Below are 112,689 nucleotides of genomic sequence, written 5' to 3'. Positions count from 1 at the left end.
CCTTGATGTCACAAGGTTTCCCACCATTGACCCGACGATGAATCGGATGCTAGACAGCACTCAGCGATATGCGCAATGGGCGTTGCAGATGATGCAACAAGGAATTTGAGGAGATCCCCATGGCCGCCGATCCCCGGTCCGACAGCGCCGTCGGACAGCTCGCCGACGAACGGGTGGACCACCGCTTCAAGGCCCTCCCCCCGGACGCGGAGGGACTCACGGTCGGCGCCCTGGCGGCCCAGCGCCGCAACCTCTTCACCGGCGGCTTCACCACCCCGGTCCTGGCCCTCTCCGCCGAGTCGGTCGAGCACAACCTCGCGCTCATGGAGGACTGGTCCGCCCGGCACGGCCTCGCCTTCGCGCCGCACGGCAAGACCTCGATGTCCCCCCAGCTCTTCGCCCGCCAGCTGGCGCACGGCGCCTGGGGCATCACGGCGGCCGTACCGCACCAGGCCCGCGTCTACCGCGCCTTCGGCATCCAGCGGATCTTCCTCGCCAACGAGCTGGTCGACGCCGCCGCGCTGCGCTGGCTGGCCGGCGAGCTCGACGCCGACCCGGACTTCCGCTTCATCTGCTACGTCGACTCGCTCCGCGGCATCGAGCTGATGGACGCCGCGCTGCGCGAGGCCGGCGCCTCCCGCCCGGTCGACGTCGTCATCGAGCTGGGCGCCGGTGACGCCGCCCGTACCGGCGTACGGGACGAGGCCACCTGCCTGGACCTGGCCAACGCCATCGCCGCCGCGGACACCCTCCGCCTGGTCGGCATCGCCGGGTACGAGGGCGAGGTGCCGGACGCGGACGCCGAGCGGGTGGCCGCCTGGCTGCGCCGCCTCGTGGCGCTCGTCGTCGACCTCGACAAGTCGGGCCGCTTCGCCGACCTGGACGAGATCGTGCTGAGCGCGGGCGGCAGCGCCTGGTTCGACACGGTCGCCGAGGTCTTCGCCGAGGTGCCCGAGCTGTCCCGGCCGGTGCTGAAGCTGCTGCGCTCCGGCGCGTACGTCTCGCACGACGACGGCCACTACCGCCACCTCACCCCCTTCAACCGGCACCCCGACGAGGGCGCCCTGCAGCCCGCCTTCCGGCTGTGGGCGCAGGTCGTCTCGCGCCCCAACGGCGAGCAGGCGTTCGCCAACGCGGGCAAGCGGGACGCGGCGTACGACCTGGACCTGCCCGAGGCGCAGGTGGTGCGGTCCGGCCGGGACGGCTCCGTGCGGCCCGCCACGGGCGTCGCCGTGACCGGCCTCTCCGACCAGCACGCCTGGCTCCGCACCGAGCCCGGCACCGAGCTGGAGGTCGGCGACTGGGTCGGGATGGGCCTGTCCCACCCGTGCACGTCCTTTGACAAGTGGCAGCTCATCCCCCTGGTCGAGGCCGACGGCACGGTCTCGGAGTTCGTCCGCACGTTCTTCTGATCCCCCTCCAGCCCGTCCGGCGCTCGAGGACGACGCGGCCGCAGACCGCGTCCCCCGCACCGGCCTGAGGAAAGGCAACACCTCATGGACACCGTTCTGCGCGACGTACGCGTCATCGACGGTTCCGGCGGCCCCTCGTACCGCGCAGACGTGGCCCTGGCCGAGGGCCGGATCGCCGCGATCCACCGCGAGCCGGACGGCGGCGACCGCCCGTCGGCCCGCCGCACCGTCGACGCGACCGGCCTGGCGCTGGCCCCCGGTTTCATCGACATGCACGCCCACAGCGACCTCGCCCTGCTGCGTGACCCGGCCCACGAGGCGAAAGCCGCACAAGGCGTCACCCTGGAGGTCATCGGCCAGGACGGCCTGTCGTACGCACCCGTCGACGACCGGACCCTCGCCGAGGTCCGCGCCCAGATCGCGGGGTGGAACGGCGACGGAGCGGACATCGACTTCAGCTGGCGCTCGGTCGGCGAGTACCTGGACCGGCTGGACCACGGGTTCGACGGCCAGGGCATAGCGGTCAACGCCGCGTACCTGATCCCGCAGGGCACGGTCCGGATGCTGGCGCTGGGCTGGGACGACAGGGCCGCCACCGACGCCGAGCTGGCCCACATGAAGCAGCTGGTGGCCGAGGGTCTGGAGCAGGGCGCCGTGGGCCTGTCCTCCGGCCTCACCTACACCCCGGGCATGTACGCCTCGGACGCCGAGCTGACCGAGCTGTGCCGGGTGGTGGCCCGCTACGAGGGTTACTACTGCCCGCACCACCGCTCGTACGGCGCGGGCGCGCTCCAGGCGTACGAGGAGATGGTCGGTCTCACGCGGGAGGCGGGCTGTGCGCTGCACCTCGCGCACGCCACCATGAACTTCGGCGTGAACAAGGGCCGGGCGCCCGAGCTGCTGACGCTGCTGGACAAGGCCCTGGACTCCGGCGCGGACATCAGCCTCGACACCTACCCCTACACCCCCGGCTGCACGACGCTGGTCGCGATGCTGCCGAGCTGGGCGAGCGAGGGCGGGCCCGAGGCCATCCTGGCCCGGCTGCACGACGACGCCGAGGCGGCCCGCATCCGGCACGTGATGGAGGTCGAGGGCGCGGACGGCTGCCACGGCGTCCCGATGGAGTGGGACACGATCGAGATCTCCGGCGTCTCGAACCCCGCGCTCACGGAGTACGTCGGGAAGACGGTGGCCGCGAGCGCGGCCGAGCGCGGCGAGGAGCCGTGGGTCACGGCCCGCCGGCTGCTCGTCGAGGACCGGCTCGGCTCGACGATCCTGCAGCACGTCGGGCACGAGGAGAACGTCCGGCAGATCATGCGGCACCGCGTGCACACGGGCGGCAGCGACGGCATCCTCCAGGGCGCCAAGCCGCACCCGCGGGCGTACGGGACGTTCCCCCAGTACCTCGGCCGGTACGTCCGTGAGCTGGGCATCCTCTCGCTGGAGGAGTGCGTCGCGCACCTCACGGGGCGCGCCGCGGCCCGGCTGCGGCTGCCGGACCGCGGGCTCGTCCGCGCGGGCTACCGCGCGGACCTGGTGCTGTTCGACCCGGAGACGGTGGCCGCCGGGTCGACCTTCGAGGAGCCGCGCACGCTCCCGGCCGGCATCCCGCACGTACTGATCGACGGCCGCTTCGTGATCGAGGACGGCACGCGTACGGACGTCCTCGCGGGCCGGTCGGTACGGCGGACACCCGGCGCCCGCGGCTGAGTCGAAGCTCACACCGCGTCCGGGCGTAGGGCCGGTCGACCTGCGGATTCCGTTGTCCGGCTTCGATGGCGAAGCGCGCGAAGGTGACCACTTGCGAAAAATCGGCCGCGTGTCGCCCGGGGCTTGGAATGTGCAGCGAGGGGCGCGGAACGCCACCCGGCGTCCGCGCCCGTACCGCCGTGCGCGTGGCACATAACACCGGGCGGCCCTCGTAGGACGCCCGTAAGGTGGCGGACATGCAGGTGATCCAGTCAACCAAGCTCGCCAATGTCTGCTACGAGATCCGTGGCCCGGTTCTTGAGGAGGCGATGCGGCTGGAGGCGGCAGGTCATCGCATCCTCAAGCTCAACACCGGCAACCCCGCCGCGTTCGGCTTCGAGTGCCCGCCGGAGATCCTGGAGGACATCCTCCGCACCGTCGGTACGTCGCACGGCTACGGCGACGCCAAGGGTCTGCTGTCCGCGCGGCGCGCGGTGATGCAGCACTACCAGACGCGCGGCATCGAGCTCTCGGTCGACGACATCTACCTCGGCAACGGCGTCTCGGAGCTCATCCAGATGTCGATGCAGGCACTGCTGGACGACGGCGACGAGGTGCTGGTGCCGGCCCCGGACTATCCGCTGTGGACGGCGTCGGTGTCGCTGTCGGGCGGTACGGCCGTGCACTACCGCTGCGACGAGCAGGCGGACTGGATGCCGGACCTGGCCGACATCGAGCGGAAGGTCACCGACCGCACCAAGGCCATCGTCGTCATCAACCCGAACAACCCCACGGGCGCGGTGTACGACGACGAGCTGCTGCGCGGCATCGCGGAGATCGCCCGCCGGCACAATCTGATCGTCTGCGCCGACGAGATCTACGACAAGATCCTCTACGACGGTGTGACCCACACGCCGTTCGCGGCCCTCGCCCCCGACCTGCTGACGCTGACCTTCAACGGCATGTCCAAGGCGTACCGGGTGGCGGGCTACCGCAGCGGCTGGCTCGCGGTCTGCGGCCCGAAGGCGCACGCCTCCTCGTACATCGAGGGGCTGACGATCCTGGCGAACATGCGGCTGTGCGCCAACATGCCGGCCCAGCACGCGGTGGCCACGGCCCTCGGCGGCCGGCAGTCGATCAACGACCTGGTGCTGCCGGGCGGCCGGCTGCTGGAGCAGCGGGACGCCGCGTTCGACCTGCTCTCGCAGATCCCGGGCGTCAGCTGCGTGAAGCCCAAGGGTGCGCTGTACGCGTTCCCGCGGCTGGACCCGAAGGTCTACAAGATCAAGGACGACCGGCAGATGGTGCTCGACCTGTTGCGCGCCGAGAAGATCATGATCGTGCACGGTACGGGCTTCAACTGGCCGGAGCCGGACCACTTCCGCCTGGTCACGCTGCCGAACAAGGACGATCTGACGGACGCGGTGACCCGCATCGGCACCTTCCTGGACGGCTACGGACAGTACTGAGCGCACCCTTCGGCTGTACGTGGGACAACTTTAGACTCCGTCTAATGTAGGATGGTCTCCTGACGTTGCCAGGAGGCCATTCCATGTACGAGCCGATCCGCACCAAGTCGGTCCACTCCATGGCCGAGCAGGATTTCCCGCACCGCTCCCGCGCGGAGGAACTGGACATCCGGCTCGCCGGGCATCTGACCGCTCTGCTGACCACCCTCGACGAACTCCGCGCGCTGACGCCGGACCGCACGCTCGACGACGCGGCCGACCGGCTCGCCGAGCAGGTCGCCCGGCTGCGCGGCGGTGACCACCCGCTGCGTGCCCAGCCGTCCGGCGGCGACCCGGAGCGGGTGCCCTCGCTGCACCGGCGCGCCCACACGCTCGCCGGGAACGCCCTGGTCGTGGCCAACTCCCGGTCCGACAAGGCGGCCGCCGCACTCGCCGCCGAGCTGCTGCGGCTGCACGACGACGCGGGGAAGCTGGCCACGGCCTGACCCCCGCCCCGTACCTCCGGGGGCGGCCGTGGTGCTCATCCCGTCCGTTCCCGGAGTTCCACCCCGAAAGGGCCCGTCACCGGTCGGTGACGGGCCCTTTCGTGACGTCAGCCGTGACGGCTAGCCGAGACGCCGCACCAGCGCGCGGTACTCGTCCCACATCTCCTTCGGCGTGTGGTCACCGAAGGTGTTGAGGTGCTCGGGGACCAGCGAGGCCTCGTCGCGCCAGACGTCCTTGTCGACGCTGAGCAGGAAGTCCAGGTCCGCGTCCGGCAGGTCCAGCCCGTCGGTGTCCAGGGACTCCTTGGTCGGCAGGATGCCGATGGGGGTCTCGACGCCCTCGGCCTTGCCCTCCAGGCGCTCCACGATCCACTTCAGGACGCGGCCGTTCTCGCCGAAGCCGGGCCAGACGAACTTGCCCTCGTCGTTCTTGCGGAACCAGTTGACGTAGTAGATCTTGGGCAGCTTGGCCGGGTCGGCGGTCTTGCCGATCTTGACCCAGTGGCCCATGTAGTCACCCATGTTGTAGCCGCAGAACGGCAGCATGGCGAACGGGTCGCGGCGCAGCTCGCCGACCTTGCCCTCGGCCGCGGCGGTCTTCTCGGAGGCGACGTTGGCACCGAGGAAGACGCCGTGCTGCCAGTCGAAGGACTCGGTGACCAGCGGGACGGCACTGGCGCGACGGCCGCCGAAGAGGATCGCCGAGATCGGCACGCCCTTGGGGTCCTCCCACTCGGGCGCGATGATCGGGCACTGGCCCGCCGGGGTGGTGAAGCGGGCGTTGGGGTGGGCCGCCGGGGTCCCGGACTCCGGGGTCCAGTCGTTGCCCTTCCAGTCGGTGAGGTGGGCGGGGATCTCCTCCGTCATGCCCTCCCACCACACGTCGCCGTCGTCGGTGAGCGCGACGTTGGTGAAGACGGAGTTGCCCCACAGGGTCTTCATGGCGTTGGCGTTGGTGTGCTCGCCGGTGCCGGGCGCGACGCCGAAGAAGCCGGCCTCGGGGTTGATCGCGTACAGCCGGCCGTCCTCGCCGAAGCGCATCCACGCGATGTCGTCGCCGATGGTCTCGACCGTCCAGCCGGAGATCGTGGGCTCCAGCATCGCGAGGTTGGTCTTGCCACAGGCCGACGGGAACGCGGCCGCGACGTACTTCGCCTCACCCTGCGGCGGGGTGAGCTTGAGGATCAGCATGTGCTCGGCCAGCCAGCCCTCGTCGCGCGCCATGACGGAGGCGATGCGCAGCGCGTAGCACTTCTTGCCGAGCAGGGCGTTGCCGCCGTAGCCGGAGCCGAAGGACCAGATCTCGCGGTCCTCGGGGAAGTGCGAGATGTACTTGGTGGAGTTGCAGGGCCAGGGCACGTCCTGCTCGCCCTCGGCCAGCGGGGCGCCCAGGGTGTGCACGGCCTTGACGAAGAACCCGTCGGAGCCCAGCTCGTCCAGGACCGGCTGGCCCATCCGGGTCATGGTGCGCATCGAGACGGCGACGTACGCCGAGTCGGTGATCTCCACGCCCAGCGCGGAGAGCGGCGAGCCCAGCGGACCCATGCAGAAGGGGACGACGTACATCGTCCGGCCGCGCATGGCGCCCCGGAAGATGCCCTCCTCACCGGTGAAGACCTCGCGCATCTTCGCGGGGTCCTGCCAGTGGTTGGTCGGGCCGGCGTCCTCCTCCTTCTCGGAACAGATGAAGGTGCGGTCCTCCACACGGGCGACGTCCCTCGGGTCGGACGCCGCGTAGTAGGAGTTGGGCCGCTTGATCGGGTCGAGCTTCTTGAACGTTCCCTTGGCGACCAGTTCCTCGCACAGGCGCTCGTACTCCGCCTCCGAGCCGTCGCACCAGACGATGCGGTCCGGCTGGGTGATCGACGCGATCTCATCGACCCAGGCGATGAGCTCCTGGTGATTGGTCGGGTTTTTGTGGGAGGGAGCCGCGTTGTCGCGCGCCACGATCGCTCCTAGATGAGGGGTTTATGCGAACATCAGCACAATGTCCGCTTATGTAGATGTTGGCCCCTTGGGGGCTGCGACCCGGACGCTTCGTGACCGCTCATCCGGTGCCGACCGCACTCATATGATCATCCGTCCCCGGCCGGATTCTGTCCAGAGGGCCCCCTGGTGACCGTCACCACTCACGGACTGATCCGTAACTTACGGTGGCGTATATAGGCTGGCGGCCATGTCTTCCGCGCCCGAAGCCACCGCCGGCCACACGACCGAAAGCACAGCTCAGGCCGTGACCTCCGCGGTCTCCGCGCTCGCCGCCCCGTTCAAGCCCAAGCTGCGGGGATGGCTGCACGCCGGAATGTTCCCGGCCGTGCTCTTCTCGGGGGTCATACTCACCGCGCTCGCCGACAGCACCCGCGGGCGGGTGGCGTGCGGCGTCTACACGCTCAGCGCCTGCCTGCTCTTCGGCGTCAGCGCCCTCTACCACCGCGGCAACTGGGGGCCGCGGGTCACCGGCATCCTGCGCCGGCTGGACCACGCCAACATCTTCCTGATCATCGCGGGGACCTACACCCCGCTGACCATCCTGCTGCTCCCCGAAGGCCGCCGGGACCTGCTGCTGTGGGGCATCTGGGCGGCCGCCGCCCTGGGCATCGCCTTCCGCGTCTTCTGGGTCGGCGCGCCCCGCTGGCTCTACACGCCGTGCTACATCGCGATGGGCTGGGCGGCGGTCTTCTTCCTCCCGGACTTCCTGCAGAAGGGCGGCATCGCCGTCCTCGTGCTCGTCATCGTCGGCGGACTGCTCTACAGCGCGGGCGGCGTGATCTACGGGATCAAGCGCCCGAACCCGTCACCTCGGTGGTTCGGCTTCCATGAGGTCTTCCACTCCTTCACCCTGGCGGCGTTCGTCGTGCACTACGTGGGCATCTCGCTGGTGGCCTACTCGCACGCCTGACACCGGCCCCGGAGCGCCCCCGGCGCTCTCCGCGACCCTGCCCCACCGTGGCCGCGGCCTCGACGCCGCGGCCACTTGCCATGTCAGGGCCGCCACCCCGGCCAGTACCAGCGCGGTGACCACCGCGGCACCGCCCAGCAGGAAGCCGCCCACACACACCACGGCGGCCGCAACGACCGCTGTGTGCATAGCGGTACGCATCCGCAAAACCCCCTCCAGTTCTCACTGAATGTGACTGTGCGCGCTTAGAGCGTTACACATCCCACTGACAACGGGGAGACCGCGAACGCCGACCGGGTGACGGCGAACCGACCGGCGGCGGGCCCGGCGCGTTCCCGCCGGGGCGCGAGGCCCCGCACCGTACAGCGGTACGGCGGCGGGTCCGCTCCTCCGGTCACCGCTCCTTCAGGCGCTCCGCCAGCTCGCCCGGGTCGGTGGTCGGCCGCTCGCAGGTGAAGTCGCGGCACACGTAGGCGGCGGGCCGGCCGGCCACCAGCGGCCGGTCCTTCAGGAGCGGCACCTCCTCGCTCCCCGGGTCGCCGACCGCGACCACCGTGCCGGGCGCCGTGGTCAGCAGCGCGGTGCGGTGCAGCTCGCGGGTGGCCTCGTCGTCGTACGAGCCGATCACCGCGACCTCGCGCGGGCCGTCCAGCAGCGCCTCGGCGACCGCGAGCCCCCAGCCGATGAAGCGCGGCGCGCGGCCGCTGAGCGCCTTGACGATGCCGAGCGCCGCCTCGGCGGCCTCCCGGTGCGGTGTGCTGCCCGTGAGCGCCGCGTAGGAGAGCAGCGCACCGGCCGCCGCGGTCCAGCCCGAGGGCGTCGCGTTGTCGGTCGGGTCCTGGGGGCGGCGGATCAGCGCCTCGGCGTCGTCGGCCGTGTCGTACAGCGAGCCGTCCGGGCCCCGGAAACGGATCAGCACGGTGTCCAGGAGGAGGCCGGCGAAGTCCGCCCACACGCCCTCGCCGGTGACCTGGGCCAGCGCGAGGAACCCCTCGGAGACGTCGGCGTAGTCCTCCAGCACTCCGGAGTTGGCGCCGGGAACGCCGTCGCGCGAGGTGCGGTGCAGCCGCGCCTGGCCGTCCATGTGGACGCGGACGAGCAGGTCGGCGGCGTCGGTCGCGGCCTGGACGAGGTCGGGGCGGTCGAAGTACGCGCCGGTCTCCGCGAGCGCGGCGATGGCCAGGCCGTTCCAGGCGGCCACGACCTTGTCGTCCCGGCCGGGGCGGGGCCGCTCCTCGCGTGCGGCGAGCAGCCGTTCCTTGATGGCGGCGATCCGCCCGGCGTCCTGCAGCCCCTCGGTGTCGGGCAGCTGGAGCACCGAGGCGCCCTCCTCGAAGGTGCCCTCCTCGGTGACCCCGAAGTAGTCGGCGGCCACCTGGGCGTCCTGCTCCCCCAGCACCTCGGCCAGCTGCTCCGGGGTCCACACGTAGTACGCCCCCTCCACGTGCCGTCCCGTGCCGTCGTCGCTGTCGGCGTCCAGCGCCGAGGCGAACCCGAGCTGGTCGGTGCGGAGTTCGCGGACCATGAAGTCGGCGGTCTCCAGGGCGATGCGGCGGGCGAGTCCGGAGCCCGTGGCCCGCCAGAGGTGGGCGTAGGCCCGGCACAGCAGCGCGTTGTCGTAGAGCATCTTCTCGAAGTGCGGCACGACCCATTCCGCGTCCACGGAATAGCGCGCGAAACCGCCGCCGAGCTGGTCGTAGATGCCGCCGCGCGCCATCGCCTCGCAGCTGGCCCTGACCATGTCGAGCGCGCCTTCGGAACCCGTCCTGGCGTGGTGCCGCAGCAGGAATTCCAGCACCATCGACGGCGGGAACTTCGGCGCGCCGCCGAACCCGCCGCGGGTCGCGTCGAATTCCCGGGTCAGCTGCATGAGGGCGGCCATCAGGTCCTCCCGCCCGGGCGGCTGGACCCCGGCGGCGGCCAGCGAACGGTCCGCGAGGTCGCGCACGATCTTTCCCGCGACCTCGCCGACCTCGTCCCTGCGGTCCGCCCAGGCGGCCTTCACACCCTCCAGGACCTGGGAGAACGAGGGCATGCCGTGGCGCGGCTCGGGCGGGAAGTAGGTACCGAAGTAGAACGGCTCGGCGTCCGGCGTGAGGAAGACCGTCATCGGCCAGCCCCCGTGACCGGTCGCCGCCTGCACGGCCTCCATGTAGACGGCGTCGACGTCCGGACGTTCCTCCCGGTCCACCTTCACCGACACGAAGTTGTCGTTCAGCAGCGCCGCCGTGGCCTCGTCCTCGAACGATTCGTGTGCCATGACGTGACACCAGTGGCAGCTGCTGTACCCGACGCTGAGCAGCACCGGGACGCCGCGCCGCCGCGCCTCCTCGAACGCCTCGGCGGACCACGGCCACCAGTCGACCGGGTTCTCGGCGTGCTGGAGCAGATACGGGGAAGTCTCATGAGCCAGGCGGTTCGGCATGGGGCCATCCTCTCTCACGGGCGCGCCCGGGACGTGCGAGGCGGATCCGCCGGGGCCCGCAATGCCCGGCACGGCGGATCGGCCATGGTCCGTGTGTCACGTCCCGGCGGAGTTATCCACAGGGCTGCCGGATTCGCCGCCGAGGCGGAAGACTGGGTGTACAAAGCGATCATCGCTGGAGGGGGATGCGGATGACGGGCTCACCGGGCGTCCTGCGGGACGCTCATCGCGCGGACGCGGACGCGCTGATGGCGCGCGCGGTCGAGGAGGAGGTGCGCCGCTCGGGCGGGCGCGTCGACGCGGGCGTGCTGCTCGCCAGGGCGCGCGCTGCACTGGACCGGCTGGCGGCCGGCGCGGCGGAGGAGTACGCCGCGTACGTGGGTGCGCTGGACGAGGCGGCCGCGGCGCGCCGCCCGCTGACCGAGCGGCTGACCCGCAAGGAGACGGGCACCCCCGCGGTGGTCACGCTGGTCGCCGCGGCCACCGCCGTCGCCGCCGACCTGGCGTACGGCACGGGACCCGGCCCGGCGCTGGGCACCGGGGCCGCGGTCGCCGTCGCGGGCGCCGCGGCGACGGTCCTGAAGCTCACCGCGGGACACTGGCCCGCCGCGCACCGCCAGGCGGGGATGCGCGGCCAGCCGGGCGGCCCCGAGCAGCTGCGGCTGCAGTGGCTCACGGCCCTGGAGGTGCGCGGCATCCGTCCCTTCCTGGACCAGCAGCGGGTGCTGACGGCGGCGAACCGCAGCGGCGCGTCCGGCGCCGGCCAGGGCTCCGGCACCACCGGGCGCGGGCCCCAGCTGCGCGGCGGGGACCGCAGTGCGGCGGCCCGCCGCCGGTCGGTGCTGGCCGAGTCCTTCCAGCAGCTCCCCGACCCGGGCGGCCCGTTCGCCGGGCGGCGGGCCCAGCTGACGCAGATCACCCAGTGGGTGCACGCCGCCCGGGCCAGTACGGAGACCAGGCCGACGGTGGTGGTGCTGCACGGCGAGCCCGGCTCGGGGCGTACGGCGCTCGCGGTGCGGGCCGCGCGGCAGCTGCGCGACCAGTTCCGCGGCGCGTGCGTGGTGGACCTGCGCGGCGAGACCCCGGGCGAGGCCCCGCTGCCCACCCGGGACGCGCTGCTGCACCTGCTGAACCGCCTCGGGGCGCCGCGCGAGCAGCTGCTGTTCCGCGAGCGGCCCTCGCCGGAGCAGCACGTGAAGCGGCTGACGGAGCTGTACCACCAGCATCTGACCAACCTCCCGGTGGTGGTCCTGCTGGACGACGCCACCGACCCGGAGCAGGTCCGCACCCTGGTGCCGGACCGTTCGGAGTCCCTGGTGCTGGTCACGGCGCGGGAGCCGATGGAGCTGCCGGACGGGCTGTCGGCGTGGGTGCACCAGCTGCCGGTGGGCCCGCTGGACACCGCGGGCGCCGAGGAGCTGCTGCGCGCCGCCGGCAGCGCGGCGGAGGGTGCGGCCGGGCCGTACGACCCGGAGGCCCTGGGCCGGATCGGTGAGCTGTGCGCGGGACTGCCGCTGCCGCTGCGGGTGGCGGGCTCCTCGCTGGGCCCGCGCGACCCCGCCACGCTGGCGGCCGACCTGGCGGCCTACGGCCCGGTGACCGCCGTGGAGCGGGCCCTGTGGCTGCGGTACACGGACCAGCCGGACGCCGAGCGGCGGCTGCTGCGCCGGCTGGCGCTGGTCGGGCGGGCCAGCCTCGGCACGGCTGCCGCGGCGGCGCTGCTGGGCGTCGAGGAGGAGGAAGCGGAGCGGCGGCTGGGCAGGCTCGTCGCGGCCGGGTTGGTCGAGCACGTCCGCGGCAGCCGGTACCGCCTGCACTCCCAGGTGCACCACTTTGCGCATGCGAGGCTGCTGGACGAGGAGGACCCGGCGGAGCGGGCCACCGCCCAGGAGCGGCTGCTGCGGAGCTACGCCGAGCTCGCGGACTCCGTCATCCGGCTGGTGGACGGGAACACCTCCACCCGCGCCGACCGCTTCGGCTCGCACGGCTTCACCTCGCTCGACGCGGCGCTGCAGTGGCTGGACGACGAGACCAGCTTCATCACGGCGGCGCTGCGCCACGCCGACCAGGACGTGGACCAGGCCACCCTCTCCCACCTCCTCGGCGCGCTCGCCGACTACTGCCTGCTCCGCGGCGACCTGTACCGCCTGGGCGAGCTGAACGAGCTGACGAAGGACGCCGACAAGGGCCTGCTGGCCCGCTCGGTCCAGTGGCGTACCGGCGTCGCGGCCCGCCAGCTCGGCGAGCTGGACAAGGCCCGTACGACCCTGTCCTCGGTGGTCGACCTGTACTTCGAGGCGCAGCATCCGGCAGGCGCGGCCCGCGCCCTGCGTGACCTGGGCATCACCCTCCACCAGCAGGGCAATCCGACGGAGGCCGCGGCGAAGCTGCGGGAGGCCCTGGAGATGCAGGGCGGGGACGCCATGCGCGGTGACCGCGCATGGACGCTGCACGCACTGGCGGCGGTGGAGCGGGACCGCGCGCGGCTGGCCGAGGCGTTCGCGCTGCTCGACGAGGCGCTGGAGCTGCACCGCGAGAGCGAGAGCGTGCACGGCCAGGCGTGGGCGCACTTCCAGCTGGGGCAGGCCTGTCTGCGCCACGGTGACGTGCCGCGCGCGGAGCGCGAGCTCCAGGAGGCGATGGAGCTGTACGGCCGCACGCACGACGAGCGCGGCGAGGCCTGGGCGATGACCCAGCTGGCCAGGGCCCGGCTGGTGGACGGCGACCCGGCCGCCGCGGTGGACCAGCTGAACCAGGCCCTGCCGCTGCACCGCCGGCACGAGGACGCCCGCGGCGAGGCCTGGACGCTGTACTACCTCGGCCAGGCGCGGGAGGAGGACGGCGACAAGGACGCGGGCGTGCGCCACCTGGACCGGGCACGCACGATGTTCAGCCGGATGCAGGACGCGTACGGCCTGGCGTGCGCGCGGCACCACTCCGGGCGGATCACCCGCGATCTGCGGGCCGCGCAGACCGGCTCGCTGCGCAACAGCGGCTTCGCGCGCCAGCTGCTGCAGGACGCCCGCCGGGACTTCCAGCGGATCGGGGTGCCGCACAGCGAGGCGTGGTCCTGCCTGGAGCTGGTGGTCATCGACGCGGGGAACGGCAAGACCGGGCAGGCCCTGGAGCTGGCCGACGAGGCGGCGGAGATCTTCGCGGGCTACGGCGACCGGCGCGGCGAGGACTGGGCCCGCTTCCTGCGCTGCACGCTGCTGCCGCTGGCCTCGCCGGGCGGTTCGGAGGTCGGCACGGCCGTCGCCCAGGAGGAGCTGGCCGAGCTGCGGCGCTCCCCGCACCCGCTCCGCGACCCCAAGCTGGAGGACTGCGCCGAGGCGTACGCCGTGCTGCTGGACCGGGGCGTCGAGCTGGAGGCCGGCTGGCAGGCCTGGCGCCTGGGCATGGTCCCCACCCGCCACGCCCGCGAGATCATGGGCGTCTCCCTGGAACGGGTCGGGTAGACCGCCCCGGGCCGAAGGGCGCGCCGCCCTGAGGAGCGCGCCCTCCGGCCCGGAACCCGTCGGCAGAGACACCCCGCTCCGGAGTCCGACGGCAGAGACACCCCGCTCCGGAACCCGTCGGCAGAGACACCCCGGTCCGGAACCCGTCGACAGAGGCGCGCCGCTCCGGAACCCGTCGACAGAGACACCCCGGTCCGGAACCCGTCGACAGAGACACCCCGCTCCGGAGTCCGACGGCAGAGGCGCGCCGCTCCGGAGCCCGTCGGCAGAGGCGCGCCGGTCCCGCCGAGCGGGCAGGCCGATGCCGCCGCGGGCGCTCGCCCGCGGCGGTTCCGCGCCTCCGGCCCGGGAGCCGGGTCAGGGCTCCGGCGGCCGGGTCAGGTCGTCTTCGGAGCGCCCTTGGCCGGAGCGCCCTTGGCCGGAGCGCCCTTGGCCGGGGCGGCCGGAGCGCTCCTGTCCGACGCCGCCGGGCCGTCGCCCTTGGCGGCCTCGCCCGGCTTCTCCTCGAAGTCGACCTTCCGCATGTGCTTGTTCATCGACTTCATCAGCAGCCAGACGGCGCCGCCGATGACCGCGAAGACGATGAAGCCGAGGACTCCGGGGGTCACCTTGTTCTCGTCCAGGTCCTTCGCGAGGGGGACGAGATGAGTCATGGCGAGGGTGCTGGTCGCGCTCATCATGAGGTCAATTGTTGCGGATGCCCGCGAAGAGGTCGTCCTCGGGGAGGGAGGTGTCCACCAGAGACTTGGCGAGCTCGTACTCCTCGGTGGGCCAGACCTCCTTCTGGATCTCCATCGGCACGCGGAACCACCCGCCGTCGGGGTCGATCTGCGTGGCGTGCGCGATCAGCGCCTTGTCCCGGATCTCGAAGAAGTCCGCGCAGGGGACGTAGGTGGTCAGCGTGCGCTCGGCGCGCTCGAACGACTTCCAGCGCTCCAGCCACTCGCCGTACGGCGACTCCATGCCGCGCTCCAGCAGCGCCTCGTGGAGCGCGACCGTGCGCGGCCGGTTGAAGCCCTGGTTGTAGTAGAGCTTCAGCGGCTGGTAAGGCTCGCCCGCGTCCGGGTACTTCGAGGCGTCGCCCGCCGCGTCGAAGGCCACCATCGTGATCTTGTGGGTCATGATGTGGTCGGGGTGCGGGTAGCCGCCGTTCTCGTCGTACGTCGTGATGACCTGCGGCTTGAACGAGCGGATCAGCTTCACCAGCGGCTCGGCCGCCGCCTCCACGTCCTGGAGCGCGAAGCACCCCTCGGGCAGTGCGGGCAGCGGGTCGCCCTCGGGCAGCCCGGAGTCCACGAAGCCCAGCCACTCCTGCTTCACGCCCAGGATCTCCCGGGCCTCGTCCATCTCCTTCTTGCGCACCTCGTGGATGTGCGCCTCGATGTACGGGTCGCCCTGGAGCTTGGGATTGAGGATGTCGCCGCGCTCTCCCCCGGTGCAGGTGGCGACCAGCACGTCCACCCCCTCGGACACGTACTTGGCCATGGTGGCCGCGCCCTTGCTCGACTCGTCGTCGGGGTGGGCGTGCACCGCCATCATTCGCAGCTGCTCAGTCAAGACTCGATCCTCAGTCAAGGGTCATGGGACGCCGTTGAACGACGCCTTCTATAGTGACCGAAGCGAGGGGGCGAATATTTCCAGGTTCCCCTTACCAGGAGGAAGATCATGGCCGCGGTGCGCGACGGACTGCCCGACGGACGGTACGGCCGTACCGCCGACGAGCGGGCCGACCGCAAGCTCAAGGTCATCGGCGCGGTGCTCGGCGCCGCACTGATCGGCGTGATCGCCTGGTTCGGCATCTCCTACATCACCGGGCAGGACCTCAGCGGCCGCCTGGTCTCGTACAAGGTCGTCTCCGACTCGGCGGTGCAGGCGCATCTGGAGGTCGTCAAGGACACCGACGCGAAGGGCGTGTGCACGCTCCGCTCGCAGTCCGCCGACGGCGCCGAGGTCGGCCGCAAGGACGTCCCGGTCGAGCAGGCGAAGGGCCAGGTCGACACGGTGGTCACGATCCGGACGACGGCCCGGGCGACCAACGCCGAACTGGTCGGATGTACGGCCTCGGGCGCCCAGGGCCAGGACTGAGGCCAGGTGCGATGCCGGGGCTGACCGCCGGCGGCCGGCGCCGCACGGAAACTCCCTAGCAGTTCGCGCCCCCTTCGTGCATGATCGTTTCCGCGTGTCGGGCGACCACGCCCGAAAGAAGGCTGACCAGCGGTGACGCGTTTTTTGCGGTTTACCGCTCCCCCTTTTGTGCCGGAATTGTTAGGCTCGTGGTTTCGCCCACCCGAGAAGGCGCAAGCCTTCCTGCGTAGGGCGTTTGATTTATCCCCAGTACCGACGAGGAGCACCTGTGACCCAGACCAGCGACAACGTCACCTGGCTGACCCAGGAGGCGTACGACCAGCTCAAGGCCGAGCTGGAGTACCTGTCTGGTCCTGCCCGCGACGAGATCACCGAAAAGATCGCGGCGGCCCGCGAGGAAGGTGACCTGAAGGAGAACGCGGGATACCACGCGGCCAAGGAGGAGCAGGGCAAGCAGGAGCTCCGCGTACGCCAGCTCAAGCAGCTGCTGGAGACCGCGAAGGTCGGCGAGGCTCCCGCCGCCACCGGCGTCGTGGCCCCGGGGATGGTCGTCACCATCGCGTTCGACGGAGACCCGGACGACACGCTGGAGTTCCTGCTGGCCTCGCGGGAGTACGCGAGCTCGGACATCGAGACCTACTCCCCGCAGTCGCCGCTGGGCACCGGGGTCAACGGCAAGAAGATCGGCGAGACCGCGGAGTACGAGCTGCCCAACGGCAAGAAGGCGGCCGTCAAGATCCTGGAGGCCAAGCCCTACTCGGGCTGAGCCCCGCGGATCCCGGCCGCGTCCGCGACGCGCGGCGGCCGCACCGCACCACCGAGGGCCCGGGTCGGCGGACCCGGGCCCTCGACGTGTCCGCACGCGGCCCGCGCCGCGCGGCTCACGCCGTCGCCGACCGGTACTTCCGTACCGACAGGGTGCGGAAGACCGCGATGATCAGGACCGACCAGGCCACCGAGGCCAGGACCGGGTGCTGCATGGGCCAGGCGTCCGGTACCGGATAGCCGGGCGGCAGATTGCCGAAGAGGTCGCGCGCCGCCTGCACCGTGGCGCTGAAGGGGTTCCACTCGGCGATGTGCCGCAGGAACGCCGGCATGGAGTCCGACGGCACGAACGCGTTGGAGATGAAGGTCAGCGGGAAGAGCCAGATCAGGCCGCCGGAGGTGGCCGCCTCCGGGGTCCGTACGGACAGCCCGATCAGCGCGCCGATCCACGAGAAGGCGTAGCCGAGCAGGAGCAACAGGCCGAATCCGGCCAGGACCTTGCCGAGGTTCCCGTGCGTGCGCCAGCCGATGATCAGCGCGACGGCCGCGAGCACGACGAGGGTGAGGGCCGTCTGCACGAGGTCGGCGAGGGTCCGCCCGGTGAGGACCGCGCCGCGGGCCATCGGCAGCGACCGGAAGCGGTCGATGAGGCCCTTGTGCATGTCGTCCGCGATGCCGGCACCCGCGCCCGCCGTGGCGAAGGTGACGGTCTGCGCGAAGATGCCCGCCATCAGGAACTCGCGGTACCGCGCGGGGTCGATCGGTCCCTGCCCGCCCGGCAGCTGGATCGCGCCGCCGAAGACGTAGCTGAACAGCACCACGAACATGATCGGCTGCACCAGGCCGAAGACGACCATCTCGGGGATGCGCGCCATCCTGATCAGGTTGCGCTCGGCGACCACCAGCGAGTCCCGTACGGACCGGCCGATGCCGCCGTGCGGCCGCGGGGGCCGGGGCCGCCGCTCCGCTCCCGTCACCGTGCTCACTTCGCCGCCTCCCGCGCCGCCCGCCGGTCTCTGCCCCTGCCCTCGCCTCTGCTCCTGCGCCGGCCCCTGCCGCGGCCGGCGGCTGCCGCCGCGCCGGAGCCGTCGTCCGCCGGGCCGTCGCCGTCCTCCTCGTCCTCCGCGGGGGTCTCGGCCGCATGGCCGGTCAGCGAGATGAAGACGTCGTCCAAGGTCGGGCGGCGCAGCCCGACGTCGTCGATCTCGACGCCCCGGAGGTCCAGTTCCCGGATGACCTCCGCGAGGAGCCTGGCGCCGCCGGTGACCGGCACGGTGATCTTGCGGGTGTGCCGCTCCACCTTGGCCGCGCCCGTGCCGAAGCCGCGCAGTACCTCCTCCGCCGTGCCCAGTCGGCCGGGCGTGTGCACGACGACCTCGACGCGTTCGCCGCCGGTCTGCGCCTTGAGCTGGTCGGAGGTGCCGCGCGCGATGACCCGGCCGTGGTCGACCACGCAGATGTCGTGCGCGAGGTGGTCGGCCTCCTCCAGGTACTGCGTGGTGAGCAGCAGCGTCGTGCCGCCCGCGACCAGCTCCTGGATCACGTCCCACAGCTCCTGGCGGTTGCGCGGGTCCAGGCCTGTGGTCGGCTCGTCCATGAACATCACGGGCGGGCTGACGACCAGCGCGGCGGCCAGGTCGAGGCGGCGCCGCATGCCGCCGGAGTAGGTCTTCGCCGGCCGGTCGCCCGCGTCGGCGAGGTGGAAGCGGTCCAGCAGTTCGCCGGCCCGCGCCTTCGCCGCCTTCGCGCTCATCTGGTACAGCCGGCCGACCATGGTGAGGTTCTCCCGGCCGGTCAGGTACTCGTCGACGGCGGCGAACTGGCCGGACAGGCCGATCGCGCGCCGCACGTCGTCGGGGCGCTCCAGTACGTCGATCCCGGCCACCTCCGCCCTGCCGCGGTCGGGCCGCAGCAGGGTCGTCAGGACCCGCACCGTGGTGGTCTTCCCGGCACCGTTCGGACCGAGCAGACCGAGGACGGTCCCTTCGGGGACGTCGATGTCGACACCGTCCAGAGCCCTCACGTCGCCGAAGGTCTTCACGAGGCCCTCGGCGTAAATAGCGCCTGGCATCCAGGCCCTCCCAGGGTTTGGGGGTTTCGAGAAAAATATTACGTTTGCCGGATTTCACCCGCTCGGCGGGCGACCGGCGGCACGGAACGCCACGATTGCGCCGACATCACGATTGCGCCACAGGAACAGCCCCCTCCGGAGGCTCTTCCGAGAACGCCGACGGCCGGTGCCCCGGGCACCGGCCGTCGGATCCTCCGCTGTCTCCGGGCAATCGTGCCCGGCACGGTTCAGCGGGCGGTCAGGGGATCACCGTGTAGCCCGCCTCGCGGAGCGCCGTGCCGACCTCCGTGCAGTGCTCGGGTCCCTGGGTCTCCAGGTGCAGTTCGACCTCGGCCTCGGTGATGCCGAGCCGCGGATCGGTCCGTACGTGCTGGACGTCGAGCACGTTCGCGTCCATCCCGGACAGCACACCCAGCAGCGTCGCCAGCGCGCCCGGCCGGTCCGTCAGGCGCAGCCGCAGCGAGAGGTAGCGGCCGCCGGCCGCCATGCCGTGGCGCAGGATGCGCTGCATGAGGAGCGGGTCGACGTTGCCGCCGGAGAGCACCGCGACCACCGGGCCCTGGAAGGCCCCCGGCTCGGACAGCAGCGCAGCGACCGGGCTGGCCCCGGCCGGCTCGACGACCATCTTGGCCCGCTCCAGGCAGAGCAGCAGCGCACTGGAGAGCGCGTCCTCGGAGACCGTGCGGACCTCGTCGACCAGTTCGCCGATGATGCCGAACGGTACGTCGCCCGGCCGTCCGACCTTGATGCCGTCGGCCATCGTCGCCGGGGACTCGATCGCGACGGGCCGTCCGGCGGCCAGCGAGGGCGGGTATGCGGCGGCGCCGGCCGCCTGCACCCCGACTATCCGTACGTCGGGCCGGACGGCCTTGACGGCCACCGCGATGCCCGCGGCGAGCCCGCCGCCGCCGATGCCGACCACGATCGTGCGGACCTCGGGGCACTGCTCCAGGATCTCCAGGCCGACCGTGCCCTGTCCCGCGATGATGTCGCGGTGGTCGAAGGGGTGGATGAAGACCGCGCCCGTCTCCTGTGCGTACTGCTGCGCCGCGGCCAGCGTCTCGTCGACGACCTGGCCGTGCAGCCGCACCTCGGCTCCGTAGTCGCGGGTCGCGGCGACCTTGGGCAGCGGGGCCCCTTCGGGCATGAAGACGGTCGAGTGGACGCCGAGCAGGGAGGCGGCCAGCGCCACGCCCTGCGCGTGGTTCCCCGCGCTCGCCGCGACCACTCCGGAGGAACGTTCCTCCTGCGACAGCCCGGCGATCCTGACGTACGCACCGCGGATCTTGAACGAGCCGGTGCGCTGGAGATTCTCGCACTTGAAGTGGACCGGCGAGCCCACCAGCCCGGACAGGAAGCGGCTGCCCTCCAGCACCGTGGACCGGCTCACCCCGGACAGCAGCTTCTGCGCACCGTGGATGTCGTCAAGCGTGACGGCGGGAAGCACCCCTGGTGCCTCCGCGGTTCCCGGGGCGGGGGCGGCCGTCGCGGGACCGGCGGTCCCGGGAGCGGCGGAAGCGGGCGTCTGCGGCGTGTGATCGGCCATGGCGCCAGTCTTACAGCTCGCGCCGCGGCGGGCGCCCGCGGCCGGGAGACCCGGCCCGTACCCGTACATCTTTGGTCGCCGCCGGTACGGTCCTCCCGCGGGCCGCGTACTCTGTCCCCCAATCCGTACGCACCCCCATGAAGCGAGCATCCGGCCATGCCCACCTCTTCGGACATGACGACCCACACCGATCCCGCTCTTCTTGACGCGCTGCAACATCAAGTCGCCGTCTTCGCCCGCCGCGCCGAACAGAGCCGGCTCGGCGGTGTCGGGCAGGCACGCAACTCCATGGACCGCGCCGCCTACCTGCTGCTCAACCGGCTCGACCAGGAGGGCGCGATGGGCGTCAAGGCCCTGGCCGCCGGCATGGGCATCGACTCCTCGACGGTCACCCGCCAGGTCGCGCCGCTGGTCGACGCAGGGCTGGTCACCCGCGCCTCGCACCCCGAGGACGGGCGCGCGGTCGTCCTGCAGCTCTCCGAGCGCGGCCGGGCCCGCCTGGAGGAGGTGCGCGCCTCGCGCCGCGAGCTGATGGCGCTGGTCACGGAGGAGTGGAGCGAGGAGGAGCGCAACGCCTTCACCACGCTCCTGACGCGCTTCAATGCCTCGCTCTCGACGGTGACGGCATCACTGTCCCCCGGGGCGCCGGCTTCCTGAGCCGCACCCGGGCGCCGCCTCGCCGGACGCGCCACCTGCCGCACGGCTCTTGACCCCCGTGCCCGTACTGCCGTGCCATGGAGCCATGACCGGGCCGCCGGGCCCGCGAGGGCCTGCCCCGTGAGCCAGGCCCCTACCGGGAGGCACTGTGCGAGAGCGGCGGGCTGCTCAGGAGCGCCGCCGCGCCCAGGACTTCGAGGCCTTCGTGGCGGGCGCGGCGGGCCGGCTGCTGCACACGGCCACGCTGCTGACGGGGGAACCGTCCGGCGCGGCACCGGTCGCCGAGGAACTGCTGACGACCGCGCTGTCCCGTACGTACGCGTACTGGGACCGGCTGCGCGGGGAGGACCCCTACGACCGCACCCGCCAGGAGCTGGCCGCGCACTTCGCCCGTACGGCGTGGCGCCACCGGCGGCCCCGCGGCGGCCTGCTGGACCGGCTCGCGCCGCAGGAACGGCTGATTCTCGTCCTGCGGCTGTACGAGGGCGTGGCCGAGGAGCAGACCGCGGCCCTCCTGGGACTGCCCGCCGAGCGCGTGCACGCCCTGTGCCTGCGGGCCGTCGCCGAGATGCGCAGCACCCGGCGCGGCGCCGCGCCCCCGTCCGCCTCGGGTGCCGGGGCGGTGGCACCGTGAGTCCGCCCGACCGCAAGGAGGCGGAGGTGCGGCGGATGCTCGACGGACCGCACTCCCCGGTCCCGCCCGATCTCGCGCTGCGCGCCGCCGTACGCGGGCGCCGGCTGCTGCTGCGGCGCCGACGGCTGGGCCGGACCGGCTGGCTGCTGCTGTTCCTGGCGGCCGTGGCGTTCACGGTCTGGGCGGTCACCCAGCAGCCGTGGGTGCCGCCGCCGTCGCGGACGACGCCGCCGCTGGAAGGGTGGTGACGCCGGAAGGGCGGTGACGCCGGAAGGGTGGTGACGCCGGAAGGGCGGTGACGCCGGAAGGGCGGTGGAACGCACCTCCGGACGGCGCACCCTCCGGACGGCGCACCGGCCCGGATGCGATGGGCTTCCGGGCCGGTACGTGCGGGGCGGGTCAGCCCAGCGCCTGCGTCAGGTCCGCGAGCAGGTCGTCGACGGACTCGATGCCGACCGAGAGGCGGACCAGGTCGGCCGGTACCTCCAGCGCGGAGCCGGCGGCCGAGGCGTGCGTCATCCGGCCCGGGTGCTCGATCAGCGACTCCACGCCGCCCAGCGACTCGCCCAGGGTGAACAGCCGCGCCCGGTCGCAGACGTCGACCGCGGCCTGCTCCCCGCCCGCGACCTGGAAGGACACCATGCCGCCGAAGGCCTTCATCTGCTTGGCGGCGGTCTCGTGCCCCGGGTGCTCGGGCAGCCCCGGGTAGTAGACCTTGGTCACCTTCGGGTGCGAGGCGAGCAGTTCGGCGACGCGCGTGGCGTTCTCGCTGTGCCGGTCCATCCGTACGGCGAGCGTCTTGATGCCGCGCATCACCAGCCAGGCGTCGAAGGGCCCGGCGATCGCGCCCATGGCGTTCTGGTGGAAGGCCAGCTCCTCGCCGAGCGCGTCGTCGTTGACGACCAGCGCGCCGCCCACCACGTCGGAGTGACCGCCCATGTACTTGGTGGTGGAGTACACGACGACATCGGCGCCGAGCGCGAGCGGCTGCTGGAGGTAAGGGCTGGCAAAGGTGTTGTCGACGACGAGCTTCGCGCCCGCGGTCCGCGCGACGTCGGCGAGGGCCGCGATGTCGGTGATGCCGAGCAGCGGGTTGCTGGGCGTCTCGACCCAGATGGCCTTCGTACGCGGCCGGACCGCCTCCCGTACGGCCCGCGGGTCGGAGGAGGAGGCGACGGACCACTCCACGCCCCAGCGCTCGGCGACCTTGGCGAAGAGGCGGAACGTGCCGCCGTACGCGTCGTCGGGGATGACGACGTGGTCACCGGGGACGAGCAGGGTGCGCAGCAGGCAGTCCTCGGCGGCCAGGCCGGAGGCGAAGGCGAGGCCGCGGCGGCCGCCGTCCAGGGCCGCGAGGTTCTCCTCCAGGGCCGTACGCGTCGGATTGGCGCTGCGGCTGTACTCGTAACCGCCGCGCAGGCCGCCGACCCCGTCCTGCTTGTACGTCGAGACCTGGTAGATGGGCACCGATACCGCACCCGTCGCCCGGTCGGCTTCCTGCCCCGCGTGGATGGCGAGGGTTTCGAAGTGCTGGTGGCGCTGTCCGCGCTGATCACTCATGCCTGCCGAGGGTAGTCGTCCCGGCGCCGGCGCACCCCCAGGAACTTTCTGCTTCGCTGGAGAGTGGATACAAGTGGACACACACGTGCCACCGACGGACACCGCACAGCAACCGAAGAGCCCGGAAAGCCACCGCACCGCCCGCGCCGCCCCGGCGCCGCGCGCCTGACGACCCGACCTGGAAACGACTCCTCATGGACGTACTGCTCCTTCTCCTCGCCCTCCTCGTCCTCGTGGGCGTCATCGGCTACCCCCTGGCACGGCGCCGGCGCGCGCTCCAGCAGGCCGGCCGGGGCATGGCGGCGGCCGCCGACCCGATGGCGGACTACGGCTTCGTCCCCGCCGAGCAGCTGGACGTACGGCTGCCGGGGCCCGACCCGGAGCTGGCGGAGACGCTGGCCGAGATCGCCCGTACCCAGGACTGGCGGCCGGCGTCCCGGCTGCTGGCGGACACCCCCGAGGGCGACGAGCGCCGGTGGCAGCGCGTACAGACGCTGGCGGGCGCGGCGGCGTTCGCGACGGCGCCCGGACAGGGCGGCGCTCCGGGCCCGCACTCCGAGGCACCGGGCGGCTCCATGGGCGGCATCTGGCTGCGCACGTGGCGCTCCGAGAAGCCGAAGGACTCCGGCGGCGCCCAGACGCACGCGCAGTTCCTCGTGGTCCAGGCGCTGCGCGACCCCGGCTCCCAGGACTTCCGCATGATCCTGGAGGAGGCCCGTACGGTCTGCCAGGAGGCGCGGCTGCTGGCCCCCGGCAGCCCGGTGCCGTACATCATCGAGCTGGCCGTGGCCCGCGGCCTGGGCGACCGCCGCCCCGACTACGAGGAGCTGTGGTCCAAGGTCGTCCAGCGCGCCCCGCACCACATGGGCGCGCACCTCGCGGCACTCCCGTACTGGTCGGAGAAGTGGCACGGCTCCAAGGAGGACGCCGACGCCTTCACCGAGCGCGCCGCGGCGGGCGCCCCCGCGAAGTCGCTCCTCCCCGCCCTGCCCCTCTTCTCCGTCTTCGACCACCTCCCCGAGGCCAACATGGTCCGCAGCCTCTTCCAGAGCGCGGTGGTCGAGCGCGCCATCGAGGGCGCGCACTACGCGCTGCGCCAGGCCCCCGCCGACCACCCGGTCGCGCCGCACGTCCGCCACCTCCTCGTCTGGTTCCTCGTCCAGGCGGAGCGGTACGCCGAGGCGATGGAGCAGCTGCGGCACGTCGACGGCCACGTCGGCGCCGTGCCCTGGTCCTACGACCCGCACCCGGCCGCCGTCTACGCCACCTACCGCGCCCTCGCGGTCGCCGGCTGGGAGTCCCAGGGCGGCACCCCGGCCACCCTCCCGCCGTCCTGACCGCTCCGGTCCGTCCTCGGCCCGTCCCGCCCCCGGAATTCCCGCCCCGCGCGGAGCGTTCTCAGGATCACGACCGACCCCGACCCGTCCCTCCCCTCCCCGGAGCCTGATCCCGATGCTGTTCTCCCGCTTCAAGAACCACCTCCCCTCCGCCGAGGAGGCGCTGAAGGGCCGCCCCGAGCCGGAGTTCACGGTCCCCGACCGCCACACCGTCCTCGGCAACGCGCTGCTCGGCCCGTACCCGGAAGGGTTCGAGGTGGCCGACTTCGGCCTGGGCTGCTTCTGGGGCGCCGAGCGCAAGTTCTGGCAGACCGAAGGCGTCTGGACCACCCTCGTCGGCTACCAGGGCGGCCACACCCCGAACCCCACGTACGAAGAGGTCTGCAGCGGCCACACCGGCCACACCGAGGCGGTCCGCGTCGTCTTCGACCCCTCGAAGGTCTCCTACGCCGCCCTGCTCAAGATCTTCTGGGAGTCCCACGACCCCACCCAGGGCTTCCGCCAGGGCAACGACGTCGGCACCCAGTACCGCTCGGCGGTCTACACCCACTCCGCGGAGCAGGCCACGGCGGCCGAGGCCTCCCGCGACGCCTACCAGAAGGTCCTGTCGGCCGCCGGCCACGGCACCATCACCACCGAGATCCTCCCCGCCGCCACCCGCCCCTTCTACCCGGCCGAGGCCTACCACCAGCAGTACCTCGACAAGAACCCCGCAGGCTACTGCGGCATCGGCGGCACGGGCGTGAGCTGCCCGGTGGGAGTGGCCCCGGCCGACGGCTGACCCCTGAGCACCACTGTCAGTGCCGGGTATCACAATCCCCCGCATGGACGTCAGATCTGACTTATCGCTCCAGCTGCAGCTGGAACACGTCTTGGACCGCGCCGAGAGTGAGGTCGTCAGGAAAGCGCTCGAAGCCGTCTTCCAGCACATGCACGGCGGTAAGAGCCGTCACCGCAGGGGCGGCCGAGCGCTCGTGACCTTACTGGAACGCGCACGTTCGGTGGCAGCGGCCACGGAGGAGTGGCAGGCCGTACGCCTGTTACAGGACTCGCTGGACTACGCGGAAGGCCGCATTTTCCAGCCGGACTTCGAAGAGCGGTACGAGCGTTTCCGGCGGTCGACGGAGCCGGTGAGCCATGCACAGGACTACTTGGCACGGACGCTCTCTGCCAGCCTGGAGTTCTTCACACAGCTCGGAGAGAAACACTTCGAGGACAACCCCGGCGCAACGGTGGGCGAGGTACTGGCCCATGTTCGGGCCGTCGGCCAGGACGCGCGCTTCATGCAACCGTCCGGGGAACGTCCGAGCCGGTACCGGATCCTTCGCGGCATGGCCGAGGTCGCCGCATGGTTGGAACAGGTCTTCCGGGAGCGGATCGACGTGGAGGTCCCCGAGGAGACCGCCCGCCGCATCGTTCTGAATCCCGACGCGCTCGCGGTCCTGGCCGCGGACAAGGAGGGGCAGCTGCTCCTCCGCGCCGCGGAGATCCAGCGCCGCCGACGGGACCTGAAAGCTCTCCGCAAAGCGGCAGAGGACCCCGCAGCGAGCGAACACGACCTGCAACACGCCTTGGCAGGGCAGCATTGGATTTTCGGGGGCCAGTTCGTGGGCCAAGCGGTGCAGCGCAGACTGGTACCGGGTGACGAGGTCGACATCCCCCTCATACGAGGCGACGGGGCCCTTCACGTCGTCGAGTTGAAGCGTGCCATGGGCCTCCGTGGCTCCCTCGTCAAGAGGCATCGCGGGTGTTGGGTCCCTACGGCTGAGGTGCACGATGCCGTGAGCCAAGCGGTGAACTATCTGGTCGGCCTGGACGAACACAGACTCCGCATTCGCGACGAACTGGGCATCGAAACTCGCCGGGCAAGCGCTCTCGTCCTGATCGGCCATCCGGCCCTGCAACCCGAAGCGGCCGAAGAAGAGATCAACGAAGCTCTGCGCACGCTCAACACCCACCTGAACCGCGTCGAGGTCGTCACCTACAAGGAGTTGGTCGACAACGCGGAACGGGCGCTGGAGGTGGAGACAGGCACTGAGCCGGCTCAGGCCGGCGGCCGGGTGGTGGTGGCGCCCGTGGGGCCGATCACTGCCTCGGCGGGGGTGCCGTGTGCGTACAGGGAGTAGTAGCTGTCGCCGAGTGCGTCGGCCGCTGCTGGAGTGGGCGGCGGGGACGTCATGGTGACCGCGCCCACGTGGATGCCGTGCGGGGTCAGTTCGGTGTGGAGTGAGCGGGCGTAGTGGTGGAGGGCGGCCATGGCCAGGGCCTCGTTGGCGTGGGTCGGGGTGGGGGTGTGTGCCGCGGGGCCCGTGGTGAGCAGGAGGGTGCCGGAGGCGCGGGCGAGCATGTCGGGGAGTACCTGGCCGACGGCGGTGATCGCGCCCAGGACGTAGAGGTCGAACTGGGCGGCCGCCGCGGCGGCGGTGGTCTGCGCGGCGTGGGTGACCGGGCCGGAGGGGCCCGGGCCGTAGTCCAGTACGTCGGGCGGGCCGAGCGTCTCGGTCGCCTGGGCGAGGGCCGCGGCCAGCGCGTCCCGGTCCCGGATGTCGGCGGGGAACGCGGCCGCCGCGATGTCCAGCCCGGCCAGCTCGGCGACCTGGGTGTCGAGCCGGTCTTTCGTACGGGCGATGAGTCCGACCCGGAAGCCATGGCGGCCGAACGCGCGGGCCACCCCCATTCCCCGCCCCGGCCCGGCACCGACCACCACGAGCGTCCTGGCCACCGCTGCTCCTCTCCGCGCCGGCGGGACCCGGAACTGCCACGGCCGCGCCGGCTGATCACTTGTCGGGTGCGCCCCCTTTGTGTGCCCAGGCGAGTGCGTCCGTACGCGTCCTCATGGATGCCTCATCGATGCCTCATGGATGAGGGAGCTCCGCGGGCGGTGGGGTGGGCGGTCGTGGCGTAGGCGGAGTGGACGCGTGCGGGGACGGGGCGTAGTCCGGCGGCGAGGAGGAGTCGGGGATGGGGCGGACGCCCGTGCCGTCGTCCCGGCAGGCGGTCAGGGACACCGCCGCCGCGGCCAGCACCGAGGCCAGGACGGCGCGACGGGGAACAGCGGCGCGTGCGGTGATCGGCATACCGGCACCCTGCCCGTGGGCGCTGGTGATCCGCTAACGCCTCGCTAACGCGTACGAATACCGTGCACACGTCACGGCTTGCGGGCCACCAGGGCGTACTGGGCGACCTCCGGGGGCTCGGCCGGGCCGCCGGCGGAGGCCGGGTCCGGCCGCCAGCGGGTGCAGGAGACCAGGCCGGGCGGGAGCAGTTCCAGGCCCTCGGCGAAACGGGCGATGCGCTCGCCGGTGCGGGCGGTGATCGGCGGGGTGGCGTGCTCGTTCCAGAAGCGCATGGCCTCGGCGTTGCCCTCGCCGCCCAGTTCGAGGGTGGGGTGGGTGAGGACGAGGTGGCTGCCGGACGGTACGGCGGCGAGCAGCCGGTCCACGGTGTGCTGCGCCCGCTCGGTGTCGACGACGAAGTTGAGGATGCCGAGGAACATGACCGCGACGGGCCGGCTGAAGTCCAGGGTGCGGGCGGCCGCGTGGAGGATCGAGTCCGGGTCCTGCGCGTCCGCGTCGACGTAGTCGGTGGCGCCGCCGGGCGCGCTGGTGAGCAGCGCGCGGGCGTGCGCGAGGACGATGGGGTCGTTGTCGACGTAGACCACGCGGGAGTCGGGCGCGACGCGCTGGGCGACCTCGTGGGTGTTGTCCGCGGTGGGCAGGCCGGTCCCGATGTCGAGGAACTGGCGGATGCCGGCCTCGCCGGCGAGGTGGCGCACGGCCCGGCCGAGGAAGGCACGGTCGGCGCGGGCCACGTCGCCGATGCTCGGGTACAGGCCGGTGACATGGTCGCCGACCTGGCGGTCGACGGCGTAGTTGTCCTTGCCGCCGAGCCAGTGGTTCCAGACCCGTGCGTTGTGCGCGACCCCGGTGTTGATCCGGGACGCCGTCTCCACGTGTCCGTCGCCGTCCGCCATGTCCGCTCCCCTCGCGGCCGGTGCCGGTACGTACACGCGTACCGGGCCATCGGTAAGTGACGTTACCAGTGAGGCAGTTGGGACGATCGGGGTGCCAGCCGTACGGCTACGGCGCTACCGGCCGCCGGAGTCCAGCCGGGCGCGGTCCGCGGCTGCCATGCCCTGGTGGAGGCCTTCCGCGTCCCGTACGCCCCGCATCCGTACGGCCGTGGTCTCGGGGAAGAGCGCGCCGGTGCGTTCCTGGACCGCGAGGTCCCGGGCGGCCAGCACCGGCAGCAGGTCCGGCGTCTCCTCGGCGGCCTCGGCGGTGGCGTGCCCGGCCGCGTCGGTGAGACGGTCGCGGATGCGCGCCGCGTACCCGGCGAGGAAGGACTGGCGGAAGTCCTTGGTGCGGCGGGACCTGCCACGGGTGTGCCGCGCGTCGGCGGCCCGGTTCATGGCCGTGGTGGCCTGCACCAGGAGGGAGGTGTAGAGCAGTTCGGCGGCGTCCAGGTCGGGCGGGAAGCCGACGAGGGTGGTGAAGGCGGCCTCCGGGGACCAGACGGCCTGGCAGCGGTTGGCGACGGCCACCGCGTCCAGCAGCAGCGCCTTGGTGCTCTCGTACGGGCCCTCCATGCCGATGCGCAGGGTGCCGGGGCCGCCGGCGGGCGAGGCGCCCGCGAGCAGCGCTTCGGAGACGCTGTGCCGGGCCATCAGTTCCTGGGCCTTCGCGGAGAGCGCCTCGGCCTCCTCGGGGAAGGCGGTGGACTCGGCCTTGGCGAGCAGGCCGCGGATGCGGCCGAGGACGCGCGGCTCCGCGGCGGGCGCGCCCGTACCGGCGCCTCCGCCCGTACCTGTGCCTGCAGGCGTACCGGCCGCCCGGGCGCCCGGTTCCCCGGGGAGCGGGCCGGTCGGCGTGATCCGGGGCAGCCGGCCGAGGAAGCGCAGCACTTCGAGGACGTCGCAGAGCGTCTCGAAGCGGGTGGTGCGGCGGCGCCGGGCGAGCGCGTCCAGGTAGCCGCCGTCGTCCGGCCACCAGGCCTCGGCGCCCGCCTCGCGCAGCTGGCCGGCCCAGCGGGGCGGGAGGCCGTCGGCGGGGTAGCGGCGGAGCTCGGCGGCGATCAGGTCGGCGGCCGGCTCGGCGGGGACGCCCGCGCGCCGTGCGAGGCGTACCAGGTCGGCGGGGTGCCAGCCGCCCTCCCAGCAGGCGCGCACGGCCGCCGCGGCGGCGGCCAGCAGCGCCCGGCTCACGGCCTCGGGGCCCGCCGGGTCCGCGCTCAGCGCCGAGGCGCCGGTCTCGACGGCGTCCTCGGCGGGCCGTCCGTCGGCGGCGTACCGGACCGTGCCCAGTACGCGTGCCACGGTCTCCGCGGTCCCGTCCGCCGGCCCGTTCTCCCGGCGCCCGCCGCGCCCCTTGCCCTTGTCAGCCACCGGGTCACTGTACGTACGCGTACGGCGCGGCCCGAAACGACGGCGGGCGGCACTCCGGACCGGGGTCCGGGGTGCCGCCCGCGTGCGGCCGGGGAAGCCGTCAGGTCATCAGCTGCCGGAGCCCGTGCGGACACACGGGCCCGGACTCAGGGTTCTCGGGCCGTGCGCGTCACTGGAGGGCGCTGCCGGCCTGCCACTGGGTCCAGTCCATGTTCCAGCCGTTCAGGCCGTTGTCGGGCTGGATGGTCTTGTCCGGGGAGTTCTTCATGACGACCACGTCACCGAGGAGGGAGTGGTCGTAGAACCAGGCTCCGTCGGTCTTGTCGTTCTTGGCGCCCTTGGCGTCCTCCAGGCCGATGCAGCCGTGGCTGGTGTTGGCCTTGCCGAAGATGCCCTTGCCCCAGTAGTTGCCGTGGATGAACGTGCCGGAGTCCGACAGCCGCATGGCGTGCGGGACGTCGGGGATGTCGTACTCGCCCTTGCCGTCCTTCTTCTTGAAGCCGACCGTCGAGCCGTCCATGCGGGTCTGCTCGAACTTCTCGGAGATCACCAGCTGACCGTTGTAGGTCGGGTTCTCCTTGCCGCCCGCCGAGATCGGGATCTGCTTCACGGTCCTGCCGTCGCGCACCACGGTCATCTGGTGGGTCTTGGCGTCGACCGTACTGACCTGGGAGCGGCCCACGTCGAAGCTGACGGTCTTGTCCTGGATGCCCTGCACGCCGGGCGAGGCCTCGGCGCCGTCCAGGTCGAGGTCCATGGTGACCTTCGTACCGGCCTTCCAGTACTCCTGCGGGCGGAAGTCCAGGCGGGTGTCGCTGAACCAGTGGCCGACGACCTTCTGGTTGCTGCTCGCCGCGACCTTGATCTTCGACTCGATGGCGGCCTTGTTCTTGACCGGCTTGTCGAAGTTGAGGGAGACCGGCATGCCGACGCCGACGGTCGAGCCGTCCTCGGGCGTGAAGTTGGCTATGAAGCTGTTGGTGGGCGAGACGGTGGTGAACGTGGAGTTCTCGACCGCCTTGCGGCCCTTGGAGTCCTCGGCGTGCGCAGTGATCTTGTACTGCGTGGAGCGCTTCAGCTGGGACTGCGGCTTCCAGGACTTGCCGTCCGCCGAGAGCGTGCCGGCCACCTTCTCCTTGGTGGCGACGGAGGTCATCGTCACGTCGGTGAGCTTGCCGTGGGCGACGGTGACCTCGGTGTCGTTGTTGATGCCCGCGTTGGCGGCACCGCTCTTCGGAGAGATCTTGATCGTGGCGTCCGAGGCGTCCTCGGCCGCCGCCCGGTCGACCTGCTCCTGTTTCTGGTGCTTCCCGGGAGGCCCCGAGCCGCCGCTGTCGCCGCTCGCGTTGTCACCACCGCCGCCGCAGGCCGCGAGCGTCAGCGCCCCGCCGAGCAGCGCTGCGGTGGCTATGAAGCCCTTGCGGCGCTTGCTGTCCGTCATCAGTCAGTTCTCCATTGCTACGAAACCTGAGGTCCTCCCCGAGCCATCTGGGCACACTTGGTCCCAGTCGCTCCCATGATGAACGCCTGTTCCCTTTTTGCCGTTCCATGCACGGGAAAGTGTGGGAAAGGACACCCCAGGTTCCGCAGCGACGGACGTGGCCGTCGAGGGCCGGTTGACGCGGACGTCAGACGTCTTCGTCGTCCCCCGTGTCGCCCAGGTCCCACTCCTCGGAATCAGGGTCGTACTCGGTTTCCTCGCTGCTCCACGACGCCTGGCTGAGTTCGACGCCGGGGACGTCGTTGACCAGGTCGAAGGGGTCGATGAGATGCGCGACGGCCTCGGCCGGCTCGGCCCGCACCGCTTCCCGCGCGTAGCTGCGCTCCTGGTCGGTCATGTGCTCTTCGCCGCTGATGCCGTCGAGGGCCGCGCCGGTCAGCAGGTCGGGGTCCGTGACCTCCATGACCAGTTCGACGCGCAGGCGGACAAACCGTGCTGTGTCACCGTTGCTCATGCCACGGAGCGTAAGCACCTCGGGGCCCTGGCTTCCCCGCGACCCGCGGCTGTTACTAACATCTGCGTAACGGCCAACGCGCCGAGCCGTGAAGGGGGATCGTTCCGTGACCGCACGCCGACCACTGGTGACTGCAGCTGCGGCCGGCTCGGTGCTGATCGCACTGTGTTTCGTCCCGTCGGCGAACGCCACCGTCGAGCACCACGCCGCCCAGCACTCCGCCGCCGCCCCGGCGGTCGGCCAGAAGGTGCAGGCCAGAGCGGCGGGAACGGCGACCGCTGACGGCGAGCGGTCGCAGGTCGTCCCAGGCACGCGGAGCACCGCCGGTACGGACGGCGCACAGGGCTCCGACGAGGTCCGGCTCGCCGACTCCGGCTCGATCGACACGACCCCGTACGCCGTCGGCGGCACGGCCTTCCTCGGCGTCGGGGCCGCCCTGGTCACCGTCGCCGTGCGCCGCTCCCGCGCCGAGACGGCCTGAGGGCCCGCGCCCCGGAGGGACCGGGCCCTGACGGCACCGGGGGCGGCCCGTCGCCCCCGGCCTTCTCGCCCCCTCGGCTCAGTCCAGCGCGCCGGTGACGGACTCCACGGCGGCCACCAGCCTGCCGCTCCGTACGAACTCGTACGCCGCCGCCAGGTCGGGCGCGAGGAAACGGTCCTCCCCCGGGCCCGGGACGCCTTCGGCCCGTACGGCCGCCAGTACCGCGCGGGTGGCGGAGGACGGGGTCAGCCCGTCGCGCATCTCCACCGCGCGGGTCGCGGCGTACAGCTCGACGGCGACGACCCGGGTGAGGTTGTCGATCGCGGTCCGCAGCTTGCGCGCCGCCGACCAGCCCATCGAGACGTGGTCCTCCTGCATGGCGGAGGACGGGATGGAGTCCACCGAGGCCGGCGCCGCGAGCCGCTTCATCTCGCTGACCAGCGCGGCCTGCGTGTACTGGGCGATCATCAGCCCGGAGTCCACGCCCGGGTCATCGGCCAGGAAGGCGGGCAGGCCGTGGGAGCGGTTCTTGTCCAGCAGCCGGTCGGTGCGGCGCTCGGCGACCGAGCCGAGGTCGGCGGCGGCGATGGCGAGGAAGTCCAGGACGTACGCGACCGGGGCGCCGTGGAAGTTGCCGTTGGACTCCACCCGGCCGTCCTCCAGGACGACGGGGTTGTCCACGGCGGCGGCCAGCTCGCGCTCGGCGACGAGGCGGGCGTGCGCCAGGGTGTCCCGGCCCGCGCCCGCGACCTGCGGGGCACAGCGCACGGAGTACGCGTCCTGGACGCGCGGGGCGCCCTCTTGTCCATCAAACCCGGTCTGGTGGTGTCCGGTGAGCCCGGAGCCGTCCAGTACCTTCAGCATGTTGGCGGCCGCGGCGGCCTGGCCCGGGTGCGGGCGGATGGCGTGCAGCTCGGGCGCGAGGACCTTGTCCGTGCCGAGCAGCGCCTCCAGGGAGAGGGCCGCGGTGATGTCGGCGGAGGTGAAGAGGCGGGCCAGGTCGGCGCAGGCCATCACGAGCATGCCGAGCATGCCGTCGGTGCCGTTCAGGAGGGCCAGGCCCTCCTTCTCGCGCAGTTCGACGGGCGCGATGCCGTGGGCCGCGAGCAGCTCGCCGGAGGGCCGTACGACGCCGTCGGGGCCCTCGGCCTCGCCTTCTCCCATGAGGGTCAGCGCGCAGTGCGAGAGCGGCGCGAGGTCGCCGGAGCAGCCGAGCGAGCCGTATTCGTGGACGACCGGGGTGATGCCGGCGTTGAGGATCTCCGCCATGGTCTCCACGACCAGGGGGCGTACACCCGTATGCCCCGAGGCGAGGGTCTTCAGGCGCAGGAACATCAGCGCGCGGACCACCTCGCGCTCGACGCGCGGGCCCATCCCGGCCGCGTGCGAGCGGACGATGTTGCGCTGGAGCTGGGCGCGCAGCTCGGGGCTGATGTGCCGGACGGCGAGCGCGCCGAAGCCGGTGGAGACGCCGTAGACCGGGTCCGGCTTGGCGGCGAGGTCGTCGATGAAGGCGCGGGAGGCGGCGACGGCCGCGAGCGCCTCGGCGGACACCTCGACGCGGGCGGCGCCGCGGGCCACGTCGATGACGTCCTGGGCGGTCGTGCCGGTCGTCCCCAGCACCACGGTGTGCATATCCATATTCAGGCACCCTAGAGAGTGAAAGCACAGATGTCATCAGCGGGGTACGGGAACACCCCTTACCCCCTGGGACGCACGGGGCGGCGGCCCGGCCCCCTCACGCCGGTCCCGGTCCCGGTCACGTGCTCAGCGGCGGAAGCGGCGGCGCTCCCCGTTCGGGACCGCCGGACCCTGCTCCGCCGCGTCGGCCAGGCGGACGACCGGATCGTCCGCGCCGCCGTCCCGCCCCGCCACCACCGGGCCCGGCGCGCGGGCGGCCTTGGCCCGGTACTGCGCGGCGTCCGCGAGCCGGAAGAGGCGGCGCGCCGACCGCACCGGGCCGACCGGGTCACCGGTCGAGGCGACGCCGACCGCCACGCCCTCACCGAGGTCCAACGCGCTCGCGCGGCGGCACAGTTCCGCCGCGACCCGCACCACGTCGTCGGCCGGCGGCCCGGCCGCCAGCAGACAGAACTCGTCGCCGCCGAGGCGGGCCGCCAGGGCGTCCGGCAGTATCGCGCCGCACAGGGACAGCACGGAGCCGAACCGTTCCAGCAGGTGGTCGCCCGCCGTGTGCCCCCGGGTGTCGTTCACCCGCTTCAGCCCGTTGAGGTCGCAGATCACCAGGCTGACGACCGTCCCCTCGGCACGGTGCCGCTCCAGCGCCTCGTCCAGCCGCATGTCGACCGCGCGCCGGTTCGCCAGCCCGGTCAGCGCGTCGGTGAAGGCGAGCCTGCGGACCTCGGCCAGCCGCTCGGTCTGGGCGATGCCGGCCGCGGCCACCGCGGCCAGCACGGTCGCGAAGTCCGCGTCGTCCCGGCCGAAGACCGGCGCGTCCCGCGGCCGGGCCACGTACAGCTCGCCCCAGGCCCGGCCGTGCAGCACGACCGGCGCCACCACACAGCTGCCCCGGCCGCGGCGGCGCAGCGCGGCCACCCTCCGATGACAGTACGAGCCCTCCTCGTGCGGCCCGTCGGCGGTCTCCACCCAGGCCTCGGGCTCACCGCCGCCCGCCCACCGCTCGTGCAGGAAGCCGACGATCTCGGGGAACTCGTGCACCGGGTAGGACTCGTCGTCCGGGTACTCCTGCTCACCCTCGGCCAGGTCACCGACGTTGACCAGCACCCGGAGCCGGCCGAGCTGGCGCTCCCACACGGAGACCGCGGCGAAGGAGCCGCCCAGCGCCTGGCACGCGCCGTACGCGGCGGCCCTGGCCGACTCCTCGGGGTGGTGGGCAGCGGCCATGGCCTGGGCGAGCGCCACGACGGCCCGCAGCCGGGCGTCGCACCCGTACCCGCCTCCGACCGCCGCCTCGCCCGTCACCGGCACTCACACTCCGTAACCGTCGGCGCATCCTGACCTTACAGACTAGGAAGGTTTGCCATGGTCCGCCCCTTATGGACGGATGACGGAAACGGGGGGACGCCGGGAGACGGGGCCGGGGCCGGAGCGGCCCCGCCGTCCTCCCCGGCCGGTCGTCACTCCCCCGGCCAGTCCGGGGTCCGCTTCTCGTTGAAGGCGGCCACGCCCTCGGCCCGGTCGCCGGAGAACGCGACGCTGCGCCAGGCGCCGTCCTCCAGGTCCAGCCCGGCCCGCAGGTCCAGGCCGTGCCCCAGACGCATGGCGCGCTTGGCGGCGCGCAGCCCGACGGGCGAGTTGCGGGCGATCCGCGCGGCCAGCGCCAGCGCCTCCGTACGGTCCTCGCCCGCGCCGACGAGCTGGTCGACCAGGCCCAGTTCGGCGGCCTCGGCGGCCTCCACGCGGCGCGCGGTGAAGACCAGCTCGGCCGCGCGGGCCGCGCCCACCCGGCGCGGCAGCAGCTGCGTACCTCCGCCGCCGGGGATCACGCCGACGGAGACCTCGGGGAGGCCGACGACGGCGGTGGGGTCGGCCACGATCAGGTCGCAGGAGAGCGCCAGCTCGAAGCCGCCGCCGAGCGCGAAGCCGTGCACCGCCGCGATGGTGGGCATCGGCAGCTCCAGCACGCCGGTGTAGGCGGCGCGGGTGTACGGGCGCTGGCGCATCAGGTCGGCGTCGCTGAAGGAGTTGCGCTCCTTGAGGTCGGCGCCGACGCAGAAGGCCCGGTCGTGGGTGGAGGTGAGCACGGTGGTCCTGACGGACCGGTCCGCGGCGAGGGCTTCGCAGGCGGCGGTGAGGGCCTTGGCCATGTCCGTGGAGACGGCGTTCATCGCCTTGGGGCGGTCCATGGCCAGCTCGGCGACGTTCTCGCCGTGGCGCCGGACCACTACGTACTCGCCGTACCGCTGCTCGTCCTGGTCGGCCATGGGTACCGTCCCTCCCGGTTAACGATCGCTTACGGGTGCGATCGTAGCCGGGAGGGCAAGGGCGGCCGCCGTCAGGACTTCGGCGGACGCCGCGTCAGCAGCCAGGGTTCGACCACGCCCAGGCCGCGGACCGGGCGCTGCCACATCGGCTGGAGCGCGAAGCGGTACGCGGGGACCGGGCCGTCGCCCTCCTTCTCCGCCGCTGCCGCCTCGGCCTCGGAGACCGGCGCGTCGCCGGACCGGCTCAGCTCCTCGGCGAACGCCTCGTCGACCAGGACGGTGTCCTTGGGCGCTATGGAGGTGAGCCGGCTGGCGAGGTTCACCGTCGTGCCGAAGACGTCGCCCATGCGGGTCGTGACCGTGCCGAAGGCGATGCCGACCCGCAGCTCGGGCATGGTCTCGTCGTTGGCCATGGTCTCGATGAGGCGCAGCCCGATCTCGGCGGCGGTGCCCGCGTCGTCGGCGGAGTACAGCACCTCGTCGCCGAGGGTCTTGATGAGCCGGCCGCCGTGCGCGGCGACCAGGTCGGCGGCCGTGGTCTCGAACGCCTCGACCAGCTCGCCCAGTTCCTCCTCCTCCAGGCGGCGGGTGAGGCGGGTGAAGCCGACCAGGTCGGCGAAGCCGACGGCGAGCCGCCGGTCGACCATCTCGGCGTCGTCCTGGGCCTGGACGACCCGGCCGGTCGCGGCGGCGAGCTGCCGGCGCCAGACGTAGACCAGGAACTCCTCCAGCTCGGGCAGGAGCAGTTCGACCAGCGGGTAGGTGATCTCCGTACGGGTCAGGCCGGAGTCCTGCGGTTCGGTGAGCCCCTCCAGGAAGGAGTCGATCTGCCAGTCGGCGAGCCGGGCGGTGGTCTGTCCGGTCGAGCGGGCCACCTGCACCGCCATCGCCTCGCTCAGCAGCCCGGCCTCCACGAGCCCGGAGAGCCGGCGCAGCGCCAGCACGTCGGCCTCGGTGAGCGCCTTGACCTGGCCGATGTCCGCGAAGCCCATGGCCCGCCAGAAGCGGGACGCCAGATCCATGGAGACCCCGGCACTGCGGGCCGCCTGGAACGGTGTGTAGCGCCGCTCGGAGCCGAGGATCAGCTGTTCCAGGCGGAGGGCGATGGTGTCGTCGCCGGACTCCCCGTCGGGGCCGTCGGCGGCGTCGGCGTCACGCGGCACCGCTTCCGCGTCGCGCGGCGATGCGCCCGAGTCGTCGAGGGTCACCGCGCCCTCCTCTTCCGATCCCTGCGCACTGCCCTTCCGATCACTGTTCGCCCGCGGCCCGCTGCCGGACCGATCGCGTCAACGATACGGCAGGTGTGCTCTGGCTCACTCTCACATTCCACACATAACGCACCATTCGCATGTGTGGAATGTCGTCAAGAGCCACCCACCGTCTCCAGTGGCCCCGGCCCGGGGCCGCCACACCCGGCCGGCCCGGCGTCCGGCCTCTCTCAGCCCGCTTCCGCGGCCGGCCGCAGATGGACGATGTCACCCGCCGAGACCGGGCGCTGCACGCCGTCCCCGGTGGCCAGAACCAGCCGTCCGTCGCCGTCCACGGCCACCGCCTCGCCCCGGATCTCCTGGTCGCCGGGGAGCAGCGCGCGGACGGTACGGCCGAGCGTCGCGCAGCCCGCCGCGTACGCCTCCTGCAGCCCGCTGTCCGCGGCGTCCCCGTCGGCGGCCCGCCAGTCGCCGTACCACTTCTCCAGCGAGCGCAGTACGGCCCGCAGCAGCGGATCGCGGTCGGTGCCCTGCGCCCCGGCCAGGGCGAGCGAGCCGGCGCCGGGCACCGGCAGCTCCTCGGCGCGCAGCGAGACGTTCAGCCCGATGCCGATGACGACGCCGTCACCGGCCGCCTCGGCGAGGATGCCGCCCGCCTTGCGCTCCTCGCCGTCCACGGTGAGGAGGAGGTCGTTGGGCCACTTCAGTGCCGTGTCGACGCCGGCCGTGCGGGCGAGCGCGGTGGCGGTGGCCACCCCGGCCAGCAGCGGCAGCCAGCCCCAGCGCGCCGAGGGCACGTCGGGCTCCAGGTACACGGAGAAGAAGAGGCCGGAGCGGGGCGGCGCCGACCACGTGCGGTCCAGCCGGCCGCGGGCCGCCCACTGCTCCTCCGCGACGAGCACGCTGCCCGCCGCCGCCTCGCCCTTGGCCGCGCGGGCCGCCAGGTCGGTGTTGGTGGAGCCGGTGGCCTGGACCACTTCCAGGGAGGTCCACAGGGAGCCGGGCCGGACGAGGGCCTTGCGCAGCGCCGCCGCGTTCAGCGGGGGACGGTCGAGGTCGTTCCACCGGCCGCCGCGGTCCATGTCTGAGTTGTCGGGGTTTCCGGGAGGTTGAGGCGTCATGGTGCCCAGCCTAGGAGGCTCCGGAGCCCGCGGAGTGTGGTCAACGACGCAGTGCCGCTGAGCAGCGCCGCGGATACGCTACGAATCGGTAGGCAACTCCCCCGTAGCGAATCGGTCCCCCGTACGAGCACCAGTCCAGGACGAGCAGGAGCCGCATCCCGATGTCCGAGCCGGAAGCACCCTCGTTTGACAATTCAGCCAGCCACACCACAGCGGGCAAGCTGGCGGATCTTCAGCGACGTATCGAAGAGGCCACGCACGCCGGTTCGGCGCGCGCCGTGGAAAAGCAGCACGCCAAGGGCAAGTTGACCGCCCGTGAGCGGATCGACCTGCTGCTGGACGAAGGGTCCTTCGTCGAGCTGGACGAGTTCGCGCGGCACCGCTCGACCGACTTCGGAATGGCGGAGAACCGCCCCTACGGCGACGGCGTGGTCACCGGCTACGGCACCGTCGACGGCCGCCCGGTCGCGGTCTTCTCGCAGGACTTCACGGTCTTCGGCGGGGCGCTGGGCGGCGTCTTCGGCGAGAAGATCGTCAAGGTGATGGACTTCGCGCTGAAGAACGGCTGCCCGGTCATCGGCATCAACGACTCCGGCGGCGCGCGCATCCAGGAGGGCGTGGTCTCGCTCGGCGCGTACGGCGAGATCTTCCGCCGCAACACCCACGCCTCCGGCGTCATCCCGCAGATCTCCCTGATCGTGGGCCCGTGCGCGGGCGGCGCGGTCTACTCCCCGGCCATCACCGACTTCACGGTCATGGTCGACCAGACCTCGCACATGTTCATCACCGGGCCCGACGTCATCAAGACCGTCACCGGCGAGGACGTGGGCTTCGAGGAGCTGGGCGGCGCCCGCACCCACAACGCCACCTCCGGCGTCGCCCACCACATGGCGGGCGACGAGAAGGACGCCGTCGAGTACATCAAGGCGCTGCTGTCCTACCTGCCGTCCAACAACCTCTCCGAGCCGCCGTCCTTCCCCGAGGAGGCGGACCTGGAGACCAGCGACCACGACCGCGAGCTGGACACGCTGATCCCGGACTCGGCGAACCAGCCGTACGACATGCTCTCCGTCATCGAGCACGTGCTGGACGACGGCGAGTTCCTGGAGGTCCAGGCGCTGTACGCGCCGAACATGGTCACCGGCTACGGCCGCGTCGAGGGCCACTCGGTGGGCATCGTCGCCAACCAGCCGATGCAGTTCGCGGGCACCCTGGACATCAAGGCGTCCGAGAAGGCCGCGCGCTTCGTGCGCACCTGCGACGCCTACAACATCCCCGTCCTCACCTTCGTGGACGTGCCCGGCTTCCTGCCGGGCACGGACCAGGAGTGGGACGGCATCATCCGGCGCGGCGCCAAGCTGATCTACGCGTACGCCGAGGCGACCGTCCCGCTGATCACGGTCATCACCCGCAAGGCGTTCGGCGGCGCGTACGACGTCATGGGCTCCAAGCACCTGGGCGCCGACCTCAACCTCGCCTGGCCCACCGCCCAGATCGCCGTCATGGGCGCGCAGGGCGCGGTGAACATCCTGTACCGCCGCACCCTCGCCGCGATCGAGGACCCGGCGGAGCAGGAGGCGAAGCGCCAGGAGCTGATCGCCGAGTACGAGGACACCCTCCTCAACCCCTACGCAGCGGCCGAGCGTGGCTACGTGGACGCGGTGATCATGCCGTCCGAGACCCGCCGGCACATCGTCCGCGGCCTGCGCACGCTGCGCAACAAGCGCGAGCAGCTGCCCCCGAAGAAGCACGGCAACATCCCGCTGTAGGACACGCACGTCCCGACGGACCCGAGGAGGCTGACGGTGATCAAGGTCGTACGGGGCAACCCGACACCCGAGGAACTGGCCGCCGCGGTCGCGGTGGTGCAGGCACGCGCGGCGGCCGCCGCTGCCGCCGAGCCGGGCGGCGGCCCGGCACGGGGCGAGGAGTGGTCCGACCCGGCGTCCCGCGTCCCGCGGCGGATTCCGCATCCGGGCCCGCGCGCCTGGCGGACCAGCTTCTGGCCACGCTGACCGGTCGACGTCGCGGCGGCGCCTGAGTACGCGTACTCAGGCGCCGCCGCGACGAGAGGCGCAGGATCGGAAGCATGCTGTGGTCCGACCCGTCCGACGATCCTTCCGAGGAGCTGCGCAAAGCAGAAGCCATGCTCCGTCGGGCCGGCATCGTGCTGGCGGTCGCCGCCGTCCTGTTACTGCTGCTGCTCGGCTGGTCCGGCTGAGCCCGCCGCCTCGCGCGCCGGCTCGACCGTGCCGCTGACCTCGCCGAATCCGATGCGCACGCCGTCCCGGGCGGGCGCTGTCGCGCGCAGCGTGACGGTGTCGCCGTCGGCGAGGTAGGCGCGGGTGGAGCCGTCGGCGAGCTTGACCGGTTCGGTGCCGTTCCAGCCCAGTTCGAGGAACGAGCCGCGCTGGTCCGGCTCCGGGCCGGAGACCGTGCCCGAGGCGTAGAAGTCACCGGTGCGCAGGCTCGCCCCGTTGACCGTCATATGGGCGAGCATCTGCGCCGCCGTCCAGTACATGGTGCGGAACGGCGGCCGGGACAGCACCGTGCCGTTGCACTCCACCTCCATCGCCAGGTCCAGTCCCCACGGCTCGTCCTCGCGCAGGTACGGCAGCGGCTCGGGGTCCTGCGCCGGCGGCGCGACCCGCGCCTCCTCGAGCGCGTCCAGCGGCACCACCCACGGCGAGACGGACGTCGCGAAGGACTTGCCCAGGAAGGGGCCGAGCGGCACGTACTCCCACGCCTGGATGTCCCGTGCGCTCCAGTCGTTGACCAGCACCACCCCGAAGACGTGGTCGGCGAAGTCCGCGGGGGCGACCGGGCTGCCCAGCTCCGACGGCGCGCCCACGACGAAGCCCACCTCGGCCTCGATGTCCAGCCGTACGGACGGGCCGAAGCCGGGCGCCTCGGCGTCCGGCGCCTTGCGCTGCCCGCACGGCCGCACGACCGGCGTGCCGGAGACCACGACCGTCCCGGCCCGCCCGTGGTAACCGACCGGCAGGTGCTTCCAGTTCGGCATCAGCGGCGGCTGGTTCGGGCGGAACACCCGGCCGAGGTTGGACGCGTGGTGCTCGGACGCGTAGAAGTCCACGTAGTCGGCGACCTCGAACGGCAGGTGCAGCGTCACCTCCGCACGCGGGACCAGGTGCGGTCCGACGGCCGCGCGGTACCGCTCGTCGGTCAGCAGCTCGGTGAGGCGGGCCCGCACCGCGCGCCAGGCGTCCCGGCCGCGCGCCATGAACGGGTTCAGGGCCGGTGCGGCGAAGTCCTCCGCGTACGGCAGCCCGGCGTCCGCGCCGAGCCGCGACAGGTCCAGCACGTGTTCGCCGATCGCCACGCCCGCGCGCGGCGGCTCGCCCGCGCGGGAGAAGATCCCGTACGGCAGGTTCTGCACGGGGAAGTCGGAGTGCTCCGGTACGGGCACCCAGGATCGGGTCGTCATGCGTCCAGCTCCCTGTCGGTGGAGGTCTTCGGGGACGGGCGGGGGCCGGTCAGGCCCAGCGCCCGCAGGTCTTCCAGTGGCTCGCTCGTACTGCACGAGCCGTACCCGGTGAACACCGTGCGGGTACGCGCGATGAGCGCCGGGGTCACCGCGCGGGCCTCCGCGGCCAGCGCGACGGGATCGGTGGACCGCAGGACCGCCTCGACGCCGTCGGCCGCGGCGCCGTCCGCCGCCCGGCACACCGCCAGCAGCAGGTTCAGGAACCCGTGGTGGGTGAAGCCGGTGACCGCGTCGCGGTACCGCACGGCGTGGTGCAGCCCGGCGGTCGCCTTGAACGGCAGCCCGCGGCGCACGCACGCGCACACGAACGCCGCCAGCTGCTCGACCGACGGGAAGAGCTCGGCACGTACGCCGCCGCAGCGCACCTTCGCGGCGAGCCCGGCCGCCGTCAGCTCGTCCAGCGCGGCCTCCCACCCCTCGGTGAGCGGGATCTCGACATGCTGCGGGAAGCCCGGCGGCGGGCCGTACGGCAGGTTCTTCAGCGCGTCCGCCGCCTGCCGGACGGCCGTGACCAGGTCGGGCCCCGCCGGCAGCGGGCCTTCCAGGGCGACCAGCCGCAGCCGGCCGTCGGCGGCGATCCGGCGGTGCGCTTCCACCAGCGGGTCCCACTCCAGCGGGCTGATCAGCCCCAGCCGGAACCGGTCGGCCGCGTCCAGCGCCGCCGACAGCTCCGGCAGCCGCCCGGCCGGGCAGAGGAACCGGTGGCTGAGCACCGGATCACCAGCGGCGGCGTCCGCCCGGTGCCGGCCGACGGCCGCCGCCATCTCCAGCTGCTCGGGCGGGAACAGCCCGGCATCGTCCACGAGCCGTTGGTACAACGCGGATATGGTCATCGCTCACGCCTCCTGAGGTCCGTGGCCGCCTGCCCACGTCCAGGCATACCCCTCGTCCTCGCACGCCGTGCCGCCTTCCCCCAGTCCGAGCGGCCGGAAGGTGTCGACCATGACGGCCAGCTCGTCGAAGAAGTCCGCTCCGATGCTGCGCTCGTACGCGCCGGGCTGCGGGCCGTGCGCGTGCCCGCCCGGGTGCAGCGACACCGAACCCTGCCCGATGCCGGAGCCCTTGCGGGCCTCGTAGTCGCCGCCGCAGTAGAACATCACCTCGTCGGAGTCGACGTTGGAGTGGTAGTACGGCACCGGCACCGACAGCGGGTGATAGTCGACCTTGCGCGGCACGAAGTTGCAGATCACGAAGTTGTGCCCTTCGAAGACCTGGTGGACGGGCGGCGGCTGGTGCACCCGCCCGGTGAGCGGTTCGAACTCGTGGATGCTGACGGCGTACGGGTACAGACAGCCGTCCCAGCCCACCACGTCGAACGGGTGCGTGGGGTAGGTCAGCACGGTTCCGGCCAGCCCGCCGGGCCCCGGCCCGCGGTGTTTGACCAGTACGTCCACCTCCCCCTCCGGCTCGGCGAGCAGCGGCCCGTCCGGTCCGCGCAGATCCCGCTCGCAGTACGGGGCGTGCTCCAGCAGCTGCCCGTACCGGGACAGATAGCGGCTCGGCGGCGCGATGTGGCTGTTCGCCTCGACGCAGTACGCGCGCAGCGGCGCGTCCCCCGTCGGGACCCAGCGGTGCGTGGTGGCCCGCGGGATCACGAGGTGGTCGCCGGGCCGGGCTTCCAGCACGCCGAAGACCGTCTCCAGGCGGGCCGTGCCGCTCTCCACGTACACGCACTCGTCGCCGACGCCGTTGCGGTACAGCGGCGAGACCGCGCCCGCCACCACGTAACCGATCCGTACGTCCTCGTTGCCGAGCAGCAGGCGGCGCCCGGTGACCGCGTCGGTGGCGGCCGGATCGGCGCCCGCGAAGAGCGCGGGCAGCTTCAGGTGCCGGGGCTTGAGGGGGTGGTTGGGGACGGTGGTGAGGCCGGGCAGCTCCCAGGGGCGGCTGCCGGTGATCGCCGAGGGGATCGCCCGGTGGTAGAGCAGCGAGGAGTCCGAGGAGAAGCCCTCCTCCCCCATCAGCTCCTCGTAGTACAGCCCTCCGTCGGGACGGCGGTGCTGGGTGTGCCGCTTGGCCGGGACGTCGCCGGTACGGCGGTAGTACGGCATGGGATCGCGTGCCTCCTCGTCCCCTCGCGGGCACGGTGTTCAAATAACGGACACTGCTCTCTGCTATCCGGACGAGCCACTGCACTGTGGCCGGAGGCCGAACGCCTGTCAATAGGCCCACGGCCGGGGCCCGGCCGCCGGGGGCGCGGGCTGCGGAGGCGGCTCGCCCGCCGCCTACCATGACGCGCATGACCGAAAAGCCCCGCCGCCTCGTACTCGCCTCCCAGTCCCCCGCCCGCCTCGGCCTGCTGCGCCAGGCCGGCCTGGCCCCCGACGTCGTCGTCAGCGGCGTGGACGAGGACGCGATCACCGCCGACTCCCCGGGCGAACTGGCCCGCGTACTGGCCGAGGCCAAGGCGGACGCCGTGGCCCGCCGCGACGGGACCGCCGGCGCGCTGGTCGTCGGCTGCGACTCCGTACTCGACCTGGACGGGCGGGCGCTGGGCAAGCCGGCCGACGCCGAGGACGCCACCGCGCGCTGGAAGGCGATGCGCGGCCGGTCCGGCGTGCTGCGTACCGGGCACTGCGTCATCGACACCGGAAGCGGCCGCCGGGTGTCGGCGACCGCCGCCACCACGGTCCGCTTCGGCGAGCCGTCCGACGCGGAGATCGCGGCGTACGTGGCGAGCGGCGAACCGCTGTACGTCGCGGGCGCGTTCACGCTCGACGGGCGCTCGGCACCGTTCATCGACGGCATCGACGGCGACCCGGGCAACGTCATCGGCCTGTCCCTGCCGCTTCTGCGCCGCCTGCTGGCCGACGTGGGAGTAGAGATCACCGACCTCTGGGCGTGAGCAGCCCTCCGGACGTGAGGCAGCGGAGCCGGGCGCGGCCCGGGCGGGCTACGCCGCGGGAGGCTCGGGCGGGCTACGCCGCCGGGGACGGCTCGGCGCCCGGGGCTCCCGGAGCGCCGTCAGCGCCGGACGGCTCCGGGGCCTCCGGCGCCGGGGCGTAGGCCAGCAGAGTGAAGATCAGCAGGCCCAGGACGGCCATGGCGCCGGCGAAGGCGGCCCAGCCGACCAGCCCGACGGCGAACGCGCCGACCAGGCCGTGGACCACGGCGCAGCTGATGAGGACGGTACGGGCGAAGCCGCCGGGTGCCCGGTCGCGGACCGCGCAGCGCAGCGCGAAGAAGGCGCAGAGCAGCAGGTAGAGGCCGATGGCGAGGCCGCCGGCCCAGGCCCCGGCCGCCATGGCGTGGGTGTCCAGCCCGGCCAGCGACATCTTCTGCCGGTCGACGAAGACGCTCAGGATCCAGTTGAGCAGCGCGATCCCGGCCGCTTCCAGGACCAGTACCGCCGCCGTCACCCCGGCCACGGGTCTGCGTGCCGCCACCGCGCCCACCCACTTCCGCTGTTGTCCGGCGCGTTTCCGCGCCTGTTACCGCCAGTACAGAAGACGGGTGCACGCTACTAACGGGTAATAGCCAGGACAAGGGGCGTGCAGCGGGCGGCGTTCCCGTGCGTCACACCCGACACCCACCCGGCAAAGTTTCTTCCCGCCATTAGTAGGGTCCCCACAAAGAAACGGTGCCGTTCGGGAGTCGAGCGCATCGAGAGCTTGCCCACACCGATCCTCGATCGTGCCTCCGAACTTCCGGGCATACCCTGGGAATGCAGGGGACTTCGGCGCGTGGCTCGCGCCGGACGCACGCGCCTTGTGGGGAAGCTCACCCCCGGGGCCGACTCGGCACATGGTGTCGTCAGTCCCTAAACTCAGCTTGTTTCGAGGAGGGAGCCATCGTGCGCAAGGTGCTCATCGCCAACCGTGGCGAAATCGCTGTCCGCGTCGCCCGTGCATGCCAGGACGCCGGGATCGGGAGCGTAGCCGTCTACGCCGACCCGGACCGGGACGCTCTGCACGTCCGCGCGGCGGATGAGGCATACGCCCTGGGCGGTGACACTCCTGCCACCAGCTACCTGGACATCGCCAAGGTCCTGCAGGCCGCGGCCGATTCCGGCGCGGACGCCGTCCACCCCGGCTACGGCTTCCTCTCCGAGAACGCCGAGTTCGCCCAGGCGGTGCTGGACGCGGGACTGATCTGGATCGGCCCGCCGCCGCAGGCCATCCGCGACCTGGGCGACAAGGTCGCCGCCCGGCACATCGCCCAGCGCGCCGGCGCCCCGCTGGTGGCCGGCACCAAGGACCCGGTCTCCGGCGCCGAGGAGGTCGTGGCCTTCGCCGAGGAACACGGCCTGCCCATCGCCATCAAGGCCGCCTTCGGCGGCGGCGGCCGCGGCCTGAAGGTCGCCCGCACCCTGGAGGAGGTCCCCGAGCTGTACGACTCCGCCGTCCGCGAGGCGGTGGCCGCCTTCGGCCGCGGGGAGTGCTTCGTGGAGCGCTACCTGGACCGCCCGCGGCATGTGGAGACCCAGTGCCTGGCCGACAAGCACGGCAACGTGGTCGTGGTCTCCACCCGCGACTGCTCCCTGCAGCGCCGCCACCAGAAGCTGGTGGAGGAGGCCCCCGCGCCGTTCCTGACCGCCGAGCAGAACGCCGAGCTCTACCGCGCCTCCAAGGCGATCCTGAAGGAGGCCGGCTACGAGGGCGCCGGCACCTGTGAGTTCCTGGTCGGCCAGGACGGCACCATCTCCTTCCTGGAGGTCAACACCCGCCTGCAGGTCGAGCACCCGGTCACCGAGGAGGTCACCGGGCTGGACCTGGTGCGGGAGATGTTCCGCATCGCCGACGGCGAGGAACTGGGCTACGACGACCCGCCGGTGCGCGGCCACTCCTTCGAATTCCGCATCAACGGCGAGGACCCGGGCCGCAACTTCCTGCCCGCCCCCGGCACGGTGACGAAGTTCGAGGCCCCGGCCGGCCCGGGCGTCCGCCTGGACGCCGGCGTGGAGTCCGGCAGCGTGATCGGCCCGGCCTGGGACTCCCTGCTGGCCAAGCTCATCGTCACCGGCGCCACCCGGCAGCAGGCGCTGCAGCGTGCCGCCCGCGCGCTGAACGAGTTCACCGTCGAGGGCATGGCCACCGCCCTCCCCTTCCACCGCACGGTCGTGAAGGACCCGGCCTTCGCGCCGGAGCTGACCGGCTCCACCGACCCGTTCCAGGTCCACACCCGCTGGATCGAGACCGAGTTCGTCAACGACATCAAGCCGTTCGCGGCGCCGGGCGCGGACGAGGCCGAGGAAGAGAGCGGCCGCGAGACCGTCGTCGTCGAGGTCGGCGGCAAGCGCCTGGAGGTCTCCCTGCCCTCCTCGCTCGGCATGTCGCTGGCCCGTACCGGCCTCGCCGCCGGCGCCAAGCCCAAGCGCAAGGCCGCCAAGAAGTCCGGCTCCGCCGCCTCCGGCGACACCCTCGCCTCCCCGATGCAGGGCACCATCGTCAAGGTCGCGGTGGAGGAGGGCCAGGAGGTCAAGGAGGGCGACCTGGTCGTCGTCCTGGAGGCCATGAAGATGGAGCAGCCGCTGAACGCGCACCGCTCCGGCACCGTCAAGGGCCTGACCGCCGAGGTCGGCGCCTCCCTCACCTCCGGCGCCGTGATCTGCGAGATCAAGGACTGATCCGGAGGGATCGAGGACCGAGCACGGCGTCGACCGTACGTACGTGAGTGAGGGGCGCCCGGCCGAGCCGGGCGCCCCTCGCGTCGTGCGGGCTTCGGCCACGGCCCGGGTACGGCGCCGCGGCCACCCGATACCGTTGAGGTGAGCCCTGCCTACGGAAGGGCAGGTACAGGAAGGACGGCGATGGCGACCGAGACGGCGCACACCGATTCCGCACGCCCCATGCGTGCCGACGCGCGCCGGAACTACGAGCGACTGCTGGCGGAGGCCCGGACGGCCTTCACCGAGCGCGGTACGGACACCTCGCTGGAGGACATCGCGCGCCGTGCCGGTGTCGGCATCGGCACCCTCTACCGTCACTTCCCCAACCGCACCGCGCTGATGGGCGCCGTCTTCCAGGGTGAGGTGGACGCCCTGCTGGCCCGCGCGCGGGAACTGGGGGACGCCCCGCAGCCCTGTGCCGCGCTGGTGGAGTGGCTGCGCGCGATCATCACGCACGCCAGCACCTACCGCGGCCTGTCGCGCGCGCTGATGGCGGCGCCGGCCGACGAGAGCTCCGGGCTGGCGAGATGCAGCCGGCCGATGCGTGCGGCGGGCGGCGAACTGCTCGCCCGGGCCCAGCGGTCCGGTGCCGTACGTCCCGATGTGGACATCCGTGACCTGATGCAGCTGACCAACGGCATCGCGCTGGCCGCCGAGGAGTCGCCGGACGACCCGGAGCTGGCCGACCGGCTGCTGACACTCACCCTGACCGGCCTGAAGGCCGGCCGGTGAGCGACGTCGTACGGAAGCACGTGCCGAACGGCTGAGACCCCGCGGTCCTCAGCGTTCAGCGCCGTCGTGGCGCCAGGTCGGCGACCCGGCCCGCCTGCGGGTCGGGGGCGAGTGCGGCCGAGCGCAGCTGCGGCCCGGCGCCGGCTGTCGGATGGCTGCGCCGCTGTCCCGGCAGTGGTACCTCCCTTCTCGGCCCCCGGCGGTCCGCCGCCGGGGTGCCTTCCGTACTCCCCTGGGCCTGGGCGGCCGCCGCCGCGGCCCCGCCGGAGACCGTGATCTGTACGCCCTGGTCGGCCAGGGCCTGCAGTTCGGTCGCGGCGCGGTCGTCGTGGCCGGGCGGTTCGTCCGTCACCAGGCGTGTGATGACGTCGGTCGGCACGGTCTGGAACATGGTGTCCGTACCGAGTTTGGTGTGGTCGGCGAGGACCACCACCTCCGCGGCGGCCTGCACCAGCGCTCTGTCGACGCTGGCGGAGAGCATGTTGGAGGTGGAGAGACCGCGCTCGGCGGTCAGACCGCTGCCCGACAGGAAGGCACGGGACACCCGCAGCCCCTGGAGGGACTGCTCGGCGCCGCTGCCGACCAGCGCGTAGTTGGAGCCCCGGAGCGTGCCGCCGGTCATGACGACCTCGACGCGGTTGGCGTGCGCCAGGGCCTGGGCGACCAGCAGGGAGTTGGTCACGACGGTCAGGCCCGGGACCCGGGCGAGCCGGCGGGCCAGCTCCTGTGTGGTCGTCCCCGCGCCGACGACGATGGCCTCGCCTTCCTCGACGAAGCTCGCGGCGAGATCGGCGATGGCCGTCTTCTCCGCCGTTGCTAGATGGGATTTCTGCGGGAAGCCGGATTCGCGGGTGAAGCCACCCGGCAGCACCGCACCGCCGTGCCGGCGGTCGAGCAGTCCTTCGGCCTCCAGTGCCCGCACGTCCCGCCGTACGGTCACTTCTGAGGTCTGGACGACGCGGGCGAGCTCACGGAGCGAAACCGCTCCGTTCGCTCGCACCATTTCAAGGATCAATTGGCGACGTTCTGCAGCGAACACGAAACTGACAGTAACGCCAACGACCGTCTGTTTTCAGCAGGTTGCACCAATTTTCGGAAGTTGTTCGTGTGCGACACCCGCGAGTGATATAGGGGGTTCGTTCGTGCGAATCCGCCCCGGGCGCGCCGCCGGGATCACTCCCCGGCGGACTTCCGGGTGTGCAGTTGCCGCGCGACCTCGGCTATCGAGCCGGAGAGCGAGGGGTAGACCGTGAACGCGCTGGCGATCTGCTCCACCGTCAGGTTGTTGTCCACCGCGATCGAAATCGGATGAATCAGTTCGCTCGCGCGCGGTGATACGACCACACCGCCGACGACGATGCCCGTACCCGGGCGGCAGAACAGCTTGACGAAGCCGTCCCGGATGCCCTGCATCTTCGCACGCGGGTTGCGCAGCAGCGGCAGTTTGACGACCCGTGCGTCGATCTTGCCGTTGTCGACGTCGGCCTGGCTGTAACCGACAGTGGCGATCTCCGGGTCGGTGAAGACGTTCGCGGAGACGGTCTTGAGGTTCAGCGGGGCCACCGCGTCACCGAGGAAGTGGTACATCGCGATCCGGCCCTGCATGGCCGCGACCGAGGCGAGCGCGAAGACGCCGGTGCAGTCGCCCGCCGCGTACACGCCGGGGGCCGAGGTGCGGGAGACCTTGTCGGTCCAGATGTGGCCGGACTCCTTGAGCTTGACGCCGGCTTCTTCCAGGCCGACGCCCGCGGTGTTGGGGATCGAGCCGACGGCCATCAGGCAGTGCGTGCCGGAGATCGTACGGCCGTCCGAGAGGGTCACCTCGACGCGGTCGCCGACGCGCTTGGCGGAGGCGGCGCGGGAGCGGGACATCACGTTCATCCCGCGGCGGCGGAAGACGTCCTCCAGGACGGCGGCGGCGTCCGGGTCCTCCCCCGGGAGCACGCGGTCGCGGGAGGAGACGAGGGTGACGCGGGAGCCGAGGGCCTGGTAGGCGCCGGCGAACTCGGCGCCGGTGACGCCGGAACCGACCACGATGAGCTCCTCGGGGAGCTCGTCCAGGTCGTAGACCTGCGTCCAGTTCAGGATGCGCTCGCCGTCGGGCTGGGCGTCGGGGATCTCGCGGGGGTGCGCGCCGGTGGCGATCAGTACGGCGTCGGCGGTCAGCGTCTCCTCGCTGCCGTCGGCGGCGGTGACGGTGACCTGGCGGGAGCCGTCCACGGCCTGGCCCGGCTCCAGCCGGCCGCGGCCGCGCATGACCCGGCCGCCGGCGCGGGTGACGGAGGCGGTGATGTCGTGCGACTGGGCGAGCGCGAGGCGCTTCACACGGCGGTTGACCTTGCCGAGGTCCACGCCGACGACGCGCGCGGGGCGGTCGATGTGCGGGGTGTCGTCCTCGACGATGATGCCGAGCTCCTCGTACGACGAGTCGAAGGTGGTCATCACCTCGGCCGTCGCGATGAGAGTCTTCGAGGGCACGCAGTCGGTGAGCACCGAGGCGCCGCCGAGGCCGTCGCAGTCGACGACGGTCACCTCCGCGCCGAGCTGGGCGCCCACCAGCGCCGCCTCGTAGCCGCCAGGTCCGCCACCGATGATCACGATCCGGGTCAAGGGATTACGCCTCGCGCTCTCGTTTCCGGCCCGCCCAGCGCGGTTCCGGCCGGGGGTCCGGGGGTCGCCCCCCGGGGTATGCAGTACGTACTCCATTGTCCCGCACGCTCCTCCCGCGTTCAGCGCGGGGGCCGCCGTACGGACCGCCGTCCACAGGAGTGCAGGCCGGGCGCCGTGGCCCCGGCGGATCCCCGGGACACGGGCCGCCCTCCCGTACCCTCAGAGCCATGTCGCTCTACGCCGCCTACGCCGGCAACCTCGACGCGCGGCTGATGTCCCGCCGCGCTCCCCACTCACCACTGCGCGGCACCGGCTGGCTGAACGGCTGGCGGCTCACCTTCGGCGGGGAGCAGATGGGCTGGGAGGGGGCGCTCGCCACGCTCGTGGAGGCCCCGCGCTCCCAGGTCTTCGTGGCGCTGTACGACATCGCCCCGATGGACGAGGAGTCGATGGACCGCTGGGAAGGCGTCGGGATGGACATATACCGCCGGATGCGGGTGCGGGTGCACACGCTGGACGGCGACGAGGCGGCCTGGCTGTACGTCCTGAACGGCTACGAGGGCGGGCTGCCCTCCGCCCGGTACCTCGGTGAGATCGCGGACGCGGCGGAGTCGGCGGGCGCGCCCCACGACTACGTGATGGAGCTGCGGAAACGGCCCTGCTGAAGGCCCGGCGGGGCCGGCCGCGCGGGCCCGCCCCGGCCGGTTCGTAGGAAAAGACCAATCGGACCGTGGCACCTCCGTGACGATCCACATCTACGCGCGTAGGCGATTACCGGCTACCCTCGTCCGCGTGAACGCATCTGTTACCCCGGACCTGGCGAGCGACCCGCGTACCGCCGCCACCGACGCCGCCGACCGCCTGCGCGAGCTGACCGGCGCCGAGACCCACGACGTTGCCCTGGTCATGGGCTCGGGCTGGGCCCCGGCCGCCGAGGCGCTGGGTGAGCCCGAGCACGAATTCCTCGTCACCGAGCTGCCGGGCTTCCCGCCCCCGGCCGTGGAGGGCCACGGCGGCAAGATCCGCTCGTACGCCCTCGGCGACAAGCGCGCACTGGTCTTCCTCGGCCGGACGCATTACTACGAGGGCCGCGGAGTGGCGGCCGTCGCCCACGGCGTCCGTACCGCCGTGGCCGCCGGCTGCAAGACGGTCGTCCTCACCAACGGCTGCGGCGGCCTGCGCGAGGGCATGCGTCCCGGCCAGCCGGTCCTCATCAGCGACCACCTCAACCTCACCGCCACCTCACCGATCGTCGGCGCGAACTTCGTCGACCTGACCGACCTGTACTCGCCGCGGCTGCGCGCGCTGTGCAAGGAGGTCGACCCGACCCTGGAGGAGGGCGTCTACGCCCAGTTCCCCGGGCCGCACTACGAGACCCCCGCCGAGATCCGGATGATCCGCACGCTCGGTGCCGACCTGGTCGGCATGTCCACCGTCCTGGAGGCCATCGCCGCACGTGAGGCGGGCGCCGAGGTGCTCGGCCTGTCCCTGGTGACCAACCTCGCCGCGGGCATGACCGGCGAGCCGCTCAACCACGAAGAGGTGCTCCAGGCCGGCCGCGACTCCGCGACCCGCATGGGCAGCCTGCTCGGCCAGGTGCTCAGCAAGATCTGAGCCCCGGTGTCCGTCGCGCGGCGGCCCGGCACGGAACCGGCCGGTGGCCGGTTCCCGCCGTCCGGGCCGGGCGCGGGGTATGGGTTACGAGCCGGGGCGGGCGCGGGAACCACGGCGTACGCCGGCCCGTCCGTACGGCACCGTACGCGCGGCTCCGCGGCCGCCCGCTGCCGCACCGCAGCGGCCTCCCGTGCCCCGGCACCCGAGCGCCGTCCCGTACGCGTACCGCACGGCACCGCACCTACAGGCACCCCTCACGCACCCCACAGGCAGGAGCATCACGTGGCAACCGTCCCCGCGGAGCTGACCGGCCGGGCGAAGGCCTGGCTGGCCGAGGACCCCGACCCGGAGACCCGCGAAGAGCTGGCGAAGCTCATCGAGACCGAGGACACCGACGAGCTGGCCGAACGGTTCGCCGGCACCCTGCAGTTCGGCACCGCGGGGCTCCGCGGCGAGCTGGGCGCGGGCCCGATGCGGATGAACCGCGCCGTCGTCATCCGGGCCGCGGCCGGGCTGGCCGCCTACCTCAAGGACCAGGGCCAGGGCGGCGGCCTGGTCGTCATCGGCTACGACGCGCGCCACAAGAGCGCCGACTTCGCCCGGGACACCGCCGCCGTCATGACCGGCGCCGGCCTGAAGGCGGCGCTGCTGCCGCGCCCGCTGCCCACCCCGGTGCTCGCGTTCGCGATCCGGCACCTGGGCGCGGTCGCCGGCGTGGAGGTCACCGCCAGCCACAACCCGCCCCGTGACAACGGCTACAAGGTCTACCTCGGCGACGGCTCGCAGATCGTGCCGCCCGCCGACGGCGAGATCGCGTCCCGGATCGCCGCGGTCGGCCCGCTGACCGAGGTGGCGCGCCCCGAGAGCGGCTGGGACGTACTCGGCGAGGACGTCCTGGCGGCGTACCTGGCCCGTACGGAGGCGGTCCTCACGCCCGGCTCGCCGCGGGACACCCGCGTCGTCTACACGCCGATGCACGGCGTCGGCCGGGACGTCCTGACCGCGGCGTTCGAGCGGGCCGGGTTCCCGGCGCCGGTGGTCGTCGCCGAGCAGGCAGAGCCCGACCCGGACTTCCCGACGGTCGCGTTCCCCAACCCCGAGGAGCCCGGGGCGATGGACCTGGCCTTCGAGACGGCCCGGACGGCGCAGCCCGACATCGTCGTCGCCAACGACCCGGACGCGGACCGCTGCGCCGTCGCCGTGCCGGCACCGGAGACGGCGGCGGGCTGGCGGATGCTGCGCGGTGACGAGGTCGGCGCACTGCTCGCCGCGCACGTGGTCGGCTCGGGCGCACGGGGCACCGTCGCCACGACGATCGTCTCCTCCTCGCTGCTGTCCCGGATCGCCGCCGCGGCCGGTCTGCCGTACACGGAGACGCTGACCGGCTTCAAGTGGCTGGCCCGCGTGGACGGCCTGCGGTACGCGTACGAGGAGGCCCTGGGGTACGCGGTGGACCCGGCCGGGGTGCGGGACAAGGACGGCATCACGGCGGCGCTGCTGATCACCGAGCTCGCGGCCGTCCTCAAGCGGGACGGCCGGACGCTGACCGACCTGCTGGACGACCTGGCGGTCGAGCACGGGCTGCACGCCACCGACCAGCTCTCCGTGCGCGTCGAGGACCTGTCGGTCATCTCCGACGCGATGCGCCGGCTGCGCGCGCAGCCGCCGGCCGCGCTGGGCGGGCTCACGGTGTCCTCGGCCGAGGACCTGTCGCAGGGCTCGGCGTCGCTGCCGCCGACCGACGGCCTGCGGTACACGCTGTCCGGGTCCGGCGAGGTGACAGCGGGCCGGGTCGTCGTCCGCCCGAGCGGCACGGAGCCGAAGCTGAAGTGCTACTTGGAGGCCGTGGTACCGGTCGCCTCGCGGGACGCGCTCCCGGAGGCACGCCGCACGGCGGACGCGGCGCTCGCCGCGATCAAGGCCGACCTGTCGGCCGCGGCGGGTCTCTGACCCTCGGGGCGCCCCTGTAGGCGCGGGCCTGCGGGCCCGCCCCTACAGGGGCGCGGGGGACTGCGCGGCCGGCCACGACGGCACCGCGGTCGGCCGCCGGGCCGCACCGCCCGCCCCGGATGCCGGTGGTCGCTCCCCCGGCACGACCGCGTGCCTGCGCTACAGCGCGAGCAGGAGCACCAGCGCGACGACGCCCACCGCGAGCGGCACGAGGATCTCGTAGGACCAGCGGACGGCGACGGCACCCTGCGCTTCCGCGCGCCCCGCGTTGCGCTCCCGCAGCTCACGCAGCTCGTCCAGGGACTGATCGGCCGAGGCGCGCCGCACCTCGGCCGGTTCCTCGCCGCGCGCCGCGGCCCCCGCGGCCTTCGCCGACATCCGGTTGGCGCGCTTGCGCTGCCGCAGCGAGACCGGGATCGCCCACAGCTGGTACTTCCTGCCGCCCGTGAAGACCTCGCAGGAGAAGGACGCGCGCAGGTCCTCGACCGCGCCCCAGGGCAGCACGATGGTGCGGAAGGGGTTGCACACGGTCAGCCGCTCCGCGTTCGCGCGGACCACCGGGCGCAGGGTGAAGGCGGTCACCAGCGGCACGCCGGTCAGCAGCCCGGCCGCCGCCAGCATGCGGGTCCGCGGGGTGCCGTTGATCAGCGCGTCGACGCCCAGCCAGGCGATGAGCGCGAGCAGCAGGACGCCGCCGACCAGGGCCGCGGGCGACCGGTAGGTGCGGTCCGCGTAGGTCGGCGCGGTTCCGCTGGAGGAGTTGTCCGGGCTCGTCATACCGGCGATTGTGCCCGAGAGTCCGGCATCCGGACGTTGCGGTCCGGCATCGATGACCGGCCGCCGGGCCGGGGGGCCGGTGCTCCGCCCGGAATTCCCCGGCCGCATCTGGAGGGGTGACACACCGCTACGCGCGTAGATATGCTCCCCTCGTGACCATGCCCACCACTGTTCCCGCATACGGCAAAGAGGCCGCGGGGCGTCTGGCGACGATGGCGGACGTGACCGCCGACGACCGGGCCCTCCGCCGTTTCCTGCACGGCCTCCCGGGCGTCGACGCCGTCGGGCTGCAAGCCCGCGCCGCCGCGCTCGGCACCCGCTCGATCAAGAACACGGCGAAGGCGTACGCCATCGACCTCGCCATCTCGATGATCGACCTGACGACGCTCGAAGGAGCGGACACCCCGGGCAAGGTCCGGGCCCTGTGCGCCAAGGGCGTCAACCCCGACCCCACGGACCGCACGGTGCCGAAGGTCGCCGCGATCTGCGTGTATCCGGACATGGTGGCGACCGCCAAGGAGGCGCTCGGCGCCTCCGGCATCCATGTCGCCTCCGTGGCCACCGCGTTCCCCGCGGGCCGCGCGGCACTGCCGGTGAAGCTCGCCGACACCCGGGACGCGGTCGCGGCCGGCGCCGACGAGATCGACATGGTGATCGACCGGGGCGCGTTCCTCGCCGGCCGGTACCTGGAGGTCTTCGAGGAGATCAAGGCCGTGAAGGAGGCCTGCGTCCGCGAGGACGGCAGCGCGGCGCACCTCAAGGTCATCTTCGAGACCGGCGAACTCCAGACCTACGACAACGTCCGCCGCGTCTCCTGGCTCGCGATGCTCGCGGGCGCCGACTTCATCAAGACCTCCACCGGCAAGGTCGGCGTCAACGCCACTCCCCCGGTCACCCTGCTGATGCTGGAGGCCGTCCGCGACTTCCACGACCGGCTCGGGGTGCAGGTCGGGGTGAAGCCGGCCGGCGGCATCCGCACGTCCAAGGACGCGATCAAGTACCTGGTCATGGTGAACGAGACGCTGGGCGAGGAGTGGCTGACCGCGGACTGGTTCCGCTTCGGCGCGTCCAGCCTCCTCAACGACCTGCTGATGCAGCGCCAGAAGCTCAGCAGCGGCCGGTACTCCGGCCCCGACTACGTGACGGTGGACTGACCATGGCTTTTGAATACGCACCCGCGCCGGAGTCGCGCGCGGTCGTCGACATCGCTCCCTCGTACGGGCTGTTCATCGACGGCGAGTTCGCCGACGCGGCCGACGGCAAGGTCTTCAAGACCGTCTCCCCGGCGAACGAGGAGGTCCTCTCCGAGGTCGCGCAGGCCGGGGCCGCCGACGTCGAGCGCGCCGTGAAGGCCGCGCGCAAGGCGTTCGAGAAGTGGTCGGCGCTGCCCGGTGCCGAGCGCGCCAAGTACCTCTTCAGGATCGCCCGCCTCATCCAGGAGCGCTCGCGCGAGCTGGCGGTGCTGGAGTCGCTGGACAACGGCAAGCCGATCAAGGAGTCCCGCGACTCCGACCTGCCACTGGTCGCCGCGCACTTCTTCTACTACGCGGGCTGGGCCGACAAGCTCGGCCACGCGGGCCTCGGAACCGACCCGAAGCCGCTGGGCGTCGCCGGCCAGGTCATCCCCTGGAACTTCCCCCTGCTGATGCTCGCGTGGAAGATCGCCCCGGCGCTGGCCTGCGGCAACACCGTCGTCCTGAAGCCCGCCGAGACCACCCCGCTCTCCGCGCTCTTCTTCGCGGACATCTGCCGCCAGGCCGGGCTGCCCAGGGGCGTCGTCAACATCCTGACCGGCGACGGCTCGACCGGCGCCGAGCTGGTCGCGCACCCGGACGTCGACAAGGTCGCCTTCACCGGCTCGACCGAGGTCGGCAAGGCCATCGCGCGTACGGTCGCGGGCACGGACAAGAAGCTCACCCTGGAGCTGGGCGGCAAGGCCGCGAACATCGTCTTCGACGACGCGCCGCTCGACCAGGCCGTCGAGGGCATCGTCAACGGCATCTTCTTCAACCAGGGCCACGTCTGCTGCGCCGGCTCCCGGCTGCTGGTGCAGGAGTCGGTCCAGGACGAGCTGCTGGACGCGCTCAAGCGCCGGATGGCGTCCCTGCGCGTCGGCGACCCGCTGGACAAGAACACCGACATCGGCGCCATCAACTCCGCCGAGCAGCTGGCCCGTATCAAGGCGCTGGCCGACGCGGGCGAGGCCGAGGGCGCCGAGCGCTGGGCGCCGGCCTGCGAACTGCCCGGCGAGGGCTACTGGTTCGCGCCGACCCTGTTCACCGGCGTCACGCAGGCGCACCGCATCGCCCGCGAGGAGATCTTCGGCCCGGTGCTGTCCGTGCTGACGTTCCGTACGCCCGAGGAGGCCGTGGCCAAGGCGAACAACACGCCGTACGGCCTGTCGGCGGGCATCTGGACCGAGAAGGGCTCCCGCAGCCTGTGGACGGCGGGCAAGCTGCGCGCGGGCGTCGTCTGGTCCAACACGTTCAACAAGTTCGACCCGGCGTCGCCGTTCGGCGGCTACAAGGAGTCGGGCTTCGGCCGCGAGGGCGGCCGGCACGGTCTGGAGGCGTACCTGAATGTCTGATCGGCTGAGCGTCTTCAAGACCTACAAGCTGTACGTCGGGGGCAAGTTCCCCCGGTCCGAGAGCGGGCGGGTGTACGAGGTGACCGACGCAAAGGGCAAGTGGCTCGCCAACGCCCCGCTGTCCTCCCGCAAGGACGCGCGCGACGCGGTGGTCGCCGCCCGCAAGGCGTTCGGCGGCTGGTCCGGTGCCACCGCGTACAACCGCGGCCAGATCCTGTACCGCATCGCCGAGATGCTGGAGGGCCGCCGGGAGCAGTTCGTCTCGGAGGTGGCCGACGCCGAGGGACTGTCGAAGTCCAAGGCGGCGGCGCAGGTGGACGCGGCGATCGACCGGTGGGTCTGGTACGCCGGATGGTCCGACAAGATCGCGCAGGTCGCGGGCGGCGCGAACCCGGTCGCGGGCCCGTTCTTCAACCTCTCCACGCCCGAGCCGACCGGCGTGGTGGCCGTCCTGGCGCCGCAGGAGTCCTCGTTCCTCGGGCTGGTGTCGGTGATCGCGCCGGCGATCGTGACCGGTAACACCGTCGTGGTGGTGGCCAGCGAGAAGGCGCCGCTGCCTGCCCTGTCGCTGGGCGAGGTGCTGGCCACCTCCGACCTGCCCGGCGGCGTGGTGAACGTGCTGTCGGGCCGTACGGCCGAGATCGCCGGGCCGCTGGCCGCGCACCAGGACGTCAACGCGATCGACCTCGCGGGCGTGGCCGGTGACCGGGAGGAGGCGACCGCCCTGGAGACGGCGGCCGCCGACAACCTCAAGCGCGTCCACCGTCCACAGGCTGTGGACTGGACCGCCGACCCCGGCACCGACCGCATGCTGGCCTACCTGGAGACCAAGACGGTCTGGCACCCGATGGGCGTCTGAGTCCACCCGATGGGCGTCCGAGCCCGCCGCACCGCGCCGGAGGGCGCCCGCGAGCCGTACGCACGGCCGCGGGCGCCCCTGTCGTACGTCCGGCCGCTATCCGGGCAGCGCCTGCGTCACCGGGCCCACGACGGGCAGCTGGCCCAGGGCCGCGCCGTCGGACAGCGGAGCGGTCAGGGACGCGGTGCTGAACGGCTTGAAGTCGGCGATCTGGGTGCCGACGGCGTTGTCCAGCGGGTCGGTCCCGGTGCCCGCGAGAGGGTTCAGACGGAGGTCCTTGACCGTGCCGACGCCGCTGGCCGTGGTCTGGTGCAGAGCGCCGACCGCGGAGTTCACGGCCGCCTGGACGTCCTCCACGCTCGCCGGTTCCGACTTCCCTCCGGCAGCGGCGGCGGTGGAGGCACCCGCGACCAGCGCGGCGCCCGTCACGGACACCGCGAGCCCGGCGCGCAGCAGCCCGCGCGCCGTACGGCTCTGCTGGGGAAGACGTGCGTGAGAGGCCATGAGCACCTGCCTGTGGAGTCCGTTTACGGTGGTACCGACCGCCACCGGTGAGGCGATCGTCTGTAATGGGTCGGATGCGCAGAGTAGTTGACGGGTGTGTCCACAATCCACCTTGTCCGGCCGGGGTAGCTCACACGGACGAATGCGCGACAATGAATGCCCGTGAGCCTTCTCCCCAGTGCGCCGCCCGCCCGCGTCATCCTGCTGACCGGCCCCTCCGGCTCCGGGAAGTCCTCCCTCGCCGCCCGCACCGGCCTCCCCGTGCTGCGCCTGGACGACTTCTACAAGGAGGCCACGGACGCCTCCCTGCCGCAGCTTCCGGACGGCGGGGGCGCCGACTGGGACTCGCCGCTGTCCTGGGACGCGGCCGCCGCGCTCACCGCGATCGAGGAACTGTGCCGTACGGGCCGCGCGGCCGTCCCCGTCTACGACATCGCCAGGAGCGCCCGGGTCGGCGAGGACAAGCTGGAGCTGGCGGGCGCGCCGCTGTTCATCGCCGAAGGGATCTTCGCCGCCGAGATCGTCGAGGCCTGCCGGGCGGCGGGGGTGCTGGCCGACGCGCTGTGCCTGCGCGGCCGGCCCACCACGACGTTCCGTCGCCGGCTGCTGCGTGACCTGCGTGAGGGCCGTAAACCCGCCGGGTACCTGGTGCGCCGGGGCCTGCGACTGCTGCGCGCCGAACGGTCGGTGGTGGCGCGGCAGACCGCCCTGGGCGCGTACGCCTGTGCGAAGCCGGAGGCGCTGGCCCGGATATCCTCCGCGGGGGCGGACGTCACCGCCCCCGTACGGAGCTGACGCAGGAGGCCACGTGCCCAAGGAACACTCCTACCTCGCCCGCGTGACCTGGACCGGCAACTCCGGTGCCGGAACCGACGGATACCGCACGTACGGCCGGGACCACGAGGTGACGGCGGACGGCCCGCCGCCGCTGCCGGGCACCGCCGACCCGGCCTTCCTCGGCACCGGGGACCGCTGGAATCCGGAACAGCTGCTGCTCGCCTCGCTGGCCCAGTGCCACATGCTCACGTACCTGGCCGTCTGCTCACTGTCGGGCGTGGTGGTGACCTCGTACACGGACGGGGCGAGCGGCACGATGACCGAGGACGGCAAGGGCGGCGGCGCCTTCACCGAGGTCGTGCTGCGGCCGCGGGTGGAGATCGCGGCGGGCTCGGACCCCGAGCGGGCCCGGCGGCTGCACACCAAGGCGCACGACCAGTGCTTCATCGCGAACTCGGTGAACTTCCCGGTACGGCACGAGCCGGTGATCACGGTGGCCACCGGCTGACGGCGCACGGAAAGAGCGGGAATCGGCAGACCCCCCGCCTGCCGGTTCCCGCTCTCTTCTTCCCCCGTCTTCCTTCCCCCGTGTTCTCCCCCGTACGTGCGGCCCCCGGACCGCTTCCCCCGTGTCCCCGCCCCTCAGGCCACCAGCTCGCCGAAGGACTCCTCCTGGTCGCGGCCGAAGCTGAGGACGTCGTCCTCGCGCAGCCGCCGCAGCGAACGCCAGATGCTCGACTTCACCGTGCCGACGCTGATGTTCAGTATGTCGGCGATCTCCGGGTCCGTCCGGCCCTCGTAGTAGCGCAGGACGAGCATCGTGCGCTGCGTCTCGGGCAGCTTGGCCAGCGCCTGCCACAGCACGGCGCGCAGCTCGGTGCCGCGCATCGCGTCGTGGTCACCGGCCGTCTCCGGCAGTTCCTCGGTGGGGTACTCGTTCAGCTTCCGCCGACGCCAGGCACTGATGTGCAGGTTGGTCATCGTGCGGCGCAGGTACCCACCGACCGCCCCCTTGTCGCTGATCCGGTCCCACGCCCGGTAGGTCGAGAACAGCGCGCTCTGCAGCAGGTCCTCGGCCTCGTGGCGGTCGCCGGTCAGGTGGTAGGCGGTGGCGTACAGGGAGGCGCGGCGCTCCTGGACGTAGGCGGTGAACTCGGCTTCGCTGTCCACCGCCGCCGGCGCGGCGCTCCGCTCCTCCGTGGCCTCCCCGTACGTGCGTCCCCCGTCGGTTCCCCCGTCCGTGACCACCGGGGCCACGGTTCCCACGACGGTGTCAACGGCCTCGACCGGCGTCACGAAGTACGCGGCCTGGCGCTGACGCCCGGTGCCGCGAGCGCACCCCCGCCCGCTCACGGCACCGGACTTCTCCCCGGCTCGTACGACATCGTGAAGACGCGTGATTACTGCGCTGTTGGCGGTGCTGTGCAGTGTGTTCATCTCGCGCCCCCCGTCGGTTGAGCCGGCTCGTTCATCTGCGGTCCCGGGCCGTTCTCACCCGGTGCCAGAAACTCTGCCGCGGCAGTTTCATCGCGTTGTCCGCCGACTGTCACAGCCCTGTCACAGGCAGCCGCGCGAGGTTCACCGCACCCTCCTTCGGGCGTACGCCGGGGCAGGTGGGGCGCGTGCGGAGCGGGGCGCGGGACGCCGCCGGTCGAAGTCCGGCCGCGCCATGCGCCAGAATGGCGCACGTGCCTTTCCTGTTGCTGATCGAGGACGACGACGCCATCCGCACGGCCCTCGAACTCTCGCTGTCCCGCCAGGGTCACCGTGTGGTGACCGCGGCGACGGGCGAGGACGGCCTGAAACTGCTGCGTGAGCAGCGCCCCGACCTGATCGTCCTGGACGTGATGCTGCCGGGGATCGACGGTTTCGAGGTGTGCCGGCGGATCCGCCGTACGGACCAACTGCCCATCATCCTGCTGACCGCGCGTAACGACGACATCGATGTGGTCGTCGGACTGGAGTCCGGCGCGGACGACTACGTCGTCAAGCCGGTGCAGGGGCGGGTGCTGGACGCCCGGATCAGGGCGGTGCTGCGGCGCGGCGAACGCGAGTCGAGCGACTCGGCGACGTTCGGGTCACTGGTCATCGACCGTTCGGCGATGACGGTGACCAAGAACGGCGAGGATCTGCAACTGACCCCGACCGAGTTGCGGTTGCTGCTGGAGCTGAGCCGCCGGCCCGGACAGGCGCTGTCCAGACAGCAGCTGCTCCGCCTGGTGTGGGAGCACGACTACCTCGGTGACTCGCGCCTGGTGGACGCGTGTGTGCAGCGGCTGCGGGCCAAGGTGGAGGACGTACCGTCCTCGCCGACGCTGATCCGTACGGTCCGCGGCGTCGGTTACCGGCTGGACACCCCGCAGTGAGTGAACCGGCCGCCGGCCGGCTGCGCGGGGTCGCGTCCGGCCTGCTGCGCTGGACCAGCCTGCGGCTGCGCCTGGTGGTGGTCTTCGCGCTGGTGGCGCTGACCGCCGCGGTCTCCGCCTCCGGCATCGCGTACTGGCTCAACCGCAACACCGTGCTGGACCGTACGCAGAACGCCGCGCTGAAGGACTTCCGCACCCAGCTGGCGGAGCGTACGCGGTCGCTGCCGCTCCACCCGGCCTGCGGGGAACTGCGGGACGCCGCGCGCCAGATGGGTGCCGGACCGCAGAACTACGACGTACTGCTGCTCGCGAAGGACGATGCGGGCAGGACCTGCACGGCCACCACCGACCAGGACCTCCTGAACCTGAAGACCGTGCCGGAGACGCTGCAGAAGGCCGTGGAGCAGCGGCGCCCCGTGGACGCGTCGAACAAGTCGCCGTACCACCTGTACTGGCAGCGGCAGGAGATCGAGGACGACCCGTACTTCGTGGCCGGGGCGAAGCTGAACGGCGGCGGCCCGACCGGGTACATGCTGAAGTCGCTGGCCACCGAGCGGCAGGACCTGAACTCCCTCGCCTGGTCGCTGGGGGTCGCGACGCTGCTCGCGCTGGTCGGCTCGGCGCTGCTGGCGCAGGCCGCGGCGACGACCGTGCTGCGGCCCGTGCAGCGGCTCGGCACCGCGGCACGCGAGCTGGGTGAGGGGAAGCTGGACACCCGGCTGCGGGTGACCGGCACGGACGAGCTGGCCGACCTCTCCCGTACGTTCAACCGGACCGCCGAGCGGCTCCAGCAGCGGGTGGAGGAGCTGAGCACGCGGGAGGCGTCCTCGCGGCGCTTCGTCGCGGACATGTCGCACGAGCTGCGGACGCCGCTGACCGCGATCACGGCCGTGACGGAGGTCCTGGAGGAGGAGGCCGACGCGCTCGACCCGATGATCGCGCCCGCGGTGCAGCTGGTGGTCAGCGAGACCCGGCGGCTGAACGACCTGGTGGAGAACCTGATGGAGGTCACCCGATTCGACGCGGGCACGGCCCGGCTGGTCCTGGACGACGTGGACGTCGCGGACCAGGTCACGGCGTGCATCGACGCACGGGCCTGGCTGGACGCCGTGGAGCTGGACGCCGAGCGCGGCATCGTCGCGCGGCTGGACCCGCGCCGCCTTGACGTGATCCTGGCGAACCTCATCGGCAACGCGCTCAAGCACGGCGGCTCGCCGGTGCGGGTGTCGGTCCGTACGGAATCCTCCGACGACGGGGACCGGCTGCTCATCCGCGTACGGGACCACGGGCCCGGCATTCCCGAGGAGGTGCTGCCGCACGTCTTCGACCGCTTCTACAAGGCGAGCGCCTCCCGGCCCCGCTCGGAGGGCTCGGGCCTCGGCCTGTCCATCGCCCTGGAGAACGCGCACATCCACGGCGGCGAGATCACGGCGGCCAACTCCGACGAGGGCGGTGCGGTCTTCACGCTGCGACTCCCCAGGGACGCCTCGCGGCTCGCGGAGGACGGTGCCGGCGGCTCCGGCTCGGGGACGGCCGACGGGCAGCGGAAGCGGGACGGCGCGGACGACGGCCCGGACGCGGGGGACGAGCGATGAGGCGGGCCCTCACGCGGCCGGCCCGGCGCGCCGGCGCGGTCCTGGCACTGCTCCTGACGGTGGCCGGCTGCGGCATCCGCGGCACGTCGGTGCCGGTGGACGCGGGCGGCGCGCCCTCGCGGGTCAGCTGCAAGGCGCAGGAGGCGGCCGGGGTGCCGGAGGTGCCGGTCGGGGTCCCGGTCAGGATCTACCTGGTGTGCAGCTCGGGGCTGGTACCGGTGGAGCGGACCGTGTCGCTGCCCAAGGGCGGCACCGCCGAGGACCGGCCGGAGATGGCCCGTACGCTCCTGAACGAGCTGCGGCAGCAGCCGGCGCCCGGCGAGGTGGAGGCGGGCTTCGAGACGGCGGTACCGGAGGACCTGACGGTGTCCGGGCCGCGCGGGGACGATCCCGAGGACGCGCTGCGGCTGAACATCCGCCCGGAGGACCTGCCCTCGTTCGCGCTCGCGCAGCTGGTGTGCACGTACGGGACGCGGATGCCGGTGGACGGGAAGCGGGCCGCGGTGCTCGGCGGCCCGGACGACGCGGCACCGCGCCACTACGACTGCTCCGACGCCGTGCTCCGCCACCCGGACATCGCCCGCAACGCCGCCTGGGGCAGCCCGCTGCCGGACGCCGGCCGCACGACGGGCAAGGACTGAGCCCGGCGCCCTCGGCCCGCTGTGACGGCCCGCACGGAACCGCCGCCACCGGTCGTGGCGTCTGGGCGGGTGTGCAGCGTCAGAGCCTGTGTGTGAATCCCGGCCGGATCAGCGCGCGTCGTCTGGTGCGTGCAATCGCAAGCCGCCGGAAAGTCCTCGTAGCGGAGCTACCAGGGCGTTTCGGCAACGCCGCGAGTGTGCGTGCCAGGCGGCGGGCGCCCGGCCGGGGTTCACACACAGGCTCTCTCGGCCCCGGCGGGATGGCCGGTTTCCGTATGCGCGCCGCGGGCTTCGTGCTTCTTCTGGCGCATCTGTCGGTCGTCTACTGGCTGACACTGCGCCCACGGGCGGTGCCCTGGGTGCCCGAAGCCAATCTCCGGCTGCTGGAGACGATCCGTGCCGAGCTGGCGCTGGGGCCGTGGGAGGCCGCGCACCACCTGGGCGGGCCGGTGCTGCTGATGGCGCCGCTGGGGGTGCTGCTGCCGATGGCCGGCGGCCGGCTGACCGCCTCGGCGCTGGGTTCCTTCACCCGTACCGTCTTCACCGGCGCGATGATCGCTTTCGTGGTGGCGCTGCTGCAGGGCACGGTGCCGGGGCGGGTGCCGGACGTGGACGTCGTCCTGCTGAACATCCTCGGAGTAGTACTGGCGCACCTGGCCGTCGTCCCCGTGGTCAGGTCCCGGCTCCGCCGTCGGGAGGACCCCCGGCGGGGGCCGACCCCGACGATCTCCAGGGTCGGCATCGCTCCGCAGGCCGACGCGCTGTCCGGCTCACGGACCTAGCGTGGAGTCATCGGGTCGCACCGGAAGCGCCCCGGAGACCGACCGAGGAGTCGACCCCATGGCCGCCGCACTTGTCCGCCCCCGCAACAACAGGATGATCGCCGGAGTCTGCGCGGGTCTGGCCCGGCGCTTCGGCACGACGCCGACCACGATGCGCGTGATCTTCGTGCTGTCGTGTCTGCTGCCCGGTCCCCAGTTCCTGGTCTACCTGGCCCTGTGGATCTTCCTGCCGGCCGAGAAGAAGTACAGCGAAGCCTGGTGAGCCGCGCGCCGCGGCGGGCCGGTCCGGCAGCGCCGGCCGCCTGCCGCGGGCCCGCACGCACCGCGCCCCGGTCCGTACGCTGCGTACGGGCCGGGGCGCGGTGCGTGGCGACGTCTCAGCCGCCGAGGGGGAGGCTGTTGGTGAGGCCGCCGGCCGGCAGGCCGCCGAGGAGGTTGTCCTTGCTGTTCACCTGGGCACCGCCTTCGTCGGGAGACGGCGCGGCCTTGCCGGTGACGCTCTGCAGCGCACCGCTGGTGGCACCGGTGACCGGCTCGCCCGCGGGGGCGGCGGTGGCCGTGCCGGCCGCGGTGGCAGCGATGGCGGCACCGAGGGCCGCGGCACCGATGATCTTGACGGTTCCCTGCTTCATCAACTTTTGTCCTCGCGACGGGGTTTTGTCCGGCACCCGACGCTAAAGACATGATCGCCGAAGCCGCAAACATCCCACATGCCCGGTTCGCCGCCGCGGCAGGCACCCCGCGCTCTCCGCCCCAGCGCCTCACCGAGCGTCAGGATGCCCTGCTCACACCGAGTCCGCGGGCCCCTTCGGGAAGAGCCATTCCGACTTCAGTTCGGCGTAACCGGGCTTGATCACATCGTTGATCATGGCCAGACGTTCATCAAAAGGAAGGAAGGCGCTCTTCATTCCATTGACGGTGAACCACTGCATGTCGTCGAACGTGTACCGGAACGTCTCCACCAGGTGCTCGAACTCGCGCGACATGCTCGTCCCGGACATGAGCCGGTTGTCGGTGTTGACGGTCAGACGGAACTGCAGCCGCCGCAGCAGCCCGATCGGGTGCTCGGCGTAGGAACTGGCCGCGCCGGTCTGCAGGTTCGAGGTCGGGCACATCTCGAGCGGGATGCGCTTGTCCCGTACGTACGACGCCAGCCGGCCGAGCTTCACCTCGCCGCTGTCGTCGACCCGGATGTCGTCGATGATCCGCACGCCGTGGCCGAGCCGGTCGGCACCGCACCACTGGAGCGCCTGCCAGATCGACGGCAGCCCGAACGCCTCGCCCGCGTGGATCGTGAAGTGGTTGTTCTCGCGCTTGAGGTACTCGAAGGCGTCCAGGTGACGGGTGGGCGGGTAGCCCGCCTCGGCGCCCGCGATGTCGAAGCCGACCACGCCGAGGTCGCGGTAGCGGTTGGCCAGTTCGGCGATCTCCAGGGCGCGGGCCGCGTGCCGCATCGCGGTGAGCAGCGCACCGACGCGGATGCGGTGGCCGTGGGCGCGCGCCCGCCGCTCGCCCTCCCGGAACCCCTCGTTGACCGCCTCGACGACCTCTTCGAGGCTGAGCCCCTTCTCCAGGTGCTGCTCCGGCGCGTACCGGACCTCGGCGTAGACGACGCCGTCGGCGGCCAGGTCCTCGGCGCACTCGGCGGCCACCCTGGCCAGCGCGTCGCGGGTCTGCATGACGGCGCAGGTGTGCGCGAAGGTCTCCAGATAGCGTTCCAGCGAGCCCGAGTCGGCGGCCTCGCGGAACCAGATGCCGAGCTTCTCCGGGTCCGTCTCGGGGAGGCCGTCGTACCCGGTCTCGCGGGCGAGGTCGACGATCGTGGCGGGACGCAGACCGCCGTCGAGGTGATCGTGGAGCAGCACCTTCGGCGCGCGGCGGATCTGCTGTGCGGTCGGGAGGTTGGTGGTCTCGCTCGTCATTTCCGCACTGTAGCCCCTACGCGCGTAGAAGGCACTAGCGTTCCGGCCGCTTCCCGGCCTCCGTACCGGCGGCCCCTCAGGCGGCTCTCGCGGCACCCGCGTCCGGGCCCCGGCCGCGCCCGCGGACCGATCCCCTCCGCCGCACACCACCGATACGGAACAGTGACCCGTACACGGGGTGGGCCACCGACTCCCCGTCTGCCATGGTTCTGCTCATGGATGGCCGATCGGTGTCCGGGCGCACGGCCCGGCTGGGGAAACGACTGGGAGCGGGTACGGGGGCGGCAGGCGGCGCGGTGAACGCGGTCGCCCTGTTACTGCCCGAAGGCTGCGAGACGAGCACCGGACGCACCTCGCCGGTGGCCACGCTCGCGGCGCGCTCACTGGCGACGGCGCTGGCGCGGTCCGGCCGCGGGGACGGGCTGACCACCCATGTCCTGCGGTTCCGCTGCCGCGGCTGGAACGGCGAGGCGGCCCACCCGGCGCGGGACGCGGAGTGGGCGGTGGCCGAGGTCGTCCGCCGCTACGGTGACGTCCCGGTCTGCCTCATCGGTACGGGTACGGGCGCCCGGGCCGCCCTGCTCGCCGCCGGCCACCCCGCGGTCAACTCCGTGGTGGGCATCGCCCCCTGGCTCCCGGCCGGCCCGGCCGCCACCCCACCCGATCCGGTGAAACAACTGGTCGGCAGGCGCGTCCTGCTCGTACACGGCACCAACGACGAACGGGTGGACCCCGACCTGTCCTACCGCTACGCCGAACGCGCCAAGAAGATCAACCGCGACACCTGCCGCTTCGAGGTCCACTCCGACGGCCACGGCCTGCACCAGCACCGCGCCGAACTCCGCTCCCTCACCACCGACTTCGTCCTCGGCTCCCTCTTCCACCACGGCTACTCCCGCCCCGTCCAGGACGCCATGGCCGCACCTCCGCCCCTGGGCCTCCGCATGCCCCTGGCGGTGGGGTTCGGGGCGACCCTGCAGGGGTGAGCCGCCCGGGCCGGACTGTCAGTGGGGCGCGGTAGCTTCGGGAGCAGTGTGGCGGAGGTGGGGGGAGGGGACCCGTCACCGGGCTCTCGGGGGGACTTGGCCCCACGGGGAGAGGGAGGGGCCCTGCCAGGAAACAGGCGAACGCCCTCCCCCCACCCCGCCCCCCTCTCCCCCACCCTCAATGCAGCAACTGCCCCCGCCGGCTCAGCAGGAACTTCTTGAAAGCGGCCACGGGGGGCGTGTCCACGTGACCGTCGAGCCAGGCGACGCCGATCTCGCGGACGGCGCGCGGGGCGGTGACGGTGAGTTCGACGACGCCCGGGCGCGGGACGGGCGGAGGCGGCAGCAGGGCGACGCCCAGGCCCGCGGCGACCAGGCCGCGCAGCGTCTCGGCCTCCTCGCCCTCGAAGGCGACCTTCGGCGTGAAGCCGGCCTCCGCGCACAAGGCATCGGTGATGCGGCGCAGCCCGAAGCCCGCCTCCAGGCTGACGAACAGCTCGTCGGCGGCCTCGGCGAGGCGAATGCGCTTACGGCCGGCGAGCGGGTGGTCGTCGGGTACGACCAGGCGCAGCTTCTGCTCGTCCAGGCGGCGGGCGACCAGCCCGGGCGCGTCGGGGACCGGTGAGGTCAGGCAGAGGTCCAGGTCGCCGGCGCGCAGCCGGTCGAGCATCGCCTCGCCGTAGGTCTGCACGAGCTGGAAGCGGACCTTGGGGTGGTCGGCGCGGAAGGTGCGCAGCAGGCCCGGTACGGTCTCGGAGCCGAGGGTGTGCAGGAAGCCGAAGGCGACCTTGCCGGCGGCCGGGTCGGCGTCGGCGCGTACGGACTCCGCCGCCCGTTCGATGTCGCTGAGCGCGCGCTCGACGGAGGCGAGGAAGGCGCGGCCCGCGGGGCTGAGCGAGAGGGTGCGGCCGTGCCGGGCGAAGAGCGCAACACCGAGCTCCTCCTCCAGGCGGACGATGGCGCGGCTGAGGGTCGGCTGCGGCATGCCCAGTTCGTACGCGGCGCGGGTCACGTGCTCGTGCCGGGCCACCGCCTCGAACTGGGCGAGGCGGGGCGCCAGCGCCGGCGCCCAGGACGAATCGGGGATGTCTTTTCTGTTGCGAAGCTGCAACAGTGGGCGCTGTGAGCTGTGGTCATGCGGCATGGCATCGATTATGGCGTTTCAATGCATTGGACGCATGAAACCTGATCGCCGTACGTTCGGGCCATGCCTCCTGCTGATACCAGGGCGTCCGCCACCACCCGCGCGGACGCCTCTGCCCAGTCGTCCACCACCGTCGATTCCGCCGCGACCGCTGCCGACCCCGAGGCCGGCAAGCTGCGGCCCGGGGGCCCCGGTTACCGCCGGATGAGCTTTGCGCTCTTCGCGTCCGGCATCTCGACCTTCGCCCTCCTCTACTCCACGCAGGCGCTGCTGCCCGCCATCTCCGACGACCTCGGGGTGACGCCGGACCAGGCGAGCTGGACCGTGTCGGCGGCGACCTTCGGCCTGGCCCTCGCGGTACTGCCGCTGAGCGCCTGTTCGGAGCGGTTCGGCCGCCGCACGATGATGACGGTGTCGCTGAGCGTCGCCGCCGTGGTGGCGATGCTGGTGCCGTTCGCGCCCTCGCTCGGCGTACTGATCGCCCTGCGCGGCATCCAGGGCGTGGCGCTGGCCGGTGTACCGGCCTCGGCGATGGCCTTCCTGGCCGAGGAGGTACGGGCCAAGGCGCTGGTCGCCGCGGTGGGGCTGTTCGTCGCGGGCAACAGCATCGGCGGCATGTCGGGCCGGATCGTGACCGGCTGGGTCGCCCAGGCCTGGGGCTGGCGCGCGGCACTCGGCGCGGTCGGCGCGATGGCGGTGGTGTGCGCGGTGGTCTTCCGGCTGATGGTGCCGAAGGCGCGGCACTTCGTACCGAAGGCGGTCGGCCCGAAGGCGCTCGGCCGGACGATCCTCGGCCACCTCTCCGACCCCCTCCTCTGCCGTCTGTACGCCATCGGCGCGCTCTTCATGACGGTCTTCGGCGCGGTCTACACGGTGATCGGCTACCGCCTCGTCGGCGCGCCGTTCTCCCTCCCGCAGGGCATCGCGGGCTCGGTCTTCCTGGTCTACCTCGTCGGCACGGTCTCCTCGGCCGCGGCCGGGCGCCTGGTCGGGCGGACGGGGCGGCGCGGGGCGCTGTACCTGGCCGTCGGCACGACGGCGGCGGGTCTGCTGCTGTCCCTGGCGGACGTGCTGATCCTGGTGGTCCTCGGTCTGGTCCTGATCACCGCCGGCTTCTTCGCGGGCCACGCGGTGGCGTCCTCGGCGGTCAGCCGTACGGCGAAGACGGCCCGTGCGCAGGCGTCGGCGCTGTACCAGAGCGCGTACTACATCGGCTCCAGCGTCGGCGGTGCGCTCGGCGCCGCGGCCTTCCACGCCGGCGGCTGGGCCGCCACGGTCGCCCTCGGCCTGCTGGCCATGGTCGCGGCGGCGTCGGTCACGCTCTACGCCACCCGCAAGGCGGTCGCCGAGCGCCGCGTCCTGCAGATGCAGAAGGCCGCGTAACGCGGCCCAAGAGCCCGGAGGGGCCGCCCCGCCACCTGTCCTGGCGGGTCGGCCCCTTCGTCTTTGCGCGGCGTCAGTCGGTGGGGAGGATTCCGGTGTCGAGGGTGAGACCGAAGGGAGCCGGAAGGTCCACCTCGTCGCCGAACTTGCCGGCCCACAGCACACGGTAGACGTCGTCCGACGGCTCGCCGTGGAGGGTGATGGTGGGACCGGCGGGGGCGAACCGGTCGACGAGCAGATAGAGCGGGACGCCGGCTCGGGCGTAGCCTGCGGCCTTGGCGATCCGGTCGTTGCGCGCGTTGGACTGTGACGTGACTTCGACGATCAGTTTGGCGGCAGCTGCTGGGACGAATGTCTTGGATTCCCCACCAAGAAGATCGTCGTCCGGAATCACAGCGAGATCCGGAATCCAGATGCCCTTCCGTGAGGGAACTGACGCCCCAACCGTCTGATAGACACCCCAGTCCTCGGGGAGCACGGAGTACAGGCGACGGTGGACCCTCTCGGCGATGACGTTGTGGACGTTGTCGGGCGGTGGCGACACGGTGACGATCCCCTCGATGATCTCCACCTTCCAGCCCTCGGGTACGTCCGCCTGTTCCCAGATACGGACGAGGTCGTCCCACTCGTGGTCGTTGTCCGACGCGTGGTCGACGGTGAGTGCGCTCATGGCGGTCTCCTCTATCGGTACGTCACCGATCCCAGCGTGCCGAACAGGACCCGAACCGGTCCACCGATCTCGTTCACCCGTACGAGGAAACCGCAGGTCAGGGGGCACGTTTCTGCTCACGCGCCTACTTCTTCAGCGGGTCGTGCCCCCAGTTCATCAGGGAGTGGCGCCAAGTGGAGTCCTTGACGTCGCCCTTGGGGCGCTGGGCCATGTGACGGTGGACGTAGCCGGTGACTTTGCGCATGTGGGCGTAGTCGCCGTCGGAGAGGTCGTCGCGCTCGGTCCTGAGGATGCCGACGATCTTCCGGCCGGACTCGTGGCCGACGGACTCGCCGCCGCCCTTGTGCCGGCCCGCGTCCTTGGACTCGTCCGTCCTCAGCCACTTGTCCAGCTCGGACGGGGACATGTTCACCGCGTCCTTGAAGTCGCGCCAGGTCGCGTCGTGGCCGTCGCGGTCGTCCTGCTTCGCCACCGCGCTCACTTGCCCTTCTTCTTCAGGGCGCCGGGCTTGTGCACCGCCGAGCCGCCGGGCTTCTCGCTGCGGACCTTGTACTGGGGGTCGTCCGGGGAGGCGTCGACCGTGCGGCCGCCCTCCTCGGTGCGCTGGGTGATCTTCTTCTCGACCTCGCCGACCGCCTCGCTGCCGTGGCTCTTCCAGGTGACCTTGTCGCCCTTGCGGAGGCCGGACTCACTCTTCTTCTGGTTCTTCTTGGCCATGCGGCCAGCAGAACACCCGAGCGCCGGCAGCGCGCGGCGGGCGCGCCCGCTCGGAGCACGCCCGCCGCCGTCCGCCCCGAGGGGTTACGCGATGCGGTCCAGGACGATCGGGTCCGGGGTGAAGTCCGTACCGGACGGGGCGATCAGTACGCCGCCGTCCAGGGCCTCGATGGCGGACGCGAACTTCTCCGGGGTGTCGGTGTGCAGGGTGAGCAGGGGCTCCCCCGCTCGCACCTCGTCACCGGGCTTGGCATGCAGTTCCACGCCGGCGCCCGCCTGTACGGGGTCCTCCTTGCGGGCGCGGCCCGCGCCCAGGCGCCAGGCGGCCAGGCCGACGGCGTACGCGTCGAGGGTGGTGAGGACGCCGGACGTGGCGGCGTTCACGATGTGCTGCTCGCGGGCGACGGGGAGGGGCGCGTCGGGGTCGCCGCCCTGGGCCTGGATCATGCGGCGCCAGTGGTCCATCGCGGAGCCGTCGGCGAGCGCCTTGGCCGGGTCGGCGTCGGGGAGGCCGGCCGCGGTGAGCATCTCGCGGGCCAGCGCGAGGGTCAGCTCGACCACGTCGGCGGGGCCGCCGCCGGCCAGCACCTCGACGGATTCGCGGACCTCCAGGGCGTTGCCCGCGGTCAGGCCGAGGGGGGTGGCCATGTCGGTGAGCAGGGCCGTGGTGCGTACGCCGTGGTCGGTGCCGAGCTCGACCATGGTGGCGGCGAGTTCGCGGGCGTCGTCGAGGTTCTTCATGAAGGCGCCGGAGCCGACCTTGACGTCCAGGACGAGGGAGCCGGTGCCCTCGGCGATCTTCTTGGACATGATGGAGGAGGCGATCAGGGGGATCGACTCGACGGTGCCCGTCACGTCGCGGAGCGCGTAGAGCTTCTTGTCGGCGGGGGCGAGCCCCGCGCCCGCCGCGCAGATGACGGAGCCGACGTCCCCGAGAATGGCCAGCATCTCGTCGTTGGAGAGGTCGGCGCGCCAGCCGGGGATGGCCTCCAGCTTGTCGAGGGTGCCGCCGGTGTGGCCGAGGCCGCGGCCGGAGAGCTGGGGCACGGCGGCGCCGCACGCGGCGACCAGGGGGGCCAGCGGCAGGGTGATCTTGTCGCCGACGCCGCCGGTGGAGTGCTTGTCGGCGGTGGGCCGGGTGAGGGAGGAGAAGTCCATCCGCTCGCCGCTGTCGATCATCGCGGCGGTCCAGCGGGCGATCTCCTTGCGGTTCATGCCGTTGAGGAGGATCGCCATGGCCAGGGACGACATCTGCTCGTGTGCGACCTCGCCGCGGGTGTACGCGTCGATGATCCAGTCGATCTGGTCGTCGGTCAGTTCGGCGCGGTCGCGCTTGGCGCGGATGACGGAGATGGCGTCCATCGGCTTCCTTTCTACGGGAACGACTCCGTTCTACACGCATAGAAGAACGGTCGTGAAGGGCTTCAGGCGACAACCCCGGTCTGGGCATTACGGGCGCCTGCCGAACGTCAGTTGGAGAGAATGCCCCCATGGACCACTCCTGCTCATGTCCTTACCAGGACCGCTGCGCCACCTGCGCGATGTGCATGTACCACGGCCGTCTCTGTGCCTGCGGCTGTGCGACCTCCTGTTGCCGCGCCTGTCCGCGCGGCTGCTCCCGCGGACAGGCCTCGACCATCGACCTGTGGCACCGCGACGTCGGGAACTGAAAGCCCGGCCCGGAACGAAGGAGGATCAGCGTGCTGCCGGATCGGGTGAAGTACGGCGACGGGCCCCGGCCCCTGACGGACGGCGAAATGACGAAGTGGCTGGGCACCCCGTTGCGGTGGGGAGGGCTCTACACCCCCGGCAGCACCGATCCGCGGGGGCTCCGGACGTACCACTGGGAGCCCGCCACCCGGACCGTGCGGATCGGGCTGTGGGCCGACTATCCCTTTCTCGAGTCGCTGCGGGCGGACGACCGGCTGCACATGTCCCGGGGAGGCGAGGGATGGAGCTGGCAGATCGTGGCATCGGGACGTGCCGTGATCTCCGAGCCCACGAGGGAGCCGGGGGACGCGGTGGCTCAGGAACTGCTGAGCATGTGTGATGTGCGCCCGTCCCCACGTGAACTCCCGGAGTACCACCAGCGGCTCGTCGAGACGCAGGCGCTGGTCGTCCGGATGCGGGACGTGCGGCTGCGCGGCGAACTGGCACCGCTGGACGAGTGGGAGGAGCCCGAGCCCATGTACTGGTGAGCCACCGCCCCCGCAGCCCGCAGCCCGATGCTGCAGGGCGCCGCCGGACGACACGTCTAGCGGGACAGGTGTTCCGGGCCGAAGGCGTCCGGGAGGAGGGCGGTCAGGGGGCGGATGCCGGCTTCCGTGTCGATGAGGAGGTCGGGGCCGCCGTGTTCGTACAGGAGCTGGCGGCAGCGGCCGCAGGGGATCAGGACCTTGCCGTGCCGGTCCACGCACGCGAACGCGGTGAGCCGGCCGCCGCCGGTCGCGAACAGCTCGGAGACCAGGCCGCATTCGGCGCACAGGCCGAGGCCGTAGGAGGCGTTCTCCACGTTGCAGCCGGTGACGGTGCGGCCGTCGTCCACGAGGGCCGCCGCACCGACGGGGTAGCCGGAGTAGGGCGCGTAGGCCCGGGACATCGCGTCCCGGGCCCGCTCGCGCAGCTTCTCCCAGTCGGGAGCTTCGGTCACGTGCGCCGGCCCCCTCGGGTTCCGCAGACCTCGTTCGTCACGTGCCCTGACCCCTTCGGTACGCCTTGCCGATGGCTTTCGGTGCCCGTAGCCGCTGGGCGGCCAGCGACAGGACCAGCAGCGTAGCGATGTACGGCGCCACGGAGACGATTTCCAGCGGGACCGTGTCGGTCGTGGCGTACCAGAGGGCGAGCAGGGCGGCGACGACGATGCTGGCGGTGCCCTGGACGCGGTGGCCGCCGCGCAGCTTCCAGATCGCCAGGCCGACCAGCAGCACCGCGAGCAGGAGCAGCAGCGCGTGCACGGTCTCGCCGCCGCCGCGGAGCTGGAAGGCGTCCATGAAGCCGAAGAGGCCCGCGCCCATGGCGACGCCGCCGGGCCGCCAGTTGCCGAAGATCATGGTGGCGAGGCCGATGTAGCCGCGGCCGCCGGTCTGGCCGTCCTGGTAGATGTGCACGTAGATGGCGAGGAACGCGCCGCCGAGGCCGGCCAGCGCGCCGGAGACGACCACCGCCGCGTACTTGTACGTGTAGACGTTGACGCCCAGCGACTCGGCCGCGACCGGGCTCTCGCCGCAGGACCGCAGGCGCAGCCCGAAGGACGAGCGCCACAGGACGAAGAAGCTGAGCGCGAAGACGGCGGCGGTGACCACGGTCAGCCAGGAGACGTGGGTGACCAGCGAGCCGAGGATGCCGGCCAGGTCGGAGACCAGGAACCAGTGGTGCTTCTCGAGGGACAGCAGCCAGTCGGAGAGGCCGGGGACCGTGAAGGTCGGCATGTCGTCCATCGGCGGGGACTGCTTGTCGTTGCCGCCCGCCTGCGCCGCCGCGCTGCCCTCGGCGCCGAACCACAGCTTGGCCAGGAACTGGGTGAGGCCCAGCGCCATGATGTTGACGGCGACACCGGAGATGATGTGGTCGACGCCGAAGGTGACGGTGGCGACGGCGTGGATGAGGCCGCCGAGCGCGCCGCCGATGACGCCGGCCAGCGCCGCCGCCCAGGGCCCGTACTCCCAGCCGACCCAGCCGGCCGAGAACGCACCGAGCATCATCATGCCTTCGAGGCCGATGTTGATCACGCCGGAGCGCTCCGCCCACAGGCCGCCGAGGCCCGCGAGGCCGATCGGCACGGCGGCGTTGAGGGCCGCGGTGTACTGGCCGGAGCCGGTGAGGTCGGTGGCGCCGGTGACGACGCGCAGGAGCGAGAGCAGGACGAGGGAGCCCGCGATGATCAGCAGGACCCTGGGGTAGGTCAGCTTCGCGCGCGCCGCGGCGAGTCTGCCGCCGTTGCCGCCGGGGTCCTTCGTGGCCGGGGCCGTGAGGTTCTGGCTCACGCGGACACCTCCGCCTTGTCGGTCTTGCGGGCCTGCGCGGCGAGTTCCTCGCCGACCTTGCGCTGCTGGATCCGCAGGCCGTAACGGCGTACGACCTCGTAGGCGATGACGACGCACAGGACGATGACGCCCTGCATCACGCCGACGATCTCCTGCTCGTAGTCCTCGAACTCCAGCTGGGTGCCGGTGCGTTCCAGGAAGCCCCACAGCAGCGCGCCGGCGGCCATGCCGAGGGGGTGGTTGCGGCCGAGCAGCGCGATGGCGATGCCGGTGAAGCCGATGCCGACGGGGAAGTCGGTGCCGTAGTTGTACGAGACGCCGAGCAGCGTCGGCATGCCGATCAGGCCCGCGGCGGCGCCGGACAGCAGCATGGACGTGACGACCATGCGCTTGACGCTGACGCCGCCCGCCTGGGCCGCGGACTCCGACCGGCCGACGGTCCGCAGGTCGAACCCGAAGCGGGTGCGGCCGAGGACGAACCAGTACGCGACGCCGGCGACGGCCGCGACGACGAGGAAGCCGTCGAGCGGGTCCGGCTGGGTCGGGATGGTGAAGAAGTGGCTGGAGGCCGGCAGGTCCGGGGTGTGGAAGAGGTTGCCGTCCTTCACCGCGAGCCGGCCTTCCTGGAGGAAGTAGCCGATGACGGCGGCCGCGATGGAGTTCAGCATGATGGTCGTGATGACCTCGCTGACCCCGCGGGTGGTCTTCAGTACGCCCGCGATGCCCGCCCAGACCGAGCCGACCAGCATCGCCACGATGACGATCAGCGGGATCTGGAGGAAGCCGGGGAGGGTGAGCGCGCCGCCGACGACCGCGGCGAAGAAGGCCGCGATGCGGTACTGGCCGTCCACGCCGATGTTGAAGAGGTTCATCCGGAAGCCGATGGCCACGGCCAGCGCGGAGAGGTAGTACGGCACCGCCTTGTTGATGATCCAGACCTGGCTGTCGCTCTTGGAGCCGAAGTCCACCATCACGGTGTAGGCGTGGATCGGGTCCTTGCCGGTGGCCAGGATGATCACCGAGGTGATGAGCAGGGCCGCGACGATGGCGAGGAGCGGCGCCGCGATGCCCAGGGTCAGCTTCGTACGGTCGATCTTCTTCACTCCCGGTCACCCCCTTCCCCGTCCTCGACGTGCTCCAGGTGGCCGCTGGCGGCGCCGGTCATGGCCGAGCCCAACTCCTCGGGGGTGACGGTGGCGGGGTCGGCGTCCGCGACCAGCCGGCCCCGGTACATCACCCGCAGGGTGTCGGACAGGCCGATCAGCTCGTCCAGGTCCGCGGAGATCAGCAGTACGGCCAGGCCCTCGCGGCGGGCCTCGCGGATCTGGTCCCAGATCTGCGCCTGAGCGCCGACGTCCACGCCGCGCGTGGGGTGCGCCGCGATCAGCAGCTTGGGGTGGTGGCTCATCTCGCGGCCGACGATCAGCTTCTGCTGGTTGCCGCCGGAGAGCGAGGCCGCGGTGACCTCGATGCCGGGGGTGCGGACGTCGTACTCGGTGACGATCCGCTCGGTGTCGGCGCGGGCCGCCTTGAGGTCCAGCAGCCGGCCCCTGGAGTTGGGCTTCTCGGTGACGTGGCCGAGGATGCGGTTCTCCCAGAGCGGGGCCTCCAGCAGCAGGCCGTGCCGGTGCCGGTCCTCGGGGACGTACCCGATGCCGTCCTCGCGCCGCTTGCGGGTGGGCGCGTGGCTGATGTCGGCGCCGTCCAGGGTGATGGTGCCGCCGTCCGGGTCGCGCATGCCCATGATGGCCTCGACCAGTTCGGCCTGGCCGTTGCCCTCCACGCCCGCGATGCCCAGGACCTCGCCCTTGTGGATGGTGAAGCCGATGCCGTCCAGGACCGCGCGCACGACGCCGTCGGGGTCGGTGGCGCTCAGGTGCAGCCCGTCGACCGTCAGCATGGGGGTGTCGGTGACGGTGGACTCGCGGGTCTCCGGGGAGGGCAGTTCGCTGCCGACCATCAGCTCGGCGAGCTGCTTGGGGGTGGTCTCCGCGGGCGCCACGGAGGCGACGGTCGTGCCGCGCCGGATGACGGTGATGTCGTCGGCGACGGAGAGGACCTCGCCCAGCTTGTGCGAGATGAAGAGGACGGTCAGGCCCTCGGCCTTGAGCTCGCGCAGGTTGTCGAAGAGCGCGTCGACCTCCTGCGGGACCAGCACGGCCGTCGGCTCGTCGAGGATGAGCGTACGGGCGCCGCGGTAGAGGACCTTGAGGATCTCCACGCGCTGCCGGTCGGCGACGCCCAGGTCCTCGACCAGCACGTCGGGGCGTACGTTGAGGCCGTACCGGTCGGAGACCGCCAGGACGGCCGCGCGGGCCGCCGCGCCGATGCCGTGCAGCTTCTCGGCGCCCAGGACGATGTTCTCCAGGACGGTGAGGTTGTCGGCGAGCATGAAGTGCTGGTGCACCATGCCGATGCCGCGGGCGATGGCGTCGGCGGGGGTCGCGAAGCTCACCTGCTCGCCGTCGATGGCGATGGTGCCCTCGTCCGGCTTCTGCATGCCGTAGAGGATCTTCATCAGGGTGGACTTGCCCGCGCCGTTCTCGCCGACCAGGGCGTGCACGGAGCCGCGCCGGACGGTGATGTCGATGTCGTGGTTGGCGACGACGCCGGGGAACCGCTTGGTGATGCCGCGGAGTTCGACGGCGGGGGCCGCGGCGGGGGCCCGCCCCGCCGGGGGGCTGCTGGACGCTGTGATGGCGCACTCTCCTGGAGGAGAAGGTGAAGAGGGAGGGCGGGGCGGCCGGGAGGCCCCGCCCTCGGACCAGGCTCGTGGAGCCTCTGACCGGCTCTTACTTGGCGGGCGTCTCGGGGATCTTGACGTCCCCGTCGACGATCTTCTTCTTCGCCGCGTCGAGCTCGTCCTGGATGTCGTCGATGTAACCGCCGGAGGTGGCGAGCTTGACGCCGTCCTGCTTGAGCGTGAGGTGGACGGTGCCGGACAGCGGCTTGCCGTCCTTGACGCTCTTGATCACGTCGTAGACCGCCACGTCGACGTTCTTCACGACGGAGGTGAGGATGTGGTCCTTGTACTTGGCCAGGCCGGGCTGTGCGTACTGGTCGGAGTCCACGCCGATGGCCCAGGCGCCCTTCTTGCCGGCGACCACCTCGATCGAACCGGCGCCGGACTGGCCGGCGGCGGTGTAGATGACGTCGTTGCCGTTGTCGAGCATGCCCTTGGCCTTGCCCTTGGCGGCGGCCGGGTCGTTGAAGCCCTTGTCGTCGTTGGCGTAGAGGTACTGCGCCGTGACCTTGACCTTGGGGTCGGTGTCCTTGACGCCCTTCTCGAAGCCGGCCTGGAACTTCTGGATCAGCGCGTTGTTCACGCCGCCGATGAAGCCGACCTTCTTGGACTCGGTCTTCAGCGCGGCGGCCACGCCGGCGAGGTAGGAGCCCTCGTTCTCGGAGAAGTTGATGCCGTAGACGTTCTTGGCGCTGGAGGTGGCGTCCACCACCGCGAAGGTGGTCTTGGGGAACTCCTTGGCGACCTTGTTGACGGAGTTGCCGTAATTGAAGCCGACGCCGATGACGGGGTTGAAGCCGGCCTCGGCGAGGGAGGTGAGCCGCTGCTCGCGGTCGGCCTCCGTCTCGCCGTTCTTGGCGGTCATGAGCTTGGACTTCACGCCCAGCTCCTTTTCGGCCTTGTCGGTGCCGCGGGCCGCCGCCTCGTTGAACGAGTGGTCGTCCCGGCCGCCGACATCGAAAGCGAGGCCGACACCCTTGTCCTTGCCCGCGGCCTCCGTGGAGGATTCACCGCATGCGGTCAGCGAGAGAGCGAGGGCCGCGGAGGCTATACCCGCGGAAGCGATCTTGGTTACCCGGCGCACGAGGGGTCCCCTTCGACTCGTAGCGCCTCCTACGGCGCTGATTCCGCCGCATCGTAACGCGCGTAGATGCCAGATAAAGGGGTGCTTGGAAGCCGTTATCGGATCGTCGCGAAGCGAGCCCGACGGCTGTGTTTACAGCGCGTTGCGGTCGAGCAACGCGGCGGCTGTGAACAGCTCCACGCCCACCCGGACGGCCTCCTCGTCGACGTCGAAGTCGCCCTGGTGCAGGTCGCGTCCGACCGGGTCGCCGACCGGCTTCACCCCCAGCCGCGCCATCGCGCCGGGCACCTTCTCCAGGTACCAGGAGAAGTCCTCGCCGCCGAGGGACTGCTCGGTGTCCTCGATCGCCTCCGGGCCGCGGCGGGCGGCCATGGCGTTCTGCAGCAGCTGGGTGGTGAGCGGCTCGTTGACCACCGGCGGCACCCCGCGTACGTACGTGATCTGGGACTTGGCGCGGTGCAGGGTGGCGACCTCGTCGATCGCGGCGTACACCAGGTCCGGGGCCTGCCGCCAGGCCTCCAGGTCCAGGCAGCGGACCGTGCCGGAGAGCTCGGCGCGCTGCGGGATGACGTTGCACGCGTGGCCGGTCTCCAGGCGGCCCCAGGTCACGGCGAGGCCGGCCCGGGCGTCGACCCGGCGGGCGATCAGCGCGGGTACGTCGACCGCGACCCGCGCCGCTGCGGTGACCAGGTCGGTGGTGAGGTGCGGCCGCGCCGTGTGGCCGCCGGGGCCCTCCAGCGCGACCTCCAGCCGGTCGCAGGCGGAGGTGATCGCGCCGGTCCGCAGCCCGATCCGGCCCACCTCGACCTTGGGGTCGCAGTGCACGGCGAGGATCCGGCCGACGCCCTCCAGCGCGCCGGAGTCGATCGCGTCGGTGGCGCCGCCGGGCAGCACCTCCTCGGCGGGCTGGAACAGCAGCCGCACCGGGCCCGGCAGCAGGCCCTGCGCCGCGAGGTCGGCGAGCACCAGCCCCGCGCCGAGTACGACGGTGGTGTGCACGTCGTGGCCGCAGGCGTGGGCACGGTCGGGCACCGTCGAGCGGTAGTCGACGGTCTTGGTGTCCGGGATGGGCAGCGCGTCGATGTCGGCCCGCAGCGCGAGCATGGGCCGCGCCGCGTCCGGCGTCGTACCAGGGTCCCTGCCGATGTCGCAGATCAGACCGGTACCGGTGTCCAGTACGCGCGGAGTCAGACCGGCCTTCTCCAGGCGCGCCTTGAGCGCTGCCGTGGTACGGAACTCCTGGTTGCCGAGCTCCGGGTGCATGTGCAAGTCCCGCCGGAAGGCGATGAGTTCGGTGCGCAACTCCTCGGTGAGCGCTCCGGGCAGGGTTCCCCGTGCGGGGCTGGCATCGGCTTCGGGTCCGCGGGACATCAGTTGGTTCACCCGCTGAAGGTTACGGGGCCGGGCGGGGCAACTGTCCGTCGATCAACAAAAGTTCAGCCCGTTAGGGGAAGACAATCTAGGCCGCCCGGCGCATGGACAGGTCATCAAGGGGGTATGACCAAGGGTTTCACGTACCGGCGAATCCCAAACCCCGATCTTGTCGGCCGAGCCCGTCCCGGCAGCCGTCAGCCGGTTGCTGCGAAGGTGAGTCGCTGCACGTCACGGGCGGTTCCGGTGACACCCGAGAGGAAGCCCTGGGCGCGCGGCGAGGCCTTGGTGGTGAGCCAGGCGGGGTCCACGTCGCAGACCGCGACCCGCACTCCGGTACCGGCCAGCGCGAGGGGCAGGGTGTGCACCACGGTGGACGGGAAGCTGAGGATCGTCCGTCCTATGGGGCCGCGCCGGGCGATCAGTTCCAGCGGCAGGTCGGGCCGGACGATCTCCAGTCCGGTGGCGGCCTCCAGCGCGTGCAGCTTGTCGGCGCTCTCCCTGCGGTGCGCGAAGTAGCGGGTGGCGCCGTGCGTACGGGCCAGGGCGCGGACGGCGGCGAGGTAGTGGTCCGGGTCGACGACGCCGGTCTCGACCAGGGAGGTGCCCACGATGTCGGTGCCGCGGGTGAGTCTGGGCGGGCCGAAGCGGGCCCGGGTCCAGGCGAACTCGTTGGCGGTGACGGTGACGCCCGGCGGGGGTTCGACGGGCATCGAGGAGAAGACGCCCACCGTACGGATGTCACTGTCGGGTACGGGGGTCAGCCGGCGGCGCGCCGCGGCGGAGAACGGCGCGAAGGCGAGGTCGCGCGGGCTCCGGCTGCCGCCGCTGCGGTGCCAGCGCACCAGCTGCTCGCCGCGCGCGAGCTGGGAGATGAACTCCATGGTGGCGGTGCCGTCGTCGACGACGACGAGGTCACGCGCCCGGGCGAGCGTCAGCAGGAGCTGGACGTAGCGCGAGAACGGGTCGCCGATGACGATACGGCGGGCGCGGCGCAGCAGCGGGGCCAGGCCCCCGATGGTCCGCAGGGGGGCGGTCGCGCCGCCGCGCGCCTCCTCCCAGCGGACCGTGCAGCCCTCGTCCCGGGCCAGCTCCGCCATCCGGCGCAGCTGGCCGCGGGTCATCGGGTCGTGCGGGGAGAGCACGACGACGGTGACGGCTCCGGCCTGCGTCTGCTGGAGGTACGTCCATTCCAGGACGTTCAGCAGCTGTACCGGGCTCTCGACGAAGGCGAGGGTGGTGCCGGCGGCGTCCGAGGTCCGCCGGGCCGCCCTTGCGCGGCGGCGGGCGGCCCTGCGGGAGTCAGGGCGTTCCGTCGCCTCCGTGGCCGGGCCCCCACGCCCGGCCGTGGGGACAGGGCGCCGGGCCCCGTCTGCTGCGCTCACGGTGTCGTCGCGCTTCCTGGTCAGACCGAGACCGGCTCGCGGTCGGCCTCGGCGGCCTCGGCCTCGGCGACGACGCCCGCGACGCGGCGGAGCTTCTTCATCGGGCCGAGCTCGCTCTCGTAGACCTTCTTGACGCCGTCACCGAGGGACTCCTCGATGGTGCGGATGTCGCGGACCAGGCGGGTCAGGCCCTGCGGCTCGACGGAGGCGGCCTGGTCGGAGCCCCACATGGCGCGGTCGAGGGTGATGTGGCGCTCGACGAAGGTGGCGCCGAGGGCGACGGCGGCGAGGGTGGTCTGCAGGCCGGTCTCGTGGCCGGAGTAGCCGATCGGGACGTTCGGGTACTCGTCCTGCAGGGTGTTGATCATCCGCAGGTTCAGCTCCTCGGCCTTGGCCGGGTAGGTGCTGGTGGCGTGGCAGAGCAGGATGTTGTCGCTGCCCAGGACCTCGACCGCGTGGCGGATCTGCTTCGGGGTGGACATGCCGGTGGAGAGGATGACCGTACGGCCGGTGGCGCGCATGGCCTTCAGCAGCTCGTCGTCGGTCAGCGAGGCGGAGGCGACCTTGTAGGCCGGGACCTCGAACTTCTCCAGGAAGTCGACGGACTCGACGTCCCACGGGGAGGCGAACCAGTGGATGTTGCGCTTCTTGCAGTAGTCCGAGATGGCGCGGTAACCGTCCTCGTCGAACTCCACGCGGTGGCGGTAGTCGATGTAGGTCATCCGGCCCCAGGGGGTGTCGCGCTCGATCTCCCACTGGTCGCGCGGGGTGCAGACCTCGGGGGTGCGCTTCTGGAACTTCACGGCGTCGCAGCCGGCGTCCGCGGCGGCGTCGATCAGCGCGAACGCGTTCTCCAGGTCGCCGTTGTGGTTGATGCCGATTTCACCGGTGACGTAGACGGGGTGGCCGGGGCCAACGAGGCGGTCACCGATGGTACGAACGCGGTTGTTGCTGGTCATGGAGGAGAGTTCCTTCGTTGTCGGGTGTCTCTCGCAGAGACGGGGGACGGTTGTTCCGGAGGTGTCCGGGACGGGATGCCTCAGAGAGACGGGCCGAGGAGCCAGGAGGCGATCTCGCGGATCGCCCCGCTGCCCCCGGGAGTCGAGGTGACGGCGCGGGCGGCGCCGCGTACCACGTCGTGGGCGCCGGCGACCGCCACGGGCCAGCCGACGAGGCCGAAGCACGGGAGGTCGTTGGCGTCGTTGCCGACGTAGAGCACGCGCTCGGGCGCGATGCCCTGGTCCTCGCACCACTGCTTGAGAGCGAGGTCCTTGCGGTCGATGCCGTGCAGGACCGGGATCTGGAGCTTCCGGGCCCGCGCCGCGACGACCGGGTTCTGTTCCGTGGACAGGATGAGCAGCTTCAGCTGCCCGGACTTGCGCAGGGCGCCGATGCCCAGGCCGTCGCCGCGGTGCACGGCGACGATCTCCCGTCCGTCGGCGTCGATCAGCACCCGGTCATCGGTCTGGGTGCCGTCGAAGTCGAGTACGACCGCGTCCACGTCGTCCAGCGTCGGGAGTGCCCCGGGACGCGGGGCGTCCAGCAGCGGCGCGAGGGCGCGGGCGCGTGCCAGGTCGTGCGGGTCGTCGACCTCCAGCACGCGGGCCGGGTCGGTGCGCACGAGTTCGGTACGGCCGAAGAAGCGGTGGCCCGCGGTGCGGAAGCCGGCCGCGTCCATGGCGTAGGCGGCGCCGGTCTCCAGGAGGTCCTGGGGGCGGTCCTGGCGGCGCGGCCGGAAGGACTTGTCGTGGTTGACGCCGTAGCCGCCCTCGGTCGTGGTGGCGACGGTGGCCACCTGGGCGTCCTGCCCGTCCGCCGCCCGCGTTTCGCGGCCCGCGCCGATTTCCGAGGAGGCGTCGTCGGCCGCGTCGCGCCACACGAAGCCGTGGAAGGGGGCGACGGTCAGCGCGGAGTCGGCGCCCTGCTCGACGACCGCGGCGGCCACCCCGTCGACGTCCTCGCGGACGAGGAAGGGGCTGGTGCACTGGACGAGGAGGACCGCGTCGACGGCGGTGCCGTGCTCGGTCTCGTACGCGTCCATGGCGTGCAGTACGGCGGCCTCGCTGGTGGCGGTGTCGCCGGCGATGGCGCCGGGGCGGCGGACGACGACCGCGCCCGCGCCGTGTGCGGTGGCGGCGATCGCGTCGTCGTCGGTGGAGACCACGACGTCGGTGATCAGGCGGGCCGCGAGGCATTCGCGGACCGCGCGGGCCACCAGCGGCACGCCGCCGACGGCGGCGAGGTTCTTGGCGGGCACGCCCTTGGAGCCGCCTCTGGCGGGGATGACGGCGATGACAGTGGGCCGGTCGGTCGGCGGCATGTCAGGCTCCTTCCGGAGGCCGGTCGAGGGGGAGGTCACAGCTGTCCCCAGCGGCGGATGGCGGGGGCGACGCGCTGGACGCCGTGCCGGTAGGCGCCGCGGGCCGCCTCGCGGACGGTGTCGCGGGCCACCCGGCGCAGTCCGGTCGGCTCCGCCGGCTCGGCCTCATAACCGGGCAGCGGGTCGCCCTTGGGGTCCAGGCCGTGCCGGGCGAGGATGCCGGGCAGGTAGCCGGGGGCCGTGCGGGGTGTGTAGTACGGGGCGAGCGGCGGCAGCCCGTCGGCGTCGCACAGCTCGGTGACGCGGGCGCGGGCCGCGTCGAACGCCTTCTCGTACGACCCGTCGGCGCACACGCCCTGCGCGGCGACCCACTCCGGGTCGGGCTCGGGCAGGTACCCGGCGTCCAGCTCGTCCCAGGAGGCCAGGCAGCCGGAGCCGAGGAAGTGGTGGTTGCCGAGGGCCTCGCGAATTCCGAGGTCGGTGAGGACGGCGGTGGGGACGCCGCGGTGCAGGGACTCCAGGGCCGCGGTCGAGGAGACCGTGACCATCAGGTCGGTGCGGTCCAGGACCTCGCCCATGTTCCCGTAGACCAGGCGGCAGTTGGCGGGCAGTCCGCCGGGGACCTTCGCCGCGAGCTTCTGGTACGGCAGTTCCTCGATGTGCGTGGTGTGCTCGCCCGGCTTGCTGCGGAGCTTGATGAGCACCTCGCGGGCCGGGTGCCGGCGGGCGTGCTCGACGGCGCGGCGCAGCAGGTAGGCACGGTCGTTGCGGTTGTCCGGCACGGAGGGCTGGACGGCGAAGACGACGGTGCGCACCTCGTCCGTACGGTCGTGCGCGGCGCCGCCGAGGAAGGGCAGCGCGCACTCCACGACGCTGCGGTCGTCGGCGTTCACGCCCCGGTAGACCGCGCGGAAGCGGTCCGCGTCGTGCCGGGAGTTGGCGAGCACCACGTCGGCGCCGTGCCGCAGCAGCAGGCCGTCGGCGAGCTTCTCGTAGACCACGCCGACGTAGCCGGTGACGACGGCCGGGCGGCGGTCGTGGCCCTCCCAGGCGCGGGCCAGGCCGTGCAGCATCGCCTGCACCGCGCCGCCCACGCAGGACAGCAGGACCACGTCGTAGGCGGTACGGTCGACGGACCGCACGAAGTCGACCCCGCGGATCTCGCGCAGCGCGTCCGCCCGGGCCCCGACCTCGTCGAGCTGGCGGACGGTGGGCGTGGCGCGGCCCCGGAGCAGGAAGCCGTCGAGCCGGCAGCCGGGCTGGAGGCGGTGCGCCGTGAGGGCGCCCCACTTCCACCGGGTGTCCGAGTCGGCGAGGACCGCGACCCGCGGCGTGGAAGGTGTACGTGATGGCACGTCGAAGACGCTAGGAAGGCATTTCGATTCGTGGGCCAACTGAGGCGCAACAAAGGGTTAACAGCACATCGCCGAACGGAGAACCGGCAGGCCGGAAAGGGCGGTTAACCATTCCGCCATTCTTCGTTCACCCAAGCGCCCCCATACCGCAAAGACGAATGCCGGAGCCGCCCCTAACGTCACGTGAGTGGTTAAGCTCTCCGTCATCGTGCCGTTCTACAACGTGCAGACATACGCGCCCGACACCCTGAGAAGTCTCGCGGCCAACGCGCGGGACGACTTCGAATTCCTCCTCGTCGACGACTGCTCGCGCGACGGGACGCCGCAGATTCTGGAGCGCGCCGAGCGCGAGCTGCCGGGCGCCCGCGTACTGCGGCACGAGCAGAACGGCGGCCTGGCCACCGCCCGGAACACCGGCCTGGACGCGGCCCGCGGTGAATACATCACCTTCCTGGACGGCGACGACTGGCTCGCGCCGGGCTATTACCAGCAGCTCCTCGGCGCGATCGAGGAGCTGGGCTGCGATGTCGTGCGTACCGACCACGTGCAGTGCACCGGGCGGGCACGCTCCGTGCACCGCGTGCCGCACGGCCGGCGCGACGTGGTCATGGACCCGCGCGACCTGATCCTGCCCGCCGACCGCTCCACGTCGGTGGATTACGCGTTCGCCTGGGCCGGGATGTACCACCGGCGGCTGCTGGACGACGGGGTGCTGCACTTCCCGCACGGGCTGCGCACCGCGGAGGACCGGCCCTGGATCTGGCGGCTGCACCGCGAGGCGAAGTCGATGGCGGTGCTCGGCATGCTGGGCGTGTTCTACCGCCGCGGGGTGGCCTCGTCGCTGACCCAGATCGGTGACGTCCGGCAGCTGGACTTCATCCGGGCGTTCGACCAGGTCGTCGAGGAGACGGCGAAGGACCGGGACGCGGCCGTGCTGCTGCCGAAGGCGGTCCGGACGTATTGCGCCATCATTTCCCACCACCTCGGTTCGATCGAACGTTTCGAACCGCAGGTGGCCCGTAAATTGCGTTCGATGAGTGCCGCGGCATTGAAGCGAATGCCGCAGGACGTTCTGAAGGAAGCTCTGGATTCCATGGATGTACAGCGCGCTTCCCGGCTGCGTCGGCTGCGCCGCAAGCCGGTCCCGGCGGAGGTGGCCGCCTGATGTCCGCCGCCGCATTCTCCGCGCGGTCCGCCGGGCCGCGTACGCAGATCTTCTTGGCGTCCACGCAGTACGGCACGGCCACCCTGGCGGCCGCCCTGGACACCGACCGTTTCGGGCCGGCCGGCCGGCGGATCCTGCTGGTCGCCAACAACGCCGCCTGCCCCGAGACCACCCCGGCGATGGACACGATGCCGGGCTTCGAACGGCTGCGGGGGCGGTTCGACGAGGTACGGTCCTGGAACGAGACGATCTTCCCGTTCCACCCCGGCGGCTGGTCCCCGCGCGCCGACGACGCGCCGCTGTGGGAGCGCCACCTCCGCCTCCTGTGGGAGCTGGGGGACGCGCCCGTGGAGCTGATCGTCGAATCCATCCAGGTCAATCCGGCCATGGCGCTCTGCCGGATCTTCCAGGGCGCGCCGGTCGAGGTCTACGCGGACGGCCTGATGAGCTACGGGCCGACCCGCAGCAAGATCGACCCGCTGGTCGGCACCCGTATCCGGCGCCTGCTCCACCTGGACCTCGTGCCCGGCCTGAAGCCGCTGCTGCTCACCGAGTTCGGGGTGCCCGCCGAGACCGTGCCGACCGAGCCGTTCCTCGCGGTGCTGGCGGAGCTGGCCGAGGATGCGGAGGGCTTCGGGCGGGGCGCGGCCGGGGTGCCGACGCCGGCCGAGGGCGGTGCCCTGCTGCTGGGCCAGTACCTCTCCGCGCTCTCCATCCTCACGCCCGAGGAAGAGGAGGAGCTGCACGTCCAGATGTTGCGCGGGGCCGTGGACCTGGGCCACCGGCAGGTGGTCTTCAAGCCGCACCCGACCGCGCCGGCCCGCTGGTCGCAGCTGCTGGAGCAGGAGGCGGAGCGGCTGGGCGCCGAGCTGACCGTGGTGGACACGCCGGTGCTCGCCGAGGTGCTGTACCAGCGCATGAAGCCGTCGCTGGTCGTCGGCTGCTTCTCCACCGCGCTGCTGACCGCCTCCGCGTTCTACGGCCTGCCCGCGGCCCGGATCGGCACGGAACTCCTCCTGGAGCGCCTCGCCCCGTACCAGAACAGCAACCGCGTCCCGGTCACGATCGTCGACGCGCTGCTGCCGCCGCTGACCGACGCGGCCGCGGTGGCCCGCTGGGCGCCGCCCACCCGGAGCGAGGTGGCGCGCGACCTGACCGGCCTGGTCAAGGCGGTCGGGTACGCGATGCAGCACCAGATCTACCCGGACCTGCGCCCGGCCGCCGAGCGTTACCTCGCCGCCCACCTGGACGACCGCACCTGGCGCTACTTCAAGCGCCGCCGGCTCACCGCGCTGGCGCTGCCCGGCGGCGTGCCGGTCCAGCTGGCGTTCATCCCGCGCAACGCCACCGTGCGGCGGGTCGCCCGGCGGGCCCGTTCGGTGCAGCGGAGGCTGAAGAAGCGGGCCGCGTTCGGATGACGACCGCACCGGCTCCCCCCACGCTCCCCGCGCACCGGCGGACCGGAGCGCCCGTGCCCCTGCGCGCCGTCGGCCCCACCCGGCTGCGCGCCCTGGACGGACTGCGCCTGCTCGCCGCCCTGATGGTCGCCGCGTACCACTACGGCGGCCGGGACGGCGAGATCGGCGACGCCTGGGGCAGTTCGCCCGCCTACCAGTTCCCGACCGCCTCGGGCTTCTTCGCGTACGGCTGCCTGGGCGTCCAGATATTCTTCGTCATCAGCGGCTTCGTGATCTGCATGAGCGGCTGGGGACGCCCGCTGCGGGCGTTCTTCGCGAGCCGCGTCTCGCGCCTGTTCCCCGCCTACTGGGCCGCCGTCATACTCGTGACCGCCGTCTTCGCCCTCCCCTGGGTGGCGTACGAGGCGGTCTCCCCGACCGACGCGCTGACCAACCTCACGATGCTCCAGATGCCGCTGGGCGTGGACCGCGTGCTCGGCGTGTGCTGGACGCTCTGGGCCGAGATGCGCTTCTACGCGCTCTTCGCACTCTGCGTCGTGCTGCCGGGCGCCACCCGGGGCCGCGTCGTCCTCTTCTGCGCGGGCTGGACCCTGGCAGCGGTCATCGCCGAGGCGGCGGACAACTCCGTTCTCGACATCGTCCTGATGCCCGAGTACGCGCCGTTCTTCATCGGCGGCATCGGTTTCTACCTGATCCACCGCTACGGCAGCCGGGACACCGCGGGCTGGGCGGTCGTCGCCGTCAGCTGGCTGCTCGGCCAGCACTACGCGGTCACCCGCCTCTGGCACCCGGCGGACATGCCCGACGCCTTCTCCTACCGCCCCTCCCTCGGCATCATCGCCGTCATCACCCTCGGCTACCTGCTGGTCGCGGCCGTCGCCCTGGGCAGACTCCGCTGGGCGAACTGGCGCTGGCTCACCGTCGCGGGCGCGCTGACCTACCCCTTCTACCTGATCCACGAGCACCTGGGCTGGGTCGCCGTGCACCTCCTGCACCAGGACCTCGGTCTGCCTGCCGCGGCGACGTTCCCGCTGGTCGTGGCAGTGATGCTGGCCCTGGCCTGGTGTCTCTACCGTTTCGTGGAACGACCGCTCACGCCACGGCTGAAACGATCCCTCATGGGCTGAGGGGCCGCACCGACGCCTCGATGCCCGCGACGACGATCCGCAGTCCGGTTTCGAAGTTGCGGTCGAAGTCGCCGAAGAACTCCCGGCCCACGGCGGCCGCGAGCGGATACCGGCCCGCCAGCCGCCGCTCGCGGTCGCCGAGGTCGTAGGCCGGGTCGCGGGAGCCGGGGCCGCGCTCCTCCGGCGCACCGGGCTCGGGGAAGACCGACTGCTCCTCGATGACCAGGCCGATCGTGAAGTTGTACGCGGTCCACCAGGCGTGCGCCGCATCCCTGAGCGTGAAGCCCGCGCCCGTCAGCTCCCGCAGGAAGGCCTCCATCGGCGCGGCGTAGCTGTCGTCGGTCATCCGCGTGCCGGAGAAGACCTTGCCGCCGTCGCGGTAGCCCAGGAGCGTGCGGCGCAGCGCGCGGCAGGTACCGGTCAGCGACTCCTGCCAGGCCCCGCCGGCGCCGCCCTCCCGGCCCCCGGTGTACTCGGCGATCATCCGCCGGAGCATCTCGGTGGCCATCTCGTCGAGCAGTTCCTGCTTGTTCTTGAAGTGCCAGTACAGGGCCGGGGCCTGGACGTTCAGCTCCTTCGCGATACGGCGCAGGGTGAGCCCGTCCAGGCCCACGTCGTTCAGCAGCCGCAGGGCGGTGTCCACCACCTGCGTCCGGTCCAGTCGCGTCGCCATGTTGACAACTTAACACCGTTAAGCCCATTCTCGGCTCCATGGCACTTAACAGCGTTAAGGACAGTGGGACCGAACACGTCGACGTACTGATCGCCGGGGCCGGCCCGACCGGCCTGGCCCTCGCCGTCGACCTGACCCGGCGGGGCGTGCGCGTGCTGCTCGTCGAGCGGCAGGACCGCCTCTCGCGCGGCGCCCGCGGCACCGGGCTCCAGCCGCGCACCCAGGAGGTCTTCGACGACCTCGGCGTGCTCCCCGCCGTGCACGCCGCCGGCGGTTCGTACCCGCCCATGGCGACCTGGCAGGACGGCCGGATCACCGGCACCTTCGAGATGGTGGAGCGGGTGGCCCCGACGCCGCACACGCCGTACTCGGAAGCCTGGATGCTCCCGCAGTGGCGCACCCAGGAGCTGCTGCACGACCGGCTGGCGGAGCTGGGCGGCGGCGTGGTGTCCGGGACGGAGCTGACGGCTCTCCGGCAGGACGCGGACGGCGTCACCGCCGAGCTGGCCGCCGCCGACGGCACCGCCCGCACCGTGCGCGCGGCGTACCTGGTCGGCGCCGACGGCGGCCGCGGTGCCGTCCGGCGGCAGCTGGGCATCACGATGAGCGGCCCGGACCTGCCGCAGGGCGCCGCGCTCCTCGCCGACCTGCGCATCGAAGGGCTGGACCGGGACCACTGGCACCACGTGGTCCAGCCGGACGGCGGCTTCGTCATGCTGCTGCCGCTCGCCGGTACGGACCACTTCCAGTGCATGGTGGCGCTCTCCGGCGGCACCGAAGCGCCGGACACCAGCCCCGAGGCGGTGCGCGCGACCCTCGCCGCCCACACCCATCTGGCCGCCGGGCAGATCCGCGAGGTGCTGTGGACCTCGGTCTTCCGGCCCAGGGCGGGCCTGGCCGAGCGGTTCCGCGACGGCCGGGTGCTCCTCGCCGGGGACGCCGCGCACATCCACTCCCCCGCCGGCGGCCAGGGCCTGAACACCAGCGTCCAGGACGCCTACAACCTCGGCTGGAAGCTCGGCCAGGTCCTGCGGCACGGCGCGCCCGACACCCTGCTGGACACGTACGAGGCCGAGCGCCGGCCCGTCGCCGCCGGCATCCTGGAGACCAGCACCCGGCTGCACCGGTCGAGGTCCTGGCGCCGCGGCCGCGACCTGCACCAGCTCACCCTGCACTACCGGGACTCCCCGCTGACCGGCGAGCACCGCACCGGCCTCGGCCCGGACGCGCTGCGGGCCGGCGACCGCGCGCCCGACGCACCGTGCACCACCCCCGACGGCACGCCGTTCCGTCTCTTCGACGCCTTCCGCGGCCCGCACTTCACCCTGCTCGCCTTCGGCGACGCCGAGCCGCCGCGCCCGGCCGCCGAGTGGGCGGCGCACGTCCGCACGTACCGGATCGGCGGCCGGACCCCCGGCCTGCTCGACGCCGCGGGCCACGCCCGGCAGGCGTACGGCGACGACGGCCTCTTCCTCGTCCGCCCGGACGGCTACGTGACGGTGGCCGCGACGGAAGCCGCGCCCGTCGCCGCGGCGCTGGCCCGGCACTTCCCGGCCACGGGGACCGCGCGGGCGGCGTGAGTCCCGGCGTCCGGTACCCGGCACTCGGCGTCCGGTCAGTCCTCGTGCTCGGCCGTCACGTACGCCGCGGGCAGCAGCGCGCGGACCGGCAGGGCCCGGTGCGCCCCGCCGGAGCCGGAGTCCGGGCCGAGGACGACGGTGAGGTCCGGGTAGTAGTCGAGCAGCACCTGGCGGCAGCGGCCGCAGGGCGGGATGACGCCGCGCCCCTCGTCGGCGACGGCCACGATCTGCCGCAGGCCGTACGCGCCCTGTGCGGCCGCGGCCCCCATGACGACCAGCTCGGCGCAGGGGCCGCCGGTGAAGTGGTACACGTTCAGGCCGGTGACGATGCGGCCGTCGGCGGTCCGGGCGGCCGCCGCCACGGTGTGGTCGTCGCCGTGCGCGTACGCCGCGACGGCTTCCTCTGCGGCGCGTACCAGGGCGTGGTCGACCGGTACGCCGTCGTCGGCAGTCATGGAGTCGCCTCTCGTACGGGAAGACCGGAAGGGCCGTACGGACGCTATCCGTCCGTACGGCCCTTCCGCGAAGAGATTTCCCCGTGCCGGGCTACAACACCAGCGACAGCAGCAGTACGCAGATGATCGAGACGACGGAGATGACCGTCTCCATCAGGGACCAGGTCTTGACCGTCTCGCCGACCTTCATCCCGAAGTACTCCTTCACCAGCCAGAAACCCGCGTCGTTGACGTGGCTGAAGAAGAGCGAGCCGGCGCCGACGGCGAGGACCATGAGCGCCGCGTGGGTGGTGCTCATGTCGGCGGCCAGCGGGGCGACCAGACCGGCGGCGGAGACCGTGGCGACGGTGGCGGAGCCGGTCGCGAGGCGGATGGCGACCGCGATCAGCCAGCCGAGCAGCAGCGCGGGCAGGCCCCAGTCCTTGGACAGGTCCAGGATCATGTCACCGACGCCGACGTCGACCAGGGTCTGCTTGAAGCCGCCGCCCGCGCCGACGATCAGCAGGATGCCGGCGATCGGGGCGAGGGACTTCTCCACGGTCGTGGAGAGCCGCTCCATGCCGAAGCCCGCGGCGCGGCCGAGGGTGAACATGCCGACCAGCACGGCGACCAGCAGCGCGACCAGCGGCGAGCCGATCACGTCGAAGATCCGCTGCACGTGCTGCTCGGGGTCGTCGACGACGATGTCGACCAGGGCCTTGGCGAGCATCAGGACGACGGGCAGCAGCACGGTGGAGAGCGTCGCGCCGAAGCTGGGGCGCTTCTCCAGGTCCTCGGAGGGCCGCTGCGGGATCATCTTCTCCGGCGGGGCGATGTCCACCCAGCGGGAGGCGAAGCGGGCGAAGACCGGGCCGGCCAGGATCGCGGTGGGGATCGCGACGATCACGCCGAGGCCGAGGGTGACGCCCAGGTTGGCCTTGATCGCGTCGATGGCGACGAGCGGGCCGGGGTGCGGGGGGATCAGACCGTGCATGACGGAGAGGCCGGCCAGCGCCGGGATGCCGATCCGCATGAGGGAGAAGTTGCCGCGCTTGGCGACCAGCAGCACGACCGGGATCAGCAGCACGATGCCGACCTCGAAGAAGAGCGGCAGGCCGACGATCGCGGCGATCAGGACCATCGCCCACGGCATCATCCGTCTGCTGGACTTGGCGAGGATGGTGTCGACGATCTGGTCGGCGCCGCCGGAGTCGGCGAGGAGCTTGCCGAGGATCGCGCCGAGCGCGATCAGGACGCCCACGCCCGCGACGGTGTCGCCCAGGCCGTTGGTGAAACTCTCGATCGCCTTGTCCAGCGGCGCGCCTGCCACGGCGCCGAGCACCAGCGAGCCGATGGTCAGCGACAGGAAGGCGTGCAGCTTGAACCGGGTGATGAGCAGAACGATGACGGCGATGCCGAGGAGTACGGAGATGCCCAGCTGAGCGTTGCCTGCCGAGGTGATCGGCTCGGCCGCGTCCGCTGCCATCATCTCGACGCTGAGATGGGTCACGGCTTGTCCTTCGGTTGGAGCCCGGTCTCGCGATCGGAGCTCGGGGGTACGGCTCGGGACCGGAGCCCCGGGGGAAGGGGCGCCGGTTCAGAGCTCGGGGGTGCGGCTCCTGATCAGAGCTCGGGGGTGCGGCTCCTGATCAGAGCTCGGTGGCAGCCGGGGAGGTGTCCTCGTCGAGCTGCCGCAGCGCTGCGACGGCCCGCTCGGTGATCTCTTCCGGGGTGCCGGCGACGTCCACCGCCACGCCCCGCTCGTCGTCGGCGAGCGGCTGCAGGGTGGCGAACTGGGAATCGAGGAGCGCGGTGGGCATGAAGTGGCCCTTGCGCTCGGCCATCCGGCCCGCGATCAGCTCGCGGGAGCCGGTGAGGTGCAGGAAGACGATGCCGGGCGCGGCGGCCCGGAGACGGTCGCGGTAGACCCGCTTGAGCGCGGAGCTGCTGACCACGCCGCCCTTGCCGGCCCGGTCGTGCGCCCAGGCGCCGATGGCGTCCAGCCACGGTTCACGGTCGGCGTCGTCGAGCGGGGTCCCGGCAGTCATCTTCTCGATGTTGGCCGGGGGGTGGAAGTCGTCTCCCTCGGCGTACGGGACATCCAGCGCCTCGGCGACGAGCGGTCCGATCGTCGTCTTGCCGGTGCCGGCGACTCCCATCACGACGATGACATGGGGGGTGCTCATCGCGGTCTACCTCGCTCGTTCGTCCTCATTGACTTGGCGTGACGAGCCACTCGGTGGCTCGAATGCATCGCTCCACTGAAACCTATTAGGTACGACGTATTCAAGAGTCTGTGACGCAAACGTCATACTTAATCTTCCTGAGACCCGGGAACGTAGGCTTATCTCATGGAGAACACGGGGCAGGGACTGCATGCGAGGGTGCTGGAGTCCCTCGGGCCGGAGATCACGGCCGGCGAGCACCGGCCGGGCACGGTCCTGCGCACCGACGAGCTGGCCCAGCGCTTCGACGTGTCCCGCACGGTCATCCGGGAGGCGGTACGGGTCCTGGAGTCCATGCACCTGGTGGAGTCCCGGCGCCGGGTGGGCGTGACCGTACGCCCCGTCGAGGAGTGGAACGTCTACGATCCGCGGGTCATCCGCTGGCGGCTGGCCGGCGCCGACCGGGCCCGCCAGCTGCGCTCGCTCACCGTGCTGCGCTGCGCCGTCGAGCCGGTCGCGGCGGGGCTGGCCGCCCGGCACGCCACGCCCGGGCAGTGCGCCGAGCTCACCGAGCACGCCATGGGCATGGTGGCCACCTCACGCGGCCAGCAGCTGGCGGCGTACCTCGTCCACGACACCGCCTTCCACAAGACGCTGCTGACGGCCTCGGGCAACGAGATGTTCGCGCGGCTGCACGAAGTGGTGGCGGCGATCCTGACCGGCCGCACCCACCACCACGTGATGTTCACCGACCCCGACCCGGCGGCGGTCACCCTGCACGTCCAGGTCGCGGAGGCGATCCGTACCGGGGACGCGGCCCGCGCCGAGGAGCTGACCCGCGAGATCACCGTCGGCGCGATGGCCGAGCTGGACATCCTGGCGCCGTGACAGGCACAGGAGCCCGCGGCATCAGAACAGCGGCTGCTGCCCCGGGAACGGCGGCTCCTCCGGGTCGAAGAGCTTCTCCGCCGGGGCCATCATGGGCGCCATCCGCCGCGAACCGGGGCACGAGATCAGTTCGAGGCCGGTACGCCGCCCCGGCGGATCGTGCCGGGCGAACCGCCCGCCGACCACGGCGATCTCTCTGGTGCAGACGGGACACGTACGACGGGGTGACGACATGACACCAGTGTGACTCAGGGCGCGGACCACGGTCCGCGCCCCGTCCGCACCCCGGCCGTCGTGGGTCAGAACGCGTCGGTCGGGACGTACGCGCCCCACACCTCGCGCAGGGTGTTGCAGACCTCGCCGACCGTCGCCTTCGCCTTCAGCGCCTCCTTCATCGGGTACAGGACGTTGTCCGTGCCCTCGGCGGCCTTCTTCAGGTCGGACAGCGCCGCGTCCACCGCGGCCTGGTCCCGCTCGGCGCGCAGCTTCTTCAGCCGCTCGGCCTGCTGCGCCTCGATCGCCGGGTCGACGCGGAGCGGCTCGTACGGCTCCTCCTCGTCGAGCTGGTAACGGTTGACGCCGACGACCACGCGCTCGCCGGAGTCGGTCTCCTGGGCGATGCGGTACGCGCTGCGCTCGATCTCGTTCTTCTGGAAGCCGCGCTCGATGGCGGCCACGGCGCCGCCCAGCTCCTCGACCTTGCCCATCAGCCCGACGGCCGCGGCCTCGACGTCGTCGGTCATCTTCTCGACGACGTAGGACCCGGCGAACGGGTCGACGGTGGCCGTCACATCCGTCTCGTACGCCAGCACCTGCTGCGTACGGAGCGCCAGCCGCGCCGACTTGTCGGTCGGCAGCGCGATGGCCTCGTCGAAGGAGTTGGTGTGCAGCGACTGCGTGCCGCCGAGGACCGCACCGAGGCCCTGGATGGCGACGCGCACGAGGTTGACCTCGGGCTGCTGGGCCGTCAGCTGCACGCCGGCCGTCTGCGTGTGGAAGCGCAGCATCAGCGACTTGGGGTTCTTCGCGCCGAACTCCTCCTTCATCACCCGGGCCCAGATCCGGCGCGCGGCGCGGAACTTGGCGACCTCTTCGAGGATCGTGGTGCGGGCGACGAAGAAGAAGGAGAGGCGGGGCGCGAAGTCGTCGACGTCCATCCCGGCCGCGACGGCCGTCCGTACGTACTCGATGCCGTCCGCGAGGGTGAAGGCGATCTCCTGCGCGGGCGAGGCACCGGCCTCGGCCATGTGGTAGCCGGAGATCGAGATGGTGTTCCACTTCGGGATCTCGGCCTTGCAGTACTTGAAGATGTCGGCGATCAGCCGCAGCGAGGGCTTGGGCGGGAAGATGTACGTACCGCGGGCGATGTACTCCTTGAGCACGTCGTTCTGGATGGTGCCGGTGAGCTTGGCGGGGTCCACGCCCTGCTCCTCGCCGACCAGTTGGTACAGGAGCAGCAGCAGGGCGCCCGGCGCGTTGATGGTCATCGAGGTGGAGACCTTGTCCAGCGGGATGCCGTCGAACAGCACCCGCATGTCCTCGATGGAGTCGATCGCGACGCCGACCTTGCCGACCTCGCCGGAGGCGATCGGCGCGTCGGAGTCGTGGCCCATCTGGGTCGGCAGGTCGAAGGCGACCGAGAGGCCCATCGTGCCGTTCTCGATCAGCTGCTTGTAGCGGGCGTTGGACTCCTTGGCCGTACCGAAGCCGGCGTACTGGCGCATCGTCCAGGGGCGTCCGGTGTACATCGTGGGGTACACGCCGCGGGTGTAGGGGTATGCGCCGGGCTCGCCCAGCTTCTCCGCAGCGTCCCAGTCGCCGAGCGCGTCCGGACCGTAAACGGGCTCGATGGGCAAACCGCTCTCGGTGTGTCGAGAGCTGCCGGACTCGCGCGCCATGGTGCCTGCCTCCCGCTGTGGTACTGCTCGGTGCTGCTGGACTACTGCTCGGTAATGAAATGCCTTCGCGACGGACTGTAGCGGCGGCCGTGCGCCCCGTGGAGGGGCGCAGCCTGGGACCTTGCTCACAGCATGCCCGCAGGTTCGGCGGGCCGCAGTGCCGGGAACGATGAGGTGGGGCGGGTGAGACCACAGGGGTGGGACATGCATCGCAGCAGAGCGTTCCGCACGCTGACCGGCACGCTGGCACTGACCGCCGCGCTGACGGCGACAGCCGGCTGCAAGGAGATGCAGGTCAGAGTCGACGACGGCAAGGGCGGGCAGACGGCGCCGGCCCCGCGCACGGCACCGCCGACGACACCGGCCGCGCCGCCCTCCTCCGGGGCGCCCGCGACCCCGCCGGAGCCGACGCGCGCCGCGCCGAAGCCGGTCCTGGCGCCCGGAGCCCGCAGCGAGCAGGTACGGGAACTGCAGGCGCGCCTGCGCCAGTTGAAGCACTTCGACCGGAATCCCACGGGCTACTACGGCTCGGTCACCGCCGCGTCGGTCACGGCCTTCCAGCGCACCCAGGGCCTGCCGCCCACCGGGACCGTGGACGAGGCGACGCTGAGCGCCCTGCGCGTACGGACGCAGGACCCGGCCCGGAGCGAGCTGTACCCGCCCACCACCCGGCCGGTCTCGGCGCCCGACAAGCGCTGCCTGAACGGCCGGGTGATCTGCATCAGCAAGAAGAGTGACACGCTGGCTTGGATGGTTGACGGCAAGGTCGTGTCGGCGATGGACGTGCGCTTCGGGTCGCAGTACACCCCCACCCGCGAGGGCACCTTCGGCATCACGTTCAAGAGCCGGCACCACGTCTCGACGCTCTACGACACGCCGATGCCGTACGCGATGTTCTTCAGCGGCGGCCAGGCGATCCACTACAGCAGCGACTTCGCGGCCCGCGGCTACTCCGGCGCCTCCCACGGCTGCGTCAACGTCCGCGACAAGAAAAAGATCGCCGAACTGTTCCAGCAGGTCAGCCCAGGCACAAAGGTCGTCATATACAAGTAACGATCGCCCCGAAAAAGCCCCGACACAGCAACCATCAATTGAGCACCCCCACGGCGCGCAACCCCGTCCGCGAGAGCGGCGGCGGTTCAGCCGCAAAAAGAGGCGCGAGCGGGGCCGGGGGAACGTGCCCCGCTCGCGCCGATGCGCGGTGCCGTAGGTACGGGGGGAACCCCGGCGCCCGCGCAGCCGATGACCAGTCGGCTTCAGTAGGTACAGCGTCACGGGCTCGAAAAACGTCACACCGGATGGTCAGGAGGGGTGTCAGCCGGTCGGGGACGGTGTGGCGGAGGGGGTCGGCGTGCTGCTCGTGGGGGGCGCCGTCGGGGTCGGCGAGAGGCTCGGCGCGTAGCCTGGGTGGCTCTCGTCGTCGTCGCTGCCGCCCTGGCCGCCCGAGGTGCCGCCCTCGTCCTGGCCGGTGCCGCCGCTCCCGTCGCCCGGCGCGCCGTCACCGGTGGAGCCGGTGGAGCCGGAGGAACCCGTGGAGCCGCCGGAGCCGTCGGCCGTGGGGCCGGAGCCGCCGAGCCCGCCGGTCAGGCCGTTCTGCTGGAGGTACCGCTTGCAGGAGGCGTGCAGCTTCTCGGCACCGCCGGCGGCGCGCTCCAGGCGGCGTACCCGGTCCCGGTCCTCGGGCGGGGTGCGACCCGCTTCGTAGTCGCGGCAGAGGGCGAGTACGGCCGCCCGCTTGCCCGTGTCACCGCCGCCCAGGCCGCCCTGCCCGGAGGTGACGTCCGGTACCGGGATGCGCGCCGCGTCGTCGGTGTCCTCGCGGCCGGGCTCCGTCGAGCCGTCCGGGCCGCCGGAGGCCGTGGGCGAGGCGGGGTCGGCGGGGTCCGGTTCCGCGTCCGGTGACCGTGTGCCGCCGTCCGAGGCCTCGGCGTCGGGGGCCCGGCTCTCCAGCGGCCTGGGGGTCGCGGCGACCGAGGCGCTGGGGGACGGTACGGGCGGGCCGCCGTGGAAGGGGGTGGGGAGGACGCCGGTGCCGGCGGCCACCGCTGCGCCGCCGAGGGCGCAGCCTGCGAGGGCGACGGCGAGGCCGCGCCGGAAGGGACGGCCGAAGCGGGAGCGTTCGGTGCGGGACGTGCCGCCGGGCACGGACCGCACCACGGGTATCCCGTCCTCGGCGGCGCCCGCCGCGCCGTCGGCCGCGGCCGTGTCGCGCGTAGACCTTGCCGCGGAAGCCTGCCGGAAAGCGGCGACAGCGGCTTCCTCACCGGGGAGCACGGTGTCCGGGGAAGGAGCGGTGGCCGCCATCGCGGCCGCGTCGAGCAGGTCGTCGAGTTCTTGCGCGCCGCGGCCGCGTCCGGCATCGACCCGTTCGCCACGCAGCAAACGCTCCGCGGCGTCCTCGTCGAGCCAGCTGTACCGGTCGTCGGCCATCACATGTCCTTCTGCGTACGTGCGGCCGTTTCCGTCACACCAGGTACGCACGATTCCGTTCCGCCGGCCCGGCCTCCGCGGTCCTGGGAAGGCACCCCGTCCACAGGCCCGCCGGCCGGCTTCTTCCCCGCTGCAAGACGGTCGGGAAGCCCTTCCGGTTGCTCCGCCGGAACACCTCCTTCAGCGGGCGCCGCGTCCTCCCCCTCACCAGTGATCAGCTCGGCGAGCCGGCGCAGTCCGCGGTGGGCCGCGGTACGTACGGCCCCCGGGCGCTTGCCGAGGACGCCGGCCGCGCTCTTGGCGTCGAGTCCGACGACCACGCGCAGCACCACCGCCTCGGCCTGGTCCTGCGGAAGCTGGGCGATCAGCCGGAACGCGCGTCCGGTGCCGAGCGACTCCAGTGCCTCGCCGACCGTGTCGGACGGACCCGGCTTGTCGGTGAGTTCGGTCTCGTCGCCGCCGATGGCCGGGCGGCGGCCGCGCATGCGGATGTGGTCCAGGGCGCGGTTGCGGGCGATGCGGGCCGCCCAGCCGCGGAAGCGGTCGGCGTCGCCGCTGAAGCGGGCGAGGTCCCGGGTGATCTGCAGCCAGGCCTCGGAGGCGACGTCCTCGGCGTCCGCTTCACCCACCAAGGTCCGTACATATCCCAGAAGGCGTGGATGTACGGCCCGGTAGACGGTGCGGAAGGCCGCCTCGTCGCCGTCCTGTGCCGCCTGTACGGCGACCGTCAACCGGCTGTCGTCCGGCTGAGTGTCGTCCCCTTGCACGGGTCCATCCTGTCGCACGCGGAGCATCCGCTGCCCGGTCGTTGCTGCCTACGTCTGCTGCCGGTGCCCGGCTACCGCAGGTAAACGAACTGCTTCTGGCGCCGACGGTATCCCGAGGTGCCACCTACGCCGAAGTAGGTACGTCCGGCCCGTCCGTCGGCCCCGGCGGGCCGCCGCATGACGCGTGACGAGCGCACCGACCGGCGCGGACCTGCACGTTACGGGCATCGGCTGCCCTGCGTCCAGAGTCGCCGGGATGCGGCTGTCCGTACGTCGGGTGACGCCGCTGTGACGCTTTCGGCCCCGGTGACGCTGTAGGAGGTGAGGGCCCCGTACGGGTCCTCCCTCGAACGACGGCCGGGGCCTCTCCTGTGGGGGGGTGGCGGCCCCGGCCGTCCCCTTCCCTCACTTCTCCGGGGCCGTACGCCCCTTCTCCCGCCTGCCCGGACGCTCCGCCGCTCCGGCCGGCCCGGCCTTCTCGGGCCGCTCGGCCCCGTCCGCCCGCTTCGAAGGCTTCGTCTTCTCCGAGGGCTTCGTCTTCTCCGAGGGTTCCGTCTTCTTGTGGCCCTGCCCAGGGACGTGCTCAGGGCCGTGCCCGGGGCCGCGCTGGTGGCCCTGCTTGCGGCCCTGTCCGCGGTCGTGCGGTGTGCCGTGGCGGCCGGGGCGCTCGCCCTTGCCGGGCGCGCCGGGCTCCGCGGGGGTGCGCGGGGGTTCCGGGGAGATGTGCGGGGGGCCGGACGAGCGGGGCCTGGGGGCCCATGGGTGAGGCCGGGCGGGGGGTCTGGGGTGCCGGGCGGCCGGGGGCCGTGGGAGACGGGCGGGGCCGTTCGGGGGCACTGCCGGGGAGGGTGCCGATCGCGGCCACCGCCACGCCGCCCAGCGTCACCGTCGCCAGCAGCGTGCCGAGCGCGACGCGTACCGGCCGTCCGGCGCGCCGAGCCGGGCGCGGCCGCCGGGTGCCTGCCGCCGCGTGGGCCTCGCGGGCCGCGTGGAACGCGGCGACCGCCTGCCGTTCCCGTTCGGGGGTGACGGGGGAAGCGGCACGCACCGCGGCGCCGAGCAGTTCGCCCAGTGCGGCGGGGCCGCCCCCGTCGTCGCCGTCGGGCGCCCCGCCGGCGCTCCTGGAACCGCCACCCATGTGTGGCCCCTCACCTTCTCCGCTTGTCCCTCGTCCCGCTTCGGGGTGTCCCGCGGGCCGGGCGACGGCCGCGCGGACAGCGGAGCGGCCCCGGCTGCGCCAGGCGGTACACGGCGGCGGCCTCGTCCCTCATGTGCGGGGCCGTGGCGTCCGCAGCGGCGCGGCCCGGATCAGGACACCCGGGGCGCCTACGCCCCCATGGACATCAGCGTCAAGACGAACGGAAATGTCACAGTCGCGGTGCCACCGGGCCCGCGACGACCCGGCGGGCTCAGGCGGTGCCGCGGGTCTGGCGCGAGACCACGGCGCGGACCACGCGGCGGCCCTCGGCGGAGACCTCCACCGCCTGCCGCAGCCCCACCGTGCCGTGTCCGGCCAGCAGTTCCAGGATCGTCGTCTGGCGCCGCAGTTCGGCCTCGACCAGCGGCGTCATGCCGTCGGTACGGCCCGCGCGGCGGTCCGCGAGGGAGTGCGGGCCCTCGTACGGCTTGCCGGGCCGGTCCAGCAGGTGGTGGATGTGGAGCGCCGCCAGCGAGCAGTCGTCGGCCCAGGCGCGGAGCGCGTCCTCCTCGGCGCGGTCGGCCGGCGCGGCGTCCGCCATTCGCCGGGCCAGCACCGCCGGGTCCTCGTCACCGGGCGCGGCGTCCGCCGGGGCCTTGGGCAGCAGGGCCCGTACCGCGGTCAGCTGGGTGCCCCACTCCGCGCCGTCCGTCGCCAGGCTGGCCCACAACGGGCGCAGCGCGTCGTCCCCGGCGCCGAGCAGCGGCAGGCAGCGGTCCAGGCAGGCGAGACCGCTCGCCGCCAGTCCGCGCGCGTCCGCGCGCGCGGCCAGTTCCACCAGGCTCATGACGTACGCCTTCCCCTCAGCACCCGGCACTTCCTTGTCGCGCCGTACTGCGTGCCGGGGCGCGGTAACGTCACAGCGGACCGTGACATACCGGGGCGAAGGCGTACGTACGTCCGTACCGCTCAGCGCGCGGGTGCCACCGTAGCGGCCCGGGCCTTGAAGTCCGTCCAGGACAGCTGCGGCTGCCGCGGGTCCCAGACCTTCTGGGAGAGCGCGGCGAGCGGCAGCCGGATGCCGCGGGCGACCTGTTCGGTGGTCTGGGACCCGGCGAGGTCGCACCAGACGCCGAAGCGGGCGCCGGGAATGCGGTCGGGTCCGGCGAGCGCGTCGGGGACGGCCTTGCTGCCGCGCAGCACGGCCGGGGTCCACTCCTTGTAGATGCGCTCGCCGGTCGGGTAGGTGAAGTCGTTCGGCTGGCCGAGCACGTAGTAGAGGTACTCGTCGTTGAGGTTCACGACGGTGCGCCCCTCCTGCAGGTACGTGACGGGCTCGCGGGCGCCGATCTCCTTGCCGGTCCAGTACGCCACCGTGCGGTCCTTGGCGGGGGTGACCACCTTGGAGTCGTGGAAGCCGTCGTTCCAGGCCTCGACGTGCTTGACGCCCGCCTTGCGCAGGGTCTTCTCGCGGTCGTTGAGCCAGCCGGTCGTCAGGTCCGAGACCGTGGCCCCGGAGCCGTACTTCTTCGTGGCGGCGCGCGCGAGCTGGGGGTAGGTGGTGCCGGGCGACTGCACGGTGAGGGCGCGGTACTCGTCGCCGCCCAGGTGCCAGCGCGGCCCGGGCACGCCCTCCTCGGCGAAGAGCTTCGCGTACTCGCGCAGCAGGTCGTCGACGATCTGTGCGGCCTTGGGCTGCGAGATGTCGACCGCGCCGCGCTGGGACACGCCGGCGGCGCTGCGCAGCTGGAGCGACGGATGCTTGTCGATCACCGCGCCGAGGTGGCCCGGGGAGTCGATCTCGGGGATGACGGTGATGTGCAGCTCGCGGGCGAGCTTCACCAGGTGGCGGACCTGGGCCTTGGTCAGGTGGTCCGCCGAAACGATCTCCGGGTGGCTGGAGCTCTCGATGCGGAACGCCTGGTCGTCGGAGAAGTGCAGCTGGAGCTGGTTGAGCTTGAGGTCGGCCATCTCCCGGATGCGGGCCTCCAGCCACTCCGCGCTGAAGTGCTTGCGCGCGGTGTCCACGAGCAGGCCGCGCTGGGCCCGGTCGGGGCGGTCCTCGATGGTGCCCTCGGGCACGCCCTTGGCGGCGCGCACCGACTGCACGACCGTGCGGGTGGCGTTGAAGACGCCGGTGTCGGTGGGCGCGGTCAGGGTGAGGCGGGTGTCGCGTGCGGTGATCGTGTAGGCCTCGTCGGCGGTGCTCGCGGGGGCCGCGTTGTTCTCCTTGGCGGCCTTGCCCTTGCCGGAGAGGGTCAGCTCGACGTCGCCGGGGCGCGCGTCGTCCTGCCAGGACAGCTTCAGGCCGCCCAGGTCGGCGGCGAGCCGGCGGGCCTCGTCGGCGAGCGGGCTGTCCTGGCCGTCGGGGACGACGACGCGGGCGTTCTTCGAGACGCGCCAGCCGGTCCCGTCGTCCGCCTTGAAGGAGCGGACGGCGGGGATCGTGCGCGGGGTTCCCTTGACCGCGGCCCAGCGGGGCGTGGGCGCGGCGGAGGACGCGGCGGACGTGGGCGACTTCGAATCCTGGCTTCCGCTGCCGCGCTGTCCGGAGTCGCCGGAGCAGCCGGTGATGGTCAGGGCCGAGGCGGCCAGGGCCACCCATGCCGTCAACTTCCTCATCTACGCAAACCTCCCTTTCCAGGGCGAAGTATGGCTAGCTTGGGAAACGTCTCGTCCACTACGCGCGCGAAAGCTCTCTCATCCGGGTGAAATTCGCGCATCCGTCGGACAGAACCTGACTTGCGTCGTTACGGTGACGACTCACCCGCCTCCCCTTTCCCAAGGCCCCGCCCCCGCCGGCGTGGCGGCCTGACCGGAGACGCAGACCGCGCACCCCGTCCGGGTCGCCCCCCACGTGTCCCGCAATCCGAGGAGATCACGCTGTCCGACGAGTCCCCGGCCCGGCCGGCCACCCTGCCCGCTCCCCGGCCCGGCATACCCTCGCAGACGTGCCGGCCGCAGCGGGTGACGCCGGACGGCGCGCCCGGACTCGACCACCTCAATTCGGCCGCCTCCGAAGCCGCCGAGGCCGCGCTGCTGGCCTGCTGCGGCAGCCGCCGCTGGGCCCGCAGGATCGCCGCGCACCGCCCGTATCCCGACCTGGAAGCGCTGCTGGCCGCCGCCGACGAGGCCAGTTACGACCTCAGTCCCGGGGACCTCGCCGAGGCGCTGGCCGAGGAGTCCGTCTCGCCGCAGCCGCTCGCGGGCGCCCGCGGCCGCGGCACCCTCGCGGCGCACACCGCGCTGCGCGCCGCACACGCCGAGTACGAGCGCCGCTTCCGCCATGTCTTCGTGATCTGCCTGGACGGGCTGCGCGAGGACCAGCTGCTGGACCACGTACTGAGCGGCATCCGGGACCGGCTGGGGCACGAGCCGGACGAGGAGCGGGCCGTGGCCGCCGAGGAGCTGCGCCGGATCGCCCGCGGACGCCTCGCCCACCTTGTGAGCCGGAGTCCCTGATGGCCCGTTTCCTCCCTGTCCGATAGTCCGTCCGTGCTTGTTTGATCACACCTGAGGACCCCGGCGGGAGGAACCGACAAGTCGTCGCTACGATGGCCAGGGCCGGTGGACCGTACCCGGCCGGGCCAGACCGACAGTGAAGCCGGCAGGCCCCAGTCCCCGCTCCCGGAGGGTTTTTCCGTGCCGGCTGGAACGCTGTATCGCGGCCGGGAAGGTATGTGGTCCTGGGTGGCTCACCGAGTCACCGGCGTCCTCATTTTCTTCTTCCTGTTCGTGCACGTGCTCGACACCGCTCTCGTTCGCGTCTCTCCCGAGGCTTATGACGACGTCGTCGCCACGTACAAGACGCCCCTCGTCAACGTGATGGAGTACGGCCTCGTGGCCGCCATCCTCTTCCACGCGCTCAACGGCCTGCGCGTCGTGGCCGTGGACTTCTGGTCCAAGGGCACGAAGTACCAGAAGCAGCTGCTGTGGACCGTTGTCGGTGTCTGGCTGGTCCTGATGGCCGGCGCCTTCTACCCCGTGCTGCAGCACACCCTGCGCACGCTGTTCGGGAGCTGATGAAGCGCGATGTCCTCTGCTGAGACGACTCCTGTGAACGACTCCGTGTCCCTGTACGACGTGGACAACCCGGCTCCCGTCATCGAGCCGCCCCGCGCCCGTACCAAGAAGACCCCGCGGTCGACCCGGACCAACTTCGAGCTGTACGGCTGGCTGTTCATGCGGCTGTCCGGCATCGTGCTGGTCGTCCTGGTCCTCGGCCACCTGCTGGTCCAGCTCGTGCTGGACGGCGGCGTGAGCAAGATCGGCTTCGCCTTCGTGGCCGGTCGCTGGGCCTCGCCGTTCTGGCAGGCCTGGGACCTGATCATGCTGTGGCTCGCGATGCTGCACGGCGCCAACGGCCTGCGTACGGTCATCAACGACTACGCGCAGCGGGACAACACCCGCTTCTGGCTGAAGATGCTGCTGTACGCCGCCACGGTGTTCACCGTCCTTCTGGGCACGCTGGTGATCTTCACCTTCGACCCGAACATCCGCTAAAGCCGGGGCTGACTGGAACAATGAAGATCCACAAGTACGACACCGTCATCGTCGGCGCGGGTGGCGCCGGCATGCGCGCCGCCATCGAGGCGACGAAGCGCAGCCGCACCGCCGTCCTGACGAAGCTCTACCCGACCCGCTCCCACACCGGCGCCGCACAGGGCGGCATGGCCGCCGCCCTCGCGAACGTCGAGGAGGACAACTGGGAGTGGCACACCTTCGACACGATCAAGGGCGGCGACTACCTGGTCGACCAGGACGCCGCCGAGATCCTCGCGAAGGAGGCCATCGACTCCGTTCTCGACCTGGAGAAGATGGGCCTGCCGTTCAACCGCACCCCGAACGGCACGATCGACCAGCGCCGCTTCGGCGGTCACTCCCGTAACCACGGTGAGGCCCCGGTCCGCCGGTCCTGCTACGCCTCGGACCGCACCGGCCACATGATCCTCCAGACGCTGTACCAGAACTGCGTCAAGGAGGGCGTGGAGTTCTTCAACGAGTTCTACGTCCTGGACCTGCTGCTCAACGAGGTCGACGGGGTCAAGAAGTCCGCCGGTGTCGTCGCCTACGAGCTGGCGACCGGCGAGATCCACGTCTTCCAGGCGAAGTCGATCATCTTCGCGTCCGGCGGCACCGGCAAGTTCTTCAAGGTGACCTCCAACGCGCACACCCTGACCGGTGACGGCCAGGCCGCCGCCTGGCGCCGCGGGCTGCCGCTGGAGGACATGGAGTTCTTCCAGTTCCACCCGACCGGCATCTGGCGGATGGGCATCCTGCTGACGGAGGGCGCCCGTGGTGAGGGCGGCATCCTCCGCAACAAGGACGGCGAGCGCTTCATGGAGAAGTACGCGCCGGTCATGAAGGACCTCGCCTCGCGTGACGTCGTCTCGCGCTCCATCTACACGGAGATCCGCGAGGGCCGCGGCTGCGGTCCCGAGGGCGACCACGTCTACCTCGACCTCACGCACCTGCCGCCGGAGCAGCTGGACGCCAAGCTGCCCGACATCACCGAGTTCGCGCGGACCTACCTCGGCATCGAGCCCTACACGGACCCGATCCCGATCCAGCCGACCGCGCACTACGCCATGGGCGGCATCCCGACCAACGTCGAGGGCGAGGTGCTGGCCGACAACACCACCGTCGTGCCGGGCCTGTACGCCGCCGGCGAGGTCGCCTGCGTCTCCGTGCACGGCGCCAACCGCCTGGGCACCAACTCGCTGCTCGACATCAACGTGTTCGGCCGCCGCGCGGGCATCGCCGCCGCGAAGTACGCCCACGAGAACGACTTCGTGGAGCTGCCCGAGAACCCGGCGAAGCAGGTCCAGGACCAGGTCGAGCGGCTGCGCGACTCCAACGGCACGGAGAGCGTCACCAAGCTCCGTACCGAGCTGCAGGAGTGCATGGACGCCAACGTGATGGTGTTCCGCACCGAGCAGACGATCAAGACCGCGGTCGAGAAGATCGGCGAGCTGCGCGAGCGCTACCTGAACGTCTCCGTCCAGGACAAGGGCAAGCGCTTCAACACCGACCTGCTGGAGGCCATCGAGCTGGGCAACCTGCTCGACCTGGCCGAGGTCATGGCGGTCTCCGCGCTGGCCCGCAAGGAGTCCCGCGGTGGTCACTACCGCGAGGACTACCCGAACCGCGACGACGTCAACTTCATGCGGCACACCATGGCGTACCGCGAGGTCGGCGCTGACGGCAAGGAGTCGATCCGCCTCGACTACAAGCCGGTCGTCCAGACCCGCTACCAGCCGATGGAGCGTAAGTACTGATGAGCACCCCCACGCTTGAGAAGCACTCGGACGCGCTGGACGCGGCCGAGAGCACCGCACTCCAGAAGATCACCGTCACCTTCCGCATCCGCCGGTTCAACCCGGAGGTCTCGGACGAGGCGAAGTGGCAGGACTTCCAGCTGGAGCTGGACCCGAAGGAGCGCGTGCTCGACGGGCTGCACAAGATCAAGTGGGAGCAGGACGGCACCCTGACCTTCCGCCGGTCCTGCGCGCACGGCATCTGCGGCTCCGACGCCATGCGGATCAACGGCAAGAACCGGCTCGCCTGCAAGACGCTGATCAAGGACATCAACCCTGAGAAGCCGATCACGATCGAGGCCATCAAGGGCCTGGCGGTCCTGAAGGACCTGGTCGTGGACATGGAGCCGTTCTTCCAGGCGTACCGCGACGTGATGCCCTTCCTGATCACGAAGGACACCAACGAGCCGACGCGCGAGCGCCTGCAGTCCGCCGAGGACCGCGAGCGCTTCGACGACACCACCAAGTGCATCCTGTGCGCCGCGTGCACGACCTCGTGCCCGGTGTTCTGGAACGACGGCCAGTACTTCGGCCCGGCGGCGATCGTCAACGCGCACCGCTTCATCTTCGACTCGCGTGACGAGGCGGGCGAGCAGCGCCTGGAGATCCTGAACGACAAGGACGGCGTCTGGCGCTGCCGTACGACCTTCAACTGCACGGACGCCTGCCCGCGCGGTATCGAGGTCACCAAGGCCATCCAGGAAGTGAAGCGCGCGCTGATCACTCGAAGGTTCTGAGGCCCGCGGACACCGCAGCCATCAATTGAGGAACCCCAGCGGCGAATGACCACTTCCGCGAGAGCGGCGGCGGTTCAGCCGCGAAGGAAGGGCCCCTGTCCGGATTTCGTTCCGGGCGGGGGCCCTTCACGTAGGTACGGCGTTCGTCCCGGGGAATGCTCTCCCGTATGACGAACGACACCGCCCCCCTCTCCCCGCACCGGCCCCTGCCCCCGCTCTCCGCCACCGTCACCGGTTCCGGTCCCGGCATCGTCCTGGCCCACGGCGCCACCGGCAGCATCGACGACAACTACGCCCGGCTCTTACCGGCGCTCGCCGCCTCCGGCCACACCGTCGTCGCCCCCGACTACCCCGGTTCGGGCCGCACGCCCCGCGCGTCCGGGCCGCTCACCCTGGACGCCCTCACCGACGCGGTCGTGGACGGTGCGGTGGCGGCCGGGCTGGAGACCTTCACCCTCATCGGGTACTCGCTCGGCGCGGCGGTCGCCGTCCGCGCCGCGACCCGCTACCCCGAGCGGGTCAGCGGCCTCGTCCTCACCGCGGGCCTCGCCGCTCCCGACCGCCGTACGGACCTCTGGCTGGCCCTGTGGCAGCGGCTGCTGGAACAGGACGACTACGCGGGCCTGGCGCTGGCCCGCACGCTCAGCGGCTGGTCCCCCGGCCATCTCGACGGGCTGCCGGCCGACGACGTGGAGACGCTGCTGGACCCCTGCCCCGAGCTGGTACCGGCCGGTTCGGCCGACCAGGCGGCGCTGGTACGGACCCTGGACACCCGCGCCGACCTGCCGCGCGTCTCCGTCCCCACGCTCGTCATCGCCACCCTCCACGACCAGCTGGTCGACCCCGCGCACTCCCGCTACCTCGCCGACCACATCCCCGGCGCGCAGTACGCCGGGCTCGCCGCCGGCCATGTGCCGATGCACGAGTGCCCCGAGGAGTGGGAACGGATGATCACCGACTTCCTCGCCACGCACGGGCTCTGACGGCGCGCCTCCCGCCCGCCCCGCCGAGGGGCGGGCCCGCTCGCACCCTGCACTTGAACATGTTCAAGAACAAGTCTACTGTCAGGGCAACGGGGATTTGAACACGTTCAGAAAGGCCGTCCCATGGACCTCACCGTCGTTGCCTACGCGGTATACCTGCTGGTCAGCATCGCCCTGACCGTCTGGGTCGCCCGCACCCTCAGCCGGCACGGCCGGATCTTCCTGGCCGACGTCCTGCGGGGGAACGAGAAGCTCGCGGACGCCGTGAACCACCTGCTCGTCGTCGGCTTCTACCTGGTCAACCTCGGCTTCGTCGCCCTGTACCTGCGCGCAGCCGACACCGTCACCGGCGCCCGCGGCCTGGTCGAGACCGTCTCGGTGAAGCTCGGCGTCGTCCTGCTCGCGCTGGGCGTCCTGCACCTGGCCAACTTCTACGTGCTCAGCCGCATCCGGCGCCGCGGCGCCATGGAGCGCGAGCAGCTGCCGCCGGTCGAGCCGCAGGGCTTCACCGCCCCGGCGCGGGCCTGACGTCATGGCAGCGCCGGCGGCACGGCCGCGGCCCCCGCTCCGGTCCGTCACCGTGCTCTACGACCCGGACCGCCCGCTCTGCGCGCACGTACGGGACTGGCTGGCCCGGCAACGGCAGCTGGTCCCCCTGGTGCCGGTCCCGGCCGGTTCGGCCGAGGCGCGCCGCCGCTTCCCGGAGCTGGACCACGAGGCCACCTGCCAGGAGATCACCTGCGTCGGCGACAGGGGCCAGGTCTACCGGGGCGCAGCGGCCTGGCTCGTCTGCCTCTGGGCGCTGGCCGCCCACCGCGCGACGGCCCACCGCCTCGCCACCCCGGCGGGCGTGCCGCTCGCGCGGGCCGCCGTGCTGGCGGCGGCGGAGTACCGCGCGGCGTACCACGCCACGGGCCCGGCCCGGGAGCGGACCGGCGGCTGGACGTACGACCGGGCACGGGGCTGGTCGTACGTTCCGGAGCGACGGGCTGCCGGGGACCGGACGGCCCCCGGCTAAGGTCGGACCCTGTGAGCGACGAGACGACCGGGGCGCCCCGGCCCGCCAAGGGAGAGCAGACCCGCACCCGCATCCTCCAGGCCGCGATGGACCTCTTCGAGGAGCGCGGGTACGACAGGACCACCATGCGGGCCATCGCCCAGGAGGCCGGGGTCTCGGTCGGCAACGCGTACTACTACTTCGCCTCCAAGGAACACCTGATCCAGGGGTTCTACGACCGGATCTCCGACGAGCACCGCGCGGCCGCCGCCCAGGTGCTCGCCACCGAGACGGACCTCTCGGCCCGCATCCGCGGGGTGCTGCTGAGCTGGCTGGACGTCGCGGCCCCCTACCACCGGTTCGCCGCGCAGTTCTTCAAGAACGCCGCCGACCCCGACAGCCCGCTCAGCCCCTTCTCGGCCGCCTCCGAAGGCCCCCGCGAGGCCGCCGTCGCCCTGCACCGCGAGGTGCTCGCGGGCGCCGATGTGAAGTCGGCTCCCGAACTGGCCGACCAGCTCCCCCGCCTGCTCTGGCTCCAGCAGATGGGCCTCGTCCTGTACTGGGTCCACGACCGCTCGCCGGACTGCGCCCGCAGCCGCGCCCTGGTCACCCGCACAGCGCCCCTGATCGCCCGGCTGATCGCCGCGTCCCGCTTCCGCGTCCTGCGCCCCCTGGTCCGCGAGCTGACGGAGCTGCTGGACGACTTCCTGGTGCCGGGGGCGCCGGACGCGCCGGACGCGCCGGACGCGCCGAAGGCGCAGGGAACGCAGGAAGCTCAGGGTGCGCAGGGGGCCTCGGAGGTCAGCTCCCGTCCCGGCCCTCGGTGACCTTCGCCAGGAACGCGTCCAGGTTGACGGTCATCCGGGCGACCTTCTCCTCGACGCTGAGCTGCTCCTCGTAGCGCGCGGCGAGGTCGGGCTGCTTCTTGCCGCGGAGGTACAGCGGGCAGGCGAGGTCCGCGCAGACGTACGCGCCGACGGTGTTGCCCTGCCGTCCCGCTGCCCCGGCCCGGGGCGCGGCGAGCAGGCTCACCCCGGAGCCGCCGTGGCCGGTGAGGCAGAACGAGCAGACCGTGGTCTTGGTGAACGTCCGGCGGACGTTCTGCGGGCGGCGCAGCGTCACGCCGAGCGGCCCGCCGTCCCGCGGCGCGACCAGATAGGCGCGGTCGGGCGCCTGCGGGTCACGCCACCCGAGGAAGTCCAGGTCGTCCCACGGCAGCCCGTCCAGCCCCGCGGGTATGTTCAGCCGCCGCGCTTCCCCCTTCGAGCAGTTCACGAAGGACGCACGGATATCGGATTCGGACAGCGGTTCCATGTTCCGGAAGCTAACAGCCGGGCCGACCGGACGTCGCGCCATTTTCGTGCGCCTCACTGTGGTGGTTGCGGAGCATGACCCGGGCGTCCGTCTCCCGGCTCCGGTCGTGGGCGGCACGGGCGGCCCGCCCCATCCGTTCGAAC

At 72.2% G+C, this 112,689-nt stretch carries 109 protein-coding genes (1 of these 109 only partly in view); 52 read left to right on the top strand and 57 right to left on the bottom strand.

What is annotated here, in order from left to right; translation table 11 throughout:
* Positions 1–119 precede the first annotated feature (119 nt).
* The 4 genes from AAC944_RS23025 (at position 120) to AAC944_RS23010 (ending at position 5,055) form a co-directional block, all read left to right on the top strand.
* Positions 120–1,412 (top strand): amino acid deaminase, encoded by a 1,293-nt coding sequence (locus AAC944_RS23025; protein ID WP_030623235.1) that lies wholly within the window; start codon positions 120–122, stop codon positions 1,410–1,412.
* 84 nt (positions 1,413–1,496) lie between these two features.
* Positions 1,497–3,122, top strand: a complete 1,626-nt coding sequence (locus AAC944_RS23020) for an N-acyl-D-amino-acid deacylase family protein (protein WP_030623238.1) — start codon at positions 1,497–1,499, stop codon at positions 3,120–3,122.
* 236 nt (positions 3,123–3,358) lie between these two features.
* On the top strand, positions 3,359–4,570 hold the full coding sequence (locus AAC944_RS23015; protein ID WP_030623241.1) for a pyridoxal phosphate-dependent aminotransferase: 1,212 nt from the start codon (positions 3,359–3,361) through the stop codon (positions 4,568–4,570).
* An 83-nt stretch (positions 4,571–4,653) separates the two neighbouring features.
* Positions 4,654–5,055 carry an SCO4983 family protein gene (locus AAC944_RS23010; protein ID WP_030623243.1) on the top strand — a complete coding sequence of 134 codons (402 nt, stop codon included), beginning with the start codon at positions 4,654–4,656 and terminating at the stop codon, positions 5,053–5,055.
* Between the two features lie 120 nt (positions 5,056–5,175).
* Here the strand turns inward: AAC944_RS23010 and AAC944_RS23005 are convergent, their stop codons facing one another.
* Entirely contained in the window at positions 5,176–7,002 is a 1,827-nt protein-coding gene (locus AAC944_RS23005) for a phosphoenolpyruvate carboxykinase (GTP) (protein WP_030623245.1), read from the bottom strand.
* A gap of 229 nt (positions 7,003–7,231) precedes the next feature.
* On the opposite strand from AAC944_RS23005, the gene trhA reads away from it, so the two are divergent.
* On the top strand, positions 7,232–7,954 hold the full coding sequence (trhA, locus tag AAC944_RS23000; RefSeq protein WP_030623248.1) for a PAQR family membrane homeostasis protein TrhA: 723 nt from the start codon (positions 7,232–7,234) through the stop codon (positions 7,952–7,954).
* Between the two features lie 394 nt (positions 7,955–8,348).
* Here trhA and AAC944_RS22995 read toward each other — a convergent pair whose 3' ends face one another.
* Complete coding sequence (locus AAC944_RS22995) at positions 8,349–10,379, bottom strand: thioredoxin domain-containing protein (protein ID WP_030623251.1); 2,031 nt, start codon at positions 10,377–10,379, stop codon at positions 8,349–8,351.
* A 191-nt stretch (positions 10,380–10,570) separates the two neighbouring features.
* On the opposite strand from AAC944_RS22995, the gene AAC944_RS22990 reads away from it, so the two are divergent.
* Positions 10,571–13,837 carry a tetratricopeptide repeat protein gene (locus tag AAC944_RS22990; RefSeq protein WP_107054258.1) on the top strand — a complete coding sequence of 1,089 codons (3,267 nt, stop codon included), beginning with the start codon at positions 10,571–10,573 and terminating at the stop codon, positions 13,835–13,837.
* Between the two features lie 377 nt (positions 13,838–14,214).
* Here AAC944_RS22990 and AAC944_RS22985 read toward each other — a convergent pair whose 3' ends face one another.
* Positions 14,215–14,517, bottom strand: coding sequence for an RAMP4 family protein (locus tag AAC944_RS22985; protein WP_107054255.1), 303 nt, complete (start codon positions 14,515–14,517; stop codon positions 14,215–14,217).
* 4 nt (positions 14,518–14,521) lie between these two features.
* Positions 14,522–15,394: a mycothiol conjugate amidase Mca gene (gene mca, locus AAC944_RS22980; RefSeq protein WP_030623280.1), complete on the bottom strand. Its 873-nt coding sequence runs from the start codon at positions 15,392–15,394 to the stop codon at positions 14,522–14,524.
* A gap of 108 nt (positions 15,395–15,502) precedes the next feature.
* On the opposite strand from mca, the gene AAC944_RS22975 reads away from it, so the two are divergent.
* Positions 15,503–15,922 (top strand): DUF4307 domain-containing protein, encoded by a 420-nt coding sequence (locus AAC944_RS22975; protein WP_030623283.1) that lies wholly within the window; start codon positions 15,503–15,505, stop codon positions 15,920–15,922.
* A 268-nt stretch (positions 15,923–16,190) separates the two neighbouring features.
* A complete protein-coding gene (gene greA, locus AAC944_RS22970) occupies positions 16,191–16,688 on the top strand; it encodes a transcription elongation factor GreA (protein WP_030623286.1) in 498 nt (165 codons plus the stop codon).
* A 115-nt stretch (positions 16,689–16,803) separates the two neighbouring features.
* On the opposite strand, the gene AAC944_RS22965 is transcribed toward greA, so the two are convergent.
* The 3 genes from AAC944_RS22965 to ilvA form a co-directional block, all read right to left on the bottom strand.
* On the bottom strand, positions 16,804–17,673 hold the full coding sequence (locus AAC944_RS22965) for an ABC transporter permease (protein WP_051872363.1): 870 nt from the start codon (positions 17,671–17,673) through the stop codon (positions 16,804–16,806).
* Positions 17,670–18,758, bottom strand: coding sequence for a daunorubicin resistance protein DrrA family ABC transporter ATP-binding protein (locus AAC944_RS22960; RefSeq protein WP_030623292.1), 1,089 nt, complete (start codon positions 18,756–18,758; stop codon positions 17,670–17,672). Before AAC944_RS22960 ends, AAC944_RS22965 begins: the two co-directional genes overlap by 4 nt.
* 238 nt (positions 18,759–18,996) lie before the next feature.
* On the bottom strand, positions 18,997–20,304 hold the full coding sequence (gene ilvA, locus AAC944_RS22955; protein ID WP_078888940.1) for a threonine ammonia-lyase: 1,308 nt from the start codon (positions 20,302–20,304) through the stop codon (positions 18,997–18,999).
* A 156-nt stretch (positions 20,305–20,460) separates the two neighbouring features.
* On the opposite strand from ilvA, the gene AAC944_RS22950 reads away from it, so the two are divergent.
* From AAC944_RS22950 to AAC944_RS22940, 3 genes are all read left to right on the top strand, one after another.
* The gene (locus AAC944_RS22950; protein WP_030623299.1) at positions 20,461–20,961 is read left to right on the top strand and encodes a MarR family winged helix-turn-helix transcriptional regulator; all 501 of its coding nucleotides are present in this window, start codon (positions 20,461–20,463) and stop codon (positions 20,959–20,961) included.
* 148 nt (positions 20,962–21,109) lie between these two features.
* Positions 21,110–21,595, top strand: coding sequence for a sigma factor-like helix-turn-helix DNA-binding protein (locus AAC944_RS22945; RefSeq protein WP_030623302.1), 486 nt, complete (start codon positions 21,110–21,112; stop codon positions 21,593–21,595).
* On the top strand, positions 21,592–21,843 hold the full coding sequence (locus tag AAC944_RS22940; RefSeq protein ID WP_030623305.1) for a hypothetical protein: 252 nt from the start codon (positions 21,592–21,594) through the stop codon (positions 21,841–21,843). The genes AAC944_RS22945 and AAC944_RS22940 overlap by 4 nt, the downstream gene beginning before the upstream one ends.
* 151 nt (positions 21,844–21,994) lie before the next feature.
* Here the strand turns inward: AAC944_RS22940 and AAC944_RS22935 are convergent, their stop codons facing one another.
* The gene (locus AAC944_RS22935; protein WP_030623307.1) at positions 21,995–23,155 is read right to left on the bottom strand and encodes a cystathionine gamma-synthase; all 1,161 of its coding nucleotides are present in this window, start codon (positions 23,153–23,155) and stop codon (positions 21,995–21,997) included.
* Between the two features lie 194 nt (positions 23,156–23,349).
* Between AAC944_RS22935 and AAC944_RS22930 the strand changes: the two genes are divergently transcribed.
* From AAC944_RS22930 to AAC944_RS22920, 3 genes are all read left to right on the top strand, one after another.
* A complete protein-coding gene (locus AAC944_RS22930) occupies positions 23,350–24,492 on the top strand; it encodes a hypothetical protein (RefSeq protein ID WP_030623310.1) in 1,143 nt (380 codons plus the stop codon).
* 115 nt (positions 24,493–24,607) lie between these two features.
* A complete protein-coding gene (gene msrA / locus AAC944_RS22925; protein ID WP_030623312.1) occupies positions 24,608–25,273 on the top strand; it encodes a peptide-methionine (S)-S-oxide reductase MsrA in 666 nt (221 codons plus the stop codon).
* Positions 25,274–25,316: 43 nt separating this feature from the next.
* On the top strand, positions 25,317–26,618 hold the full coding sequence (locus AAC944_RS22920; protein WP_078888945.1) for a Shedu anti-phage system protein SduA domain-containing protein: 1,302 nt from the start codon (positions 25,317–25,319) through the stop codon (positions 26,616–26,618).
* On the opposite strand, the gene AAC944_RS22915 is transcribed toward AAC944_RS22920, so the two are convergent.
* From AAC944_RS22915 to AAC944_RS22890, 6 genes are all read right to left on the bottom strand, one after another.
* A complete protein-coding gene (locus AAC944_RS22915) occupies positions 26,537–27,214 on the bottom strand; it encodes an SDR family NAD(P)-dependent oxidoreductase (RefSeq protein WP_078888941.1) in 678 nt (225 codons plus the stop codon). The genes AAC944_RS22920 and AAC944_RS22915 overlap by 82 nt on opposite strands.
* 133 nt (positions 27,215–27,347) lie before the next feature.
* Positions 27,348–27,569: a hypothetical protein gene (locus AAC944_RS22910; protein WP_196943329.1), complete on the bottom strand. Its 222-nt coding sequence runs from the start codon at positions 27,567–27,569 to the stop codon at positions 27,348–27,350.
* A gap of 71 nt (positions 27,570–27,640) precedes the next feature.
* On the bottom strand, positions 27,641–28,465 hold the full coding sequence (locus AAC944_RS22905) for an SAM-dependent methyltransferase (RefSeq protein WP_030623321.1): 825 nt from the start codon (positions 28,463–28,465) through the stop codon (positions 27,641–27,643).
* A gap of 114 nt (positions 28,466–28,579) precedes the next feature.
* Positions 28,580–29,875 (bottom strand): DUF2786 domain-containing protein, encoded by a 1,296-nt coding sequence (locus AAC944_RS22900; RefSeq protein ID WP_030623325.1) that lies wholly within the window; start codon positions 29,873–29,875, stop codon positions 28,580–28,582.
* A 169-nt stretch (positions 29,876–30,044) separates the two neighbouring features.
* The gene (locus tag AAC944_RS22895; RefSeq protein WP_030623328.1) at positions 30,045–31,316 is read right to left on the bottom strand and encodes a L,D-transpeptidase; all 1,272 of its coding nucleotides are present in this window, start codon (positions 31,314–31,316) and stop codon (positions 30,045–30,047) included.
* 187 nt (positions 31,317–31,503) lie between these two features.
* Positions 31,504–31,830 carry a hypothetical protein gene (locus tag AAC944_RS22890; RefSeq protein ID WP_030623331.1) on the bottom strand — a complete coding sequence of 109 codons (327 nt, stop codon included), beginning with the start codon at positions 31,828–31,830 and terminating at the stop codon, positions 31,504–31,506.
* Between the two features lie 106 nt (positions 31,831–31,936).
* Here AAC944_RS22890 and AAC944_RS22885 point away from each other — a divergent pair, with 106 nt between their 5' ends.
* Entirely contained in the window at positions 31,937–32,311 is a 375-nt protein-coding gene (locus AAC944_RS22885; protein ID WP_030623333.1) for a hypothetical protein, read from the top strand.
* 78 nt (positions 32,312–32,389) lie between these two features.
* On the opposite strand, the gene hutH is transcribed toward AAC944_RS22885, so the two are convergent.
* The 5 genes from hutH to AAC944_RS22860 form a co-directional block, all read right to left on the bottom strand.
* Positions 32,390–33,952 (bottom strand): histidine ammonia-lyase, encoded by a 1,563-nt coding sequence (gene hutH / locus AAC944_RS22880; protein ID WP_030623337.1) that lies wholly within the window; start codon positions 33,950–33,952, stop codon positions 32,390–32,392.
* A gap of 126 nt (positions 33,953–34,078) precedes the next feature.
* Complete coding sequence (locus AAC944_RS22875; protein ID WP_051872370.1) at positions 34,079–35,176, bottom strand: GGDEF domain-containing protein; 1,098 nt, start codon at positions 35,174–35,176, stop codon at positions 34,079–34,081.
* 233 nt (positions 35,177–35,409) lie between these two features.
* Entirely contained in the window at positions 35,410–36,216 is an 807-nt protein-coding gene (locus AAC944_RS22870; protein WP_030623344.1) for an enoyl-CoA hydratase/isomerase family protein, read from the bottom strand.
* A gap of 71 nt (positions 36,217–36,287) precedes the next feature.
* Entirely contained in the window at positions 36,288–37,379 is a 1,092-nt protein-coding gene (locus AAC944_RS22865) for an adenylate/guanylate cyclase domain-containing protein (protein WP_368397314.1), read from the bottom strand.
* A 275-nt stretch (positions 37,380–37,654) separates the two neighbouring features.
* Entirely contained in the window at positions 37,655–38,545 is an 891-nt protein-coding gene (locus AAC944_RS22860) for a biotin--[acetyl-CoA-carboxylase] ligase (RefSeq protein WP_030623348.1), read from the bottom strand.
* Between the two features lie 161 nt (positions 38,546–38,706).
* Between AAC944_RS22860 and AAC944_RS22855 the strand changes: the two genes are divergently transcribed.
* From AAC944_RS22855 to mmpB, 3 genes are all read left to right on the top strand, one after another.
* Positions 38,707–40,314: an acyl-CoA carboxylase subunit beta gene (locus AAC944_RS22855; RefSeq protein ID WP_030623351.1), complete on the top strand. Its 1,608-nt coding sequence runs from the start codon at positions 38,707–38,709 to the stop codon at positions 40,312–40,314.
* A gap of 36 nt (positions 40,315–40,350) precedes the next feature.
* Positions 40,351–40,560, top strand: coding sequence for an acyl-CoA carboxylase subunit epsilon (locus tag AAC944_RS22850; protein WP_030623354.1), 210 nt, complete (start codon positions 40,351–40,353; stop codon positions 40,558–40,560).
* Between the two features lie 74 nt (positions 40,561–40,634).
* Positions 40,635–40,766 (top strand): morphogenic membrane protein MmpB, encoded by a 132-nt coding sequence (gene mmpB / locus AAC944_RS22845; RefSeq protein WP_368396412.1) that lies wholly within the window; start codon positions 40,635–40,637, stop codon positions 40,764–40,766.
* On the opposite strand, the gene fahA is transcribed toward mmpB, so the two are convergent.
* The 3 genes from fahA to AAC944_RS22830 are packed head-to-tail and all read right to left on the bottom strand — an operon-like array spanning position 40,737 to position 44,101.
* Positions 40,737–41,990 (bottom strand): fumarylacetoacetase, encoded by a 1,254-nt coding sequence (gene fahA, locus AAC944_RS22840; protein WP_030623360.1) that lies wholly within the window; start codon positions 41,988–41,990, stop codon positions 40,737–40,739. The genes mmpB and fahA overlap by 30 nt on opposite strands.
* Complete coding sequence (locus AAC944_RS22835; protein ID WP_030623368.1) at positions 41,987–42,883, bottom strand: hypothetical protein; 897 nt, start codon at positions 42,881–42,883, stop codon at positions 41,987–41,989. Before AAC944_RS22835 ends, fahA begins: the two co-directional genes overlap by 4 nt.
* Positions 42,884–42,886: 3 nt before the next feature.
* Positions 42,887–44,101, bottom strand: coding sequence for a homogentisate 1,2-dioxygenase (locus AAC944_RS22830; RefSeq protein WP_030623371.1), 1,215 nt, complete (start codon positions 44,099–44,101; stop codon positions 42,887–42,889).
* Between the two features lie 188 nt (positions 44,102–44,289).
* On the opposite strand from AAC944_RS22830, the gene AAC944_RS22825 reads away from it, so the two are divergent.
* Positions 44,290–44,895 carry a Maf family protein gene (locus AAC944_RS22825; RefSeq protein ID WP_030623373.1) on the top strand — a complete coding sequence of 202 codons (606 nt, stop codon included), beginning with the start codon at positions 44,290–44,292 and terminating at the stop codon, positions 44,893–44,895.
* 73 nt (positions 44,896–44,968) lie between these two features.
* Here AAC944_RS22825 and AAC944_RS22820 read toward each other — a convergent pair whose 3' ends face one another.
* Entirely contained in the window at positions 44,969–45,436 is a 468-nt protein-coding gene (locus tag AAC944_RS22820) for a hypothetical protein (RefSeq protein ID WP_438272751.1), read from the bottom strand.
* A 407-nt stretch (positions 45,437–45,843) separates the two neighbouring features.
* On the opposite strand from AAC944_RS22820, the gene AAC944_RS22815 reads away from it, so the two are divergent.
* Both AAC944_RS22815 and AAC944_RS22810 read left to right on the top strand, forming a co-directional pair.
* Positions 45,844–47,616 (top strand): acetyl/propionyl/methylcrotonyl-CoA carboxylase subunit alpha, encoded by a 1,773-nt coding sequence (locus AAC944_RS22815; protein ID WP_368396411.1) that lies wholly within the window; start codon positions 45,844–45,846, stop codon positions 47,614–47,616.
* Positions 47,617–47,799: 183 nt separating this feature from the next.
* Positions 47,800–48,390 (top strand): TetR/AcrR family transcriptional regulator, encoded by a 591-nt coding sequence (locus AAC944_RS22810; RefSeq protein WP_051872446.1) that lies wholly within the window; start codon positions 47,800–47,802, stop codon positions 48,388–48,390.
* A 55-nt stretch (positions 48,391–48,445) separates the two neighbouring features.
* Here AAC944_RS22810 and AAC944_RS22805 read toward each other — a convergent pair whose 3' ends face one another.
* Together AAC944_RS22805 and AAC944_RS22800 are read right to left on the bottom strand one after the other, a co-directional pair.
* Entirely contained in the window at positions 48,446–49,393 is a 948-nt protein-coding gene (locus AAC944_RS22805; RefSeq protein WP_030625269.1) for a DeoR/GlpR family DNA-binding transcription regulator, read from the bottom strand.
* Positions 49,394–49,563: 170 nt separating this feature from the next.
* A complete protein-coding gene (locus AAC944_RS22800; protein ID WP_030625266.1) occupies positions 49,564–51,000 on the bottom strand; it encodes an NAD(P)H-quinone dehydrogenase in 1,437 nt (478 codons plus the stop codon).
* Positions 51,001–51,227: 227 nt separating this feature from the next.
* Here AAC944_RS22800 and AAC944_RS22795 point away from each other — a divergent pair, with 227 nt between their 5' ends.
* From AAC944_RS22795 to AAC944_RS22785, 3 genes are all read left to right on the top strand, one after another.
* Complete coding sequence (locus tag AAC944_RS22795) at positions 51,228–51,665, top strand: gamma-glutamylcyclotransferase family protein (RefSeq protein WP_030254019.1); 438 nt, start codon at positions 51,228–51,230, stop codon at positions 51,663–51,665.
* A gap of 127 nt (positions 51,666–51,792) precedes the next feature.
* Positions 51,793–52,614 (top strand): purine-nucleoside phosphorylase, encoded by an 822-nt coding sequence (locus AAC944_RS22790; RefSeq protein ID WP_030625261.1) that lies wholly within the window; start codon positions 51,793–51,795, stop codon positions 52,612–52,614.
* Between the two features lie 282 nt (positions 52,615–52,896).
* Entirely contained in the window at positions 52,897–54,564 is a 1,668-nt protein-coding gene (locus tag AAC944_RS22785; RefSeq protein WP_030625258.1) for a phospho-sugar mutase, read from the top strand.
* A gap of 159 nt (positions 54,565–54,723) precedes the next feature.
* On the opposite strand, the gene AAC944_RS22780 is transcribed toward AAC944_RS22785, so the two are convergent.
* Complete coding sequence (locus tag AAC944_RS22780) at positions 54,724–55,341, bottom strand: PH domain-containing protein (protein ID WP_030625255.1); 618 nt, start codon at positions 55,339–55,341, stop codon at positions 54,724–54,726.
* A 158-nt stretch (positions 55,342–55,499) separates the two neighbouring features.
* On the opposite strand from AAC944_RS22780, the gene deoC reads away from it, so the two are divergent.
* Genes deoC through AAC944_RS22765 form a run of 3 tightly spaced genes read left to right on the top strand, consistent with a single transcriptional unit; the run spans position 55,500 to position 58,787 of the window.
* Positions 55,500–56,495, top strand: a complete 996-nt coding sequence (deoC, locus tag AAC944_RS22775; protein ID WP_030625252.1) for a deoxyribose-phosphate aldolase — start codon at positions 55,500–55,502, stop codon at positions 56,493–56,495.
* A 2-nt stretch (positions 56,496–56,497) separates the two neighbouring features.
* Complete coding sequence (locus tag AAC944_RS22770) at positions 56,498–57,928, top strand: aldehyde dehydrogenase family protein (protein ID WP_030625248.1); 1,431 nt, start codon at positions 56,498–56,500, stop codon at positions 57,926–57,928.
* Positions 57,921–58,787 (top strand): aldehyde dehydrogenase family protein, encoded by an 867-nt coding sequence (locus tag AAC944_RS22765; RefSeq protein ID WP_030625244.1) that lies wholly within the window; start codon positions 57,921–57,923, stop codon positions 58,785–58,787. Before AAC944_RS22770 ends, AAC944_RS22765 begins: the two co-directional genes overlap by 8 nt.
* A gap of 96 nt (positions 58,788–58,883) precedes the next feature.
* Here AAC944_RS22765 and AAC944_RS22760 read toward each other — a convergent pair whose 3' ends face one another.
* The gene (locus AAC944_RS22760) at positions 58,884–59,291 is read right to left on the bottom strand and encodes a hypothetical protein (RefSeq protein WP_030625241.1); all 408 of its coding nucleotides are present in this window, start codon (positions 59,289–59,291) and stop codon (positions 58,884–58,886) included.
* Positions 59,292–59,453: 162 nt separating this feature from the next.
* Between AAC944_RS22760 and AAC944_RS22755 the strand changes: the two genes are divergently transcribed.
* Positions 59,454–60,086 (top strand): uridine kinase family protein, encoded by a 633-nt coding sequence (locus tag AAC944_RS22755; protein ID WP_368396410.1) that lies wholly within the window; start codon positions 59,454–59,456, stop codon positions 60,084–60,086.
* A gap of 13 nt (positions 60,087–60,099) precedes the next feature.
* Complete coding sequence (locus tag AAC944_RS22750) at positions 60,100–60,576, top strand: OsmC family protein (RefSeq protein ID WP_030625235.1); 477 nt, start codon at positions 60,100–60,102, stop codon at positions 60,574–60,576.
* Positions 60,577–60,710: 134 nt separating this feature from the next.
* On the opposite strand, the gene AAC944_RS22745 is transcribed toward AAC944_RS22750, so the two are convergent.
* Positions 60,711–61,505, bottom strand: a complete 795-nt coding sequence (locus tag AAC944_RS22745; protein ID WP_030625232.1) for a SigE family RNA polymerase sigma factor — start codon at positions 61,503–61,505, stop codon at positions 60,711–60,713.
* Between the two features lie 251 nt (positions 61,506–61,756).
* On the opposite strand from AAC944_RS22745, the gene afsQ1 reads away from it, so the two are divergent.
* The 5 genes from afsQ1 to AAC944_RS22720 all read left to right on the top strand — a co-directional run bounded on the left by afsQ1 (position 61,757) and on the right by AAC944_RS22720 (position 65,714).
* Positions 61,757–62,434, top strand: a complete 678-nt coding sequence (gene afsQ1, locus AAC944_RS22740) for a two-component system response regulator AfsQ1 (RefSeq protein WP_131124765.1) — start codon at positions 61,757–61,759, stop codon at positions 62,432–62,434.
* Positions 62,431–64,029, top strand: coding sequence for an ATP-binding protein (locus AAC944_RS22735; RefSeq protein WP_051872444.1), 1,599 nt, complete (start codon positions 62,431–62,433; stop codon positions 64,027–64,029). The genes afsQ1 and AAC944_RS22735 overlap by 4 nt, the downstream gene beginning before the upstream one ends.
* A complete protein-coding gene (locus tag AAC944_RS22730; protein WP_051872443.1) occupies positions 64,026–64,670 on the top strand; it encodes a hypothetical protein in 645 nt (214 codons plus the stop codon). The genes AAC944_RS22735 and AAC944_RS22730 overlap by 4 nt, the downstream gene beginning before the upstream one ends.
* A gap of 275 nt (positions 64,671–64,945) precedes the next feature.
* A complete protein-coding gene (locus AAC944_RS22725; protein WP_196943392.1) occupies positions 64,946–65,452 on the top strand; it encodes a VanZ family protein in 507 nt (168 codons plus the stop codon).
* Positions 65,453–65,510: 58 nt separating this feature from the next.
* On the top strand, positions 65,511–65,714 hold the full coding sequence (locus AAC944_RS22720) for a PspC domain-containing protein (protein ID WP_030625222.1): 204 nt from the start codon (positions 65,511–65,513) through the stop codon (positions 65,712–65,714).
* A 115-nt stretch (positions 65,715–65,829) separates the two neighbouring features.
* On the opposite strand, the gene AAC944_RS22715 is transcribed toward AAC944_RS22720, so the two are convergent.
* The gene (locus AAC944_RS22715) at positions 65,830–66,084 is read right to left on the bottom strand and encodes a hypothetical protein (RefSeq protein WP_030625219.1); all 255 of its coding nucleotides are present in this window, start codon (positions 66,082–66,084) and stop codon (positions 65,830–65,832) included.
* 153 nt (positions 66,085–66,237) lie between these two features.
* On the bottom strand, positions 66,238–67,374 hold the full coding sequence (locus AAC944_RS22710) for an adenosine deaminase (RefSeq protein WP_030625216.1): 1,137 nt from the start codon (positions 67,372–67,374) through the stop codon (positions 66,238–66,240).
* Positions 67,375–67,589: 215 nt separating this feature from the next.
* On the opposite strand from AAC944_RS22710, the gene AAC944_RS22705 reads away from it, so the two are divergent.
* The gene (locus AAC944_RS22705) at positions 67,590–68,360 is read left to right on the top strand and encodes an alpha/beta hydrolase (RefSeq protein WP_078889017.1); all 771 of its coding nucleotides are present in this window, start codon (positions 67,590–67,592) and stop codon (positions 68,358–68,360) included.
* Between the two features lie 178 nt (positions 68,361–68,538).
* Here AAC944_RS22705 and AAC944_RS22700 read toward each other — a convergent pair whose 3' ends face one another.
* Positions 68,539–69,504, bottom strand: a complete 966-nt coding sequence (locus tag AAC944_RS22700) for a LysR family transcriptional regulator (protein WP_078888340.1) — start codon at positions 69,502–69,504, stop codon at positions 68,539–68,541.
* A 63-nt stretch (positions 69,505–69,567) separates the two neighbouring features.
* On the opposite strand from AAC944_RS22700, the gene AAC944_RS22695 reads away from it, so the two are divergent.
* A complete protein-coding gene (locus AAC944_RS22695) occupies positions 69,568–70,887 on the top strand; it encodes an MFS transporter (RefSeq protein ID WP_030609471.1) in 1,320 nt (439 codons plus the stop codon).
* Positions 70,888–70,960: 73 nt separating this feature from the next.
* Here the strand turns inward: AAC944_RS22695 and AAC944_RS22690 are convergent, their stop codons facing one another.
* The 4 genes from AAC944_RS22690 to AAC944_RS22675 form a co-directional block, all read right to left on the bottom strand.
* Positions 70,961–71,557, bottom strand: a complete 597-nt coding sequence (locus tag AAC944_RS22690) for a Uma2 family endonuclease (RefSeq protein ID WP_030609474.1) — start codon at positions 71,555–71,557, stop codon at positions 70,961–70,963.
* 124 nt (positions 71,558–71,681) lie between these two features.
* Complete coding sequence (locus AAC944_RS22685; protein ID WP_078888363.1) at positions 71,682–72,029, bottom strand: DUF3140 domain-containing protein; 348 nt, start codon at positions 72,027–72,029, stop codon at positions 71,682–71,684.
* A 5-nt stretch (positions 72,030–72,034) separates the two neighbouring features.
* The gene (locus tag AAC944_RS22680) at positions 72,035–72,274 is read right to left on the bottom strand and encodes a hypervirulence associated TUDOR domain-containing protein (RefSeq protein WP_030609480.1); all 240 of its coding nucleotides are present in this window, start codon (positions 72,272–72,274) and stop codon (positions 72,035–72,037) included.
* Positions 72,275–72,358: 84 nt separating this feature from the next.
* Complete coding sequence (locus AAC944_RS22675) at positions 72,359–73,636, bottom strand: thymidine phosphorylase (protein ID WP_030609483.1); 1,278 nt, start codon at positions 73,634–73,636, stop codon at positions 72,359–72,361.
* A 338-nt stretch (positions 73,637–73,974) separates the two neighbouring features.
* On the opposite strand from AAC944_RS22675, the gene AAC944_RS22670 reads away from it, so the two are divergent.
* The gene (locus AAC944_RS22670) at positions 73,975–74,472 is read left to right on the top strand and encodes a hypothetical protein (protein WP_051871473.1); all 498 of its coding nucleotides are present in this window, start codon (positions 73,975–73,977) and stop codon (positions 74,470–74,472) included.
* A 56-nt stretch (positions 74,473–74,528) separates the two neighbouring features.
* Here the strand turns inward: AAC944_RS22670 and AAC944_RS22665 are convergent, their stop codons facing one another.
* The 10 genes from AAC944_RS22665 to AAC944_RS22620 form a co-directional block, all read right to left on the bottom strand.
* Complete coding sequence (locus AAC944_RS22665; protein WP_368397311.1) at positions 74,529–74,873, bottom strand: cytidine deaminase; 345 nt, start codon at positions 74,871–74,873, stop codon at positions 74,529–74,531.
* A gap of 88 nt (positions 74,874–74,961) precedes the next feature.
* Positions 74,962–76,257, bottom strand: a complete 1,296-nt coding sequence (locus AAC944_RS22660; protein ID WP_030609491.1) for an ABC transporter permease — start codon at positions 76,255–76,257, stop codon at positions 74,962–74,964.
* Positions 76,254–77,360 carry an ABC transporter permease gene (locus AAC944_RS22655; RefSeq protein ID WP_030609494.1) on the bottom strand — a complete coding sequence of 369 codons (1,107 nt, stop codon included), beginning with the start codon at positions 77,358–77,360 and terminating at the stop codon, positions 76,254–76,256. The genes AAC944_RS22660 and AAC944_RS22655 overlap by 4 nt, the downstream gene beginning before the upstream one ends.
* On the bottom strand, positions 77,357–78,955 hold the full coding sequence (locus AAC944_RS22650; protein ID WP_078888341.1) for an ABC transporter ATP-binding protein: 1,599 nt from the start codon (positions 78,953–78,955) through the stop codon (positions 77,357–77,359). Before AAC944_RS22650 ends, AAC944_RS22655 begins: the two co-directional genes overlap by 4 nt.
* A gap of 94 nt (positions 78,956–79,049) precedes the next feature.
* The gene (locus tag AAC944_RS22645) at positions 79,050–80,084 is read right to left on the bottom strand and encodes a BMP family lipoprotein (RefSeq protein ID WP_030609501.1); all 1,035 of its coding nucleotides are present in this window, start codon (positions 80,082–80,084) and stop codon (positions 79,050–79,052) included.
* A 132-nt stretch (positions 80,085–80,216) separates the two neighbouring features.
* Complete coding sequence (locus AAC944_RS22640; RefSeq protein ID WP_030609504.1) at positions 80,217–81,455, bottom strand: amidohydrolase; 1,239 nt, start codon at positions 81,453–81,455, stop codon at positions 80,217–80,219.
* Positions 81,456–81,652: 197 nt separating this feature from the next.
* Entirely contained in the window at positions 81,653–82,840 is a 1,188-nt protein-coding gene (locus AAC944_RS22635) for a hypothetical protein (protein ID WP_051871474.1), read from the bottom strand.
* 20 nt (positions 82,841–82,860) lie between these two features.
* Entirely contained in the window at positions 82,861–83,799 is a 939-nt protein-coding gene (locus AAC944_RS22630) for an N-acetylneuraminate synthase family protein (protein WP_030609509.1), read from the bottom strand.
* An 80-nt stretch (positions 83,800–83,879) separates the two neighbouring features.
* Positions 83,880–85,160, bottom strand: a complete 1,281-nt coding sequence (locus tag AAC944_RS22625) for a cytidylyltransferase domain-containing protein (protein ID WP_030609512.1) — start codon at positions 85,158–85,160, stop codon at positions 83,880–83,882.
* Positions 85,161–85,195: 35 nt separating this feature from the next.
* On the bottom strand, positions 85,196–86,515 hold the full coding sequence (locus AAC944_RS22620) for a DUF6716 putative glycosyltransferase (RefSeq protein ID WP_030609515.1): 1,320 nt from the start codon (positions 86,513–86,515) through the stop codon (positions 85,196–85,198).
* A gap of 187 nt (positions 86,516–86,702) precedes the next feature.
* Here AAC944_RS22620 and AAC944_RS22615 point away from each other — a divergent pair, with 187 nt between their 5' ends.
* The 3 genes from AAC944_RS22615 to AAC944_RS22605 are packed head-to-tail and all read left to right on the top strand — an operon-like array spanning position 86,703 to position 90,225.
* A complete protein-coding gene (locus tag AAC944_RS22615; protein ID WP_030609517.1) occupies positions 86,703–87,680 on the top strand; it encodes a glycosyltransferase family 2 protein in 978 nt (325 codons plus the stop codon).
* Complete coding sequence (locus AAC944_RS22610; protein WP_030609520.1) at positions 87,680–89,098, top strand: alpha-2,8-polysialyltransferase family protein; 1,419 nt, start codon at positions 87,680–87,682, stop codon at positions 89,096–89,098. Before AAC944_RS22615 ends, AAC944_RS22610 begins: the two co-directional genes overlap by 1 nt.
* Positions 89,095–90,225 carry an acyltransferase family protein gene (locus AAC944_RS22605; RefSeq protein WP_030609523.1) on the top strand — a complete coding sequence of 377 codons (1,131 nt, stop codon included), beginning with the start codon at positions 89,095–89,097 and terminating at the stop codon, positions 90,223–90,225. Before AAC944_RS22610 ends, AAC944_RS22605 begins: the two co-directional genes overlap by 4 nt.
* On the opposite strand, the gene AAC944_RS22600 is transcribed toward AAC944_RS22605, so the two are convergent.
* Positions 90,215–90,898 carry a TetR/AcrR family transcriptional regulator C-terminal domain-containing protein gene (locus tag AAC944_RS22600; protein ID WP_030609526.1) on the bottom strand — a complete coding sequence of 228 codons (684 nt, stop codon included), beginning with the start codon at positions 90,896–90,898 and terminating at the stop codon, positions 90,215–90,217. The two genes, AAC944_RS22605 and AAC944_RS22600, sit on opposite strands and share 11 nt — an antisense overlap.
* A 38-nt stretch (positions 90,899–90,936) precedes the next feature.
* Here AAC944_RS22600 and AAC944_RS22595 point away from each other — a divergent pair, with 38 nt between their 5' ends.
* A complete protein-coding gene (locus AAC944_RS22595; RefSeq protein WP_030609529.1) occupies positions 90,937–92,478 on the top strand; it encodes an FAD-dependent oxidoreductase in 1,542 nt (513 codons plus the stop codon).
* 35 nt (positions 92,479–92,513) lie between these two features.
* Here the strand turns inward: AAC944_RS22595 and AAC944_RS22590 are convergent, their stop codons facing one another.
* The 3 genes from AAC944_RS22590 to AAC944_RS22580 all read right to left on the bottom strand — a co-directional run bounded on the left by AAC944_RS22590 (position 92,514) and on the right by AAC944_RS22580 (position 95,098).
* A complete protein-coding gene (locus AAC944_RS22590) occupies positions 92,514–92,933 on the bottom strand; it encodes a cytidine deaminase family protein (protein WP_030609544.1) in 420 nt (139 codons plus the stop codon).
* 91 nt (positions 92,934–93,024) lie between these two features.
* Positions 93,025–94,422, bottom strand: a complete 1,398-nt coding sequence (locus AAC944_RS22585) for a GntP family permease (RefSeq protein WP_030609547.1) — start codon at positions 94,420–94,422, stop codon at positions 93,025–93,027.
* A gap of 139 nt (positions 94,423–94,561) precedes the next feature.
* A complete protein-coding gene (locus AAC944_RS22580) occupies positions 94,562–95,098 on the bottom strand; it encodes a gluconokinase (RefSeq protein WP_030609550.1) in 537 nt (178 codons plus the stop codon).
* 165 nt (positions 95,099–95,263) lie between these two features.
* Here AAC944_RS22580 and AAC944_RS22575 point away from each other — a divergent pair, with 165 nt between their 5' ends.
* A complete protein-coding gene (locus tag AAC944_RS22575; protein WP_030609553.1) occupies positions 95,264–95,965 on the top strand; it encodes a FadR/GntR family transcriptional regulator in 702 nt (233 codons plus the stop codon).
* A gap of 21 nt (positions 95,966–95,986) precedes the next feature.
* On the opposite strand, the gene AAC944_RS22570 is transcribed toward AAC944_RS22575, so the two are convergent.
* Both AAC944_RS22570 and AAC944_RS22565 read right to left on the bottom strand, forming a co-directional pair.
* Positions 95,987–96,199, bottom strand: coding sequence for a hypothetical protein (locus tag AAC944_RS22570; RefSeq protein WP_030254100.1), 213 nt, complete (start codon positions 96,197–96,199; stop codon positions 95,987–95,989).
* A 65-nt stretch (positions 96,200–96,264) separates the two neighbouring features.
* On the bottom strand, positions 96,265–97,863 hold the full coding sequence (locus AAC944_RS22565) for an acyl-CoA mutase large subunit family protein (protein ID WP_030609556.1): 1,599 nt from the start codon (positions 97,861–97,863) through the stop codon (positions 96,265–96,267).
* 204 nt (positions 97,864–98,067) lie between these two features.
* Here AAC944_RS22565 and AAC944_RS22560 point away from each other — a divergent pair, with 204 nt between their 5' ends.
* Positions 98,068–98,916: a L,D-transpeptidase family protein gene (locus tag AAC944_RS22560; RefSeq protein ID WP_078888343.1), complete on the top strand. Its 849-nt coding sequence runs from the start codon at positions 98,068–98,070 to the stop codon at positions 98,914–98,916.
* Between the two features lie 261 nt (positions 98,917–99,177).
* On the opposite strand, the gene AAC944_RS22555 is transcribed toward AAC944_RS22560, so the two are convergent.
* The 4 genes from AAC944_RS22555 to AAC944_RS22540 all read right to left on the bottom strand — a co-directional run bounded on the left by AAC944_RS22555 (position 99,178) and on the right by AAC944_RS22540 (position 104,820).
* The gene (locus tag AAC944_RS22555; protein ID WP_030609562.1) at positions 99,178–100,293 is read right to left on the bottom strand and encodes a hypothetical protein; all 1,116 of its coding nucleotides are present in this window, start codon (positions 100,291–100,293) and stop codon (positions 99,178–99,180) included.
* Positions 100,293–101,087 carry an RNA polymerase sigma factor gene (locus AAC944_RS22550; RefSeq protein WP_051871475.1) on the bottom strand — a complete coding sequence of 265 codons (795 nt, stop codon included), beginning with the start codon at positions 101,085–101,087 and terminating at the stop codon, positions 100,293–100,295. Before AAC944_RS22550 ends, AAC944_RS22555 begins: the two co-directional genes overlap by 1 nt.
* Positions 101,088–102,469: 1,382 nt before the next feature.
* A complete protein-coding gene (locus AAC944_RS22545; protein WP_030609571.1) occupies positions 102,470–103,045 on the bottom strand; it encodes a hypothetical protein in 576 nt (191 codons plus the stop codon).
* Positions 103,046–103,167: 122 nt separating this feature from the next.
* Entirely contained in the window at positions 103,168–104,820 is a 1,653-nt protein-coding gene (locus AAC944_RS22540) for a beta-N-acetylhexosaminidase (RefSeq protein WP_030609573.1), read from the bottom strand.
* A gap of 345 nt (positions 104,821–105,165) precedes the next feature.
* Between AAC944_RS22540 and AAC944_RS22535 the strand changes: the two genes are divergently transcribed.
* The 9 genes from AAC944_RS22535 to AAC944_RS22495 all read left to right on the top strand — a co-directional run bounded on the left by AAC944_RS22535 (position 105,166) and on the right by AAC944_RS22495 (position 112,059).
* Positions 105,166–105,660 carry a 2-oxo-4-hydroxy-4-carboxy-5-ureidoimidazoline decarboxylase gene (locus AAC944_RS22535; protein ID WP_051871476.1) on the top strand — a complete coding sequence of 165 codons (495 nt, stop codon included), beginning with the start codon at positions 105,166–105,168 and terminating at the stop codon, positions 105,658–105,660.
* A 180-nt stretch (positions 105,661–105,840) separates the two neighbouring features.
* Positions 105,841–106,221 (top strand): succinate dehydrogenase, cytochrome b556 subunit, encoded by a 381-nt coding sequence (sdhC, locus tag AAC944_RS22530; protein WP_030609578.1) that lies wholly within the window; start codon positions 105,841–105,843, stop codon positions 106,219–106,221.
* A gap of 9 nt (positions 106,222–106,230) precedes the next feature.
* Positions 106,231–106,701: a succinate dehydrogenase hydrophobic membrane anchor subunit gene (locus AAC944_RS22525; RefSeq protein ID WP_030254128.1), complete on the top strand. Its 471-nt coding sequence runs from the start codon at positions 106,231–106,233 to the stop codon at positions 106,699–106,701.
* Between the two features lie 20 nt (positions 106,702–106,721).
* Positions 106,722–108,476 (top strand): succinate dehydrogenase flavoprotein subunit, encoded by a 1,755-nt coding sequence (gene sdhA / locus AAC944_RS22520; RefSeq protein ID WP_030609581.1) that lies wholly within the window; start codon positions 106,722–106,724, stop codon positions 108,474–108,476.
* Entirely contained in the window at positions 108,476–109,252 is a 777-nt protein-coding gene (locus tag AAC944_RS22515; protein WP_030609584.1) for a succinate dehydrogenase iron-sulfur subunit, read from the top strand. Before sdhA ends, AAC944_RS22515 begins: the two co-directional genes overlap by 1 nt.
* Positions 109,253–109,419: 167 nt before the next feature.
* Positions 109,420–110,235 (top strand): alpha/beta fold hydrolase, encoded by an 816-nt coding sequence (locus AAC944_RS22510; RefSeq protein WP_030609587.1) that lies wholly within the window; start codon positions 109,420–109,422, stop codon positions 110,233–110,235.
* A gap of 123 nt (positions 110,236–110,358) precedes the next feature.
* Complete coding sequence (locus AAC944_RS22505) at positions 110,359–110,763, top strand: hypothetical protein (RefSeq protein WP_030609589.1); 405 nt, start codon at positions 110,359–110,361, stop codon at positions 110,761–110,763.
* A gap of 4 nt (positions 110,764–110,767) precedes the next feature.
* A complete protein-coding gene (locus AAC944_RS22500; RefSeq protein WP_037771482.1) occupies positions 110,768–111,253 on the top strand; it encodes a DCC1-like thiol-disulfide oxidoreductase family protein in 486 nt (161 codons plus the stop codon).
* An 86-nt stretch (positions 111,254–111,339) separates the two neighbouring features.
* Entirely contained in the window at positions 111,340–112,059 is a 720-nt protein-coding gene (locus AAC944_RS22495; RefSeq protein ID WP_078888365.1) for a TetR family transcriptional regulator, read from the top strand.
* Here the strand turns inward: AAC944_RS22495 and AAC944_RS22490 are convergent.
* Together AAC944_RS22490 and AAC944_RS22485 are read right to left on the bottom strand one after the other, a co-directional pair.
* Entirely contained in the window at positions 112,034–112,546 is a 513-nt protein-coding gene (locus AAC944_RS22490; RefSeq protein WP_030609596.1) for an FBP domain-containing protein, read from the bottom strand. The genes AAC944_RS22495 and AAC944_RS22490 overlap by 26 nt on opposite strands.
* Before the next feature lie 10 nt (positions 112,547–112,556).
* Positions 112,557–112,689, bottom strand: the 3' portion of a protein-coding gene (locus tag AAC944_RS22485; RefSeq protein ID WP_051871478.1) for a hypothetical protein. The gene runs 77 nt beyond the window's last position; 133 of the gene's 210 nt are visible here — the last part of the coding sequence; the start codon falls outside the window, past its right edge; it ends in the stop codon at positions 112,557–112,559.

It is taken from the genome of Streptomyces sclerotialus, assembly GCF_040907265.1.
GTDB lineage: Bacteria > Actinomycetota > Actinomycetes > Streptomycetales > Streptomycetaceae > Streptomyces > Streptomyces sclerotialus.
Note: the sequence above shows the minus strand (reverse complement) of the source record. Positions and strands in the feature narration are given on the sequence as shown.

Coding starts and splice junctions, on each gene's coding strand:
- fahA (WP_030623360.1), bottom strand. CDS start 41,990: ATGACGACCCGATCCTGGGTGCCCGTACCGGAGCACTCCGACTTCCCC.
- AAC944_RS22715 (WP_030625219.1), bottom strand. CDS start 66,084: ATGAAGCAGGGAACCGTCAAGATCATCGGTGCCGCGGCCCTCGGTGCC.
- AAC944_RS22575 (WP_030609553.1), top strand. CDS start 95,264: ATGGAGAACACGGGGCAGGGACTGCATGCGAGGGTGCTGGAGTCCCTC.
- AAC944_RS22765 (WP_030625244.1), top strand. CDS start 57,921: ATGTCTGATCGGCTGAGCGTCTTCAAGACCTACAAGCTGTACGTCGGG.
- AAC944_RS22515 (WP_030609584.1), top strand. CDS start 108,476: ATGAGCACCCCCACGCTTGAGAAGCACTCGGACGCGCTGGACGCGGCC.
- AAC944_RS22665 (WP_368397311.1), bottom strand. CDS start 74,873: ATGTCCCGGGCCTACGCGCCCTACTCCGGCTACCCCGTCGGTGCGGCG.
- AAC944_RS22830 (WP_030623371.1), bottom strand. CDS start 44,101: ATGCCGTACTACCGCCGTACCGGCGACGTCCCGGCCAAGCGGCACACC.
- AAC944_RS22505 (WP_030609589.1), top strand. CDS start 110,359: ATGGACCTCACCGTCGTTGCCTACGCGGTATACCTGCTGGTCAGCATC.
- AAC944_RS22875 (WP_051872370.1), bottom strand. CDS start 35,176: ATGGCCGCTGCCCACCACCCCGAGGAGTCGGCCAGGGCCGCCGCGTAC.
- AAC944_RS22745 (WP_030625232.1), bottom strand. CDS start 61,505: ATGAACACACTGCACAGCACCGCCAACAGCGCAGTAATCACGCGTCTT.
- AAC944_RS22780 (WP_030625255.1), bottom strand. CDS start 55,341: ATGACGAGCCCGGACAACTCCTCCAGCGGAACCGCGCCGACCTACGCG.
- AAC944_RS22995 (WP_030623251.1), bottom strand. CDS start 10,379: ATGCCGAACCGCCTGGCTCATGAGACTTCCCCGTATCTGCTCCAGCAC.
- AAC944_RS23015 (WP_030623241.1), top strand. CDS start 3,359: ATGCAGGTGATCCAGTCAACCAAGCTCGCCAATGTCTGCTACGAGATC.
- AAC944_RS22550 (WP_051871475.1), bottom strand. CDS start 101,087: ATGCTCCGCGTGCGACAGGATGGACCCGTGCAAGGGGACGACACTCAG.
- AAC944_RS22760 (WP_030625241.1), bottom strand. CDS start 59,291: ATGGCCTCTCACGCACGTCTTCCCCAGCAGAGCCGTACGGCGCGCGGG.
- AAC944_RS22895 (WP_030623328.1), bottom strand. CDS start 31,316: ATGACGGACAGCAAGCGCCGCAAGGGCTTCATAGCCACCGCAGCGCTG.
- AAC944_RS22640 (WP_030609504.1), bottom strand. CDS start 81,455: ATGTCCCGCGGACCCGAAGCCGATGCCAGCCCCGCACGGGGAACCCTG.
- AAC944_RS22555 (WP_030609562.1), bottom strand. CDS start 100,293: ATGGCCGACGACCGGTACAGCTGGCTCGACGAGGACGCCGCGGAGCGT.
- AAC944_RS22500 (WP_037771482.1), top strand. CDS start 110,768: ATGGCAGCGCCGGCGGCACGGCCGCGGCCCCCGCTCCGGTCCGTCACC.
- AAC944_RS22870 (WP_030623344.1), bottom strand. CDS start 36,216: ATGGCCGACCAGGACGAGCAGCGGTACGGCGAGTACGTAGTGGTCCGG.
- AAC944_RS22590 (WP_030609544.1), bottom strand. CDS start 92,933: ATGACTGCCGACGACGGCGTACCGGTCGACCACGCCCTGGTACGCGCC.
- AAC944_RS22680 (WP_030609480.1), bottom strand. CDS start 72,274: ATGGCCAAGAAGAACCAGAAGAAGAGTGAGTCCGGCCTCCGCAAGGGC.
- AAC944_RS22490 (WP_030609596.1), bottom strand. CDS start 112,546: ATGGAACCGCTGTCCGAATCCGATATCCGTGCGTCCTTCGTGAACTGC.
- AAC944_RS22975 (WP_030623283.1), top strand. CDS start 15,503: ATGGCCGCGGTGCGCGACGGACTGCCCGACGGACGGTACGGCCGTACC.
- AAC944_RS22720 (WP_030625222.1), top strand. CDS start 65,511: ATGGCCGCCGCACTTGTCCGCCCCCGCAACAACAGGATGATCGCCGGA.
- AAC944_RS22930 (WP_030623310.1), top strand. CDS start 23,350: ATGGACGTACTGCTCCTTCTCCTCGCCCTCCTCGTCCTCGTGGGCGTC.
- AAC944_RS22510 (WP_030609587.1), top strand. CDS start 109,420: ATGACGAACGACACCGCCCCCCTCTCCCCGCACCGGCCCCTGCCCCCG.
- AAC944_RS22795 (WP_030254019.1), top strand. CDS start 51,228: ATGTCGCTCTACGCCGCCTACGCCGGCAACCTCGACGCGCGGCTGATG.
- AAC944_RS22495 (WP_078888365.1), top strand. CDS start 111,340: ATGGACCTCTTCGAGGAGCGCGGGTACGACAGGACCACCATGCGGGCC.
- AAC944_RS22825 (WP_030623373.1), top strand. CDS start 44,290: ATGACCGAAAAGCCCCGCCGCCTCGTACTCGCCTCCCAGTCCCCCGCC.
- deoC (WP_030625252.1), top strand. CDS start 55,500: ATGCCCACCACTGTTCCCGCATACGGCAAAGAGGCCGCGGGGCGTCTG.
- AAC944_RS22605 (WP_030609523.1), top strand. CDS start 89,095: ATGACGACCGCACCGGCTCCCCCCACGCTCCCCGCGCACCGGCGGACC.
- AAC944_RS22695 (WP_030609471.1), top strand. CDS start 69,568: ATGCCTCCTGCTGATACCAGGGCGTCCGCCACCACCCGCGCGGACGCC.
- AAC944_RS23020 (WP_030623238.1), top strand. CDS start 1,497: ATGGACACCGTTCTGCGCGACGTACGCGTCATCGACGGTTCCGGCGGC.
- AAC944_RS22630 (WP_030609509.1), bottom strand. CDS start 83,799: ATGACCAGCAACAACCGCGTTCGTACCATCGGTGACCGCCTCGTTGGC.
- AAC944_RS22805 (WP_030625269.1), bottom strand. CDS start 49,393: ATGGTGCGAGCGAACGGAGCGGTTTCGCTCCGTGAGCTCGCCCGCGTC.
- AAC944_RS22835 (WP_030623368.1), bottom strand. CDS start 42,883: ATGACCATATCCGCGTTGTACCAACGGCTCGTGGACGATGCCGGGCTG.
- AAC944_RS22560 (WP_078888343.1), top strand. CDS start 98,068: ATGCATCGCAGCAGAGCGTTCCGCACGCTGACCGGCACGCTGGCACTG.
- AAC944_RS22960 (WP_030623292.1), bottom strand. CDS start 18,758: ATGCCAGGCGCTATTTACGCCGAGGGCCTCGTGAAGACCTTCGGCGAC.
- AAC944_RS22525 (WP_030254128.1), top strand. CDS start 106,231: ATGTCCTCTGCTGAGACGACTCCTGTGAACGACTCCGTGTCCCTGTAC.
- AAC944_RS22725 (WP_196943392.1), top strand. CDS start 64,946: ATGCGCGCCGCGGGCTTCGTGCTTCTTCTGGCGCATCTGTCGGTCGTC.
- AAC944_RS22730 (WP_051872443.1), top strand. CDS start 64,026: ATGAGGCGGGCCCTCACGCGGCCGGCCCGGCGCGCCGGCGCGGTCCTG.
- AAC944_RS22690 (WP_030609474.1), bottom strand. CDS start 71,557: ATGAGCGCACTCACCGTCGACCACGCGTCGGACAACGACCACGAGTGG.
- ilvA (WP_078888940.1), bottom strand. CDS start 20,304: ATGGCCGATCACACGCCGCAGACGCCCGCTTCCGCCGCTCCCGGGACC.
- trhA (WP_030623248.1), top strand. CDS start 7,232: ATGTCTTCCGCGCCCGAAGCCACCGCCGGCCACACGACCGAAAGCACA.
- AAC944_RS22580 (WP_030609550.1), bottom strand. CDS start 95,098: ATGAGCACCCCCCATGTCATCGTCGTGATGGGAGTCGCCGGCACCGGC.
- AAC944_RS22610 (WP_030609520.1), top strand. CDS start 87,680: ATGTCCGCCGCCGCATTCTCCGCGCGGTCCGCCGGGCCGCGTACGCAG.
- AAC944_RS22990 (WP_107054258.1), top strand. CDS start 10,571: ATGACGGGCTCACCGGGCGTCCTGCGGGACGCTCATCGCGCGGACGCG.
- AAC944_RS22700 (WP_078888340.1), bottom strand. CDS start 69,504: ATGCCGCATGACCACAGCTCACAGCGCCCACTGTTGCAGCTTCGCAAC.
- AAC944_RS22855 (WP_030623351.1), top strand. CDS start 38,707: ATGTCCGAGCCGGAAGCACCCTCGTTTGACAATTCAGCCAGCCACACC.
- AAC944_RS22675 (WP_030609483.1), bottom strand. CDS start 73,636: ATGGACGCCATCTCCGTCATCCGCGCCAAGCGCGACCGCGCCGAACTG.
- AAC944_RS22935 (WP_030623307.1), bottom strand. CDS start 23,155: ATGAGTGATCAGCGCGGACAGCGCCACCAGCACTTCGAAACCCTCGCC.
- sdhA (WP_030609581.1), top strand. CDS start 106,722: ATGAAGATCCACAAGTACGACACCGTCATCGTCGGCGCGGGTGGCGCC.
- msrA (WP_030623312.1), top strand. CDS start 24,608: ATGCTGTTCTCCCGCTTCAAGAACCACCTCCCCTCCGCCGAGGAGGCG.
- AAC944_RS22950 (WP_030623299.1), top strand. CDS start 20,461: ATGCCCACCTCTTCGGACATGACGACCCACACCGATCCCGCTCTTCTT.
- AAC944_RS22890 (WP_030623331.1), bottom strand. CDS start 31,830: ATGAGCAACGGTGACACAGCACGGTTTGTCCGCCTGCGCGTCGAACTG.
- mmpB (WP_368396412.1), top strand. CDS start 40,635: ATGCTGTGGTCCGACCCGTCCGACGATCCTTCCGAGGAGCTGCGCAAA.
- hutH (WP_030623337.1), bottom strand. CDS start 33,952: ATGGATATGCACACCGTGGTGCTGGGGACGACCGGCACGACCGCCCAG.
- AAC944_RS22985 (WP_107054255.1), bottom strand. CDS start 14,517: ATGATGAGCGCGACCAGCACCCTCGCCATGACTCATCTCGTCCCCCTC.
- AAC944_RS22905 (WP_030623321.1), bottom strand. CDS start 28,465: ATGGCGGACGGCGACGGACACGTGGAGACGGCGTCCCGGATCAACACC.
- AAC944_RS22595 (WP_030609529.1), top strand. CDS start 90,937: ATGGCACTTAACAGCGTTAAGGACAGTGGGACCGAACACGTCGACGTA.
- AAC944_RS22710 (WP_030625216.1), bottom strand. CDS start 67,374: ATGACGAGCGAGACCACCAACCTCCCGACCGCACAGCAGATCCGCCGC.
- AAC944_RS22810 (WP_051872446.1), top strand. CDS start 47,800: ATGGCGACCGAGACGGCGCACACCGATTCCGCACGCCCCATGCGTGCC.
- AAC944_RS22920 (WP_078888945.1), top strand. CDS start 25,317: ATGGACGTCAGATCTGACTTATCGCTCCAGCTGCAGCTGGAACACGTC.
- AAC944_RS22570 (WP_030254100.1), bottom strand. CDS start 96,199: ATGTCGTCACCCCGTCGTACGTGTCCCGTCTGCACCAGAGAGATCGCC.
- AAC944_RS22705 (WP_078889017.1), top strand. CDS start 67,590: ATGGATGGCCGATCGGTGTCCGGGCGCACGGCCCGGCTGGGGAAACGA.
- AAC944_RS22625 (WP_030609512.1), bottom strand. CDS start 85,160: ATGCCGCCGACCGACCGGCCCACTGTCATCGCCGTCATCCCCGCCAGA.
- AAC944_RS22545 (WP_030609571.1), bottom strand. CDS start 103,045: ATGAGCCTGGTGGAACTGGCCGCGCGCGCGGACGCGCGCGGACTGGCG.
- AAC944_RS23010 (WP_030623243.1), top strand. CDS start 4,654: ATGTACGAGCCGATCCGCACCAAGTCGGTCCACTCCATGGCCGAGCAG.
- AAC944_RS22860 (WP_030623348.1), bottom strand. CDS start 38,545: ATGACGCCTCAACCTCCCGGAAACCCCGACAACTCAGACATGGACCGC.
- AAC944_RS22600 (WP_030609526.1), bottom strand. CDS start 90,898: ATGGCGACGCGACTGGACCGGACGCAGGTGGTGGACACCGCCCTGCGG.
- AAC944_RS23025 (WP_030623235.1), top strand. CDS start 120: ATGGCCGCCGATCCCCGGTCCGACAGCGCCGTCGGACAGCTCGCCGAC.
- AAC944_RS22910 (WP_196943329.1), bottom strand. CDS start 27,569: ATGCCGATCACCGCACGCGCCGCTGTTCCCCGTCGCGCCGTCCTGGCC.
- AAC944_RS22565 (WP_030609556.1), bottom strand. CDS start 97,863: ATGGCGCGCGAGTCCGGCAGCTCTCGACACACCGAGAGCGGTTTGCCC.
- AAC944_RS22770 (WP_030625248.1), top strand. CDS start 56,498: ATGGCTTTTGAATACGCACCCGCGCCGGAGTCGCGCGCGGTCGTCGAC.
- AAC944_RS22540 (WP_030609573.1), bottom strand. CDS start 104,820: ATGAGGAAGTTGACGGCATGGGTGGCCCTGGCCGCCTCGGCCCTGACC.